General features: G+C 56.1%; 109 protein-coding genes, 1 other RNA gene, 1 pseudogene and 1 riboswitch (2 of these 112 cut by a window edge). Of the genes and pseudogenes, 52 read left to right on the forward strand and 59 right to left on the reverse strand.

All coding sequences use genetic code 11. The features are described 5' to 3' along the window. Together spoIIR and ETHHA_RS10880 are read left to right on the forward strand one after the other, a co-directional pair. A protein-coding gene (gene spoIIR, locus ETHHA_RS10875; RefSeq protein WP_013486019.1) for a stage II sporulation protein R crosses the window boundary here: on the forward strand, positions 1 to 420 show its 3' portion. Its footprint begins 210 nt before the window's first position; only the last 420 of its 630 coding nucleotides appear in the window; the start codon falls outside the window, past its left edge; the stop codon is at positions 418 to 420. A gap of 40 nt (positions 421 to 460) precedes the next feature. After that, positions 461 to 2,092, forward strand: coding sequence for a peptidoglycan D,D-transpeptidase FtsI family protein (locus ETHHA_RS10880; RefSeq protein ID WP_013486020.1), 1,632 nt, complete (start codon positions 461 to 463; stop codon positions 2,090 to 2,092). A gap of 112 nt (positions 2,093 to 2,204) precedes the next feature. Here ETHHA_RS10880 and ETHHA_RS10885 read toward each other — a convergent pair whose 3' ends face one another. From ETHHA_RS10885 to ETHHA_RS10910, 6 genes are all read right to left on the reverse strand, one after another. Further along, entirely contained in the window at positions 2,205 to 2,390 is a 186-nt protein-coding gene (locus tag ETHHA_RS10885; protein ID WP_013486021.1) for a hypothetical protein, read from the reverse strand. Between the two features lie 94 nt (positions 2,391 to 2,484). Then, positions 2,485 to 4,050, reverse strand: a complete 1,566-nt coding sequence (locus ETHHA_RS10890; RefSeq protein ID WP_013486022.1) for an NAD(P)/FAD-dependent oxidoreductase — start codon at positions 4,048 to 4,050, stop codon at positions 2,485 to 2,487. Between the two features lie 194 nt (positions 4,051 to 4,244). Further along, positions 4,245 to 4,751, reverse strand: coding sequence for a TOBE domain-containing protein (locus ETHHA_RS15930; protein ID WP_013486023.1), 507 nt, complete (start codon positions 4,749 to 4,751; stop codon positions 4,245 to 4,247). Positions 4,752 to 4,907: 156 nt separating this feature from the next. Then, positions 4,908 to 5,309, reverse strand: coding sequence for a metal-dependent transcriptional regulator (locus ETHHA_RS10900; RefSeq protein ID WP_013486024.1), 402 nt, complete (start codon positions 5,307 to 5,309; stop codon positions 4,908 to 4,910). 49 nt (positions 5,310 to 5,358) lie between these two features. Beyond that, on the reverse strand, positions 5,359 to 6,453 hold the full coding sequence (gene ychF / locus ETHHA_RS10905; protein ID WP_013486025.1) for a redox-regulated ATPase YchF: 1,095 nt from the start codon (positions 6,451 to 6,453) through the stop codon (positions 5,359 to 5,361). A 74-nt stretch (positions 6,454 to 6,527) separates the two neighbouring features. Continuing rightward, the gene (locus tag ETHHA_RS10910) at positions 6,528 to 7,313 is read right to left on the reverse strand and encodes a biotin--[acetyl-CoA-carboxylase] ligase (RefSeq protein WP_013486026.1); all 786 of its coding nucleotides are present in this window, start codon (positions 7,311 to 7,313) and stop codon (positions 6,528 to 6,530) included. Positions 7,314 to 7,469: 156 nt separating this feature from the next. On the opposite strand from ETHHA_RS10910, the gene ETHHA_RS10915 reads away from it, so the two are divergent. The 4 genes from ETHHA_RS10915 (at position 7,470) to yyaC (ending at position 9,222) form a co-directional block, all read left to right on the forward strand. Next, complete coding sequence (locus ETHHA_RS10915) at positions 7,470 to 7,733, forward strand: hypothetical protein (protein WP_013486027.1); 264 nt, start codon at positions 7,470 to 7,472, stop codon at positions 7,731 to 7,733. Beyond that, positions 7,726 to 8,127 carry a hypothetical protein gene (locus ETHHA_RS10920; RefSeq protein WP_013486028.1) on the forward strand — a complete coding sequence of 134 codons (402 nt, stop codon included), beginning with the start codon at positions 7,726 to 7,728 and terminating at the stop codon, positions 8,125 to 8,127. The genes ETHHA_RS10915 and ETHHA_RS10920 overlap by 8 nt, the downstream gene beginning before the upstream one ends. A 9-nt stretch (positions 8,128 to 8,136) precedes the next feature. Further along, on the forward strand, positions 8,137 to 8,538 hold the full coding sequence (locus ETHHA_RS10925) for a hypothetical protein (RefSeq protein ID WP_013486029.1): 402 nt from the start codon (positions 8,137 to 8,139) through the stop codon (positions 8,536 to 8,538). Positions 8,539 to 8,643: 105 nt separating this feature from the next. After that, positions 8,644 to 9,222 carry a spore protease YyaC gene (gene yyaC / locus ETHHA_RS10930; RefSeq protein WP_013486030.1) on the forward strand — a complete coding sequence of 193 codons (579 nt, stop codon included), beginning with the start codon at positions 8,644 to 8,646 and terminating at the stop codon, positions 9,220 to 9,222. Between the two features lie 3 nt (positions 9,223 to 9,225). Here yyaC and rsmI read toward each other — a convergent pair whose 3' ends face one another. From rsmI to ETHHA_RS10980, 10 genes are all read right to left on the reverse strand, one after another. Next, on the reverse strand, positions 9,226 to 10,056 hold the full coding sequence (rsmI, locus tag ETHHA_RS10935; protein WP_013486031.1) for a 16S rRNA (cytidine(1402)-2'-O)-methyltransferase: 831 nt from the start codon (positions 10,054 to 10,056) through the stop codon (positions 9,226 to 9,228). 45 nt (positions 10,057 to 10,101) lie between these two features. Further along, a complete protein-coding gene (locus ETHHA_RS10940) occupies positions 10,102 to 10,824 on the reverse strand; it encodes a tRNA1(Val) (adenine(37)-N6)-methyltransferase (RefSeq protein ID WP_013486032.1) in 723 nt (240 codons plus the stop codon). Between the two features lie 113 nt (positions 10,825 to 10,937). Beyond that, a complete protein-coding gene (locus tag ETHHA_RS10945) occupies positions 10,938 to 11,108 on the reverse strand; it encodes a DUF362 domain-containing protein (protein ID WP_013486033.1) in 171 nt (56 codons plus the stop codon). Positions 11,109 to 11,244: 136 nt separating this feature from the next. Beyond that, complete coding sequence (locus tag ETHHA_RS10950; RefSeq protein WP_013486034.1) at positions 11,245 to 12,111, reverse strand: PSP1 domain-containing protein; 867 nt, start codon at positions 12,109 to 12,111, stop codon at positions 11,245 to 11,247. Positions 12,112 to 12,124: 13 nt separating this feature from the next. Next, positions 12,125 to 12,331, reverse strand: a complete 207-nt coding sequence (locus ETHHA_RS10955) for a hypothetical protein (protein ID WP_013486035.1) — start codon at positions 12,329 to 12,331, stop codon at positions 12,125 to 12,127. A gap of 41 nt (positions 12,332 to 12,372) precedes the next feature. Further along, positions 12,373 to 13,365, reverse strand: coding sequence for a DNA polymerase III subunit (locus tag ETHHA_RS10960; protein ID WP_013486036.1), 993 nt, complete (start codon positions 13,363 to 13,365; stop codon positions 12,373 to 12,375). 5 nt (positions 13,366 to 13,370) lie between these two features. Continuing rightward, positions 13,371 to 13,694, reverse strand: a complete 324-nt coding sequence (locus ETHHA_RS10965) for a cyclic-di-AMP receptor (protein WP_013486037.1) — start codon at positions 13,692 to 13,694, stop codon at positions 13,371 to 13,373. A gap of 78 nt (positions 13,695 to 13,772) precedes the next feature. Beyond that, positions 13,773 to 15,140: an aminotransferase class I/II-fold pyridoxal phosphate-dependent enzyme gene (locus ETHHA_RS10970; RefSeq protein WP_013486038.1), complete on the reverse strand. Its 1,368-nt coding sequence runs from the start codon at positions 15,138 to 15,140 to the stop codon at positions 13,773 to 13,775. Then, on the reverse strand, positions 15,118 to 16,212 hold the full coding sequence (gene alr, locus ETHHA_RS10975; protein ID WP_013486039.1) for an alanine racemase: 1,095 nt from the start codon (positions 16,210 to 16,212) through the stop codon (positions 15,118 to 15,120). The genes ETHHA_RS10970 and alr overlap by 23 nt, the downstream gene beginning before the upstream one ends. 63 nt (positions 16,213 to 16,275) lie before the next feature. Then, positions 16,276 to 17,334, reverse strand: a complete 1,059-nt coding sequence (locus ETHHA_RS10980; protein WP_013486040.1) for a lipid II:glycine glycyltransferase FemX — start codon at positions 17,332 to 17,334, stop codon at positions 16,276 to 16,278. Between the two features lie 314 nt (positions 17,335 to 17,648). Here ETHHA_RS10980 and dpsA point away from each other — a divergent pair, with 314 nt between their 5' ends. Together dpsA and ETHHA_RS10990 are read left to right on the forward strand one after the other, a co-directional pair. Further along, a complete protein-coding gene (gene dpsA / locus ETHHA_RS10985; RefSeq protein WP_013486041.1) occupies positions 17,649 to 18,530 on the forward strand; it encodes a dipicolinate synthase subunit DpsA in 882 nt (293 codons plus the stop codon). Beyond that, a complete protein-coding gene (locus tag ETHHA_RS10990; protein WP_013486042.1) occupies positions 18,527 to 19,105 on the forward strand; it encodes a dipicolinate synthase subunit B in 579 nt (192 codons plus the stop codon). The genes dpsA and ETHHA_RS10990 overlap by 4 nt, the downstream gene beginning before the upstream one ends. 60 nt (positions 19,106 to 19,165) lie before the next feature. Here ETHHA_RS10990 and ETHHA_RS10995 read toward each other — a convergent pair whose 3' ends face one another. The 5 genes from ETHHA_RS10995 to ETHHA_RS11020 all read right to left on the reverse strand — a co-directional run bounded on the left by ETHHA_RS10995 (position 19,166) and on the right by ETHHA_RS11020 (position 24,311). After that, positions 19,166 to 21,793: a cation-translocating P-type ATPase gene (locus ETHHA_RS10995; RefSeq protein ID WP_013486043.1), complete on the reverse strand. Its 2,628-nt coding sequence runs from the start codon at positions 21,791 to 21,793 to the stop codon at positions 19,166 to 19,168. Positions 21,794 to 22,019: 226 nt separating this feature from the next. Beyond that, positions 22,020 to 22,655, reverse strand: coding sequence for an ECF transporter S component (locus ETHHA_RS11000; RefSeq protein ID WP_013486044.1), 636 nt, complete (start codon positions 22,653 to 22,655; stop codon positions 22,020 to 22,022). Positions 22,656 to 22,780: 125 nt separating this feature from the next. After that, a complete protein-coding gene (locus ETHHA_RS11010) occupies positions 22,781 to 23,557 on the reverse strand; it encodes a type III pantothenate kinase (protein WP_013486045.1) in 777 nt (258 codons plus the stop codon). A gap of 37 nt (positions 23,558 to 23,594) precedes the next feature. After that, on the reverse strand, positions 23,595 to 23,786 hold the full coding sequence (locus ETHHA_RS11015; protein WP_013486046.1) for a PspC domain-containing protein: 192 nt from the start codon (positions 23,784 to 23,786) through the stop codon (positions 23,595 to 23,597). 81 nt (positions 23,787 to 23,867) lie between these two features. Further along, a complete protein-coding gene (locus tag ETHHA_RS11020) occupies positions 23,868 to 24,311 on the reverse strand; it encodes a Fur family transcriptional regulator (RefSeq protein ID WP_013486047.1) in 444 nt (147 codons plus the stop codon). A gap of 170 nt (positions 24,312 to 24,481) precedes the next feature. On the opposite strand from ETHHA_RS11020, the gene ETHHA_RS11025 reads away from it, so the two are divergent. After that, positions 24,482 to 25,462 carry a DnaD domain protein gene (locus ETHHA_RS11025; RefSeq protein ID WP_013486048.1) on the forward strand — a complete coding sequence of 327 codons (981 nt, stop codon included), beginning with the start codon at positions 24,482 to 24,484 and terminating at the stop codon, positions 25,460 to 25,462. A 31-nt stretch (positions 25,463 to 25,493) separates the two neighbouring features. Beyond that, positions 25,494 to 26,477 carry an ATP-binding protein gene (locus tag ETHHA_RS11030; protein WP_013486049.1) on the forward strand — a complete coding sequence of 328 codons (984 nt, stop codon included), beginning with the start codon at positions 25,494 to 25,496 and terminating at the stop codon, positions 26,475 to 26,477. Between the two features lie 61 nt (positions 26,478 to 26,538). Here ETHHA_RS11030 and ETHHA_RS14690 read toward each other — a convergent pair whose 3' ends face one another. The 5 genes from ETHHA_RS14690 to ETHHA_RS11055 form a co-directional block, all read right to left on the reverse strand. Further along, entirely contained in the window at positions 26,539 to 28,122 is a 1,584-nt protein-coding gene (locus tag ETHHA_RS14690) for a S1C family serine protease (protein ID WP_013486050.1), read from the reverse strand. A gap of 185 nt (positions 28,123 to 28,307) precedes the next feature. Next, positions 28,308 to 29,408, reverse strand: coding sequence for a hypothetical protein (locus tag ETHHA_RS11040; RefSeq protein WP_013486051.1), 1,101 nt, complete (start codon positions 29,406 to 29,408; stop codon positions 28,308 to 28,310). Between the two features lie 3 nt (positions 29,409 to 29,411). Continuing rightward, the gene (locus ETHHA_RS11045) at positions 29,412 to 30,428 is read right to left on the reverse strand and encodes an acyl-CoA dehydratase activase-related protein (protein WP_159033372.1); all 1,017 of its coding nucleotides are present in this window, start codon (positions 30,426 to 30,428) and stop codon (positions 29,412 to 29,414) included. After that, the gene (locus tag ETHHA_RS11050; RefSeq protein ID WP_013486053.1) at positions 30,413 to 31,393 is read right to left on the reverse strand and encodes an acyl-CoA dehydratase activase; all 981 of its coding nucleotides are present in this window, start codon (positions 31,391 to 31,393) and stop codon (positions 30,413 to 30,415) included. Before ETHHA_RS11050 ends, ETHHA_RS11045 begins: the two co-directional genes overlap by 16 nt. A gap of 161 nt (positions 31,394 to 31,554) precedes the next feature. Further along, entirely contained in the window at positions 31,555 to 32,409 is an 855-nt protein-coding gene (locus ETHHA_RS11055; protein ID WP_013486054.1) for an aldo/keto reductase, read from the reverse strand. Here ETHHA_RS11055 and ETHHA_RS15935 point away from each other — a divergent pair. Together ETHHA_RS15935 and ETHHA_RS15640 are read left to right on the forward strand one after the other, a co-directional pair. Continuing rightward, on the forward strand, positions 32,396 to 32,935 hold the full coding sequence (locus ETHHA_RS15935) for a hypothetical protein (RefSeq protein ID WP_162932052.1): 540 nt from the start codon (positions 32,396 to 32,398) through the stop codon (positions 32,933 to 32,935). The two genes, ETHHA_RS11055 and ETHHA_RS15935, sit on opposite strands and share 14 nt — an antisense overlap. Further along, positions 32,920 to 33,840, forward strand: a complete 921-nt coding sequence (locus tag ETHHA_RS15640; RefSeq protein WP_013486055.1) for a CAP domain-containing protein — start codon at positions 32,920 to 32,922, stop codon at positions 33,838 to 33,840. Before ETHHA_RS15935 ends, ETHHA_RS15640 begins: the two co-directional genes overlap by 16 nt. Before the next feature lie 65 nt (positions 33,841 to 33,905). Here ETHHA_RS15640 and ETHHA_RS11065 read toward each other — a convergent pair whose 3' ends face one another. From ETHHA_RS11065 to ETHHA_RS11075, 3 genes are all read right to left on the reverse strand, one after another. Further along, complete coding sequence (locus tag ETHHA_RS11065) at positions 33,906 to 35,096, reverse strand: CCA tRNA nucleotidyltransferase (RefSeq protein WP_013486056.1); 1,191 nt, start codon at positions 35,094 to 35,096, stop codon at positions 33,906 to 33,908. Continuing rightward, positions 35,093 to 36,223, reverse strand: a complete 1,131-nt coding sequence (locus ETHHA_RS11070; RefSeq protein WP_013486057.1) for an MGDG synthase family glycosyltransferase — start codon at positions 36,221 to 36,223, stop codon at positions 35,093 to 35,095. The genes ETHHA_RS11065 and ETHHA_RS11070 overlap by 4 nt, the downstream gene beginning before the upstream one ends. 238 nt (positions 36,224 to 36,461) lie before the next feature. Continuing rightward, a complete protein-coding gene (locus ETHHA_RS11075; RefSeq protein WP_013486058.1) occupies positions 36,462 to 37,334 on the reverse strand; it encodes a UTP--glucose-1-phosphate uridylyltransferase in 873 nt (290 codons plus the stop codon). Positions 37,335 to 37,564: 230 nt separating this feature from the next. Here ETHHA_RS11075 and prfB point away from each other — a divergent pair, with 230 nt between their 5' ends. Beyond that, the gene (gene prfB / locus ETHHA_RS11080) at positions 37,565 to 38,689 is read left to right on the forward strand and encodes a peptide chain release factor 2 (protein ID WP_041686836.1); all 1,125 of its coding nucleotides are present in this window, start codon (positions 37,565 to 37,567) and stop codon (positions 38,687 to 38,689) included. A gap of 141 nt (positions 38,690 to 38,830) precedes the next feature. Beyond that, entirely contained in the window at positions 38,831 to 39,001 is a 171-nt protein-coding gene (locus tag ETHHA_RS11085) for an alpha/beta-type small acid-soluble spore protein (RefSeq protein ID WP_013486060.1), read from the forward strand. A gap of 169 nt (positions 39,002 to 39,170) precedes the next feature. Here ETHHA_RS11085 and ETHHA_RS14700 read toward each other — a convergent pair whose 3' ends face one another. Both ETHHA_RS14700 and ETHHA_RS11095 read right to left on the reverse strand, forming a co-directional pair. Next, positions 39,171 to 39,557 (reverse strand): hypothetical protein, encoded by a 387-nt coding sequence (locus ETHHA_RS14700; protein WP_013486061.1) that lies wholly within the window; start codon positions 39,555 to 39,557, stop codon positions 39,171 to 39,173. Positions 39,558 to 39,602: 45 nt separating this feature from the next. Continuing rightward, complete coding sequence (locus ETHHA_RS11095) at positions 39,603 to 40,046, reverse strand: cell wall hydrolase (protein ID WP_013486062.1); 444 nt, start codon at positions 40,044 to 40,046, stop codon at positions 39,603 to 39,605. Between the two features lie 168 nt (positions 40,047 to 40,214). Between ETHHA_RS11095 and ETHHA_RS11100 the strand changes: the two genes are divergently transcribed. Then, positions 40,215 to 41,477: an ammonium transporter gene (locus ETHHA_RS11100; protein WP_013486063.1), complete on the forward strand. Its 1,263-nt coding sequence runs from the start codon at positions 40,215 to 40,217 to the stop codon at positions 41,475 to 41,477. Between the two features lie 21 nt (positions 41,478 to 41,498). Then, on the forward strand, positions 41,499 to 41,849 hold the full coding sequence (locus tag ETHHA_RS11105) for a P-II family nitrogen regulator (protein WP_013486064.1): 351 nt from the start codon (positions 41,499 to 41,501) through the stop codon (positions 41,847 to 41,849). Positions 41,850 to 41,923: 74 nt separating this feature from the next. On the opposite strand, the gene ETHHA_RS11110 is transcribed toward ETHHA_RS11105, so the two are convergent. Next, positions 41,924 to 43,672, reverse strand: a complete 1,749-nt coding sequence (locus tag ETHHA_RS11110; protein WP_013486065.1) for an ABC transporter ATP-binding protein — start codon at positions 43,670 to 43,672, stop codon at positions 41,924 to 41,926. A 14-nt stretch (positions 43,673 to 43,686) separates the two neighbouring features. Continuing rightward, positions 43,687 to 45,393, reverse strand: a complete 1,707-nt coding sequence (locus tag ETHHA_RS11115; RefSeq protein ID WP_013486066.1) for an ABC transporter ATP-binding protein — start codon at positions 45,391 to 45,393, stop codon at positions 43,687 to 43,689. A 118-nt stretch (positions 45,394 to 45,511) separates the two neighbouring features. Between ETHHA_RS11115 and ETHHA_RS11120 the strand changes: the two genes are divergently transcribed. The 9 genes from ETHHA_RS11120 to ssrA all read left to right on the forward strand — a co-directional run bounded on the left by ETHHA_RS11120 (position 45,512) and on the right by ssrA (position 53,415). Then, on the forward strand, positions 45,512 to 46,378 hold the full coding sequence (locus ETHHA_RS11120) for a LysR family transcriptional regulator (protein ID WP_013486067.1): 867 nt from the start codon (positions 45,512 to 45,514) through the stop codon (positions 46,376 to 46,378). Between the two features lie 294 nt (positions 46,379 to 46,672). Further along, positions 46,673 to 47,155 (forward strand): Lrp/AsnC family transcriptional regulator, encoded by a 483-nt coding sequence (locus ETHHA_RS11125; RefSeq protein ID WP_013486068.1) that lies wholly within the window; start codon positions 46,673 to 46,675, stop codon positions 47,153 to 47,155. Continuing rightward, a complete protein-coding gene (locus ETHHA_RS11130; protein ID WP_013486069.1) occupies positions 47,149 to 48,354 on the forward strand; it encodes an aminotransferase class I/II-fold pyridoxal phosphate-dependent enzyme in 1,206 nt (401 codons plus the stop codon). Before ETHHA_RS11125 ends, ETHHA_RS11130 begins: the two co-directional genes overlap by 7 nt. Then, positions 48,326 to 49,465 (forward strand): DUF362 domain-containing protein, encoded by a 1,140-nt coding sequence (locus ETHHA_RS11135; RefSeq protein ID WP_013486070.1) that lies wholly within the window; start codon positions 48,326 to 48,328, stop codon positions 49,463 to 49,465. Before ETHHA_RS11130 ends, ETHHA_RS11135 begins: the two co-directional genes overlap by 29 nt. Then, a complete protein-coding gene (gene ispE, locus ETHHA_RS11140; RefSeq protein WP_013486071.1) occupies positions 49,465 to 50,340 on the forward strand; it encodes a 4-(cytidine 5'-diphospho)-2-C-methyl-D-erythritol kinase in 876 nt (291 codons plus the stop codon). Before ETHHA_RS11135 ends, ispE begins: the two co-directional genes overlap by 1 nt. A gap of 384 nt (positions 50,341 to 50,724) precedes the next feature. Next, a complete protein-coding gene (locus tag ETHHA_RS11145) occupies positions 50,725 to 51,531 on the forward strand; it encodes a class I SAM-dependent methyltransferase (protein WP_041686838.1) in 807 nt (268 codons plus the stop codon). A 93-nt stretch (positions 51,532 to 51,624) separates the two neighbouring features. After that, positions 51,625 to 52,089: an SsrA-binding protein SmpB gene (gene smpB, locus ETHHA_RS11150; protein ID WP_013486073.1), complete on the forward strand. Its 465-nt coding sequence runs from the start codon at positions 51,625 to 51,627 to the stop codon at positions 52,087 to 52,089. 18 nt (positions 52,090 to 52,107) lie between these two features. Then, complete coding sequence (locus ETHHA_RS11155) at positions 52,108 to 53,028, forward strand: alpha/beta hydrolase (protein ID WP_013486074.1); 921 nt, start codon at positions 52,108 to 52,110, stop codon at positions 53,026 to 53,028. A gap of 7 nt (positions 53,029 to 53,035) precedes the next feature. Then, positions 53,036 to 53,415, forward strand: a transfer-messenger RNA (tmRNA) gene (gene ssrA, locus ETHHA_RS15275). On the opposite strand, the gene ETHHA_RS15645 is transcribed toward ssrA, so the two are convergent. The 5 genes from ETHHA_RS15645 to ETHHA_RS14710 all read right to left on the reverse strand — a co-directional run bounded on the left by ETHHA_RS15645 (position 53,394) and on the right by ETHHA_RS14710 (position 56,182). Continuing rightward, a complete protein-coding gene (locus tag ETHHA_RS15645; RefSeq protein ID WP_156793977.1) occupies positions 53,394 to 54,359 on the reverse strand; it encodes a recombinase family protein in 966 nt (321 codons plus the stop codon). The two genes, ssrA and ETHHA_RS15645, sit on opposite strands and share 22 nt — an antisense overlap. Positions 54,360 to 54,379: 20 nt before the next feature. Then, positions 54,380 to 54,535 (reverse strand): hypothetical protein, encoded by a 156-nt coding sequence (locus ETHHA_RS16465; RefSeq protein ID WP_159033373.1) that lies wholly within the window; start codon positions 54,533 to 54,535, stop codon positions 54,380 to 54,382. Between the two features lie 2 nt (positions 54,536 to 54,537). Continuing rightward, the gene (locus tag ETHHA_RS16175; protein ID WP_083803709.1) at positions 54,538 to 54,879 is read right to left on the reverse strand and encodes a recombinase family protein; all 342 of its coding nucleotides are present in this window, start codon (positions 54,877 to 54,879) and stop codon (positions 54,538 to 54,540) included. 66 nt (positions 54,880 to 54,945) lie between these two features. After that, a complete protein-coding gene (locus tag ETHHA_RS14705) occupies positions 54,946 to 55,761 on the reverse strand; it encodes a hypothetical protein (RefSeq protein ID WP_013486075.1) in 816 nt (271 codons plus the stop codon). A gap of 61 nt (positions 55,762 to 55,822) precedes the next feature. Next, positions 55,823 to 56,182 carry a helix-turn-helix domain-containing protein gene (locus tag ETHHA_RS14710; protein ID WP_013486076.1) on the reverse strand — a complete coding sequence of 120 codons (360 nt, stop codon included), beginning with the start codon at positions 56,180 to 56,182 and terminating at the stop codon, positions 55,823 to 55,825. 162 nt (positions 56,183 to 56,344) lie between these two features. On the opposite strand from ETHHA_RS14710, the gene ETHHA_RS15655 reads away from it, so the two are divergent. Next, on the forward strand, positions 56,345 to 56,725 hold the full coding sequence (locus ETHHA_RS15655; protein ID WP_137143895.1) for a hypothetical protein: 381 nt from the start codon (positions 56,345 to 56,347) through the stop codon (positions 56,723 to 56,725). Between the two features lie 312 nt (positions 56,726 to 57,037). Here the strand turns inward: ETHHA_RS15655 and ETHHA_RS11175 are convergent, their stop codons facing one another. Next, the gene (locus ETHHA_RS11175; RefSeq protein WP_041687561.1) at positions 57,038 to 57,682 is read right to left on the reverse strand and encodes a VTT domain-containing protein; all 645 of its coding nucleotides are present in this window, start codon (positions 57,680 to 57,682) and stop codon (positions 57,038 to 57,040) included. Positions 57,683 to 58,158: 476 nt separating this feature from the next. On the opposite strand from ETHHA_RS11175, the gene ETHHA_RS11180 reads away from it, so the two are divergent. The 14 genes from ETHHA_RS11180 (at position 58,159) to ETHHA_RS15295 (ending at position 77,322) form a co-directional block, all read left to right on the forward strand. Then, on the forward strand, positions 58,159 to 58,878 hold the full coding sequence (locus ETHHA_RS11180; RefSeq protein WP_013486078.1) for a GntR family transcriptional regulator: 720 nt from the start codon (positions 58,159 to 58,161) through the stop codon (positions 58,876 to 58,878). 33 nt (positions 58,879 to 58,911) lie between these two features. Beyond that, complete coding sequence (gene deoC / locus ETHHA_RS11185; RefSeq protein ID WP_013486079.1) at positions 58,912 to 59,586, forward strand: deoxyribose-phosphate aldolase; 675 nt, start codon at positions 58,912 to 58,914, stop codon at positions 59,584 to 59,586. A 211-nt stretch (positions 59,587 to 59,797) separates the two neighbouring features. Continuing rightward, positions 59,798 to 60,853: an NAD(P)-dependent alcohol dehydrogenase gene (locus ETHHA_RS11190; RefSeq protein ID WP_013486080.1), complete on the forward strand. Its 1,056-nt coding sequence runs from the start codon at positions 59,798 to 59,800 to the stop codon at positions 60,851 to 60,853. Positions 60,854 to 61,533: 680 nt separating this feature from the next. Then, positions 61,534 to 62,283, forward strand: coding sequence for a hypothetical protein (locus tag ETHHA_RS11200; protein WP_013486081.1), 750 nt, complete (start codon positions 61,534 to 61,536; stop codon positions 62,281 to 62,283). Between the two features lie 63 nt (positions 62,284 to 62,346). Further along, positions 62,347 to 63,042, forward strand: a complete 696-nt coding sequence (locus ETHHA_RS11205) for a GntR family transcriptional regulator (protein ID WP_041686842.1) — start codon at positions 62,347 to 62,349, stop codon at positions 63,040 to 63,042. Between the two features lie 23 nt (positions 63,043 to 63,065). Next, complete coding sequence (locus ETHHA_RS11210) at positions 63,066 to 64,109, forward strand: ABC transporter substrate-binding protein (RefSeq protein ID WP_013486083.1); 1,044 nt, start codon at positions 63,066 to 63,068, stop codon at positions 64,107 to 64,109. Positions 64,110 to 64,214: 105 nt separating this feature from the next. Next, complete coding sequence (locus ETHHA_RS11215; protein ID WP_013486084.1) at positions 64,215 to 65,870, forward strand: ABC transporter permease; 1,656 nt, start codon at positions 64,215 to 64,217, stop codon at positions 65,868 to 65,870. A 16-nt stretch (positions 65,871 to 65,886) separates the two neighbouring features. Further along, positions 65,887 to 66,990: an ABC transporter ATP-binding protein gene (locus tag ETHHA_RS11220; protein ID WP_013486085.1), complete on the forward strand. Its 1,104-nt coding sequence runs from the start codon at positions 65,887 to 65,889 to the stop codon at positions 66,988 to 66,990. After that, positions 66,987 to 67,949 (forward strand): ComEC/Rec2 family competence protein, encoded by a 963-nt coding sequence (locus tag ETHHA_RS11225; RefSeq protein WP_013486086.1) that lies wholly within the window; start codon positions 66,987 to 66,989, stop codon positions 67,947 to 67,949. Before ETHHA_RS11220 ends, ETHHA_RS11225 begins: the two co-directional genes overlap by 4 nt. A 448-nt stretch (positions 67,950 to 68,397) precedes the next feature. Then, positions 68,398 to 68,946 (forward strand): helix-turn-helix transcriptional regulator, encoded by a 549-nt coding sequence (locus ETHHA_RS11230; RefSeq protein ID WP_013486087.1) that lies wholly within the window; start codon positions 68,398 to 68,400, stop codon positions 68,944 to 68,946. A gap of 11 nt (positions 68,947 to 68,957) precedes the next feature. Beyond that, the gene (locus ETHHA_RS11235) at positions 68,958 to 70,346 is read left to right on the forward strand and encodes an NAD(P)H-dependent oxidoreductase (protein WP_013486088.1); all 1,389 of its coding nucleotides are present in this window, start codon (positions 68,958 to 68,960) and stop codon (positions 70,344 to 70,346) included. 339 nt (positions 70,347 to 70,685) lie between these two features. Next, entirely contained in the window at positions 70,686 to 72,155 is a 1,470-nt protein-coding gene (locus tag ETHHA_RS11240; RefSeq protein WP_159033374.1) for a YibE/F family protein, read from the forward strand. Between the two features lie 35 nt (positions 72,156 to 72,190). Then, the gene (locus tag ETHHA_RS11245; RefSeq protein ID WP_013486090.1) at positions 72,191 to 76,621 is read left to right on the forward strand and encodes a LamG-like jellyroll fold domain-containing protein; all 4,431 of its coding nucleotides are present in this window, start codon (positions 72,191 to 72,193) and stop codon (positions 76,619 to 76,621) included. 431 nt (positions 76,622 to 77,052) lie between these two features. Further along, positions 77,053 to 77,322 (forward strand): zinc-ribbon domain containing protein, encoded by a 270-nt coding sequence (locus tag ETHHA_RS15295; protein ID WP_083803784.1) that lies wholly within the window; start codon positions 77,053 to 77,055, stop codon positions 77,320 to 77,322. Between the two features lie 547 nt (positions 77,323 to 77,869). On the opposite strand, the gene ETHHA_RS11250 is transcribed toward ETHHA_RS15295, so the two are convergent. The 5 genes from ETHHA_RS11250 to ETHHA_RS11275 form a co-directional block, all read right to left on the reverse strand. Then, a complete protein-coding gene (locus ETHHA_RS11250) occupies positions 77,870 to 78,100 on the reverse strand; it encodes a zinc-ribbon domain containing protein (RefSeq protein ID WP_041687569.1) in 231 nt (76 codons plus the stop codon). A 43-nt stretch (positions 78,101 to 78,143) separates the two neighbouring features. Then, on the reverse strand, positions 78,144 to 79,241 hold the full coding sequence (locus ETHHA_RS11255) for an NAD(P)H-dependent flavin oxidoreductase (RefSeq protein ID WP_013486094.1): 1,098 nt from the start codon (positions 79,239 to 79,241) through the stop codon (positions 78,144 to 78,146). A gap of 345 nt (positions 79,242 to 79,586) precedes the next feature. Continuing rightward, positions 79,587 to 80,180, reverse strand: coding sequence for a helix-turn-helix domain-containing protein (locus tag ETHHA_RS14715; RefSeq protein ID WP_013486095.1), 594 nt, complete (start codon positions 80,178 to 80,180; stop codon positions 79,587 to 79,589). A 466-nt stretch (positions 80,181 to 80,646) separates the two neighbouring features. After that, positions 80,647 to 85,008, reverse strand: coding sequence for a LamG-like jellyroll fold domain-containing protein (locus tag ETHHA_RS11270; RefSeq protein WP_013486096.1), 4,362 nt, complete (start codon positions 85,006 to 85,008; stop codon positions 80,647 to 80,649). Positions 85,009 to 85,032: 24 nt separating this feature from the next. Next, positions 85,033 to 86,283, reverse strand: a complete 1,251-nt coding sequence (locus ETHHA_RS11275; RefSeq protein ID WP_013486097.1) for a YibE/F family protein — start codon at positions 86,281 to 86,283, stop codon at positions 85,033 to 85,035. 1,180 nt (positions 86,284 to 87,463) lie between these two features. Here ETHHA_RS11275 and ETHHA_RS11280 point away from each other — a divergent pair. Further along, positions 87,464 to 89,617 carry a Tex family protein gene (locus ETHHA_RS11280; RefSeq protein WP_013486098.1) on the forward strand — a complete coding sequence of 718 codons (2,154 nt, stop codon included), beginning with the start codon at positions 87,464 to 87,466 and terminating at the stop codon, positions 89,615 to 89,617. A gap of 161 nt (positions 89,618 to 89,778) precedes the next feature. Here the strand turns inward: ETHHA_RS11280 and ETHHA_RS11285 are convergent, their stop codons facing one another. Then, the gene (locus ETHHA_RS11285) at positions 89,779 to 90,717 is read right to left on the reverse strand and encodes an AEC family transporter (protein ID WP_013486099.1); all 939 of its coding nucleotides are present in this window, start codon (positions 90,715 to 90,717) and stop codon (positions 89,779 to 89,781) included. Between the two features lie 58 nt (positions 90,718 to 90,775). Further along, entirely contained in the window at positions 90,776 to 91,651 is an 876-nt protein-coding gene (locus ETHHA_RS11290) for a LysR family transcriptional regulator (RefSeq protein ID WP_013486100.1), read from the reverse strand. 247 nt (positions 91,652 to 91,898) lie between these two features. Between ETHHA_RS11290 and ETHHA_RS11295 the strand changes: the two genes are divergently transcribed. Next, complete coding sequence (locus ETHHA_RS11295; RefSeq protein WP_013486101.1) at positions 91,899 to 92,999, forward strand: iron-containing alcohol dehydrogenase family protein; 1,101 nt, start codon at positions 91,899 to 91,901, stop codon at positions 92,997 to 92,999. A gap of 103 nt (positions 93,000 to 93,102) precedes the next feature. On the opposite strand, the gene ETHHA_RS11300 is transcribed toward ETHHA_RS11295, so the two are convergent. The 3 genes from ETHHA_RS11300 to ETHHA_RS11310 form a co-directional block, all read right to left on the reverse strand. Next, positions 93,103 to 94,275, reverse strand: coding sequence for a M20 metallopeptidase family protein (locus tag ETHHA_RS11300; RefSeq protein ID WP_013486102.1), 1,173 nt, complete (start codon positions 94,273 to 94,275; stop codon positions 93,103 to 93,105). Between the two features lie 23 nt (positions 94,276 to 94,298). Continuing rightward, the gene (locus ETHHA_RS11305) at positions 94,299 to 94,949 is read right to left on the reverse strand and encodes a GntR family transcriptional regulator (protein WP_013486103.1); all 651 of its coding nucleotides are present in this window, start codon (positions 94,947 to 94,949) and stop codon (positions 94,299 to 94,301) included. Between the two features lie 91 nt (positions 94,950 to 95,040). After that, positions 95,041 to 95,994, reverse strand: a complete 954-nt coding sequence (locus tag ETHHA_RS11310) for a threonine ammonia-lyase (protein WP_013486104.1) — start codon at positions 95,992 to 95,994, stop codon at positions 95,041 to 95,043. Between the two features lie 481 nt (positions 95,995 to 96,475). On the opposite strand from ETHHA_RS11310, the gene ETHHA_RS11315 reads away from it, so the two are divergent. From ETHHA_RS11315 to ETHHA_RS11325, 3 genes are all read left to right on the forward strand, one after another. Continuing rightward, complete coding sequence (locus ETHHA_RS11315; RefSeq protein ID WP_013486105.1) at positions 96,476 to 97,201, forward strand: amino acid ABC transporter ATP-binding protein; 726 nt, start codon at positions 96,476 to 96,478, stop codon at positions 97,199 to 97,201. Between the two features lie 61 nt (positions 97,202 to 97,262). Further along, positions 97,263 to 97,949 carry an amino acid ABC transporter permease gene (locus tag ETHHA_RS11320; protein ID WP_013486106.1) on the forward strand — a complete coding sequence of 229 codons (687 nt, stop codon included), beginning with the start codon at positions 97,263 to 97,265 and terminating at the stop codon, positions 97,947 to 97,949. A 51-nt stretch (positions 97,950 to 98,000) separates the two neighbouring features. Further along, entirely contained in the window at positions 98,001 to 98,813 is an 813-nt protein-coding gene (locus tag ETHHA_RS11325) for a transporter substrate-binding domain-containing protein (RefSeq protein ID WP_013486107.1), read from the forward strand. 448 nt (positions 98,814 to 99,261) lie between these two features. Here ETHHA_RS11325 and hisC read toward each other — a convergent pair whose 3' ends face one another. Next, positions 99,262 to 100,329: a histidinol-phosphate transaminase gene (gene hisC, locus ETHHA_RS11330; RefSeq protein WP_013486108.1), complete on the reverse strand. Its 1,068-nt coding sequence runs from the start codon at positions 100,327 to 100,329 to the stop codon at positions 99,262 to 99,264. A gap of 418 nt (positions 100,330 to 100,747) precedes the next feature. On the opposite strand from hisC, the gene ETHHA_RS11335 reads away from it, so the two are divergent. The 6 genes from ETHHA_RS11335 to ETHHA_RS11360 all read left to right on the forward strand — a co-directional run bounded on the left by ETHHA_RS11335 (position 100,748) and on the right by ETHHA_RS11360 (position 108,102). Then, a complete protein-coding gene (locus tag ETHHA_RS11335) occupies positions 100,748 to 101,896 on the forward strand; it encodes a PucR family transcriptional regulator (protein ID WP_013486109.1) in 1,149 nt (382 codons plus the stop codon). 217 nt (positions 101,897 to 102,113) lie between these two features. Continuing rightward, a complete protein-coding gene (locus ETHHA_RS11340) occupies positions 102,114 to 102,962 on the forward strand; it encodes a dimethylarginine dimethylaminohydrolase family protein (protein ID WP_013486110.1) in 849 nt (282 codons plus the stop codon). A gap of 43 nt (positions 102,963 to 103,005) precedes the next feature. Further along, complete coding sequence (locus tag ETHHA_RS11345; protein WP_013486111.1) at positions 103,006 to 104,664, forward strand: M20/M25/M40 family metallo-hydrolase; 1,659 nt, start codon at positions 103,006 to 103,008, stop codon at positions 104,662 to 104,664. Positions 104,665 to 104,691: 27 nt separating this feature from the next. Next, positions 104,692 to 105,978, forward strand: coding sequence for an aspartate aminotransferase family protein (locus ETHHA_RS11350; RefSeq protein WP_013486112.1), 1,287 nt, complete (start codon positions 104,692 to 104,694; stop codon positions 105,976 to 105,978). Between the two features lie 4 nt (positions 105,979 to 105,982). After that, a complete protein-coding gene (locus ETHHA_RS11355; RefSeq protein ID WP_049776667.1) occupies positions 105,983 to 106,969 on the forward strand; it encodes an NAD(P)-dependent oxidoreductase in 987 nt (328 codons plus the stop codon). Between the two features lie 437 nt (positions 106,970 to 107,406). Further along, a riboswitch (THF riboswitch) is annotated at positions 107,407 to 107,508 on the forward strand. A gap of 69 nt (positions 107,509 to 107,577) precedes the next feature. Next, positions 107,578 to 108,102 carry a folate family ECF transporter S component gene (locus tag ETHHA_RS11360; protein ID WP_013486114.1) on the forward strand — a complete coding sequence of 175 codons (525 nt, stop codon included), beginning with the start codon at positions 107,578 to 107,580 and terminating at the stop codon, positions 108,100 to 108,102. A gap of 141 nt (positions 108,103 to 108,243) precedes the next feature. Here the strand turns inward: ETHHA_RS11360 and ETHHA_RS11365 are convergent, their stop codons facing one another. From ETHHA_RS11365 to ETHHA_RS11380, 4 genes are read right to left on the reverse strand one after another with little or no spacing between them, the layout of a single operon-like run. Next, positions 108,244 to 108,693: an FMN-binding protein gene (locus ETHHA_RS11365; RefSeq protein ID WP_013486115.1), complete on the reverse strand. Its 450-nt coding sequence runs from the start codon at positions 108,691 to 108,693 to the stop codon at positions 108,244 to 108,246. Positions 108,694 to 108,710: 17 nt separating this feature from the next. Then, a complete protein-coding gene (locus ETHHA_RS11370) occupies positions 108,711 to 109,076 on the reverse strand; it encodes a ferric reductase-like transmembrane domain-containing protein (protein ID WP_013486116.1) in 366 nt (121 codons plus the stop codon). 26 nt (positions 109,077 to 109,102) lie between these two features. Then, positions 109,103 to 110,074, reverse strand: coding sequence for an FAD:protein FMN transferase (locus ETHHA_RS11375; RefSeq protein ID WP_083803714.1), 972 nt, complete (start codon positions 110,072 to 110,074; stop codon positions 109,103 to 109,105). A gap of 40 nt (positions 110,075 to 110,114) precedes the next feature. Beyond that, complete coding sequence (locus ETHHA_RS11380) at positions 110,115 to 110,756, reverse strand: TetR/AcrR family transcriptional regulator (RefSeq protein ID WP_013486118.1); 642 nt, start codon at positions 110,754 to 110,756, stop codon at positions 110,115 to 110,117. Positions 110,757 to 110,926: 170 nt separating this feature from the next. Here ETHHA_RS11380 and ETHHA_RS11385 point away from each other — a divergent pair, with 170 nt between their 5' ends. Then, positions 110,927 to 111,316 carry a hypothetical protein gene (locus tag ETHHA_RS11385; protein ID WP_013486119.1) on the forward strand — a complete coding sequence of 130 codons (390 nt, stop codon included), beginning with the start codon at positions 110,927 to 110,929 and terminating at the stop codon, positions 111,314 to 111,316. Positions 111,317 to 111,529: 213 nt separating this feature from the next. Here the strand turns inward: ETHHA_RS11385 and ETHHA_RS16180 are convergent, their stop codons facing one another. The 5 genes and pseudogenes from ETHHA_RS16180 to ETHHA_RS11405 form a co-directional block, all read right to left on the reverse strand. Beyond that, complete coding sequence (locus ETHHA_RS16180) at positions 111,530 to 111,910, reverse strand: NifB/NifX family molybdenum-iron cluster-binding protein (protein WP_242822124.1); 381 nt, start codon at positions 111,908 to 111,910, stop codon at positions 111,530 to 111,532. 24 nt (positions 111,911 to 111,934) lie between these two features. Further along, a pseudogene (locus tag ETHHA_RS16185) lies at positions 111,935 to 112,363 on the reverse strand (C-GCAxxG-C-C family protein); the annotation flags it as partial. 29 nt (positions 112,364 to 112,392) lie between these two features. Next, positions 112,393 to 113,232, reverse strand: a complete 840-nt coding sequence (modD, locus tag ETHHA_RS11395) for a ModD protein (RefSeq protein ID WP_013486121.1) — start codon at positions 113,230 to 113,232, stop codon at positions 112,393 to 112,395. A gap of 31 nt (positions 113,233 to 113,263) precedes the next feature. After that, on the reverse strand, positions 113,264 to 113,623 hold the full coding sequence (locus ETHHA_RS11400; RefSeq protein ID WP_013486122.1) for a DUF134 domain-containing protein: 360 nt from the start codon (positions 113,621 to 113,623) through the stop codon (positions 113,264 to 113,266). A 377-nt stretch (positions 113,624 to 114,000) separates the two neighbouring features. Further along, a protein-coding gene (locus ETHHA_RS11405; protein WP_013486123.1) for a cation:proton antiporter crosses the window boundary here: on the reverse strand, positions 114,001 to 114,746 show its 3' portion. The gene runs 424 nt beyond the window's last position; only the last 746 of its 1,170 coding nucleotides appear in the window; the start codon falls outside the window, past its right edge; its stop codon occupies positions 114,001 to 114,003.

Genomic DNA, 114,746 nt, shown 5'->3' on the forward strand with positions numbered 1-114,746 from the left:
TTCCAGAGCGCGGACAATAAGGCACAAGTAATTCAAGAAGCACGCGCCGACCTGCCGCAGATCGAAACCATCGCACAGGATGAAATCCGCCGCGAAGGGTATACTTATCCGGTGAAGGCACAGGTTGTACACATGTATTTCAACACCCGCGTCTATGGCAATGTCACGCTGCCCGCCGGCGATTATGACGCACTGCGTATCACCATCGGCGCCGCGAAAGGGCACAACTGGTGGTGCGTGCTGTTCCCGCCGCTCTGCCTGCCTTCCGCCGAGGGTGAGGAAAAACTGGAGGAAAATCTGACCCCCTCCGAAAGCAATACCGTCACGCACGGCAGTCAGCCGCAGATCGAGGTCAAATTCAAAACGCTTGAACTTCTGGAAAGCGTGAAAAGCACCATTTCGTCATGGTTCCAAAAATAACTTCTGGAACAAAATCATCTGATTCTACACGGAGGTTCGCATGAGATCCAAACGTCTGGTTGGGCTGTTTGTTGTGTTCGTCGCGCTGTTCGGGCTGCTCATCGTGCGGCTGGTACGTCTCACCCAACCGGGAGGCGCCATCTCCCAGGCGGCGCAGACGCACGGCAGCTACAGCCTGAAACTGGGCGTGGAACGCGGCACTATTTATGACACCGACATGAATCCGCTCGTCAATACGCAATCGGCCTACATCGCGGTGGTGCGCCCGCAGAAGAATCCGGGCGTACAGCTCGCCGCACTTTCCCCACACGTGGCGGATTGGAACGATCTGGAGAAAAAACTGGGGGAGCGTCTGCCCTTCAGCATCCGTGTCAACACACCGAACATCAAAACGCCCGGCGTGCAGATCGTGCAGATGGACCAGCGCTACAGCGGCAGCGACATCGCCCCGCAGCTCATCGGGTATCTGGACAGCAGCGGCAACGGCGCGGCCGGACTGGAAAAGGCATACAACACCCTGCTTGCACAGAATACGCAAACCATCCTTGCGGATTTTCCGGTGGACGCGACCGGCCGCGCACTCACCGGGCTTTCCCCGGAAATCCACCGGGAGGGCGACAGCCACACGGGCGGCATCGTGCTCACCATCGACCGCGATATCCAGCAGGCCGCGCAAAAAGCAGCCGACAAATATCTGAAAATCGGCGCGGTGGTGGTCATGGACCCGAAGACCGGCGACATCCTCGCCAGTGTGAGCAACCCGTCTTTCAACCAGAACAATCTGGCGGCGGCGCTCAACGGCGCCAATTCACCCATGCTCAACCGCGCGTTCACCTCGTTCAACGTGGGCTCGGTGTTTAAGATCAACGTAGCGGCCGCGGCGCTGGAGTCGGGGGTTTCCCCCGCTTTTTCCGTGCAGGACAACGGCTCCATGCTGGTGGCGGGGCGCCTGTTCCACGATGAAAACACATCGGGATACGGTTTGCTGGATATGGCGACCGGCATGGCCAATTCCAGCAACGTCTATTACATCACCTTGGGGCAGAAGCTCGGTGCGGACACCGTGCTGAATATGGCGCAGCGCCTGGGCTTTGGGCACACGTATGAGCTTGCGCCGGGCCTGCTGCCGTCCGCCGGCAATCTGCCGGGCAACAGCGAGCTGGGCGTTCCCGCCGCGCTGGCCAACTTCTCCATCGGGCAGGGCACCCTGATGGCGACCCCGATCCAGGTGGCCCGGATGGTCAGTGCTGTGGCAGCGGACGGCCTGCTGCCCATGCCGCGGCTGGTGAAAGCCAGCGTGGACAAAAACCGGCAGGTTACCAAAACCTATCCCAACGCCACACCCGACCGCGTCTTTTCCGTGTCCACCGCCAAACAATTACAGCAATTTCTCATCACCACCGTGCAGGAAGGCACCGGCCGCCCTGCCGCACCAACCTACGGCGGCGCGGGCGGCAAAACATCCACCGCGCAGACCGGCTGGGTGGAAAACGGAAAAGCCATGAACCAAACATGGTTTGCGGGCTTTTATCCGGCCGAAAACCCGCGCTATGTCATCGTGGCCATGATGCAGAACGGTACGGCGGGCGGCACCGACGCCGGGCCTGTTTTCAAATCGATTGCCGACAGCCTGGCCCCCAAACTTGGTTACCCCGCCGTCCCGCAATCCTGACGGGCGGGCACGGCCCGCGTTTGTGCTCAGGATGGCCCTGCACCGCCTGCACAAACGAACAGGGCCGCCGCAAAAGCGGCAGCCCTGTATGTGAATGACCCGATGGCATATGTCAAATCGTGGTGGTGGAACTGCTTTCGATCTTGATCCCGCAGTCCTTTAGTTTGGCGAGTTTGGCTTTGTTGCCGTTCCCGTCGTCCACCGTGAGTTTTTCCAGACCGTATTCACTGAAAAAATTGACCACCGGGCCCTGTACGAACGCTTCCCATGTCAGCGCTTGTTTTTCTTCGAGTTCCATCTTTGCCATCCTTTCGCAAATCGACGTTCGCGCCCCGGAAAAAGGCGCCCGCACAGTGTAGCACACCGCCGGCGATTTGGCAAGGAGAGGACTGTCAGGACTCTTTTTTGCCCTGCTCGTGGTAGGTTTCCTCGGTATTGATGTTCCAGAGTGTGGATTTGTCGGTGCTGCCTTTGAGGATAAGGTCAGCCGCTTCGAAACCTGTCATCATCGAATGGTCCATATTGTTGTAGCGGTGCTGGCCGTTGCGTCCCACACAGTACAGGTTCGAGAACGTGTCCAGATACGCGCGCAGTTTCGGGAAATCCTTGTAAACACCGAAATAGGCGGGATACGCCTTTTTCACGCGGACACGCACGGAATCCAGCACGTCTGCCCGGTTGATAACGTCAACCTTCACCAGTTCGTCGATGGCGAAATCAATGAACGCCTGATCTTCCATTGTCCAGAGTTCGTCGCCTTCGTTAGCAAAATATTCCATGCCAATCCAGACGGTATCCTGCAGGTCCTTCACCAGATACGGCGACCAGTTGTTGAAGATTTGCAGGCGCCCCACCTTCACTTCGCGCTCCTGCATATAGATCCAGCAATCCGGCACGATGTTGGAGATGGTCTTGATATCGGTCTGGTTCTCCAGTTTCAGTTTCTTGACCAACAGGCCCACGGTGATGAAATCGCGGTACGGCAGTTCGGCGGCGATGTGCGCCACATCCTGCGGCTTGTCCGCGTCGATGATCTCCATCAGGTCTTTGATGGGCATGGACGACACCACCGCGTCGCAGGGCACGGTGCGGGTTTCGCCCGCCTGCTCCACCTGCACCGACACGACTTTGCCGTTTTCGATGTGAATGCCGGTCACTTTGGTCTGCATCATGATATCGCCGCCTTTTTCCCGCACGCGGTCGGCCAGCGTTTCATAAAGCTGGCCGGGGCCGAGCTTGGGATAAAGGAATTGCTCGATCAGAGAGGTCTCTGTCTTCTTCTGGTCTGCGTCTCCGCCGGAAAACGTCTTTTTCAGGAACGCCATCACCGCTTTGGAGAGCGAAAGACCCTTGATGCGCTGCGATCCCCAGTCCGCCGAGATATCCCGGGGATTGCGCCCCCAGACCTTCTCGGTGTAATCCTCGAAAAACATCTCATAGAGCGGCTTGCCGAAGCGGTTAATCATGAAATCCTGCAGCGTCTTTTCTTCACGCTTGTGCATAGCGCTGGCCATATAGCCGAATCCCGCCCGGATGGTGCGCGCAAGGCCCATGTTTGCAAACGTCTGGAATTTCAGTGAAATGGGATAGTCAAAAAACTTTTTCAGGTAAAAAATGCGCGATACGCGCTGCCGCACCAGCATCACGCGTTCGTCTTTTTCAGGGTCCGGCCCGCCCTGTTCCAGCGGCTTCTCACGGCCTAGGAGCTTATCGTCCAGCGCCGGTGCGCCCTGAACCGGCATCAGTTCTTTCCAGAAATCGACCACTTTGTCGCTTTTGGAAAAAAAACGGTGCCCGCCGATATCCATCCGGTTCCCGTTGTAGTTGACTGTGCGGGAGATTCCGCCGATCTCTGAGGTTTCCTCAAAAATGGTCACGCGCACTCCGGCATCTTTCAGCAGGGTATCCGCCGCGGACAACCCTGCAGGTCCCGCCCCAATGATCACGACATTTTTCATATCACAGCTTACAACCTTTTCTCCCGATGGCGTCTGTCATTCGCACACCGTCCAAATTCACAACGCAGAAACGACGTTCTCTCGATCTTTTTCTGCATGCCTTAATCTTTATAACATATTTTATCAAAAAAGTAAACCAGAAAAACGCCCCTCCGGCTTTCCGCCGGAGGGGCGCACAGGGTACCGGAACCGTATCAGCAGACCAGCAGCACATCGTTGGGATTGATGACGACGGTCACCTGGGAACCGACACGCAGCCCCATATCGCGCACGGCATCCATCGTGATGCAAGCCGTGACAGTCTGCCCGCCAGGCAGCGTAACCGCAACGATGGTGTTGACAGCGCCCGGCGTGATGCTCGCCACACGGCCGCGGAGCAGATTGCGCGTAGAGATACACATGCGGCCCGTCATCATGCTGCCCGCCATCGCGTTGCTCTGCATCATGCCGTCCTGCATCATGCCGCCCGTCATTGTGTTGCCCGCCATCGCATTGCCCTGCATCATACCGCTCTGTGCAGCCGGCATGGTCTGAGACACGGTCATGGAGCCGCTCCGCATCATGCCGCTCTGCGTCGCCGCGGACATGGAGCCGACCGGCGCGGCGGATGAAACGGGCTGCACATACAGGTCATGCGCGGATTTCGCCACCTGTGCAGCGGACTGGTATTTTCCCTCTGCATATGGTTCAAATGTGCCCATTATGTATGCCTCACTTTATTGAATATTGTTGCGTAACACGCACGGTACAGTCTATTCCGCGCACGGACAAAAAGTGAACAGGCCCGGATACAAAGACCGCGGGGAGCTTTGAAGTCTCCCCGCGGTCCGGCTCCATATATGCGTTCGTTTTATGCACTATCTTTCTCGCTCGCCGGTCTCCCCGGCCGCCTGCCTGTGCATAAAAGCCTGCATGGCCGCCACGGATTCCGCGCTGATGACATGCTCGATGGCACAGGCATCTTCGTCGGCAACCACCGGATCGATCCGCAGTACATCGACGAAAAAGCGCCGGATGGTATGGTGCTTTCCGGAGGTGGCCGCCGCTTTTTCCCTTCCCTCCTGCGTCAGGAAGATCTCCCTGTATTTTTCGTTGACGATCAGGCCCTTTTGCGCAAGGGTCGCCATCGCGCTGTTGGCGCTCGCTTTGGTCACGCCCAATCGCCGGGCGATGTCGGAAAGGCGCGCGCCTGCGCCGTTTTCAGAAAGCTCATAGATGGCTTCCAGATAATTTTCCATGGTAAAAGTCAGTTTTTCCATATCCGTCTGTCCTCATCATGCGGAATCATCCGGACGGCGGGCAGCGCGCTCACACATTGAAACGGAAAAGCACCACATCGCCGTCCTGCATCACATATTCCTTGCCCTCGCTGCGCAGCAAGCCCTTTTCGCGCGCCGCTGCCAGGCTGCCGCAGCGCACAAGGTCGTCATATGCCACCACTTCCGCGCGAATGAACCCCCGCTCGAAATCGGTGTGGATCTTGCCCGCCGCCTGCGGCGCCTTGGTGCCGCGTGTGATGGTCCACGCACGCACCTCCGGCTCGCCCGCCGTGAGATAGGAGATCAGCCCCAGCAGCGCGTAGCTCTCGCGGATCAGGCGGTCAAGCCCCGACTGCTCCAGCCCCAGGTCGGCCAGAAACAGGTCCTTTTCTTCCTCATCCATTGAAGAAAGTTCTTCCTCAATCTTGGCGCAGATGGGCAGCACGCCCGCGCCCTCCTTTTCCGCCTGGGCGCGCAGACGGGTGAAATGCGGGTTCTTCTCATAGCCGGCCTTGAAATCCTCCTCGCTGAGGTTGGCGGCGTAAATCACCGGCTTCTCCGAAAGCAGCGCCACGGTGGCCAGCACCGCGTCATCCTCCGGCGTGCGCTCCACCGAACGCGCGGGCAGGCCGCTTTCCAGCGCGGCTTTCACCCGCTCGAGCAGAACGATCTCCGACTCGTATTTTTTATCGCCCTTGAGCAGCTTTTTGTCCTTGTCCAACCGACGTTCCACCATTTCCAGATCGGAAAAAATCAGCTCGAGGTTGATGGTCTCCATATCCCGCACAGGGTCCACGCTGCCCTCCACATGGATGACATCCGTGCCTTCGAAGCAGCGCACGACATGCACGATGGCGTCCACCTCCCGGATGTGGGACAGAAACTTGTTGCCCAGCCCTTCACCCTTGGAAGCGCCCCGCACCAGCCCCGCGATATCCACGAACTCCACCACGGCGGGCGTGGTTTTGACCGCGTGATACATATCGGTGAGCACCTTGAGCCGCTCGTCCGGTACCGCCACCACGCCCACATTGGGCTCGATGGTGCAGAACGGATAGTTGGCAGACTCCGCGCCCGCGTTGGTGATGGCGTTGAACAGGGTGCTTTTGCCCACATTGGGCAGGCCGACGATTCCCAGTTTCATGTCGTTGATTTCCTTTCGGTATCTATTCTGTAAATTATAACATCAAAAATAACACAATGGCCGGTCACGGGCGGTCACACATAACCGTTCTGCCCGCGCACCGAAACCTCGCCCGCACGCACCGCCACGCGGCCGTCGGCCGTGCGCACCATCAGCTCGCCCTGCGGCGTGATGCTTTCGGCCACGCCTTCCAGCACCACGCGGCCGTCGGCGCCGAACACCCGCACCTGCGCGCCCAGCGTGGCACAGTGCGCCGCGTAGGATGCCAGCACGGTGTGCGCATCGGCGGCGAGGACCAGTTCCAGTTTCTCCGCGATGGCCGCCGCAAGCACCTCCGGCGCGGGCGCGCTCCCCGTCACCATTTGAACGGAAACCGCGTTCGGCAGATTCTGTTCCGCAAAGAATCGCGCGGACAAAAGCAGGTTGATGCCGATGCCGCAGACGATGCCGCCCGGCACAGCCTCGCAGAGGATGCCGCCCACCTTCCGCCCGCCCGCCAGCGGGTCGTTGGGCCATTTGAGCGAAAACCCTTCCCCGCAGAGCGCAAACAGCGCCTGCTGCACCGCCAGGCCCACCGAGAGCGAAGCCGGCGCTCCACGCTCCGGCAGATTGCGAAGCAAAAAGGAAAGATGCAGCGCCTCGCCGGGCCGGGTGGAAAACGTGTGGCCGCGCCGCCCCACGCCCGCCGTCTGCGAGAGCGCGAACGCGACGGCCTCGCCCGGTTCGGCATTCGCCTGTTCCTTTAAAAACGCGTTGGTCGAACCGATTTCCTCAAAGCAAAACAGGCCGGCCCGCGCAAACCGCCCGCGCAGCAGGCCGCGCATCGTTTTTTTCAGCGCATCCGCACGCTCCGTCGCCATATCGTCCCTCCCCTGCGGTGCCCCATCCAGCCTGTCTGTGGCGCATCCGGGGCATCCGCCATAAGGTAATAATAGTACAAAGTCATTTTACAGTCAAACCCCGCATACACTGTAACGCAGCCGCCCTCGACGGGCGGACGGAAGGAGGCCGCACACATGGCAAACCAAAACGGCAAACCCACCAAAGAGGAGATCGAGCGTCTGCTCCAGATCGCGAGCAAAAAATTGGGCATCACGCCGGAAAAGCTGAAAACAACCCTTTCGGACAAAAAGGCCACGCAGGACCTGCTGGGCCGCCTGGGCGGTGAAAAAGCCAAACAGGCGCTGCACGATCCGCAGGCGTTGAACGACCTGGTGAAAAACAACCCGCAGGCCAAGAAATTCTACGACGACCTGACGGGGGGAGGAAAAAATGGCTGACAGCGACCTTTCGAGCGCCCTGTCCGCCCTTTTTTCCAACCCCGAAAGCATGTCCAAAATACAGGAGCTGATGGGCATGCTCTCCGGCGGCGAAAACAACACGGGCGCACAGCCAGCGCCCGCGGAGTCGGCTCCGGAACCTGCCGGCCAGCCGGCGCAGGCTGCCCCGCAGGCTCCGGCGGACGGGGCAGGTGGCCTGCCGTTCGACCCCGGCCTGCTCGTCAAGCTCCAGCAGGCCATGTCGCTGGTACGGCAGGACGACCCCCGCATTGCGTTTCTCATCGCGCTCAAGCCCAACCTGAGCGAGCAGCGCAGGCAGCGCGTGGACGAAGCCGTGCGCATGCTGCGGCTGGTGCATCTGGTGCCCTTTTTGCGCGAGCAGCATTTCCTGTGAGGTGAGGATATGGCGGACAGGGAGCCAAAAAACGAACAGGACTTTTTGAGGATGCAACAGGAAGCCATCCGCCGGGTGCGCGACATGCAGGCGCGCGCCAGACGCACGCTGGAAGACGCGGGCGTGCCGCTTGAGCCGCCTTCTCCCCCGCAGCACGAACCGCAGGAGCCGCCGTCCGCGCCGGAGCCGGACGCCGCCGGACCTTTCGAGGAAGACGCGCGGCAAGCCGCTCCCGAAGACGCGCCGCCGCCGGAACACGCCGCCCCGTCCGCCGGACGTGCCAAAGGGTTCCCGTTCAACCTCTCGCTCGACACCGAGCAGATCATGCTGCTGCTCATCATCTATCTGCTCTACAAAGATCACGGCGACCAATATCTGATGATGGCGCTGGCGTATTTGCTTCTTACATAGTGCAAACGGCAGGGCGCCCCGCCGTCCGCACCGGATTAAGGGCGGGGTTTTGGGCAATACTCTTACTGCGCCGCAAAAAAACAGACACGAAAAGGTGGGCTTGGGTTGGAAACGGTTTATTTCGATACACGCGAGCGATTCGTACAGTGGAAGCTGGACGACACGCTCTACCGGCTGATCCGCGAAGTGGACAAACGGTATGACCAGACCGCCGTGGTGTGCATCGGCACCGACCGCTCCACCGGCGACAGCTACGGCCCGCTCACCGGGCACCTGCTCTCACGGATGCCGCAAAACGGTTTCCGCCTGTTCGGCACCTTTGAAAAACCGGTGCACGCACTCACGCTGCCGGACGCGCTCGCGCAGATCGACACGGCGCGCACGCTGGTCGTCGCGGTGGACGCAAGCGTGGGCAGCGCCAGCTATGTGGGGTATATCGGCATGGCGCGCGCTCCCGTCCGTCCCGGCAGCGGCCTGGGCAAAGACCTGCCCCCGGTGGGCGACGTGTCCATCACCGGCATCGCAGCCGAAAACGGGCTGGCGCCGTTTCTTATGCTGCAGAACGCGTCGCTCGGCATGGTGTATGCCATGGCGGAAAAAACATTTCGCGCCATCCATATGACGCTTGCACGCCTGCGGCGCGAAACGGAAAGCGGCGAACCCGGCCTGGAACGCCGCGCCTGAATTCTAGAGAACGGCTTTATACAGTTCCGATCGAAGCACGCCGGTCTCTTTGGCCGCGCGCTTGACCGCGTCCACGCGCGGCAGGCCCTGCTCCATATAGGCCGCCGCCAGCTCCCGGGCACGCTCCATGCCGCCCTCCGCCGGTTCCTCCGGGGCGGGCGGACATCCCGCCACCAGCAGCACATATTCCCCGCGCGGATTGTTCTGCGCGTAATAGGCGTCGGCCTCCGCAAGCGTCATCCGCTGCACTTCCTCATGCAGCTTGGTCAGTTCCCGCGCGAGCACAACGCGGCGCTCGTCACCGAACGCCGCGCGCAGGTCGGCCAGCGTGGCGCGCAGCTTATGCGGCGCTTCATAAAAAATCATCGTGCGTTCTTCCCCGGCGAGAGCGGCCAGATGCTCCCGCCGGCTTTTTTTGCCCGTACTCAGAAAGCCCTCGAAGCAGAACCGCCCCGCGGGCAGGCCGGAGAGCGTCAGCGCGGTGATGGCGGCGCAGGGGCCGGGCACCACCGTAACCGGGATGCCGTGCTCCGCACAGAGAGCGGCCATATCCTCGCCGGGGTCGGAGATGGCCGGCATGCCCGCGTCGCTCACCAGCGCGCAGTTCTCACCCGCCTCCAGCCGGCGCAGAATCTCCCCGCCGCGCGCGCGTTTGTTGTGCTCATAATAGCTGAGCAGCGGCTTTTTGATGGAAAAATGGTTGAGCAGGCGCAGCGTGACCCGCGTGTCCTCCGCCGCAATGAAATCCACTTCCGAAAGCGTCTGCACCGCGCGTGGAGAAAAGTCCCCCAGATTGCCGATGGGCGTGCCCACCAGATAAAGCGTTCCGGCCATGCCAGCCCTCCTTTTTCTTCATCATGCCCATTTGCGTCCCATGCATTACGGGCAGAACGGCTTGTAGAGTTCCCGCCACGCGGCGGAGGCCACGCCGCCCTGCTCACAGAGCAGCACCGGCTCCACATGCAGGCCGGGGCGCGCGTCCTTCCTCGCTTCCACCAGCGCCAGCCAGGGGGCGGCGTCTTCCCGCTGCTGCACCAGCCGCAGGCGTTTGGGCTCCAGCCGGGCGGCCGCGAGCAGGCCGAACAACTCCGCCAGCCGCGCCGGGCGCTGGCACAGGCAGAACCGCCCTTTGCCCGCCAGCAGGCGCGCCGCCGCGCGCGCCACATCTTCCAATGTGCAACCGGCCTCTCCGCGCGCCGTTTCACGTGCCGTGTCCGCACTCTCCCGTCCCGCGCCCACCGGGCGGTACGGCGGATTGCAGGCCACGAGATCATATTGCCCCGCAAACGCGGCGGGCAGCGTACGCAGGTCCTGCCCGAACACCCGCAGGTTTGCAAAACCGTTCGCCTCCGCCGAGCGGCGCGCCAGTTCCGCCGCCTCGGGCAGCAGCTCGACCGCGTCCACCGCGCGGACGGGATCATCCCGGCACCACAGCAGCGGAACAATCCCGCAGCCGCTGCACAGGTCGGCCGACCGCGCGCCCGGCTTCGGCGCGGCAAAATGCGCAAGCAGCACCGCATCCGCGCCAAACCCGTGCGTCTGCGTCACATACGCGATGGCGCCGCCGCCAAGCGGCTCGGCGCGCGGTTCCGACCGATCCATGCGTCCGCCTTTCATACAGGCGCCGCCGGTAGGCGGCATTCCCGTCTTCCATAAAAAAGAAACCTGCGCAACGCGCAGGTTTTTGGATGTAAATCGCAAACCGACAAAAGCTATCAGGCCTGCTTCGGAGCCGCCACGGGGCAAACGGTCGCACAGGTACCGCAATCCACGCAGGTGGCTTCATCGATCACATAGATGCCGTCGCCCTCAGAAATGCAGGACACCGGGCATTCAGATGCGCAAGCGCCGCAGCTGATGCATTCCGAACCAATTTTATAAGCCATGTATTGCACCTCCCTAATAAGACTTCACGATAATTGTACCACGAAAAAAGAAAAAAGCAAGATTTCCGCAAACAGATTACAAAAAAACAAATCGTATAGATATTATATAAAATAATACCGCAAATATGGCTCCACTTCACGTCTTTTCACGGTTATGCCGTTTTTTCTCGGGCCTGTCCGGCCGAGCGTCACCGTTTTTCACCGGTTTCACCACACTTTTATGGAACGATTTGGCCGGCGCTTCAGGGTCTTTATCCAACCGGATTTTCAACTGGCCGGTCAGCAGATGCACATCCTCCACCGTGCCCCGCCCTTCCGGTGTATACACCGGTGAACCGGCTCGCGGCGTGGTGCGCAGGAGATCCTCGTAGGCCTCTTCTTCAAACTTGAGACAGCACATCAGGCGGCCGCAGGTACCGGAGATTTTGGTGGGATTGAGCGAAAGCCCCTGTTCCTTGGCCATCTTAATGGAAACCGGCTGGAAATCGCCCAAAAACGTGCTGCAGCAGAAGGGCTTGCCGCATACGCCCAGCCCACCGAGCATCTTGGCCTCGTCGCGCACGCCGATCTGCCGCAGTTCGATGCGCGTGCGGAAAACCGACGCCAGATCCTTGACCAGTTCGCGGAAATCCACCCGACCGTCCGCCGTGAAATAGAACAGCACCTTGTTGTTGTCAAAGGTGTATTCCACGTCGATCAGCTTCATGCCCAGGCCGTGCTCCGCGATCTTTTTCAGGCAGATGCGGAAGGCCTCTTTTTCCTTCCGCATGTTTTCCTGCACGCGCTGGAGGTCCTCCATCGTGGCGGCGCGCAGCACACATTTAAGCGGCTGCACAATGCAGTCGTCGTCCACCTCGCGCGGGGGCATGACAACCTCGCCGCATTCCACGCCGCGCGACGTTTCCACGATCACATGGTCGCCAGCGGCAAAATCGATGTCCGCCGGGTCGAAATAATAAATTTTTCCGACGTTCTTAAAACGAACGCCGATCACTTCGGTCATATTGATTCTCCAATTACAGCCCGGGCCCGTATGCTACCGGTTCTTCCGGTGCTTTTGCCTGAAAACAAAAGCCATTGCCAAAACCCATACAAAAAAGAACACCGGCAAGCAGGACCCATGCGGCCGCGCTCAACTGCGCCCTCACAGCCAGCGTCAAACAGATAAAAAGCGCTGTGCCGGCCATATCACCCAAAACGATGCCGGGCAGCTCTCGTTTCATGGCCAGTCCTCCTTATCCGTCAAAAGTACTTGGTGTCAGCATCAGATGGTATTCTTGATCTGCCAGAGCCGTGCGAAGAGGTCGGTAAGCAAGAGCGGCTTGTTGGCATAACCTTCCAGCGCCGTGCGGGCGGTCTCGGCTTCCCGCGCAAGCGCGAAAAGCGCCGCGCGCGTGCAGGACCGGGAGAGCAGGCCTGCCTGCTCCGCGCAGCCAGAGAGCGCCGTCGCCAACCCTTCGCGCAGGGCCAGCGCGTCACGGAACAGCAACGGCAGTAAGGCCAGCACCGCATCGCCGAGCGCCTTGTCCTTTTCCAGCGTGCCCGAAAGCCGCAAAAACGCATAGGGCGCGCTGCCCGCCAGCGCAGCCGCAAACGCTTCACAAAACGCGCGGGAGGCGGCAAAACTGCCGTCGTACAGGCCCCGCCTGGCCTGCCCGATCAGGCCGCCCGCCATCCGCGCCGCGGCCAGCGCATCGTCTTCGGACAAGGCGTCGTCCTGCGCACGCAGGGCGGCCGCCGCTTCGGCTTCCGCCACCGGTCCAAGCGAAAGTTCCATGCAGCGCGAGCGCACCGTGGGCAGCACGCGAAAGCGGCTGTCGCACGTAAGCAGGAACAGCGCGTAAGGCGGCGGCTCCTCGATGAGTTTGAGCAGCGCGTTCTGCGCCTGCTCGCTCATGTTCTGCACATGGATGAGGATATACACTTTCCGCGAGGCGTCATTCGGCCCCACCGCCGCGGAAGCGCGCACCTGCCTCACCGCCTCGATGGGGAACGAACGCGGCCCTTTGCCGCCCTCCACTTCGATGATGTCGGGATGGTGCAGCGCCAACGCGTTGCGGCACTGCCGGCAGACGCCGCAGGGCTTTTCGCCTTCACCGCCGCACACGGCCGCCTGCGCGAGAATACGCGCGAACGTGCGCTTGCCCGCACCGGCGGGGCCGTCGATCAGCAGCGCATGCGGAACATGGCCGCTGTCAAACGCCTGCGCCGCAAGCGCCTTGGCGCGCGCATTTCCGGCAAACTGCAAAAAACGCATCGCGCTCAGACCTTTTCAAACCGTTCCACATCCAGCACAAACACCGTGGCGCCCCCCACCGTGACCTCCACGGGGAAGGATGAATACATGCCCACGCCGTAAGACGCGTTCGACGGCATGATCTGGGTGCGCTTCTTGCTGTGTGCGGAAACGATATCCATCACCTGCTGCACCTTCACGTCGTCCACGCCGATCAACAGAGTCGTGTTCCCCGCCATGAGGAACCCGCCCGTCGTTGCCAGCTTGGTCACCGCAAACCCCTCTTTGGTCAGGGCGCGCGAAACCGTGCCGCTGTCGTCATTGCTGACGATGGCCAGAACCAGTTTCATCCAAAATCCCCCCTTGTCTTTGCCGGCCGGCGGCGGAAAAGCCTCCGCCGGCCCATCGCTGTGTCTCTATGGTATGTTTCATTTTATCACATGCAGATGGTTTACGCCATAGGTTTTGAGCGTTTTCGCCAAAGACGCGCTCACCCGTTCGCCCGGGCAGACGAGCGGGATGCCGGGCGGGCAGGGCGAACACCCCTCAGCGGCCACACGGCCCGCCGCCTGCTCCACCGGAAGGCGTTCACAAGGCGCGCGCAGCGCCGAGCCGGGCGTCATGACGGCCGACGGATGCTCCAAAGCCGGCGCAGCAGCCGCCGGGACGGCATCTTTTACCGGGAAGGAGACCAGCGCATCACCGAGCGCAGCGAAATCCGCGTCCCCGTGCAGGGGGGACGGCAACAGCACGATGTGCCGGTCGTCATGCATCTCAATGGAAACGCCCTGGGCGCGCAGCCACATCGCGGCCTCCGCGCCCGAAAGCCCGATGCGCCCGACGTCCAGTGTGATACGTACCGGGTCGCGCGGGCCGGGCGGCGGCGGCAGGCCAAGCGGCGCAAGGCGGCCATAGAGCGCGTCCACCCTGACGCGCAGGGCGGCAAACGCAGGCGCGCCATGCTGTTCGCCCCAGGCGCGCGCCAAGTCGAGCGAGAGCAGGATGGGATAGGACGGGCTGCTCGAACCGAACAGCGCCATCGCATCCTTGGCTTCGCCGCGGGAAAACCAGCCCCCGGCGATTTGCAAATACGCGCCGCCGGTGAGCACCGGCAATGTCTTGTGGGCGGAATCGCAGACCAGCGCGGCGCCCTGCGCCAGCGGATGCCGCGCGCCGCCGTCCAGATAGTGCAGATGCGTACCGTGCGCGCCGTCCACCAACAGCGGCACACCATGTTCCCGGCAGACGGCGGCAAGCCCCGCGATGTCGGCCAGCGTGCCGTAATAATCCGGGCTGGTGACATACACGGCCGCCGCTCCGCCGCATATGTCCAGCGCGCGCTCCACCGCCCGCGGCGAAACCACGCCGGGCAGCGCAGAGCCGGGAAGCGGCTCCGGCCAGACCCACACCGGTTCCAAGTCGAGCAGCGCCAGCGCGTGGATGGCACTGCGGTGCGCGCCGCGCGCCAGCACGACCCGGCGTTCCTTTCCGCGCGAGACCAGTCGCAGCATGGCCTGGATGCAGAGCGTGGCGCCGCCCGCGCTGAACAGGGTGTGCGCCGCGCCGAACGCCCCGGCGGCCTTTTCCTCGGCGGCGCGGATGGGTCCGTCCGCCTCGAACAGGCTGTCGGTCCCGGGCAGTTCGGTCACATCCAGCGCGGGCAGAGCACCAAGCACACCGCCCAGCGCGTCTGTATGCCCCGCGTGCCCGGGCGTATGCAGACGCAGCGGATGCGCATCCGCATAGGCGCGCACCGCCGCATACAGCGGCGCGTCAGAGATAAACGCGCTCGACATTGGCGTTCACAAGCAGCGGGCTGACATCGAACGACGCCATATCCCCCGCGCCGCACTGGATATTGCTGACATCGGCCACCACCGTGCACATGCCCACCCGCCCAAGGAGACGGGCCGGCTGCCCATTGATGGTGCAGTGCAGCGACGGACGGCGAAACAGCGCCCGAAAATCGTGCCAGCCGTCGCGCAGAATATCGCGAGTACGGAACGCATCCCGCATTTTCTGCAAAAACAGGCCGTCGGCATAACCGGCCTGGATGGTGGCGATGCGCGCAGGCTTTTTAGTGGTGTAGGTGTTTCCATAGCCCACATTATGCCCGGCGGGCAGCCAGCGCACGTCGGATATGGGGCACTCCAGCCGCCCAACCTTATGCAGGCCCAGCTTATTGCGCACACCCACCCGCCCGAGCAGCGCCGACCCGCAGCGCACCGCATCCAGCCTCGCGGAAGGATACAGGATGGCGGCATTGGACGCGGCGATGTGCAGCATACCCGGCTCCACGCCCGCGTTTTTGAGCGCCGCCACGCAATGTTGGAGGCGGTCGAGCTGCGTGCGCACGCCCTTTTCATCCTTACCAAAACTGTTGGAAAAATGCGAGAAACAGCCCGCGATCTCGAGATTCTTCAGATATTTGGCCGCCTGCACGGCTTTTTCCGCTTCTTCGGGCAGAAATCCGGAACGCCCAAGCCCCGTGTCGAACTTCAAGTGCACCCGGCAGCGCGTGCCCGCCTTTTCGGACAACCCGTTGAGCAGCACTGCGCTGCCATAAGAGCCGACGGTGGCGGTCAGCCCCAGCCGCACAATCTCCTCCGCTTCCTTTTCGGTGCCGTATGGCGAGAGCAGAAAAATTTCCTCGTCCGGCAGCGCCTCTTTCAGCCGCTTCGCTTCTTCCAGACGGGAAACGGCAAACAGGTGCACGTCCGCCTTCTCCCGCAGCAGGCGCGCCACCTCCACATCACCCAGCCCGTAAGCATTGCCTTTGAGCACGGGAATGACCGGCACGTTCGTATGCTTGCGCATGGCTTCGAGATTGGCGAGAATATGGCCGGTCTGCACCACCAGCGTTGACATGGCATTCACTTCCCTGTTTTTATCTGTTTCTGTATACCATTCGTAATGTTTTGGTTAATTATACTAGGATTTTCGGCCATGGCGGCGGTTTTTTAGATGGCGAAGGGTCTTGGTGAGACGGATGCCGTTGTCCACCACCAGCGCCGCAGGCGCGTTGAGTACCAGGTTGAACTCCCCGGCAAACTCCGTGAAATCGCCGTTGAAGCCTTTTTTGAACCGGTAGAGCCCATAGAGCGGGTTATCGGGACTTAAGTCGCCGGATACGCCGCGGAAATCATAGATGCGGCAGCCCGTCTGCTGCGCCCAGCGGATCATTTCCCACTGGAGCAGGTAGTTGGGCATGAAGTTGCGGTATTCGTTGGCCGACGCACCATAGAGATACCATGTTTTGTCACCGTACCGGATGGCGATGGTGCCCGCGATGGCCTTGCCCTCATGGTAAGCCATATACAGTCTTGCGTGCTCACCGAACGCATCGAGCATCCGCTCAAAATAACTTTGCGGGCGGGTGGCAAACCCGTCGCGCTGGCCGGTGGTGCGCATGATGGGCACGAATTCGGAAAGCGCCTGCTTATCGCAGACCTTCACCTCCACGCCGTGCTTTCTGGCCACCCGCACGTTATACCGCGTTTTGGAAGAGAAGCCCGCAAAAATTTCGTCTTCTGTCTTGCCCTCGATATTCAGCCGAAAAACGAACCGCGGCTGAATGCCGTCAAAATTCTTGCCGCCATCGTGCAATGTGAAGGAGAGCCGCTTCATGTTCTCGATGGACGCCGTGTCGGAAGACGGGATGTCGGGGTCGATCTTGAACAGATAGGCATGGTGCTTCACGGCCAGCGCGCGCACGCCGCCGATCAGTTTGGCCAGCGTGTCACGGTCGTGCAAATCGCAGACCGGGCCGCGCGGCGCATACATAAGCTTGACCGGCAGCACCGGTACCCGCCGGATGAGCACCGCAACAGAACCGATGATGGCGCCTTCGGCATTTTTCTCCACCACGGCCTCCCATTTCCAGTCGTTTTTCACCTGGCCCCATTCAGGGCTTTGCATGAAATGTCCTTTGGGGTGCGCCTGCACGAACGCCCGGTAGGCGTCCATATCCTTTTGCTGAAGGATCTCCAAAAACGGTCACTCCTTTGATCTATCGTAAGGCCCCTCGCGGAGCCGGCTGCCTGCCATGCACGCAGCCGCAAAGCCATGCGGCCGCCACCGAATCATTATACCATCCCCCCGCCCGCTTTGCAAACCGCCCCGCCCGCATGGGACACCCATCGGACGCGTTCTTCATACTATGGGGCAGGGTGGCACACCGTTGCCGGCAACGCCCGAACACCTGTTTGTTTACATATGCCACTGTGCGGCGGCCGGCCGGTTTCCGGTGCGCCGCAAAAACGGCCGCCTATGCATGGGCCGGCCGTTTTGGGAGGTCGATGCCATTGTTTACTGATATCACATTCGCCGTTGTCGGCGGCGATCTGCGGCAGGCGCATCTGGCGGGCCTGCTCGCGGCCGACGGCCTGTCGGTGCTCACCGTGGGGTTTGAGCGGGAGGTCCCCATCTCATCCGACGTGCTGCATGTCAAAAGCGCCGCCGAGGCCGTGAGCAGGGCGCTCTGCGTCATCCTGCCGCTGCCGTTCTCGGTGGACGGCGCAAACGTGAACGCACCGTTTTCCCGCGCGCCCATCCCCCTGCGAACCATCTGGGACGCGGCGGGCAACGGCACGCTCGTCACCGGAGGCATGCTCCGGCCGGACGTCTTCCAAGCCGCCGAGACGCGCGGCTTCACCGCCGTGGACTACTACGCCCGCGAGGAAATGGCCGTACGCAACACCGTGCCCACCGTAGAGGGCGCGCTCCAGATCGCATTTGAGGAACTGCCCTTCACCCTGCACGGCGCGCGCTGCCTGGTACTGGGTTTCGGACGCGTGGGGCGGACGCTCTGCCGGGCGCTGCGCGGCCTGGGGGCCGATGTGACCGGCTGTGCGCGCAGCTACGACGATCTCGCCTGGGTGCAGACACTGGATTGCGCGCCGCTGCGCCTGGAAAAGCTGGCCGGGTCGGCCGGCACGTTTGACGTGGTGTTCAACACCATTCCCGCGCTGATTCTGACCGACGACATCCTCGCCCGCCTGAAAAAAGGCAGCCTGGTCATCGACCTGGCCTCCAAGCCCGGCGGCGTGGATTTCAACGCCGCCAAACGGCTGGGTGTCAAAACCGTGTGGGCGCTTTCCCTACCGGGAAAGGTGGCGCCCCAGACCGCAGGGCAGATCATCAAGGACACCGTGCTGCACATTCTGGAAGAGGAGGGATTGTCATGACCGTCGGGTTTGCGCTCACCGGGTCTTTCTGCACATTTTCACAGGTCATTCCGCAGATGGGGAAACTTGTTGAGGCCGGGCACACCGTCGTCCCCATCCTGTCGCCCATCTCGTATGTGTCGGACACCCGCTTCGGCGAAGCGGGAACGTTCCGCAGGCAGATCGAGGAGATCACCGGCCGCGCCATCCTGCACACCATGCAGGAAGTGGAACCCGTGGGGCCGAAAAAAATGTTTGACCTTCTTGTTGTCGCACCCGCAACCAGCAACACCATCGGCAAGCTGGCAAACGGCGTCAACGACACGCCCGTGACCATGGCCTGCAAATCCCACCTGCGCAACGGGCGGCCGGTGGTGCTGGCTATCTCCACCAACGACGCGCTGGGGCTTTCGGCACGCAACATCGGCACGCTGCTGGCGCTCCGCGATTTTTACTTCGTGCCTTTCGGGCAGGACAATGTGGAAAAAAAGCCGCGCTCGATGGTCGCACATTTCGACCTCATCCCGCCCACGGTGGAGGCAGCCGCCAAAGGCGAACAGCTTCAGCCTCTTTTGCTCCCGCCTGTTTTACAATGATTCCGTCCCGCCCGTTTCCGCCAAAAAGCCGCGCCGTTTCCACGGCGCGGCTTTTTGCGTTTATCGGCGCGCGCCGGCCATGCGTTTGCCCAGCACGATGCATTCATGCGCGGCCAGCGGCAGCAGGGACAGGCCCAGTGCCAGCAGCCAGTGGGACGCATCCAGCGGCGCGGTGGAAAAGAACACGTTCAGCGGGGGGATCTCCACGATGGCTACCTGCAGGGCCAGGCCCACAAAAAACGCAAAGATCATGAAACGGTTTTCAAGATGGTTCATGCGGAAGACCGAGCGGTTCACATTGCGCATGCCGATGGCGTGGAACAACTGCGAAACCGCCAGCACCGTCACACAAAGGGTGCCGCCCAAGATGCGCCCGTAGGCCGCGCCGTGCGCGGCGGCGCCCTCCCGGTAGCCCACCAGATACCCAAGAAGCGACGCGCCGCCGATGATCGCGCCGTAAAGCAGCAGCATGGCCACGCCGCCATGCGCAAACAGGCTTTCTTTCGGGGAGCGCGGCTTTTCGTTCATCACATCCGGAGTGCCGGGGTCCACGCCCAGCGCAAGGCCGGGCAGCGAGTCTGTCACGAGGTTGACCCACAGAATCTGCGCCGCCGTCAGCGGGGCGGGCAAGCCCGCCAGCACCGCCACCAGCATGGTGATGATCTCGCCGAAATTGGAAGCCAGCAGATAGAGTACCGATTTTTTGATGTTATTGTAGATGTTGCGGCCTTCCTCGATGGCGCGGCGAATGGTGGCGAAATTGTCGTCGGTGAGAATCATATCGGCCGCGCCCTTGGCTACGTCGGTGCCGGTGATACCCATGGCGATGCCAATGTCGGCGGATTTGAGCGAGGGCGCGTCGTTCACGCCGTCGCCCGTCATGGACACGATGTTGCCGTTTGCCCTGAACGCCTGCACGATCTGTACCTTATTCTCCGGGGAAACGCGGGCAAATACGCGCAGCGTCTTCACGCGCTTTTGCATTTCTTCAGCGGACATAACGTCCAACTCGTGGCCGGAGATGGCCGCGTCTTCGCTCTGCGCGATACGCAGGTCTTTGGCAATGGCCAGCGCCGTGTCCTTGTGGTCCCCCGTAATCATCACCGTGGTGATGCCCGCGTGCGCACAGGCCGCCACGGCGTCGCGCACCTCGGGACGCGGCGGGTCGATCATGCCCACGATGCCGACGAACACCATGCCCTCTTCCAGGGGCTGCTCTCCGCGTCCGCGGCAGGCCAGCGCCAGCACGCGCAGCGCGCGGTGCGCCATTTCGGACGCGGCGGCCGTGATGAGCGCCTTGTCCTCCGATGTGATGGGGCGTTCGGCGCCGCCGTCGAGGATGCGCGCGGTGTGCGCGAGGATGCCGTCGAGCGCGCCTTTGGTGTAGGCGATGCTGCCGCCGGCGCCGTAATCGTGGACGGTGGTCATCCGCTTGCGGTCGGAATCAAATGGAATCTCCTCCACGCGGGGATAGGTTTCCTCCAGCCCCTCGCGCGTTTTGCCCCGTTTTTCACACATATCGAGCAGCGCAATCTCGGTTGGGTCGCCCACCTTCGCGCCGCCCTTGGTGGAGGCGTCGTTGCAGAGGCAGAAGCCCTCATAAAACCGCGCGGCGGTGCGCTTGTCCGCTTCTTCCGGCGACAACATCTCCGCGCCCGCGCGCTGCTCCGTCACGGTCATGCGGTTCTGCGTGAGGGTGCCGGTCTTGTCAGTGCAGACCACGTTGACTGCGCCGAGCGTTTCCACGGCGGGCAGCCGCCGCACGATGGAGCGCGCCTTTGCCATGCGGGAAACGCCCGCCGCCAGCACGATGGTGACCACCGTGGGCAGGCCCTCCGGGATGGCGGCCACAGCCAGCGAAATGGCGGTGAGCAGCATTTCGAGCAGATTGCGGTGCTGCACCAGCGCCGTGACGAACAGCAGCGCGCAGAGCGCCACAGCCGCCACGCCGAGCAGCTTGCCGAGGTCGGCCAGACGTTTTTGCAGCGGCGTGAGTTCCTCGCCGGTGTCTTCCAATATTTTGGCAATCTTGCCGATTTCGGTGCGCATACCGGTCGCGGTCACCACGCCCTCGCCGCGCCCGTAGCTGACCAGTGTGGTCATATACGCCATGTTGGCGCGATCGCCCACCGGCAGGCTCTGTTCGGCCCGGAAATCCGCGTCCTTCTCGCTGGCGACCGATTCGCCGGTCAGCGCCGATTCCTCGATCTTCAGGTTGGCGCTCTCCACCAACCGCAGATCGGCCGGAACCAGCCTTCCCGCTTCCAGCACCACCACGTCGCCGGGCACCAGCCCGGCCGCGTCGATTTCCGACACCGCACCGGAGCGCCGCACCAGCGCTTTGGGGCTGGCCATTTTGCGCAGGGCCTCCATGGCTTTTTCCGCGCGGGACTGCTGAATGAAGCCGATGACCGCGTTGACCGCCACCACGATAAAAATGATGACGCTGTCCGCCGCCTCGTGCAGCAAAATGGAAATGATGCCCGCGGCCAGAAGAATGTAGATGAGCGGATCGTTGAACTGCGAAAGGAACACAAGAACCGGGCTCTTTCCGCGCTTGCCCGCCAGCACATTGGGGCCCTCGCGCTCCAGCCTGGCACGGGCCTCGTCCGCGTCCAGCCCCTCGCTGCGGCTCGAGAGCATCTGCAATGTTTCCTCCGCGGAGAGCGTTTCAAACGCTTCTTCCATGGATGTACCTCCTCTTTCTCTTTAATGTCCGGCCAAATGCCTGAAAATAGAAAAAGACTCTTAACATAATGCCGTCGCCGTCTGGGCGGATTATGTTAAAAGTCTTGACTGCCTTTTGCCTTGCAAACAAGGCCCGGGCCCGCAAAACCAGGCGTAAAGCCGGGTATGTTGATTTTGCGGAAATGCTACTCCCTTTTAACGGGTGCGATATATGATTTTCAAATTCTCAATGCAGCCGCCTGCCCACTCCGGAAAGGGCTTTGGCCGCCGCCGTGGAAATCACAGCGGCCACGATGGCCTCGGGCACACCGTTGGTAGCCACCACGCCCATCAGCACACCGCCAAGCGTGCCGGCGGCTATGTTCATCTTCGCGGCATATGCGCCGCCGAACAGCCAGTAGATGCCGCCGAGCACCAATACGGTATTTGTGATGGAGCCGACCAAACCCGCCGCGATCCCCGCGCCCAGCCTGGTTTTATCCCATTTGGAAAACAGACGGAAAACCAGCGCCGCCGCCAGCCCGATGCACATGCGCGGCACGATGGCGATAACCGCGCTCTTCCAACTGCCAAGCGGCAGAAACGGGCTGAATACAAACGAAATGGGCATTGGCATCATCGTGTTGTGCACCAGACTGACCACACCCATCACCGCGCCGAGAAACAAACCGTCCCACGGGCCGAGCAGGATGGCCCCGACGATCACCGGAATGTGCACGGTCGTCGCGCCGACGGTGGGACTAAGTGGGATGCTGCCCAGCGGTGTGAACGCCAGCACGACGATGATTGCCGAAAAGAGCGAAAGTGTCACCATGTGCCGCGTCCTGTCCAGACGCCGGACGGTATTGCGCGTGTTTACCAAAAAGAATTCCCCCTTGCTGCCGCTCCTTAACAGGATGCAGCGCAAACTGTATTTTTATGACACGCCGCCCGGCAAATCCTGCATTTACCAGAAACGGCGTCATAAACGCTGTCAGGCCGCGCGCTTTACAGATTCATCGGGCAGTTGCGGCGGTAAATAGCGCGCAGCCCCTCCAAGAGCAGGTCTGCGTCATAGATCACATCACAGCGGCAGTGCGGTACGATCTCGTGCGCAATGCCGCCGGTGGCGACTACGGTCGCTTTTCCGCCCATCTGCGCCTCGATGCGTGCCACCATGCCGTCCATAAAGCTGGCCGTGCCGTAAACGGCGCCGGACTTCATCGCTTCCACGGTATTCGGCCCGATAACATTGTGCGGGGGCTCCAGTCCCACCTGCGGCAGCTGCGCAGTGCGGGCAGAAAGTGCGTCCAGCCCCAGCCGCACGCCGGGGAAAATCACGCCGCCAAGATAGTGCCCCTCGCGGTCGATGGTACCGATGGTGGTGGCGGTACCTAAATCGAACAGGATGATGGGCTTGGAATATTTCTGCAACGCGCCCACCGCGTCGGCCACGATATCGGACCCGAGCTGCGACGGGTTGTCGATGCGGATATCCAGCCCGGTCTTCAGCCCCGGGCCCAGCACCAGCGCCCGCCTGCCGGTCAGCTTTTCCACCGCGCCGGCGAGCGACCCGGTCACTTGCGGCACCACGGATGAGAGGATGGCGCCCTCCACCTCCGCCACACGCACGCCGTTGAGCTCCAGCACACCCTTGAGCGTGACGGCATGGTCGTCACGCATGCGCTCGCGGTCGGTCTTCATACGGGAAACAAACGTAAGCGCATCGCCTTTCCATCCGCCCAGCACGATATTGGAGTTTCCAACGTCAATGGTCAGGATCAAACAAACATTCCTCCGCTTTTGAAAAATCGGACAGCCGTCACTCGACGGGGCTCAGCGGGATCACAATGGCCGCGATGATGTAGGCCAGCACACCCGTGCCGCCCATGCAGGCGAAAATCACCCAGCCAAGACGGATCAGCGTGGGGTCTATATTGAAATATTCGGCGATGCCGCCGCAAACACCGGCCAGCATCCGTTGGGTACGGGAACGATACAATCTCTTTTCCATGCTGCATTCCTCCTGCGGCAATGTTGCGCTCCCCTGCGCGGGAGCGGTCGGTCGGGCGAAGCGTGTGCGAAACCAGCCGTGTCACACGGCATGGCTTTTGCTTTGGCACTGCGGACACACGCCGTATACCTCCAGCTTGTGCCCGGAAATCACGTATCCGGTAGAGCGGGCGAGACTGTCCTCATAATCGCGCAGCGGGCAGCCCTGAATCGGCACGATCTTGTGGCAGACCGTGCAGATCAGGTTGTGCCCGTGGGTCTCCGGCGCGATCTCAAACATGGCGCGCCCGCCGTCCATCAGCACCGAGCGGGAAACCATCTTTTTTTCACAGAGCGTATCCAGCGCGCGGTAGACCGTGGAAAGGCTCAGTGTTGCAAAATCCCGCCGCAGGCGCATAAACAGTTCCTCGGCCGTAAGCGGTGTTTCGCTCTGGCTGATGGCCGCGAGCAAAGCCAGCCGCTGGCGTGTCACTTTCAGGCCGCTCTCCAGCAGCCTCTCCCGATAGCGGTTATCCTGTTCCGCCAACCTGCTTCATCTCCGACATCGATTTTTTTCATTTTACCATATCTTTTCTATAAATACAACCGACCCGCCAGGCTCTCCGCGCCCTTTCGTCCGGCCCCGGCTTATGCTATAATAAACGGACAGGCGCCGTTGAAACGCCTCCATACAGGATCGGAAAGAGGATCACCAGATTGAAACTGCATGTCTGCTTTGGCTTTACAGCCGGCGTTTTCGCATTGCCGTGCGACATCGTCGACCGATACATAAACGACGCGTCCGCAGATGCGCTGCGCGTACTGCTCTATCTCTACCGGCGCGGCGGAGAACAGGAAAGCGCGGCGCTCTGCAAGGCGTTGCGCATGGAGGAGGACACGCTGCTCGCAGCGCTCGCCTACTGGGCGGAACGGGGACTGTTCGCATTGAACGCGGGACCGGCACCCGCCGCCGCAGAAGCCGCCGCGCAAGCCGCGCCGCCTGCAAGCGCCGCGAAAAAGCCGGAACGGCCCGCGCGCCCCGCGCTGGAAACACCCACACAATATACCGCCACCGACATTGTCAACCGCTCCAAAAACAGCGCGGAGATCCGCTTTCTGCTGGACACCGCCCCCACGCTGCTAGGGCGGCTGCTCTCCCCGGCGGACTGCTCTACGCTGCTGTTTTTGTACGACAGCGCCGGCCTGCCGGCCGACGTCATCCTCATGCTGCTGGAATACTGTGTGACCACCGGGCACACCAACCTGCGGTATCTGGAAAAAGTGGCGCTCTCCTGGGCGGAGGACGGCATCGACACCCACGAGAAAGCCGAGCAGCGCATCCGGCAGTTGGAAGCGCTGCACAGCTTTGAAGGACAGGTGCGTTCCATCATGGGCATCACGGGGCGGGCGCTCACCCCCTCGGAGCGACAGCACCTGACGCGCTGGGCCAACGAATGGCAGACGCCGCCGGAGCTGGTGCACGCGGCGTTCGACATCTGCGTCAAGCGCACCGGCAAGCTCTCTTTTTCCTATATCAATTCCATTCTGAAGACCTGGCACGAAAAAGGCTTCACCACCGTGGAGCAGGCGCAGAACGAGCGGCGCGAACCCCCGAGACAGAACGGCGGCAAAACCGCGACCTACGACATTAACGAATACGTCGATCTGTCGATGAAACGGCTGCTCGGCGACAAATAAACAGACGCCCGCGTGAAAGGAGGAAGAACGAATGGCCTACGGCAAGGACGTGTTCGACGCGGCCATGCGCCGCCTGGAGCAGCGCCGGCAGGAAGCGGAAGACGAAACCGCCCGCACCCGCGCGGAACTGTTTGCGCGCATTCCGCGCCTGCGGGAGATTCAGGACGAACTGGCCGCCACAGCGGTGGACGCCGTGCGCGGCATGCTTACGGGCGGAGATGCCGCCGCCCATATCCAAAAACTGAAAAAGATCAACCTGGACTTACAGGTCGAGCGCGCCGAACTGCTCACCGCGCACGGTCTGCCGCCCGACGCGCTGGCCCCCAGGCCCCACTGCCGGCTCTGCGGCGACACCGGCTATGTGGGCGACCGCATCTGCGAGTGCCTGCGTGCGTTGCTGCGGGACGAAGCCTGCCGTCGCGCCAACTCCGGCTCTCCACTGCCTCTGCGCGCATTTGACACGTTCGACCTCGCTTATTATCCGGACACGCCCCTCCCCGGTACGGACGCCACGGTGCGCGCCTACATGGGGCGGGTGTTCACGTCCTGTAAAGACTACGCGGAGCGTTTTTCCGCCGAGAGCCCCAGCCTGCTGTTTTTGGGCGGCACCGGGCTTGGCAAAACCCACTTGGCGCTGGCTATCGGGGGCGAGGTGCTGGCGCGCGGCTTCAGCGTGATCTACGACACCGCGCAAAACATTTTTGCCAGGATCGAGGCGGAACACTTCGGCCGAGGCGGCGGACAGTTCACGCAGACGGTCTACGACTGCGACCTGCTCATTCTGGACGAGTTACCCGACTATGCCACCTCGTTTACCAACAGCACATTCTACAACATCATCAACACCCGCACACTGGCGCGCCGCCCCACCATCGTGAGCACCAACCTCACCGAACAGGAACTGGAAGCGCGCTATGGACAGAAGATTTTTTCGCGGCTGATCGGTGATTTCTGGATGTTCAAATTCTTCGGACGCGATATTCGGCAGCTCAAGCTCAAAAACAAGGTCTTTTAAGCGCAGGCAGAACAAAAGCCCGCATCCACATATGTGGATGCGGGCTTTTTACGCAATATCCTCAGTTGCTGCCGTTGAAAAATGAGAATCCACCGTCGTTGCTGTCGCTGTTTCCGCTGTTGCCGTTGCCATAACCGTAGCCGTTACTGTTGCCGTTGCTGTTGCCGGACTGGGAAGTCGTATCGGATTCAGACGTGGAGGTGTCGCCCTTGTCCTCCGCCAGCTTGACCTTGAACGTCAGCGTTTGGGCGGAACCGTTGGTATACCGGGCGACCGTCAGCGTTACGGTGTCGCCGGCCTTGTATTTGCTTTCCTCTTTGTAGAAATTGTCATACCATGTGGAGGAATCGCCGGTCGCGACCGTCACGTTGTTGATCTTGGTGATGATGTCGTTCTGTTTGATGCCCTGCGCGGCGGCGTCGCTCGAGCTGTCTACGCTTTCCACCATCAGGCCGGTGGGCATATTGTAGAGCTTGGCCTGATAGGATGTGAACGGGCTCACCGAGATGCCGAGCTTCACACGGCCGGTGACATAGCCGCTCTTGATAATGCTGTCCACGATCGGCTGCGCAACATTGATGGGGATGGCAAAGCCCATGCCCTCAAAACCGGTTTCCTCAATTTTGGAGGAGGTGATGCCGATGACCTGCCCGTACATATTCACCAGCGCGCCGCCGGAGTTGCCGGGGTTGATGGCCGCGTCGGTCTGCAGCACGGTCTGCGAATAACCATTGGTGGAGATCTGGCGGTTGGTGGCGGAGATGATGCCGGAGGTCACCGACCCGGCGAATTCGGTACCGCCCGGGTTGCCGATGGCCAGCACCGATTCGCCCACCTGCACCTGGTCGGAATTGCCGAACGTGGCCGCCGAAAGCCCGGTAGCGTCGATCTTCAGCACGGCGAGGTCGCTTCTGGTGTCACTGCCGACCACTTTGGCGTCATACGATTTGGTGGAACCGTCGGCCGCCGTGACCACCACTTCAAACTTCTGCCCACCGGAGATCACATGCGCATTGGTGACGACATAGCCGTCGGAAGACGTGATGATGCCGGAACCTTCCGCGCTGGGATCGACCGAGCGCAGATCATAGGTTTCCACCGCCACCACCGACTGCTTGACCTTGCTGACCACCTGCGCGGCGCTCAGTTGCAGCCCGGTGCTGGTGGATGTGGCCGAGACCGTGCTCGTGCTGGAGGGTTTATCCGTGAGCGTGATGCCGCCGCTGACCGAAGACGTGCTGGAGGTCAGGCCGCTCAGCCCACCGCCCCGCACCATGGAGGCCACTGCAAAGCCGGCCAGAATCAAAACGGCCACGCCGAACACGCTGCAGACCGAAATAACGAACACCCGCAGGCCCCTGGATTTTTTGCGGGGCGGCTTTGGCTGGTCCACCGCCTGAAAACCGCCCTGCGGCGCATGGTATTGTTCATTTCCGTCGGACGCGCCTTTGTCCTTTTCAAGCGCCCGCTGGTAATCGTCGTAGTTCCATTTGTACTGTACGTTGCCGCCGTAGGGGTCGTCCTGACCGGGGCCGGTGCTCCCCTGCTCCGACTGGTCGGCATCCCCGTTCTGCTCTTCGGAAGACGGCCGGCTGTTTTTATTCTCGTCGTCTTCGCCGTCATGGTGAAAGAAATCCCCAAACATATGCGAAACCTCCCTGGTGTAAATCGTTCAATATGGTGGCCCCTTTTGACTGTTCCTATTTTATCACGGATATTGTCAAAAATTGTGAACCCTTTATAAACAGCATGGAAAGAATCTTTTGCTTCCGAAGAGTCCGCCGCCGGGATATACAGGGCAAAACCATTCAAACGTTTACCAGGTGCGGTTTATCCGGTACGCAGCAGGGGCTGTTCGCGCCGCATGGCAAGCATATCGGTAAAGGCTTCCAGCCGTGTCATGAACCCCGCCTCGCCGGTCTGTTCGTCCACCACCAGCGTCATCACCGGCACACCCTCCCGCTGCTGCACATACGGCATGGCGGCCTCGGCCACGATCTCCGGCATGCAGGTGAGCGGATAGATCTGTATGACGCCGTCCATCCCGTTTTGGCGCGCCAGCGCGGCATTGCCGATGCTTTCCACCCCCAGCCCACCAAAATCATCGGTGTGCGCATAGGCGCCGGCAGCGACCTTTGGCTGCCCATGCACCAGAAAAGGAAAAACACTTCCGAAAAAATGATCCCGCACCCAGGCGCTGACGCCCAGCGTATTGTAAACATCCACGCCCATCTGCCCGAGTTTGCGCTCGATTTCCAGATTGATGAACGGTTCGCAGGCCGTAAAGATTTCCCCCACCAGCATGACCCGCAGCGGTCTGGCCTCCGGGTCGAGCGGCACGGCGCGCAGCGCGCGGTGCGCCGCCCGCAGCTCGGCCAGGATGCGCCCGGCATCCTGCGCGTGGAGCACGGCATGTTCAAACGTGCGCATCACCGCATCGGCATCGCCGCGGTGCAGTTCCCGGCAGCGCACCCGGCAGGAGCGGGCATACAGCCGGTCAACCGAAAAGATGGTGTGGCAGCCTTCCGCCAGCGCGCGGACGATGCGCAGCGCATCGGTGCCCTCCACCAGCGGCGCAAACGTTTCCGCTATCTGCCGCGGGTCAAGCCGGTTAAAATCCATAAACAGGAAATGAAAGCGATAGCCCATCCCCTCAAGCGTTTCCCGCAGCAGGTCGCCGAAATAGGACAGGCGGCAGCGCCCGTGCCCGCCGCCGAAAATGATGGTATCCGCCCCATTGTCCAGCCCCTCAATAAAATTGCCGAGGATGGTCTTGAACGGCAGGCAGATGGTTTCCGGCGCCACCTCCAGCGCCTTTTCCAGCGCGGCACGGCTGCGGGGTTCCGGCATTACATACTCCACTCCCAGGCGGTCGAACACAACCTTGGCGGCAATGTAAATATTGCCCATATGCGGGAACGTGAGCTTCATCCGTTACTCCTCCATCATATCCAGAAAGGCTTCCACGCGGGTATCGAATCCGGCCTCACCCGTCTGCTCATCCACCGTCAGCTTCATAAACGGGATGCGCCGCGCGCCCTCGCGCAGATGCTGCTCCACATGCGCGGCAACCAGCGCGTCGATGCCGCAGCCGAACGGCGTCAGGTAGATCATGCCGCACACCTCCGGGCGGCGCGCAAGCACATGAACGGCCCCCAGAATATCCAGCCCAATGGTGTAAAACGCCTTGCCGTCGTACGGGTGCACGTCCGCGCGCCGCTCCTTATACGGCAGGTCGCGCGGCATGACGGTGCCGAAGCCGCGTGCGCGCAGCTTCTTGGCCAGTTCCATCGAGATACATGGGTCTTCCAGCACATACGGATGCCCAAGCAGGACGATCGTCCGGCCGGACAGTTCCGGAGCAGCCGCCGCCTGACTGCGTCCGGCCTGCGCCAGCGCCTCGCGCACGGTTTCTTCCGGCACTCCCAGGCGCCCGGCAACCGCATCCAGACGCACGGCCTCATGCTCATCGGCAAAGCGGTCGGGGTCAACCGCCGCCTCCAGCACCTCCACCGAGTCTTCAAAGCTGAGACGCACCACATCGGGCAGCGCGCAGGCTTTGGGGCAGCTCATCTCCCCCTCTGCGCTGCTCAGGCAGCGGGGCAGGAAGATCACATCCGCTTTTCCGGCCAACGCGCGCACATGCCCCGCCAGCACCTTGACCGGCAGGCAGAACTCGGTAACCGTCGCACGCACGCCCCAGTCGAGGATCTGCCGGCTGGTGAGCGGAGAAAACACTACGTCACAACCCAGCAGGGTAAACATCCGTGCCCAAACCGCTCCGTGCTCATAAAACCCCATCGCGTGCGGGATGCCCACGCGCAGAGGGCGTGCTTCCCGCCGCGCCCGCGCCTCCCCGCCCGCGGCGGGAGAACGCGGCGCGGTTTCCCACAGACAGACGGGCGGCGCAGGCTGCAAAGCGGCTTTCGCCGCCGTCATCCGCGCGCGCATACCGCCTCGCTCTTGGCCGACCATTTGCCGCAGCGGTCACCGAAACGCGCGGTCACCACACCGCCGCGCCGCACCTCGGTCACTTCGCACCGGTTGGCGCAGCCGGTACACAGCAGGCCGGATGTTTCGCATGCAAACCCCGTGCGCCCAAACCCGGCAAAACGGCTCTGCGCGCCTTTCTGCGCGGATTTCTGTGCCAGCAGCGCCACGCCCAGCGCGCCCATCACCCCGTGGTGCGCGGGAATGATAAGCTTCATGCCCAGTTCCCGCTCAAACGCCGCGGACATGCCCACATTGGCCGCCACACCGCCCTGGAACAGCACCGGCCCCTGTATCTCCCTGCCCTTGGCCAGGTTGGCAAGAAAATTGCGGGCAAGCGCCTCGCACAGGCCGGCTACGATATCCTCCACGCTGTGCCCGGCCTGCTGTTTATGGATCATGTCCGACTCGGCGAATACCGCGCAGCGTCCCGCGATGCGGGTGGGCGATTTGGCGCGCAGCGCGTAGCCGCCGAATTCCCCGATGGGGATCTGGAGCCGCTCGGCCTGCCGGTCCAGAAACGAGCCGGTGCCCGCCGCGCAGACGGTGTTCATGGCAAAATCAACCACCACGCCGTCGCGGATGAAGATGATCTTGGAATCCTGCCCGCCGATCTCCAGCACCGTGCGCACGTCGGGTACCACGGCTTTTGCCGCCGCGGCATGGGCGGTGATCTCGTTTTTTACCACGTCCGCCCCCACCACGATGCCTGCCAGTTGTCTGGCGCTGCCCGTTGCGCCCACACCATGCACCGCTGCGTCCGGCACGGCCTCGCCCAGACGGCGCAGGCCGTCCTCCAGTGTTTCCACCGGGCGGCCGCGCGTGCGCAGGTAAAGCGACGCCAGCAATTCGCCCGTTTCATCCATCAAAACCAGATCGGTGCTCACCGACCCGACGTCCACACCCAGAAAGCACGGAATACCCATCGCAAAAACCTCCTGTTTTGTAAAAAGTATGCGCGGTTATGCGTGGATTTATGCGCTTTGTGCGCATGATATTCTGTTTTGATTACAAAAAAAGCTTCCGCAAGCATTGGGCCTGCAGAAGCGCATGGTTTCTCGATGCAAAACGGCGTGGACGAAACCGATCAGAACTCTTCGTAGACGGCAGGATCTTGATCGGAAGTGCGCCCGTCCGGCCGGCTGAGCGCCGTGATGGCGGCCAGTTCTTCCTCGCTGAGCGTGAAATCAAAAATGGAAATATTTTCGATCTGCCTGCCCGGCGTGGTGGATTTGGGAATGGGAACGGCTCCGCGCTGGGTGTGCCAGCGCAGGATGACCTGCGAAAGCGTCTTCCCATGTCGGGCGGCAATATCCAAAATGGTCTGGTTTTGAAATAACGCCTTGCTTTTGCGTCCCAACGGGCTCCACGCTTCGGTAACGATCCCGTGTTCGCGGTGCCATTGCAGTTGGCTTTTCTGCGCAAAGAGAGGATACAGTTCGATCTGGTTGACACTGGGCGTCACGCCGGTTTTGCGGATCAGCCGTTCGATGTGCTCCGGCAGGAAGTTGCACACCCCGATGGACCGCACCAGTCCCCACTGTCTGGCGGTGATGAGCGCTTGCCACGCCTCCACATACAAATTCCTGCCGGGATTCGGCCAGTGGATGAGATACAGGTCATAATAGTCCAGATGCGCACGGAACAGTGATTCCTGAATGGTGGCGACCGCCTCTTTATACGCCTGATGCCTGCCCGGCAGTTTGGACGCAATCAACATCTGTTCTCTGGGCACGGAGCTGCGCCGCACCGCTTCGCCCACCGCGCCCTCGTTTTCATAATTGAACACGGAATCCAGCAGGCGGTATCCGGCCGACACGGCGCTGAGAATGGCGTTCACGCCCGCCGCCCCGTTCAGCAGATAGGTGCCAAATCCGATGGCCGGCAAGGTCAGTCCGTCGTTCAAGGTGATTTCCGGGATGTTTTGTATGATGTTCGCCATAAGCTGCTCCTGCCCGTATACGTTTGATGTGCCAGTTTATAAGTATTATACCATACAGGTTCGGGAAAACAACAAAATCTTCCATCCACAGGGCAAACCATTTTTCCCTGTCTCCCCATGCAATTTGTGGAAAAAAGCGCTCCGTGTCGGCCGCAAACGCTCTATCCGTGCGTTTTTCGATGCTTTCCAATGTTTTCCGACGGGTTTTTATGCGGGTTTTGTACACATTCCAGCATTATCCGTTGTCCGTGGCATGGAAATATGGTATGCTGAACGTATGGGCGCGGCACCGGCCAGCCGCCCCTCGCCAACGTTCCCGGTCGACCGGCCGAAACCACACGACATGTCGCCCACTGTGCCCCGCCCTCCGGGCAGGGCCACTGAACGAGAAAGCCGCCGCACCGGCACGCCGGCACGCGGCGAGCGTTTTGGGCCTGCATGTTCGACATATTCTGCACATATGCGCGCAAAGTCATGTTTGCCCAACCCCCAAAAAGGAGAGGAAACACCTTGCGTTTTCAACTGAAAAAGACCGTCGCTGTCGCCGTCACCACGGCTCTGCTGCCGTTTTCCGTCGCGGCCGCATCGCCCCAGGCGGCACAAACCGCCTGCAATCCGGTAGAATCCGCCTGCAAAACGGTCGTTTGCAGTGTACAAGGCACCTGTAAAGATATTCAACAATATGTACTGTCGCTCTTTGGCCAGAAAGGCGCCTCGTGCGCGAAAAAAGCCGGCACAAACAGCACCGGCAGTTACTATGCTTCTTCCGCCGCTTCGGCTGTCAATTCGGCCCTGTCGGGCGTGACGAACTGCCCGTCGTCCGGCACCTCCTCCCAGGTTGTGGTGGTCACACCGGGGACTTCCTGCACCGCCGGCACACCTTCGGCATCGTCCAATCCGGCCGCTCCATCTTCCTCGTCCGCATCGTCTAAAACAGAAGCCGCCACATCATCCAAACCGGCATCATCCGCCGCATCCAAACCCGCTTCCTCCAGCGCGGCGGCTTCCGCGGTTTCGTCCGTACCCGCCGCCGACGCCTCGGGTCTCAGCGCGGCCGAAAGCCAGGTGGTCACGCTGGTCAACCAGCAGCGTGCGGCAAACGGCCTTGCGCCGCTGACCGTGAACAGCGCGCTGGCCAATATGGCACGGCTGAAATCGCAGGACATGATCGACAACCACTATTTTTCCCACCAGTCGCCCACCTACGGTTCACCATTTGATATGATGAAGCAGTTCGGCATTTCGTTCACCGCCGCCGGCGAGAACATCGCATACGGCCAGCCGACCGCACAGGCGGTCATGGACGCGTGGATGAATTCGCCCGGCCACCGCGCCAACATTCTCAACAGCTCCTACACACAGATCGGCGTAGGCGCCGTGCAGAACAGCAACGGTACCATCTACTGGACACAGGAATTCATCCGCCCGTAAAACGGAAATCGTCAGACAACCACGCAAAAGCGGCCGCGCACCGGAATAGGTGCGCGGCCGCTTTATTACGGTTTCTGCCCGGGCGGATGCCGCAAAAGATACGCCCGCAGCCGGTCTTGCGTGTTCTGTTCCGGGTGGAAGCGCACATAGTGCAGCAGAGCGCGCTGCGCCTGCCCGCAGGCCGTGCCGGAAAACCCCAGTTCAGCCAGTTCGCCGCCGCGCAGGGTCAGATGTTCCACGCGATACGGCTCACCGCGCTCCAATATACCGGCAAGCAGGACGCGCGCGGCTTCCGTGCGCTCACCGAGCAGCAGGCCGCGCAGGAGCAGCCCGTCGTCCAGCACACCGGGAGGAACCCGCTCCAAAACCGCCTTGAGCGTAGGCGCGTCCGCAAGCGGCGCGCCGGAAAGCACACCCACCAGTGCGCGCACCTCGTCCGCCAGCCGGTTTGCAAAATGCAGACGGGCAAACAGTCTCCCGGTATCCACCCGTGAAAGGAAAACGAACGCCGCCCAGCGCTGGGCGGCGCGGGCGGGCACATCCGCCAGCCCTGCCGGAGGGCGCATCGGTTTCACCGGCAGCCCGACCGCACACCAGACGCCCGCCAGCTCCGGCAGGAACGCCAGCACAGGGCACGGGCTGCAAAGCAGCTTTTCCCATTCTTCCCGCACCCGCTCGCCGCTGAGGGCGGCGGCAAGCGGCATGGCTTCCACCGCTGCCGCGCGTGTGCGCGGCTCCACCGTGAACCCTAGTTGCGCCGCAAAACGGTACGCCCGCAAAACGCGTAGCGCGTCCTCCGCAAAACGCAGGCACGGCTCGCCCACCGCCCTCACCAGCCCGGCCTTCAGATCGGCTTCGCCGCCAAACGGGTCATACAGCCCGCGTTCCGGGTACCACGCCATGGCGTTTATGGTGAAATCCCGTCGTGCAAGATCGTCCCGCAGGCTCGCGCCAAACACCACCCGGGCGGGATGCCGCGTGTCCCGCGTGCCGGATTCGCTGCGAAACGTCGTCACTTCCGCCTGCGCGCCCCCGCAAAAGACCGTCACGGTACCGTATTGTACACCGGTGGGCGCCGTTTTGGCAAACAGCGCCTGCACCTGGTCCGGCGTGGCCGCGGTCGCAATGTCGATGTCGTTCGGCGTGCGGCCGAGCAGACCGTCCCGCACACAGCCACCTACCAGCCACGCCTCAATGCCCGCGCGGCCAAACACCGCCAGCATCTCCCGCACGCCGTCCGAAAGCGGCAGATTCATGCCGGCAGGCTCTTCTGGCTCAGCGTCATAACGAACGAACACAGGTCGCCGGTGGCATGGGGCTTGCCCACCAGCCGGATGTTCGCTTCCATGTTCTTGAGCTTCTGCGGGTACAGAAACAACTGGTAGAGCGCCTCATCCACCGGATAGGTGTTCGTGACATTGACAGCCAGCCCGTTGTTGACCAGGAATTCCACATTTCGCTCCTCCTGGCCGGGGATGGGGTTCATCATCAGGATAGGCAGGTTTTTGGCCAGCGCCTCGCTGGTGGTCAGCCCGCCCGGCTTGGTGATGATGCAGTCTGCCGCGTCCATCATCACGTCCACATTATCCACAAAGCCATAGGTGTAAACCTTCTGGCGCGTGACCATCTGCCGGATCTTCCGATAAGCATGCTTGTTGTTTCCGCAGACGGCCAGCACCTGGAAATCGTTGTCGAGCTGGTCGATCTGCTCGATGGCGCCCGCCAGGTTGCCGTGCCCCATGCTGCCGCCCATCACCAGTACCGTGAAGCAGTCCGGCGCGAGCCCAAGCATCCGGCGCGCCTCGTCTTTCGGAAGCTTGGCGGAAAACTTCGGATGGATGGGGATGCCGAACGGCAGGATCTTCCGCGCGTCGATGCCTTTGCGCACAGCCTGCCGGGTGAGCAGCTCGCTCGCCGTCACGAAATAGTCGATATGCTCCACATCCTGCCAAAACGGATGGATGGTGAAATCGGTGATGATGCCGACCGATTTGGCGCGGATGCGACCGTTTTTCTTCATGGCATTGATGAGCTGTGCGGAAAAAATATGGGTGCAGATAATCACGTCCGGCTGGAACTCCCGCCGCAGGAACCGTTCCAGCTTGATGGACATGATGGAATTGGCCGCGTTGAGCATTGAATATTTGGAATTGTTCTTTTCCTTGTTTTCAGCAAAACGGTAGACCGTGCCGTAGGCCACCGGTGTGATGGAGGTCGCGATCAGGTAGCCGCGCGCAATGGTCTGATAGAGCGCGGGGCTGATGTAGCGATAGGAATCAAGGATGCGGCACTCCGCCCCGACGGACTCCAGATATTCGCATAACGCTTTCGCCGTGGCATTGTGTCCCTGCCCCGCCGTATTGGTCAGCAGCAGAACTTTCATGCGCTTTGCCCCCATGACGCGCACGCCGGAAACCGGATGCGCGTATCAATATTGCGGACATGGTTTTACAAAAATGTCCAACTCCATTATAGCATAAGCAGACAGGCCGCACAACAACGCAAGCGCCCCAAAAAGCGGAGCGCCCGCATGCATGTCCATGCGGGCGCCCTGAAAACCAAAGGCAATGAAACTCTTTGGGGTTGTCTGCTTCTTATGATCTGCCGATCTGCCGAAAAAATCAAATCGTCTGGGCCAGCTGCTTAATGTAGGCGCGGAAATCGTCCTTGATCTCGTCGTGGATGAGCGCCGCTTCCACCGAAGCCTTCATGATACCGAGCTTGCTGCCCATGTCGTACCGCACGCCTTCGTAATCAACGCCCACCATGCCTTTGGTGCGCGCGAGGGTACGCATGGCGTCGGTCAGCTGCAGTTCGCCGCCCGCACCCACCGGCGTTTCTTCCAAGATATCGAATATCTCCGGCGGCAGCACGCACCGCCCCAAAATGGAATAGAGGGACAGCACCTCGTCGGGGGTCTGCGGTTTTTCGACCATGTCGGTCACTTTGAACACACTGTCGTGCAGCGGCTCCACCGCCAGCGAGGAATACTTATGGATGTCGCTCTCCGGCACCTGCTTGATGCCCGCCACGCCCAGGCCGTATTGTTCATACGCAGCGGCAAGCTGGCCGATGGCCGGTTTTTTCCCGACGATCACATCGTCGCCATACAGGACGGCAAACGGTTCGTTGCCTACAAACGGGCGGGCGATCAGCACCGCGTGCCCCAGGCCGCGTGTCTCTTTCTGACGCATATAGGTGATCTCAGCCAGGTTGGCCACATCCAGCACGATCTGGAGTTTGTCCAGCTTGCCGGCCTCGGCCAGTTTCTGTTCCAGCTCGGGGCTGCGGTCGAAATGGTCTTCCATCACCGTTTTGTTGCGGTTGGTGATGATGAGGATTTCCTCGATGCCGGCGTTGACCGCCTCTTCTACAATATACTGGATAGCCGGCTTGTCTACCAGCGGAAGCATTTCTTTGGGGATGGCCTTGGATGCGGGAAGCACGCGCGTTCCCAGGCCCGCCGCCGGAATGATCGCCTTTTTGATTTTCATAACATGCCCTCCTAATATTGTACAACCCCGATTATAGCACAGCCCCCTGTGGAAGTATAGTTTCTGTAAGATTTCTTACAACCTTTTTACACTTTGTTCAAAACCTCCGCCGCCGCGGCGCCCGTGCTTTACAACACCGGTGAAACACGCTATACTATGACAGATAGTCTGCAGCCGTCCGATACGGCGCGGCATGGACGGAATGCATTTGGATACAGAGGATGGTTGGTTTGCTTCAATTTGAAGAATTGCGCCTGCGGCTGGAAAACATGCGCCCCGAGATCGACGATCTGGGCCGCGCCCTCGGGCTGGACGCCGCGCGCGCCGAAGTGCGGGAACTGGAAGAAAAGGCCGCCCAGCAGGATTTTTGGAACGATATCGAAAACTCGCAGAGCGTTTTGCAGAAAACGCGCCAGTTAAAAGATAAGATTGCCTCCTACGAGGCGCTGCGCCGGAAAACGGACGACACGCTGGCTCTGATCGAACTGGCCGACGAGGAAGAGGACCTCTCCGTGCTGGCGGAAGCGGCCGAAGCGGTGGACAGCGTGCGCGCGCAGATCGACACCATGCGCCTGGCCACGCTTCTCACCGGCGAATACGACGCCAAAAATGCCATTCTCACGTTCCACGCAGGTGCGGGCGGCACCGAGGCCCAGGACTGGGCGGAAATGCTCTACCGCATGTATACCCGCTGGGCCGAGCGGCACGGCTTCAACGTGCAGGTGCTCGACTACCTCGACGGTGAAGAGGCCGGCCTGAAAAGCGCCTCCGTGCTCATTGAGGGGCTCAACGCCTACGGCTACCTCAAATCGGAGATCGGCGTACACCGCCTGGTGCGCGTCTCGCCGTTTGACTCGTCCGGCAGACGACACACATCTTTCGCCTCGGTGGAGGTCATGCCCGAGATCGACGACAGCATCGAGGTGGATATCCGCCCCGAGGACATCAAGATGGATGTGTTCCGCAGCAGCGGCGCCGGCGGCCAGCACATCAACAAAACGTCCTCCGCCGTGCGGCTCACCCACCTGCCCACCGGCATTGTGGTGTCCTGCCAGAACGAGCGCAGCCAGCACCAGAACCGCGAAATGGCCATGCGCATGCTCAAATCCAAACTCGTCGAGATCAAGGAACGCGAGCATTACGATAAAATTGAAGACATTAAAGGTGTGCAGAAGGAGATCGCCTGGGGTTCCCAGATCCGCTCCTATGTCTTCATGCCCTACACGCTGGTGAAAGACCACCGCACAAGCTTTGAATCCGGCAACATCGGCGCGGTGATGGACGGCGATCTCGACGGCTTCATCAACGCCTACCTCAAAGCCGTGTCGCTCGGCCAGGTGGAAAGCAACAAGTAAAAATCATTTTTGCGATTTTTTGTTTTTTTCGGAAAGCGCGCAAAAAATTGCCGCGTGTATCCCGCGCGGCGCGGCGCAAACTAGAACTGCGCCGCAACCGCGGTGCAAAATCACTGAAAATGTGAACAGGGGGTCTTGGAAATGAGCAGGCACCCGATGATGAGCGAAAAACTCAAATATGAAATTGCCAAGGAGCTTGGCGTCGATCAGGTTGTCCGGCAAGAGGGCGGCTGGGGCTCGGTTTCCAGCCGTGACTGCGGCAACATGGTTCGAAAAGCCATCGAAATAGCGGAACGGCAAGTTTCAAAATAATTCCGCGGTTCAGATGCCGCGGGGAGGTCATCAGACAGGTAAAACCTGAACATCCCGGGATCTGAAAAGCCGCATGCCCAAATGGGCATGCGGCCCTGTTTTTCCATAAAAGGTTCCGGCTCCGCGCCGGATGACGCGAAACCGGAAGACAAGCGCCCGCCCCTCGGGTTCAGCCTTGGTATACACGCACAAGTTTGATGGAGAAGAAATCGCACACCAGCAGATTGCTTGTGCCGAATTCCCGAAGGGTGATGTAATTCGCCCCCACGTTCATCAGCGTGCCGGTACGGTCGGAAAGAGTACCGGTGCCGAACAGGAACTCCACCGTCACGCTCCGGCCGATAAAACTGCGCAGATACCCATTGAGAAACTGGGTGCTGTCCAGCACCGCCATGCCGCCCTGGCTGATACCGGCATTGTAGCCTGTGGTGACGCCCGTGGCCGCCGTTCCGGTCTGATAGGCAGCCGAGCTCGAGCCGCCTGTGTTGGCCATGCCGGCCGGTGTTTCGCAGGCGCAGTGCTGCTGTCCCGTGCCCGTTCCCAAATAATCGTTCATTGCAAAACGCTCCTTCTCGTTGTTGTGGACACTTTCCGCCATTGCCTATGTTTGGGCATACAGCGCAGTGGGCGAATAGAAACAATGGTCGCCGATATGTACATATAATTCGCCGGTGCCGTTGTATGGAAACTTGGCCGGGCAATCGGGCCTGAACGGATTGAAATACCACAGGCAGTCGCCCACGGCGCCCAGCGTGCCGCCGCCGATGGCCCAGTCGGCGATGTCGTAATGCACCTGCGTGGGACGCATGTTATACACGTTCTGCGGATTGTACTGGCCGCCCACCGTCTCTTCAAAGCAAGTGAACTGTCCGGGCTGCGACAGCACATTGCGCAGGCTCCCCTGGTTGACCCGCATGTATTCGCCGTAAGACACGTTCACCCGGTTCATAATGACGCTTGCCACAGCGCGCATCCCGTTGTCGCCTTCACCGCCCGCCTCACACTGGATCATCCGCGCGAACAATTCCCTTGTTGTCAGCGGCATGGCAACCCCTCCTTTTCATAAAGTGCGGTCCACAGGCAGTATATGAACCGGCCTGCATCTTTGTGCCGTATACGCATTGCTATTTAAGGACAATCATGCCATAATAGAAAGGCTCCTTACCGGAGATCATCTTTTTCCACAATTTCCATAAATATTAGGAGGGATTTTATGGGCAATATCAACTCCGGCGATATTGCGTGGATGCTTACATCATCCGCTCTGGTTCTGTTGATGACCCCCGGGCTGGCACTGTTTTACGGTGGCATGGTCAAGCGCAAAAACGTGCTCAACACCATGGCGTCATCCGCTTTTTGCATGGGGCTGGCGTCCATTCTGTGGGTGCTCATCGGTTTTTCGCTGTCGTTCAGCGGCGACATTGCGGGCATCATCGGCAACCTGCACTGGTTTGGCATGCAGGGCTTGGAAAGCGGCGCGGCGATGACCGCTTATGCGCCCACCACGGTCTGCTTCGCCATCTTTCAGATGATGTTCGCCATCATCACGCCTGCCCTCATCACCGGCGCGGTGGTGGAGCGGATGCGCTTTTCGGCGCTGTTCATCTTCATCGCGGTCTGGTCGGTCATTGTGTACTACCCGCTGGCGCACATGGTGTGGGGCGGAGGGTTTCTGTTTAAACTCGGCGCCATCGACTTCGCGGGCGGCGATGTGGTGCATATCAGCTCCGGCGTGAGCGCGCTCACCGCCGCGCTTGTGCTGGGCAAACGCAAGAACCTGGGCCGGGCGGCCTACCATCCGCACAACATCCCCTTTGTGTTCCTGGGCGCCATGCTGCTGTGGTTCGGCTGGTTCGGGTTCAACGCAGGCAGCGCGGGGGCTTCCAATACGCTGGCCGTCCACGCGTTCATCACCACCAACACCGCCTGCGCGGCCGCCCTGCTCTCGTGGATGTTTATTGAAAAAATCCGGAACAAGAAACCCACGCTGCTTGGCATGTCCACCGGCGCGGTCATAGGCCTGGTGTCCATCACGCCGGGCGCAGGTTTCGTGCCCATCTGGGCTTCCATTATCATCGGCGCGGCGGTCAGCCCCATCTGCTATTTCTTCGTCACCTATGTCAAGCCGAAATTCGGGTATGACGATTCGCTCGACGCCTTTGGCTGCCACGGCATCGGCGGCATCTGGGGCGGCATCGCCACCGGCCTGTTTGCCCTCAAGGGCTTCAACCCCGATCCCAAGCTGGACGCGGTGCGCTGGAACGGCCTGTTCTTCGGGCAGAGCGAACTGTTTGTGCGGCAGATGGCGGCCATCGGCATCACCATCGTCGTGGCGGTGGTGGGCACGCTCATTGCCCTCGGCGTCGCCAAACTGGCCGTCCGGAAGCTCCGGGTCTCCCCGCGTGACGAGGACGTGGGCCTGGACCAGTCGGAACACGGCGAAGCGGCCTACCCTTCCTTCAACGGCATGGACTGAGAATCAGCGGGAGGAAACGCCATGAAAAAAATCGAAGCCTTTATCCGGCCCGAAAAGCTGGAGGACATCAAGGTTATCCTGAAAAAGCTCGACCTCAACGGTATGAGCCTGTCGCAGGTAATGGGCTGCGGCAACCAGAAAGGGTGGAAAGAATTCATCCGCGGCGCGGAGGTGGATGTGAATTTCTTGCCTAAGATCAAGATCGAGGTCGTGGTACCGGACGAGCAGGTGGACACCGTAATCGACCATATCACCGAGACCGCCCGCACCGGCGAGGCCGGCGACGGCAAGATTTTTGTGTTCGATATCGCGGAGGCCGTGCGCATCCGCACCGGCGAACGCGGAAACGACGCCATCTGCCATACCAAATAGCACGTTTTATCTACCGCAGACAGGGCCGCCCCCAAAAAGGTGCGGCCCTGTCTTTTATGCCGGCTGCAGTCCGTTCAAAGCGTCTCCAGCCGGCTGGCGTACAGTCTGGCATACGCCCCGTTCTGCGCAAGCAGGCTTTCGTGGGTACCGGTCTCCACGATGTCGCCGTCCTCCATCACCAGAATGAGATCCGCGCCCTGCACGGTGGAAAGCCGGTGCGCAATGACAAAGCTGGTGCGCCCCGCGGTCAGCTCCTCCATAGCGCGCTGCACACGCAGCTCGGTGCGGGTGTCGATGGAGCTGGTCGCTTCGTCCAGGATGAACATCGGCGGGTCGGCCAGCATCACCCGCGCGATGGTGAGCAGTTGCTTCTGCCCCTGCGAAAGATCCTCGCCCATATCGGAGATATGGGTCCGGTAGCCGCCCGGCAGGCGGCCGATGAAGTCGTGCGCGCCCGCCTGCTTTGCCGCCGCAACAACCTCTTCATCCGTTGCGTCCGGCTTGGCATAGGCGATATTCTCACGGATGGTTCCGGAAAACAGCCAGGTGTCCTGCAGCACCATGCCGAAGCAGCGGCGCAGGTCGGCCCGCCTGAATGTGCGGATGTCGGCGCCTCCCAGCCGGATGGCGCCCCCATCCACGTCATAGAACCGCATGAGCAGGTTGACCAGCGTGGTTTTGCCCGCGCCGGTGCGCCCCACGATGGCGACGTTCTTTCCATACGGGATGGTCAGATCGAGATCCCGGATAAGCGGGCGCACAGGGTCGTAAGCAAAGCGCACATGGGCAAAAGCGATGTCGCCTTTTGCGTCGGGCGCGGGTGCGTCAACAGCGTCGGGCATTTCGTCCCGCAGGTCCAGCACGCGGAAAATGCGGCGCGCGCCCGCGGCGGCCGTCTGAATATAGGTCATAATGTTGGTAATATCGGAAAACGGCTTGGCAAACATGGTGGAAAAAATAAGAAAACTGGAGATGCCGCCAATGCTCAGATGCCCGCCGATGGCCAGCAAGCTGGCCGCCACCCCCACGACCGTGTAGGCGATGTTGTTGACCACCCGGGTGCCGGGGTTGCTCAGCGAAGAATAGAACTGCGCCTTCACGCCCACGCCGTAAAGTGTCCGGTTCATCTCCGAAAAGTGCTGGAACGACGGCTCCGCCAACCGGAATGCCTTCATTTCACGCCGCCCCTCAAAAATCTCCTCGGCAAAGCCGTTCATGCGGCCCACGATCTCGGCCTGATCGCGAAAATAGTTCTGCGCATTGCGGCCGATAAACCGCGCCAGCCAGACGGAAAGCGGCGCGAACAGCACCACCACCATGGTCATGGCCGGGCTGAGCGCCAGCATGAAAAACACCGCGCCCACGGTAGTGACCACGCCGCTCAGCGCCAGCGCCAGGCCCTGCAGCAGACCGTCGGAAACGGCGTCCACATCGTTGACAAAGCGGCTGACGGTGTCGCCGTGAGCGGTACGGTCAAAGAACGAGAGCGGCAGCGCAGAGAGTTTGCGGAACAGCCGCCTGCGAAAATCCCGCGCCGTGAGGTAAGAGATGCGGTTGGTTACCCTGCCGAGCAGCCACTGGAACAGCGCCGACACGCCATAGATCAGAACCAGCAGTGCGACATAGCCAAGCAGCCGGGTGAATGAGCGGTCACCGCGGAACATGCTGTCGATACCCACACCGATGATGGCCGGCGCCGCAAGCATGCCCAGCGCACTGATGACGGCAAACACGGCGGCCAGTATCCACATGCCTTTGCCGCCGCCCAATGTGCCGAGCGTTCGCAGCAGGATGTGTTCGTTCCCTGTTTTCTTTTTGTTCATCACATCCGCTCTCCTCAAGCCTGGGTAGCCAGGATGTCCCGGTAGGCGGGGCATCCCGTTTGCAGCGTTTCGTGCGTGCCAAATCCCGCCACGCGGCCGTTGTCCAGCACCAGAATCACGTCGGCGTCCCGGATGGCGGCGGCGCGCTGTGACACGAGGATGGTGGTGCGGCCCGCCCGCGCCCGGCGCAGGGCACCGCGCATATGCGCGTCGGTGCCGTAGTCGAGCGCGCTGGACGCGTCATCGAGAATGAGGATGTCCGCGTCGGCCAGCACGGCGCGCGCCACCCCGATGCGCTGGCGCTGCCCGCCCGAAAGGTTGGCACCGCCGCGTTCCACCCGCGATGCATATTCCTGCGGCATCTTTTCGATAAATTCCACCGCCTGCGCGATTTCGGCGGCTGCTTTCACCTGGGTATCGGTCGCGCCCCGCCTGGCCATCCGGATGTTTTCCGCAATGGTGCCGGTGAGCAGCACCGTCCTTTGCGGCGCGATGCAGACCAGATTGCGCAGCGCATCGTCTGGCAGTTTTTGGATGGGCACGCCGCCCAGGCGGATCTCCCCGCCCGTCGTGTCATAAAACCGCGCGATCAGGCTCACCAGCGTACTCTTGCCCGACCCGGTGCCCCCGATGATGCCCACCGTCTGCCCACACAGTACGCGCAGATTGATGTCCTCCAGCGCCTTGCCCCCGCCGTAACTGAAATCCACATGTACAAGCTCCACGGCGGGCGCGTCCGCATCCGGTTCCGGCACGGGGCCTTCCGCCTGTTCCATATCGGGCTGCACGGCAAACAGCTCCGCCACCCGGCGGCCCGAAGCCGCGCAGCGCGTGAACAGGATGATGAGGTTGGAAAGCGCCACCATGGCAATAAGAATATAGGTGATGTAATTGACAAACGCGATGATTTCCCCCTTCATCAGCGTACCCTGCCCGATCATCCGGCCGCCGAACCACAGCACGAACAAAATGGCGGCGTCCACCACCAGCGTAGTGAGCGGATTGAGCAGCGCGGAGATGCGTCCCAGCCGCAGCGCGGTGGCCGTCAGGCTGTCGTTGGAATCCGCGAAGCGGCGCTTCTCCTGCGGCACCTTGGCAAACGCCCGGATGACCCGCACACCGGCGAGGTTCTCCCGCACCACCACGGCCAGATGGTCCAGCCCTTTCTGATACGCGCGGTAGAGCGGCGTGGAATATTTGGTGAACAGATACAGAAGCAGCGCAAAGATCGGCGTGGCGCAGATCACAATGAGCGCAAGCTGCCGGTTGAGAATGAGCGCCATCACGATGGCGCCGATGCAGATGAACGGCGCGCGCACCAGCAGGCGGATGGCCATGGCCGCGCCGGTCTGGAGGGTGGTGACATCGTTGGTCAGGCGGTTAGTGAGCGTTTCCGTGCCAAACGCATCCATCTGCCGCATACTGAGCGACGAGATATGTTTGAACAAATCGTTTCGCAGCACCGTGCCGAACCCCTGCGACGCGCGCGCGGCGAAAAACTGGCAGGTGAAGGCGCTCGCGCAGCCCAGCACCGCCATGCCCGCCATCAGCAGGCCGATATGCCACACATAGGCGCGGTCGTGCCGGGCAACGCCGTTGTTGACCATCAGGGCCATCAGCGTGGGCAGCAGCAGTTCAAAAATGGCCTCCAGCAGCTTGAACAGCGGGCCGAGGATACATTCCCTGCGGTAGGGCCTAAGGTAGCGTGCAAGTTTCCACATGATACGGGCTCATCTCCATCATCTTGATTGGCTTCATCCAGAATACCACATTTCTTGACATACGAAAAATATGCTTTTAGAATGATACCCATATGAAAACGATATGGAGGTAAATGCAATGGATCTGCGGCAGCTGCGATATTTCCTTGCCATTGCGGAAGAAGGCGGCATTTCCCCCGCAGCCAGGCGGCTGCACATGGCGCAGCCGCCCCTCAGCCAGCAGCTCAGGCAGTTGGAGGAGGAACTGGGCGTGCGGCTGGCGGAGCGCGGCAACCGCGCCATCCGGCTGACGGACGCGGGCGAGATTTTGAAAAACCGCGCGGAACAGATTTTGGCGATGGCAGATTCGGCCCGGCGTGAGATACAGGATTACAAGGCCGGGCTGACGGGCACGCTGGTGCTGGGCGCGGTGTCGTCCTCCGGCCTGCCGGACGCGCACATCAACGCGTTTCACGAGCGGTATCCGGACGTGCTGTTCGAACTGCACGAGGGCAATACGTTCCAGATTCTGGACTATCTGAAAGGCGGGCGTATTGAGCTGGGCATCGTGCGCACACCGTTCAACAGCACCCATCTGGACTGCCGGTATGCCGAGCCGGAACCGATGATGGCCGCGTTCGCGGGGGAAGACCCGTTTCCCGGGCGGGAGCAGGTGTCGGTCGCCGATCTGCGCGGCCGGCGGCTCATTCTCTACCGGCGGTTCGAGCAGCTGGTGCGCGAGACGTGCGGCGAGGCAGGCTTTGCGCCGCTGGTCTGCTGCACCAGCGACGACGCGCGCACCGCCATCAACTGGGCACGGGCGGGATACGGCATCGGTATCGTGCCACACTCGGCCCTTGCGCGGGAAAGCGGCCTTTCCGGAAAGCCCATCGCGCACGGGCGTCTGCGCACGCAGATGGTGCTCATCCGCCTGAAAGGGCGCTATCTTTCCACCGCCGCCCGCCGTTTTTTCGAGCTGGCGGAACCCACGTTCAGACATCTGTAAAAAATGCGGGCCGAACCTGTTTCAGGCTGTGCGCCTATCGGTGCGTCTAATCCCGCCTGAACTTAAGGCCGCCCGTTCAGGCTGTATGCCTGTGATTTCGAATTGCGCTTCTTTGAGCTTGAAAGCGGGCCGTGTCCGCCCGCCGTTGCAATCGCATCTGGTTTGGGGTATAATGGCGGGAGATTGCAAGGGTGCAAACACATCCGGGCCGTGCGGCTTTTTAGCGCCGCGGCTTTTTCTTTTTGCGTGTAAACCGGGAATATCGACTGCCTTTTTTGTAAGGAGCAAAGCGGAATGGATAAGATTTTGTCGCTGCTGGAGAAAAACGCCCGCCTTTCCAACGAGCAGATCGCGGCCATGCTGGGCCTGCCTGTAAAGGAAGTGACCGCGACCATCGCGCGGTATGAGCAGGAAGGCATCATCAAGGGCTACCGGGCGCTGGTGGATTGGGACAAGGTGGACAAAGACCACATCACGGCGTTCATTGAGGTAAAAGTGAGCCCGCAGCGCGATTTCGGCTTTGAGCAGATGGCGGAGCGCGTGATGCAGTTCGAGGAAGTCGAAAGCGTCTACCTCATGTCCGGCGGGTTCGACCTGGCGGTCACGGTGCGGGGCCGCTCGTTCAAGGACGTGGCGCTGTTTGTGGCGGAGCGCCTTGCGCCACTGGACAACGTGCTCTCCTGCGCCACCCATTTCATGCTGCGCAAATATAAGGACAACGGCGTGCCGTTCGGTGCGGAGGAACCCGACGAAAGGGGGAAGATTTCGCTGTGTTAGATTATCGTTCCATCCTTTCCAAAAAAGCGCTGGACATCCGCCCCTCCGGCATCCGCAAGTTCTTCGATCTGGTGCAGGAGATGGACAACGTCATCTCGCTGGGCGTGGGCGAACCGGATTTCGTCACGCCGTGGCACATCCGCAGCGCGGGCGTCTACTCGCTGGAAAAAGGGCGCACCCACTATACATCCAACGACGGGCTGATGGAGCTGCGGCAGGAAATCTGCCGCTACCTCAGTCGCCGCTTCCGGTTGGAATACAGCCCCAAGCACGAGACCATCGTCACCGTGGGCGGCAGCGAAGCCATCGACCTGTGCATTCGCGCGCTGGTGGAGCCGGGCGACGAGGTCATCATCCCCGAACCAAGCTTTGTCTGCTACCATCCGCTCACGTTGATGGCGGGCGGCGTGCCGGTTCGCATCCGCACGCAGGCCAAAGACCAGTTCAAGCTCACGGCGGACGCGCTGCGCGCCGCCATCACGCCGCGCACCAAGCTGCTGGTGCTGCCGTTCCCCAACAATCCCACCGGCGCCGTGCTCGACCGCGACGATCTGGAAGCCATCGCCGCCGTACTGCGGGATACCAACATTTTTGTGCTTTCGGATGAGATCTACGGTGAACTGACCTACGGGGAAAAGCATGTTTCCATCGCGGAGCTGGACGGCATGCGCGAACGGACCGTGCTGGTGGGCGGGTTCTCCAAAGCCTACGCCATGACCGGCTGGCGGCTGGGCTATGCCTGCGGGCCGGACGAAGTGTTGGCCTGCATGCACAAGATTCATCAATTTGCCATCATGTGCGCCCCCACCGCCAGCCAGTATGCAGCGGTAGAGGCCCTGCGCAACGGCGACGAGGACATCGCCCGCATGGTGGACGAATACGACCTGCGCCGCCGCTTTATTGTGGACGCTCTCAACCGCGCGGGCCTGCCCTGCTTCGAGCCGCGCGGGGCGTTCTACGTCTTCCCGTCCATCACAGCCTCGGGGCTTTCATCCGAGCAGTTCTGCGAGCGGCTTCTGTTCGAGAAACAGGTGGCCGTGGTGCCCGGCACCGCGTTCGGCGAGAGCGGCGAAGGCTTCGTGCGCATCTCCTACAGCTATTCCATCAAACATATCACCCAGGCGGTGGCCCGCATCGCCGACTTTATGGAGAACATCCGGGAGGCCAACCATGGAGAGAGTGTCGCTGCTCACCTGTAAGGACTACAACCCGTCTGCGCTCGATGCGGTCATCGAGCGCCACTTCCACGCGCTCGACCCGCACGATTTCCTCATCAAACCGGGCATGAAGGTGCTCATCAAGCCCAATCTGCTGATGCGCCGCACACCGGATGAAGCCACCACCACCCATCCTGCATTTGTGGCCGCGCTGGTGCGCGCCGTCAAAAAGCGAGGTGGCGTCGTCACCATCGCCGACAGCCCCGGCGGCCCTTATACCCGCGCGGCGTTGCGGGGCATCTATGCCGCCACCGGCATGGCGGAGGCGGCGGAAAAAGAGGGCGCGGCGCTCAACGAGACGACCGACGCGGTGGAACGCGTGAATGAAAACGGACAGCGCTGCCGCTCGTTTCAGATCATCCGTCCCGTAGCCGAAGCGGATGTCGTCATCTCGGCCGCCAAACTCAAAACCCATGCGATGACCGGCTTTTCCGGCGCGGTGAAAAACCTGTTCGGCACCATTCCCGGCCTGATGAAGCCCGAGTTCCACTACCGGTTCCCGGACAAGAAAGACTTCGGGCACATGCTGGTGGATTTGTGCGAAACGGTGCGGCCCACCTTCGCGTTCATCGACGGCATCGTGGGCATGGAAGGCAACGGCCCGTCGGGCGGCAAACCGAAAGCGGCGGGCATCACCGGCGCGGCGCTTAACGCCCATGCGCTCGATCTGGTCATGGCGCGCATCATCGGGTTCTCCGCCGAAGAAGTGCCCACGCTGGCGGCCGCCATCAAACGCAGCCTCTGCCCCGCCGAGATCGGCGCGCTCGAGATTGTGGGCGAACGGGCGGAAACCCTGCTCACGCTGTTTGAAAAACCGGATTCCGCTTCGCTGGATTTCATGGAAAATATCCGGGTACCTGCGTTTTTGCGCAAGCCGCTGAAAAAGCTGCTCACTCCGCGCCCCGTGATTGTGCGGAGCAAATGCATCGGCTGCGGCAAATGTGCCGAGAGCTGCCCGCGCCATGTCATCCGCATCGAGCAGAAAAAGGCGCACATCGCCTACACCGATTGCATCCGCTGCTTCTGTTGCCATGAGATGTGCCCGGTGAAAGCGATCGACATCCACACATTTGCGCTGTTTGGGAGCCGGTGATGAAACAAATCGTCTTACAGGCCAGCGCCAAAATCAACCTGTCGCTGGATATCACCGGGCGGCGTGCGGACGGCTACCATGAGCTGGACACCGTAATGCAGTCCGTTTCGCTGGCGGATACGGTGGAACTGTCCAAAACGGCCGACGGGACCATATCCGTGCGCTGCGACGACACATCCATCCCGCAGGGCGGGGACAACATCGCCCACCGCGCCGCGCTGGCTTATTTTGACGCGGCGGGCCTGCCGGCGCAGAGCGTGTCGGTCTTCATCCGCAAGCGCATTCCCTCGCAGGCGGGACTGGGAGGCGGCAGCGCGGACGCGGCCGCCGTGCTGCACGGCTTGTGCGCGCTCTTTTCCCCCCTGCCCGAAGACGCGCTGCTGCGGGCAGGCGCATCGGCAGGGGCGGACGTACCGTTTTGCCTGACGGGCGGCACCCTGCGCGCGCGGGGTATCGGCGAACTTCTGTCCCCCGTACCCGTGCTGCCGGCCTGCTCCATGCTGATCGTCAAACCGCCCATCGGCATGTCCACCGCCGCCGCCTACGCCGCCTATGACCACCTGCCCACAGGATGCCCGCCGCGCACCGGCGCGCTCCTTACCGCACTGGAAGACGGCAGTCTGGATGCTATCGGCGCGGCGCTGGACAATGCGTTTGCCAATGCCAGCCCGCTGCCCGCCGTGGAATCCATCCGCCGCACCCTGCGCGCCGCCGGGGCCGTCGGTGCCTGCATGAGCGGAAGCGGCACGGCCGTGTTCGGGCTGTTCGCCGATGAGCACACCGCACGCCACTGTGCCGGAACGTTTGACGGCACCGGGGTCGCCTGTTTCCTCTGCCACCCTGTCTCCACGGGGTGTATACCCGTATCTGCTTAAATCGCGGTGTTTTTTAACAGCATGTTCACAGCATATTCATAAACCTGTTTTACTATATAAGCATCTTCTTTCATCTTTTCCTCCTCTCCTTTTTCTGATCTGACTTATCTTGGGGCCCCGGTCATTCCGGGGTTTTTTTATGCCCGGATGCGGCACGGGCCGGTCTGTTTCTTTACACCCGATTCACAGGCCGTTCACACCTGCGCCGTATACTAAGGCCATGCTTTTTCATTCTTCCTCTCCTCTTTTCTTTATAGATCATCTGTTCTCATTTTCCCCCCGGCCTGCGCCGGGGATTTTTTCTGTCGTTTCCCCCGCTTGCAATTTGAGCAAAACACCCTTATTCTTTTATGGAAAACGGTTGATATACGATACAAAGGAGCCATGATGGATAAAGCACACCAAAATGCCAATCGCTTCTCGAACTTTGCCGGTCTTTACGACCGGGTGCGCCCTGCCCTGCCACCGGACGCACGCGCCATCCTGCTGCAATATCTCGGGCACCGGCCGACGACTCTGGTGGATATCGGCTGCGGCACCGGCCTGTCCACCGCAGCTTGGGCCGACTATGCCGATGCGGTCGTAGGGGTGGAACCAAGCGCCGACATGCTCGCACGCGCGCGCGCACGCACAGCGGGGCAGCCGTCCATCCGCTTTGTGCAGGCTTATTCGGATGCCACCGGCCTGCCGGACGAGAGTGTGGACCTTGTGACCTGCTCCCAGTCTTTCCACTGGATGAACCCGGAGAAAACCATTCCGGAGATCGCGCGCATCCTCAAAACGGACGGCGTGTTCGCCGCGTTCGACTGCGACTGGCCGCCCGTCTGCAACTGGAAAGCCGAGCAGGCCTACGAGAAACTGTTTTTCTTTCTGCACCGCATGCAGGCGGAAAACCCAAAAACCCAAGGGCACTATACGCACTGGGACAAAAGCAAGCACCTTGAAAACCTGCAAAACAGCGGAACATTCCGCTATGCGCGCGAGGTGCTGTTCTCACAGACGGAAGAAACAGACGCTGAACGGTTCCTTGGTCTGGCGCTCAGCCAAGGCGATCTTCAGCACCTGCTGGAAACCGGTGTGGAAGAGGCACGGACACTTTACACCGCTTTTGAAGAAAAGGTCCGCACCGCCATGGGGAAAAAACGTGTCGCCATCCGTTTTTGTTATCGAATGCGGCTGGCAGTCAAATAACGGAAGTGGTTTCCTACTGAGAAACACTTGCAAATCCGTCCGTTTTGGTATACAATATGGGTTACCCTACGGAACAGATGAGGCGGAGCAGGCATGGCGCGAGTGGAGAAACGCAGCGTTTCCAAAAACAAAAAAGCGTGGCACGATTATTTTGTGCAGGAGGCGTTTGAAGCGGGCGTCGAGTTGTTCGGCACCGAGGTCAAATCGGTTCGGGCCGGTCGGGTCAACCTCAAGGACGCCTGGTGCGACATCGACAACGGCGAGCTGTTCGTCCGCGGCATGCACATCAGCCCTTATGAAAAGGGAAACATTTTCAACCGCGACCCCCTGCGCCGCCGGCGGCTGCTCATGCACAAACGTGAGATCATGCGTCTGTTTGGCCAGCTCAAGCAGCAGGGGCTCACACTGGTTCCGCTGGAGGTCTATTTCAAAGGGCCGCTGGTCAAGATCGAGATCGGGCTCTGCAAGGGCAAAAAACTGTATGACAAGCGCGCCGACATCGCCAAGCGCGACGCATCGCGCGAGATCGACCGCGCCATCAAAGAGCGCAACCGCTAACCGGCAGGAGGGAACCGCATGCAATATGAAATCATCCGATTGCGTGAAGTCTTCCCTGTGTTGGCGGCGGAACCGCTGGATGATTTGCGCATACAGCGGGAGGCATACAGCCTGCAGGCCGGCCTGACCGGCAGCCGGGCCGCCTACCGCGAGCCGACGCTCACCGCCTACTGCCCGGACAATGCCGAGGAACTCGGCCCGAACCACACGCGGCCTTCCGTACTGATCTGCCCGGGCGGCAGCTATCAGTTCGTTTCGTTTCGGGAAGCGGAACCGGTTGCTCTGGCATTCATGGCACACGGATACAACGCTTTTGTACTGAATTATTCCGTGGCGCCGATACGCTGGCCGACTGCCCTGCTGGAACTGGCGGCGGGCGTGGCTCTGCTTCGTAAGCGCGCCGCGCAGTTTCATGTGGACAAGGGTGCACTGAGCGTGGCAGGGTTTTCCGCCGGGGGACATCTGGCCGCCTGTCTGGGCACATTTTGGCGACAGCACTGGCTGTCTGCGCAGCTTGGCCTGCATCCGGACGACATCCGCCCAAACGCGCTCATTCTATCCTATCCGGTCATTTCCTTCACACAGTTCGCACACGCGAAATCCTGTGCAAGCCTTTTGAGCGATGATGCGGAAGACGCGCAAAAAAAACGTCTTTCTCTGGAAAACCAGGTGACACCGGACACACCGCCCACTTTCCTGTGGCACACTGCCGCCGACCAATCGGTCCCGGTCGAAAATTCCCTGTTGTTTGCAGGTGCTCTGCGAAAACACCATGTGCCGCTTGAACTGCACATCTATCCCGAAGGTGGACATGGCCTGTCACTGGCTACCACGGAAACCGCGCGGGGAGATCCAACACGCATCGATCCGCATTGTGCCACTTGGTTTGCCCTTTGCGACCAATGGCTGCACCTGATGTTCCTTTCACATTTTTTATAATCAACATGGGGGCGTAAAGGTTTCGACGGGGGTACGGAAACAAAGTAAGCGAGCAGCGGTGCGGTACCGCTATAAACCTCCGCATGCATTTTAAATGCGAAAGATAATGTTATCCGCGTCAACTTCGGTCGTTCCGAGGAGGCGCTTGCTGCTTAATTAAAGCAGCACGTTCAGCCTGAGAGTACCGCGGCCTAGGATCTGAACGTCATTTAGCGGTGAACGCATCCGTCAGTTGCCCTTGCAGCGGATGTGTATTTAAGGGCTGCCAATGCGCATAGCCTGCCGTTTGGGGATGCACTGCGGGACTATTTAAATAAGCGGCTGCGCTCGGAGAAAACTTTGTGAATGTGCTTTCGGACAGGGGTTCAACTCCCCTCGCCTCCACCAACTTTAACACTGTCCACTGTTAGGACTGTGTCAAAATGATCGTCGTACACTTCGACCCGCTTTACAAAAGCATCGACAAGGTCCTGTAAGGACGCTGTATCTGCATGTTCAAGGCTTTTCTGCCTGGCATGCAGATATTTTTTTATCTCCTCTTTGCCGCCGTCCCCCGCATCCAACTGCTCGTAAACCACGATCTGCTTGTCCAGTGCGTCCGCTTCGTCCTGCATTGGGTTGACTTTGGCCTTGAGGGTATCTTTGTCTATGCCGTCCTCAAGGTACAAATCCAGCAGCTTGCTGATTTTCGCCTTGAGTTCTGCCGACCGCTTTTTCAGTTCCGGAAGTGCGACACCTCGCTGCCGTTCCTGCTTTTGCTTTTCGGTCACAACGATATTAGCTATATTCTCGATCTGATCGTCTGTAAGCAGCTTGTCCCGTATCTGATCGAGCACATACTGCTCAATGGCGGTCTGGCGGATTGCTTTGCCGGTGCACTTCTTTTGCCGGGCGTTCGTGCACTGGTACTGGTAGTACCGCTTGCCGCCCCGGCCGCCGACATACCCGGCCCCGACATATGGCGCGCCGCACTCCCCGCAAAAAATCTTGCCGCTCAAAATATACACGCGGTCATTTGATTGCCTTGGCATACGCTTTCTCCCTTCCAGTATGGCTTGCACTCTGAACCAGGTGTCCTTGTCGATGACAGCCGGCAGCGCACCGTCTATGCGCGTGATCTGGTCATCTGGTTTATACTGCCGGTTCGATCCTTTTTTCAGCCGCTTGTTGAAGACGTATCGGCCTATGTATTTTTCATTTCGTAATATTTCCGCGATGGAGTTTTTGCCGAAGGTCTGCCCCCGTTTCGTCTTTCTCCCCTCGGCGTTGAGCTGGTCAATGATGAGGCCATACCCATAGCCCCGCGCGTATAGGGCAAATATGCGCTGCACAGTGACCGCCTCTGCCTCGTTTACGGCGTACCCCTTACCGGTGTCACATCATACCCTAAAGGTGCTATGCCGCCGTTATGCTTGGCCTTGAGGGCGTTCTCGTTCATGCCCTTGCGCACCTCGCGGGCAAGATTGCGGCTGTAATACTCTGCCATGCCCTCGAGCACGGATTCCATGATTACCGATTCCGGGCTGTCGTCCAAGTATTCCAGCACGGACACCAGGCGCACACCCGCTTTTCCAACGCCTGCTTATAAAAGGCACTATCGTACCGGTCACGGCTGAAGCGATCCAGCTTGTGGGCGATCACGGCCTTGAACTCCCCCGCCGCCGCGTCCGCGATCATCCGCTGGAACGCCGGCCGGTTATCCGTGGTAGCCGAGCGCGCCTCATCCGTGTAGACTTCTAAAAGGGTGTAGCCCTCACGCTGGGCAAATTCCCGGATGGCCCGCACCTGGGCGTCAATGGATTCCTCCCGCTGGTTGTCGCTTGAATATTTTGCATAGGCAACCGCGTTCATTGTCTCACCTTCTCACAAATACGCCCCGGCCAAAAACGGTCGGGGCGATTTTTATATCCCTTTTGATTATTTGCTTGGAGAAATAGAAATAGTAACACCCGTGATCTGGAGAGTATTTCCGGCTTTAAATGTCACATTTTTATAGGTTTTTGTGCTCATCCCGTCACTGTCATCTGTACTCATGATGGCATTGAGCGGAAGAGTGCCGTTTTGCGATATGACGTTTCCTTGACCAGAAACAGCGGTGAGATCATAGGTGCCCGCCGGAAAATCAGTGCCGGCCGTATAGTTGCCAGCCGCTAGTTGCTTAGTCACAAGACCGGATTGGTTGCGGGGCTTGAGGGTCGCTCCGGAAGCATTTGAGGATGCGATCTGAAGCTGAACGCCAGAGACGGACAGGACAGTACCATTTTGCAGTTTGGCGTTGTTAAAGGTCTTGTCCCCCTGGTCGCCCATGATCTCGTTGATCTCACCGTCCGTGGTGATGACATTGCCGGAGCCACTAGCCGCCGTGAAATTATAGGTTCCGGCAGGGAAATCCACACCGACCGTATAATATCCGTCAGAAAGTGTCTGGTTTACGCTGATAGTGGAAGGAGTTGCTGGCGCGGACGACGGTGCCGGTTTAACCGATCCAGTCGAGGATTTTGAAACCGAAGCCACAGAAGATGCTGAAGAAGAACTGGAACTCAGCGAGACGGCGGCGGGTTTGGCGGTTGCCACGCTGATGATTGCCGCGATGATCCAGCAAACTATCGCGATCAGCAAATAAAGTAAAGAACTTTTGCGTGTCTTTTTCTTTGAAATGAAAATTGTCTTTGGAACGATCAGCCCTAAAATAAACAAAGCGAACGCGATCCATCCGAGTACAGTGAAAAACATTTTTACCCTCTCCAAGTTGTCAATTTTTTCTTTATGTCAACCCGCACAGGCGGTTTATTTTCTAGGTTCCAGCTTCCATATCGGTAGAACTAATACGTTTTTTATAAGTGTTTTTAGCCATGCTCATGGTCTGACGTATGTATTCTTTACCTTGCGCGCTAAGTTCTCGGTAGCCATCTATCAGTTGTTGCTCGTCTCGGGATAAACTTTCTTGATTTTGCGCTGACTCGTCATCTAAATCGTCTAATCTACAATTCAAGGCCTTGGCAAGCATTTTCACTGTTTCAAGATTCGGGTTGGCGGTGATTCCCGCGCATATCTTCTTAACTGTACTCAACGGGACACCGGAACGATCTGATAACTGCTCGATCGTAACACCCTTCTGTTTTCTTAAGTAGCTAAGCCGCTCATCCAATCCCATATAACCACATCCTTGACACAATTATACACAAGGTTGCGTTTTCGGTCAAGAATTTTAGTTCCGTTATTTGAACCATTTTTCTGTTTTCCTTGTTTGAAAGTTCCTTTTGAGGTACTGTGCTATGGTAAAGATTCCATTTTTGGTACTTCTGGAGGTGATTACGTGTCTTACCCAAATTTAAGGGCCGCTGTCGCAGTAAAAGGCCTTAAATACAAACGCATTGCCGATGAGTTGAGCATATCTGCAAAGGCCCTTTCAAACAAAGTCAGCGGAAAAACGCCGTTTACTTGGAACGAAGTTTGCAAAATTCAGAAAAACTTCTTTCAAAAACTTATATTACACGCAGACGCCGTTGAATTAGCTATAGACCAGGGCACGCCAAACCAAGCACTCAATATATCGCTTACGGTTCCCACCACCGCCCATTTTCCAATAAGCCCTAAAGATTTTAATCGATACAGACGTATGCCCACACAGCCACTTACCATTACAATATTTATAGTATCAATTGCCATACGTGCCACTCTAATTTGTCCCCTATAATGCCTATTGTCATTGTACAATGCATATACCGCCCATCCTATCGTCCATCCTCCAAGAGCCAAATTAGCTATAATAATTGGCACCTTGGCGGGCGTGACAAAACTCACAAAACACAACACCACACTAAAAATATTAATAATTATGTCTATTGTCGAATGGCCATCCGGATCACTGTATCTTACAGGATTTTAATTTGCATACGCATACAGATTCGCCGCCGCGCCTGTGTTACCTTTATGGTACTGCTCGCTATTCTTACTGACGAACCGCCCCATTCCGGTTCTTATCATCCTCAATCACGAGTTAAAAAGATTACACGTTCTCTTTCCTGTGTTTTCGTGTCTCCATCTTGCTTTTAAGAAATGCAAGGATTGCTGGCAACACAGAGATTACGATAATCGCCACAACCACCAGGCTAAAATGATTTTTCACATACGGGATATTGCCAAAGAAATACCCAATGGCAAACATAACCGATACCCATGATATTCCTCCAAGAACATTATACCCTAAAAACCATCGATATGGCATTTCACTTGCCCCGGCAACAAATGGGGCAAAGGTTCGGATAATCGGTACAAAACGTGCAATGGTAATTGTTTTGCCGCCGTGTTTCTCAAAGAAGCGCTGCGTACGGTCTAAATATTCCATTCTTACAAACACAAGATGTGTACGCCTTTTTATTTTTTCTCGCAACAAATGGCCAATATGATAATTGAGTGTATCGCCGGAGATTGCGGCAGCATAGAGCAAGAGCAATACAAATGGAGAAAAAATTGGCGCACCGGCGGCTGCTAAAGCCGCCGTTACAAAGATTAAGGAATCCCCTGGCAGAAACGGGCAAATAACCAGACCGGTTTCAATAAAAATGACCACAAACAAAAAAACATATGCAACGGTGGTGTGCTGGTTGATGAGCACACTTAAATATTTGTCCATATGTAGGAAAAAATCCATCAACGAGCCAAGACTCAAAACAAACTCACCCTTCTCATTAATAATTACAACTACTATTAAAATATAGCGTCGCTGTATTAAAATACGGTGAGATGGGTAGGCCCAATACGGGCTGTCATGTAATAATAAGAATTTCATTTTTGTCGATAACGATATGGCCAGTATAAACTTACTGTTTCTCAGACTAATTAATTCTCATTCTGCGGAATCATTCAACTGGTTTATGGGAAGCGGTAAATAATGGTAAACACGAAAATTCGGCATTGTCTGCGCAACGGTGCACAGAAAGACCCCATATCTGTCAGCGCCAGTGACAAAACGCACGAAAGGGGGCACAGACAAAAACCTGCAAATTCAAATCGGCGTTGACATCTTCTTATGCGGTTGTTCCGTGCACCTCAGCTTGTACCTTTCCGCACAATCTGCTATGATAAGTTCAAATCTTGGACGAACTCGTTTGAAGTGAGGCAGCACACATGGGCAAACCGGCCGCGTATATGCGTTTATACGAACAACTCAAGCAGGACATCCGAACGGGAAAATACCCGGTAGGAGATGTGCTGCCGACCGAAACGGAACTGGAACAGATGTTCGGCGTAAGCCGCACGACCGTGCGGCGGGCGATGAAAGCCCTGTCCAACGACGGGCTTGCCGATATCAAGCAGGGGCGCGGCACGATGGTGCGCAATTTCCGAACGACCCAGGACTTGAGCAAAGTGACCTCCGTGACCGAGTCTCTGCGAAAAAAAGGGTATACGGTTCGTACAAAGAGTATCTATATAGATGTCATCGCGGCCAATGAGAAACTTTCCGGCGAACTGCAACTGCCCTTTGGCGACCGGCTTGCCCGTGTGCAGCGCGTACAATTGGCGGATGAAAAGCCCGTGGCGCTCATGACGAATTATATCCCCTATGCGCTGGTGCCTCAGATGGAACAGACGAGCGAATCCTTTTCCGCCCTGTATCAGTTTCTGGAACGCCGCTACGGCATCACGATCGACGCCGCGAAGGACAGCATATGGGCCAAGGCATCCGATTTTGCCGAATCGGAAATGCTGGATGTCCCCGTTGGCACGGCGCTGTTGTGCATACGGCGTTTGTGCTTTCATGAAAAACAGCCTGTCTGCCTGGATATGGTAAAAATTCTGGGCGATCAGTATGAGCTCGAAAATTTTATGAGCGGACGGTTGAAGTAGCCGTGCTTTTTCACGGAAAGGATCTGGTTCGTTGTGGAGTTGTATGACGCGATCGCGCGCCGCATGGATATCAGTTGTGTCAAGTCCAGCCATACGCAGCGTGACATCGACGCGCTGGTTGCCGCAACACGCAGATATCCGTTTGCCGCAGCCTTCGCGCTTCCATGCCATACGCCGTATCTTGTAAAGCGCCTGAAAAATTCCGCCACCAAAGTGGGAGGAACCGTTGGATTCCCCTCCGGCTGTACAACGACAGCCACAAAGGTCTTTGAAGCCGGCGCACTGCTCGACATGGGGTGCGACGAGCTTGATATGGTCCTCAATATAGGAGAGCTGAGATCCGGCCACACACAGTTTGTGCAAAACGATATTGCCGCGGTTGTTCAACAGGCGCGGGAGAAACCGGTTAAAGCCATTCTGGAAGTCACCTTGCTGACGGACGAAGAGATCGTAAAGGGATGCGAGGCCGCGGTGCGGGCGGGCGTCGCCTATGTCAAAACAGGGACGGGTTGGATGCCGGAGCCCACGACGGTCGCGCACATTCAGCTCATGCGAAAAGCCGTCGGGGATCGCGTCCAAATCAAGGCGGCAGGCGGCATACGGGACCTGCATACGCTGTTGGAGATGAAGGCGGCAGGCTGTGACCGCTTTGGCATTGGCCTGGGGCATGCCGTCTCTATTTTGCGCGAGGCGGGCGCCCCGGACTAAACAAAGACTGCCGGTGCGGTGCGGTCATATAGAAGGAAGGTGCATTTCTGTGCACCTTCCTTTTTTGTGCATGGCGGTCCGCATGCTTGTAATAAAGCAACAAAAACATCACACAAAAAGATACCTTTTGCATATTTACATTTAAAAGATCATGTATTATACTGGACATTGTCGAGAAATTAACAATTAAATCTGACAAGGAGTGTTTTTTTTGAAGGGTTTTGCTATGATGGGGATCGGGCACACCGGCTGGATCGAAAAAGACCGTCCGGCGTGCGGGCCAATGGATGCAATCTGCCGGCCGATTGCGCTTGCACCCTGCACATCGGATGTGCATACGGTATGGGCGGGCGCTCTGGGCGATCGTCATGAGATGATCCTTGGCCACGAAGCGGTCGGTGAAGTTGTCGGGGTCGGGTCACTGGTAAAAGATTTTAAAGCGGGAGATAAGGTGTTGGTTCCCGCCATCACGCCGGACTGGAACTCTCTGGAAGCGCAGGGCGGCTATCAGATGCACTCCGGAGGCATGCTGGCAGGCTGGAAGTTTTCAAACTTTAAAGACGGTGTGTTCGGTGAGTTCTTCCATGTGAATGATGCGGACGGCAACCTTGCCTTGCTGCCGGAAGGCATGGATTATGCCAGTGCCTGCATGCTTTCCGACATGGTCCCGACCGGGTTCCACGGCGTTGAGCTTGCGGATATTCAGTTTGGCGACAAAGTCGTTGTCGTCGGAATCGGCCCGGTGGGGCTGATGGCTGTTGCGGGGGCCGCTATCCGCGGCGCGTCCGAAATCTATGCGGTGGGCTCGCGTCCCAACTGCGTCGCGCTCGCCAAAGAATTTGGGGCAACGCATATTGTAAACTACCATGACGGCGACATTGCCGATCAGGTTCTTGCAAAAACGGGTGGCGTCGATCGCGTCGTCATTGCGGGCGGCGATGTCGACACCTTTGCGCAGGCAGTCAGAATGCTGAAGCCCGGTGGAAAAATCGGCAATGTCAATTATCTGGGCGAAGGCGATTACATTAAGATTCCCCGCACCGAATGGGGCTGTGGGATGGGCCACAAAGCAATCGTAGGCGGGTTGATGCCCGGCGGACGGCTGCGTATGGAAAAGCTGGCGTCGCTGGTAACGACCGGGCGGATTCACCCCGGCAAGCTTGTCACCCATCGCTTTGAAGGGATTGAAAAAGTCGAAGAAGCCCTCATGATGATGAAGGATAAGCCCAGGGATCTGATTAAGCCGCTTATAACAATCAAATGGTGATAAAGCATTGCCGGTCTGACCGGACAAAATAATATTGAAATTTTTGAAACGCCTACAGTAAACGGGATAGTCCTTTCGGACCATTCTTTTTCTGTAGGCTTTCTTATATCCACAAAACCGCCGATAGTATCCGAAATTTTGCATTTTCTTCTCTATTGTACAACTGTTTTTTCTGTCCAATAAACCGGTTTGTTTCGGAACAAGTATTTTAATGCGAACTTTAATCTTGTGAGAAAAGAGTTAAATCTGATCGTTACGAAATTCTGCATGGAAAAATTATAACTGATATCCTTTGGGTTCTCCGCGCTGAAATCATACTTATCCAAAACAAGCATCGTGCAGTTTCAATCACAACAGAGAATGGCCGTTCCTTTACAGCACTCCATTTAGAAAGCTCACTACGTATACTGTTAATCGTATAGTATATTCTCTGGTAGCATGAACAGCATAGGCCGCAGCAATGCATAAAACCAGCCTGGCTCACCTGTGCGTGTGAAAGAGGCCCGTTGCGATATGCTTCCTCACATACCAAAGGTCAGGAATATCTCACAAAGTACCCATTTACGATATATTTACACAAAATATACTATATCTTGATTATAATCATCCTTTCGGGGGATGTATAATACCCCTTGATCGGAAGCTGTCTGAAAGCTGTAAAACGAAGGGAAGGGACTTATATGAAAGGCAAAACTGTCTGGAAAAGCAAGCCGTTTCAGGTCATCGTTGCCGGCATTGCCATTATGGCTTTATTGGCCGGAGCGGCAAGCGCACAGACAATCCCAACAGACCAAATGGTGACATTACCAAACGGGCTGAGCGTTGATAAATGGATGCTTCAGTCCGACGGGAAAACGGTGGCGGATTGTCTGGGCCAGACGTTTTCACAGTATGGCAACAAAAAAATGCAGGAAATGATCAACCTCGTCTGGGTCGATCCTTATGCCACGTCGTCGGATAATGCAAACGATCGATTCAAAGAAGCATTGGCCGGCGCCGACCCGGCAATCAACGAAAGTGCGATGCACACCGGCGGATACACCAGTTATCTTAATAATATTCTGTTTCAGCAAAAGCCGGACGACGGAAATACTGCTTTCGCAGACAAAAGCTGGTATAACCAGAACATCCATCATTTCAGGACCTTCGGCGCGGTCAACTACCAAAATGCGTGGTATATAACGGTTGCGGCATCAACAGAAAGTTTCGACTGGCTAAAGCTTTCGCATGAATGGACTTCTTTCAATACGGCGCGGGATATGCTCGTCGGTGCTCTGCTGAATTCAAAAATCGATCCGGGGTTCACGCAACTGGCAAATTTAAATCTTCAAAATCAGATATCGGCCGGCGATCCGAATCTGTCGACCGGCGACTTTGACGGCGTCACCGCATATATCCAGGCGCCAGAGAACATCGACATGAACCAGTAGGATACCTATATCCAGGAAAATTGACGCTGCAGGGAGGAAAATACCATTCGTAAACCGGAATTGTTGTATATCGGAGTACAAAAACAGATTATGCAGAAAATTCAGGACGGAATCTATCCGGCCGGAGGCCGGCTTCCATCCGAATCGGAACTGGCCAAAACTTTGCATGTCGGCAGATCCACGATTAGAGAAGCATTGAAAATCCTGCAAAGGGACAATGTTCTAACCAGTTTCAACGGCGTCGGCACATACATCAACGAAAAGTACGGGCTGATCAACAATTCGCTGAACCGTTTGAAAAGCCTGGGGCAGATGATCAAAGACGCGGGCTATCAGGAAAGCGAATGTGACATCCGCCGGTACAGCATGGCACCCGAAAACGAGTGGGCAAACAAATTGCAGATTGACGAAGATGTATTCGTCATGGAACGGACACGCACCGCCGACAGCCAGAAGATCGCGTTTTATTACAATATTTTTCCCGCTTCTCTGGTGGGAGACGCCATCGGTGATGATTTTTCGGGCGGCATCCTGAATTTTCTGGAGAAAGAACTGGGCATCCGCGTCACATATGCCATTTCGGAAATCTGTGTGATTGACCAAACAAATGAACGGGATCGGAAAGCCGTCGGCATCTTGGGCCCCGACGTGATCCTGCTTAAACAGCTCCACTTAAATAAAAAAAACGTCCCTGTATTCTATTCGCTGGATTACCTGAAAAGCGATGCGTTTCACCTCGTTGTAAAGCGGGAAATTTAAATAGGAAGATGGAGATGGAATCAATGAAAAAAGGAAACGTCGTTAGCATGATGCTCGTTGCGGCTATGTCCGTAACCCTTGCTTTGAGCGGATGTTCTTCCGCGAAATCGTCCACGCAAAGCTCCTCCGGCTCCAAAGATCTGGTGATCTACACAGCGCTGCAGCAGGATGACATGAGCTGGATCACGCAGCAGTTCAAAAAAGACACCGGCATCAATATTTCATACATGCTGTTCAGCGCCGGTGATCTTGAAACAAAAATACAGTCACAGATGTCCAATCCACAGGCGGACGTGATGCTGGGCGGCTCCGTCGAGTATTACGAAGACCTTGACCCGAAGGGCGCGTTTGTGAAATACACGTCTCCAAATGCCAAGAGCCTGAAATCCGAATTCAAAGACTCGAAAGGCTATTTCCAAGGCTGGTATCTCGGCGTGCTCAGCATTTTTTATAACACGGAGCAGTTTAATAAAATACTCGCCCCGGAAGGTCTGAAGCCGCCCACAACCTGGGATGATCTGCTGGACGCCCGCTATAAAAAGCAGTTTGTCACATCCAATCCCTCCACAGCAGGCGGCGGCTATATCTTCGTCGCCGACCAGCTTTTCCGCCTCGGCAACGACAAAGGCTGGACTTATTTGCAAAATCTGAACAAAAACGTAGACCACTACACCAAAGGTGCGGACGATCCCATCAGTCTGGTTGCCACCGGCCAGTTTGTGGCCGGGATGTCCTGGGCGCACGATGTCCTGAAAACCGAGAAGCAGGGATACCCGATCAAAGTAGTCGTTCCGCCGGAAACCGCCTATGAAATCGGCGGTGTAGCGGCCATCAAAAACGCAAAAAATACCGCGAACGCCAAAAAGTTCATTGATTGGCTGCTCACCAAGCCTGTCCAACAGAAAAACACGTCTGTTTCCAACCGTTATTCCGTTCTCACTTCGGTTGCCGCGCCGCAGGGTATGATCCCCATGGCACAGGTGAAGCTCGTCAACTATGACCGCCAGAAAGCTACCGAAGAAAAATCCAGCGTTATTGCGCAGTTTAATACAATGATCGGCCAATAGTCGAGCAGGCTGATTTCGACACATCCGCGCAGATTTCCAACAAGGGGGCTCTACCCTTTGTTGGAAATCTGCGTTTTAGCCAAACGGATAAGGAAGTGAATATACATGCCGGTCGTTATCAAAAGACGTTTGGGCGATATGGCGCAAATGAAAAAAGACCCGCTGGTTCTCATCAGTGTGATTTTGCTGCTGGTGTGCTCCGCGCTGTTCATCGTATGGCCGGTGTTCCGCGTTCTGGGGTATGCGGCGGGCTCCGACTTTTCCCTGTTTTTCAGAGCCGGCGTCTGGCGCAATGCCATGCTGCACAGCCTTTTTCTGACGGCGCTGGCAACGCTGACGGGGACGGCGGCCGCCTTTTTGTTCGCTTACACGATCGTTCGCTTACCGGTGCCGCTCAAAAAGCTGTTTCATTTCGTAACGATATTGCCGATCTTGTCTCCGCCGTTCATCCTCTCTCTTTCTTATATCCTGCTGTTCGGCGGGCAGGGAATCGTCACCAACCGCATCTTGGGCCTGCATGTCAACATATTCGGCTGGCAGGGACTCTGGTTTGTCCAGACCATTACATTTTTCCCTTATGCATATGCCGTGATGGAAGGCGTTCTCTCCAGCATTCCCCCAAGTCTGGAATATGCCGCGGCCAACCTGGGTGCCACAAGGTTGCGGGTCTTCCTCGATGTCACGCTGCCGCTCTGCCGCCCGGGCATTGCAGGCGGCGCACTCATGGTTGCAATCAACGTGCTTACGGATTTCGGCAACCCGGTGATGATCGGAGGAAATTACAGCGTGCTGCCCACAGAGGCCTATATGCAGGTGGTGGGGATAGGCAATCTTTCCACCGCTTCGATGCTCACGACCATGCTGCTGATTCCGGCCGTGCTGATTTTTCTTATGAATAAATACTGGATCACCCGCCGTTCTTACGTGACGGTCACAGGCAAAGGAAACGGCATGACACTCTCCAAAACACCGCCGGCGGTAAAATGGGTGCTCTTCGGCGTCTGCATGCTCTTTTCTCTGGTTGTTCTCAGCGTATACGGCATTCTTTTTTACGGCTCTTTTACAAAGCTGTGGGGATACGACTGGACGCCGTCGCTGAAAAATTATCTCTATGTGTTTTTTGCGGGCGGTCAGATCGTGAACAGTATTCTGTACGCGCTCCTTTCCGCGCTGCTCAGCTCCATCATCGGGGCCGCCACCGCATACCTGGTACAGAAAAAGCATACGGGGCTTGGCCGCGTTCTCGATTTTTTCGCCGTCATTCCCGGAGCCGTTCCCGGAATTTTTCTGGGTCTGGGTTTTGCCATCGCGTTTAACGAGCCCCCGCTGTTCCTGACCGGTACGACGGCGATCATGGTGATTGCCTTGACCGTGTGGAATTTACCCAACTGCTATACCGCCAGCACGGCCGCGCTGGAGCAAATCGGGGATTCCATCGAGGAGGCCTCGCTGAATCTTGGCGGGGGAAGCCTGCTGACCTTTCGGAGGATCATTCTCCCCTTGCTGCGGGCACCGTTTCTGTCCGGCTTTATGGTCGCGTTTCTGCGATCGGTCACCTGTCTGAGCGTCGTCATTTTTATTTATTCGGTCAATACGATGGTCGGCACGATCTCCATTCTGAATTTCGTACAGACCGGCCTGTGGGGTAGCGCCGCGGCGCTGACCGTTTTGCTGATTGCGTGTTCCTTCGCGGTGATGGGTGTGATCCGGCTGCTTCTGCGCAGGCAAAGCAAGATGGGAAGAAACGAACGCGTGTTTTAAGGAAAGAGGCACATACATGGATGTACAGACAGCGGTTGGACTGCACAACGTCAGCAAACGATTCAACGGGATTCCCGTTCTGGAGAATGTCACCATTGAAATGCAAAAAGGAAAATTCATTACCCTTCTTGGACCGAGCGGATGTGGAAAAACGACGCTTTTGCGCCTGATTGCCGGATTCTATGAACCGGATGCAGGCGAGATTCGGATTGAAGGAAAGAAAGTGAACGATCTTCCACCCAGCAAACGGGATACGCCGCTGGTTTTTCAGGATTACGCGTTGTTTCCTCATATGACCGTAGTGGAAAACGTATCATACGGATTGCGCATTGCCAAAACAGGCAGGGATGAAATACAACGAAAAGTCGGCGAGATGCTCCGGGTTTTCAATCTGGAAGGGTTGGAAAACCGGTTCCCCAAACAGCTCAGCGGCGGGCAGCAACAGCGTGTCGCGTTTGCACGGGCTCTGGTGATGGGAAGCGACATCCTTTTGCTGGACGAGCCTCTCAGCAATCTCGACGCAAAACTGCGGATAGATGTCCGGGAGGAACTGAAAGCCATTCAAAAACGCTTCGGCATCACCATGGTGTATGTGACGCACGATCAGGAAGAGGCTCTGGCCATATCGGATACGATTATCGTGATGAATAAAGGCAAAGTGATGCAGACAGGCTCCCCGCAGAAAATCTACCGCCGGCCGGCGAACCGCTTGGTGGCGGATTTTGTGGGGTGTGCCAATTTTATCAAAGGAACGGTGGTGCCTTCCAGCGAGTCGGAGCTTGCCGTCCGCGCTGGGAATGCCCTTATCCGCGTGCCGGCCGGGCAAAGCGGCCGGCATCCCGGGGAAAACGTCACGCTGCTTTTGCGGCCGGAAGGAATCACCTTGCGTCCGCTTGACGGGCAGGAAAATCCGGGCGGTGAACCGGCTGAAAATGATGTATGGGGAACCGTCGTGGACAGCAGCTTTTTGGGCCGGGTGGCAAGATATCGGATCGAGGCGCTTGAAACGACTTTCACCGTGGATGATCCCGACTTCTCCATTGATATGAACGATCGAAAGCGGGTGCTGCTACATTTGGACCACAAAAACATTTATTTGATCCCGGAGGCCGCATCGTGAAACTGTATTTTATAAACGTAGGGTATGGGGATTCGATTCTGATCGAGGGAGGTGAAAACCAAAAGCACTTTTGCATGCTGATCGACGGCGGTTCCGGGCAGCACCTTGCATATGCAAAACCCATGCGAACCCGGTCCGCCGATTTTTTGAAAGAAATCGGCATAAAAAAGATTGACATCCTCATTATAACCCACCTGCATGAAGATCATGTTGGCGGTCTTATCGACGTGATCGACCGCTTTCCGGTCGGGGAACTGTGGTGCAACTGCCTGCTTCCACGGGAAGTTTTGGAAGCGGCGCAGGATTTTCCGGACGCCGGCTCTGGCCAAGAGGAACAACTGCATGCGCTTTATGGCTATTTGCACATCTGCTCCGCTCTTGGCGCGACTGCCCGCCTGCGCGAGATCACCGCAATGTCTGCGCCCCTCTACGAAGACAACGGCTTTTCCATAAGCTGCATCGGGCCGGAAAAAGATATTCTGCACACACAAAAAGAGCAAATCCGTGCGTTCTTTGAGGAACCGTCTCCACGGAAGCGCACGCTGCTACTGCGGCAGCTTTTTACTCTTACCAATCGGACAAGCCTTGTGCTCAAACTGATCTGCTGCGGCAGAACCGTTCTGCTCGGTGCCGACACAGATGCGGAATGCTGGGACCGTCTCTTGCGGCAGAAAGTGGATTTAAAAGCCGATGTGCTGAAATTGCCGCACCACGGTCGGTCAGACGGCATCACGACAGCTGCCGCACGGGTAATTGCCCCGGACATCGTGGTGGTCAGCGCGCCAAACGATCAGGCGGACGGCTGCCTTTCCCCGAACGCACTCGGGTGTTTTGACCGCTTTTCAACAAAATTCTTTGTCACCGATGGAGCCGACCTCCCGCCCTTTTTGCATGCTTTGCCGCACCGCGCAATCGTCCTGAATCTTGCCCTCGGAAAGCTGGACATAACATATGTATAACGGTGTCGGATAAACTCCGGGCGCATCTGGTTTTATGACCGCCCGCATTCCTTATGCCCCCATATGATTTTCTACGGCGGTATAACGATTCTCATGCAGTCTGGGGATTCATTTGTAGAACCGCGGCATATCCTATCTTGCATTTTGACCCTTGCGTGTGATTTTCAGGATTCAAGTGTCGTAAGTATTCCTTCTTTCAAGAGGTTCTAGGCAATCTACGGGCCTTATCGTTCTCCCGAGTGCACGCCCGATAGAGTGCACTCTTGACGGAGAGTAAACTAACCTTCGCCGCTGTATGGGGCGCTCCTGCCTTCTCTATCAGCTATAAGACATTAAAGCGACGTGGAGCAATCGGGAATTCACTTGATTTTCAAAAAATTCCCGCTTTTTTGTTGACTAAAATAGAAACGCGGAATATAATTATATCGCAACGATACATATCACATAGATGCATATCAAGGAATGGGGAAATGGCGTGACTGAATATATTTTGCTGGGATTTCTAATGCAAGGCAATATGACCGGATATGACATGAAACAGCACATGAGCATGAGCACCTCCTATTTTGTCGACGCAAGTTTCGGAAGCATCTACCCGTCATTAAAAAGGCTTGTGCAAAAAGGGTTCGTCGAATTAAAAGAGACGATTGAAAACGGAAAATTGAAAAAGATTTATTCCATCAACGAGCAGGGAAAAGAGGAATTTGAAAAATGGCTGTCTGCCCCGATCTTGGTTTCGAAAACGGATATTTCATCCGCCTTGGCAAAAATATTCTTTTTCCGTTATCTGCCCTTTGATAAGGCCATTTTACTCATTGAGCGATACATTCGTGACATTGAGCAATACAAAAAAAGCCTCTCGGAGCTTAAACCCAAAATCGAAAAAAAAGCGGATGAATTCAGCCTCGGCACACTCCATTTCGGGCTGGATTATTATGATTTTTCTATCCGCTGGTATAAAAGCTACCTGAAAAATTTAAAGCAGAAAATACAGTAAGGAGCATTTTTATGAAAATCATCGTCCTGAATGGAAGCCCCAAGGGGGATATCAGCGTCACCATGCAGTATGTTCGCTATATTCAGAAAAAATATCCGCAGCACGAACTCAAAACCATCAACATCTCGCAAAACATAAACCAGATCGAAAAAGATAAAATCGTTTTTGAAGGAATCATCCGGGAGGTACGGGAAAGCGATGGCATACTATGGGGCTTCCCGCTTTACGTTTTTGCCGTGGCTTCTCAATATAAGCGGTTTATCGAGCTTGTTTCCGAACGGAACGCCGTTGACGCATTTGCTGGCAAATATGCCGCGGTAATCGCCACTTCCGTGAAAGTTAGTGATCGCACTGCCATTAACTATATGAACGCCGTCTGCGACGATTTTGGGATGCACTATGTCGACTCGTTTTCCCCGCATATGGATGATCTGTTACAAGAAGACGTCCGAAACAACCTTCTAATGTTTGCGCAGCATTTCTTTGATGCCATTGCGGAAAAACAGATAACCGCCAAAAATTTTCAGCCGATTTCCTGGCAGCCAATCCGGTATCAACCCGAAGCCGGTTTCAAAAAGCTCGACACGACCGGTAAAAAAGTCCTTGTGGTAACGGATTCACTCGAAAATGAGAATCTGAAAAAGATGATTCATACATTCAGGAATTCCTTTGCGCAGGATATTGAGCTCGTAAACCTAACGGACATTGACATAAAAGGTGGGTGCCTTGGCTGCATCCGGTGCGGCTACAACTACGAATGTGTGTATACGGGCAAAGATGGATTCATCGATTTCTACAATGAGAAAATTCTTGCTTCCGACGTGATCATTTTTGCGGGAACCATCAAGGACCGATATCTGTCTTCTCTATGGAAAAAATACTTTGACCGATCTTTTTGCAAAACGCATACGCCGGTGCTGGACGGCAAACAGATCGGCGTCCTCATTTCCGGGCCTCTGAGCCAGGTACCGAATCTTCGTGAAATTCTGGAAACCTATTTTGAATATCAATTTGCAAACCTTGCCGGTTTCGCAACCGATGAATATAAGAGCAGCCGGAAGATTGACAAAGAAATTTACGCACTCGCGGGCAGGGTGATTCAGCTTGCGAAGCAGGGCTTCAAAAAGCCCAAAACCTCCCTTGGCGTCGGTGTGTGGAAAGTGCTCCGGGATGAGATTTACGGCAACCTCCGTTTCCCGTTTGTTGCGGATTACAATGCCTATGAGGAACTGCACGTATTTGACAGCTTCCCTCAAAACAATGTGCAGAAACTGAAGCACAACGATGCCATGATGAGCATGCTTCAAGACGAAAAAATCCGCCGCGAAATTTATCACAACCAACTTACAATCAGCATGATTTCGGAGATTAAAAAGGTTGTCGACGACCCAGAGCTGTAAAAGTGTGCGCATTATACATTATTATGTGGATTATGTGGCAAATGCCAAGTGCGCTATAAAAATTACAGTTAGTATTATTTATATAATTTAAACAGTTCTATCTCTTGCATTTTCCTCTGAGATTTCTATGAGATCACTCCAAGCCTAATTTGCTCCATATGAAAATGGCTCCCGAACTGGGGGCTATTTTTTTTGCGCTTTATAGCAGAAATGTGCAAGTGGTCATCATAGGTAAGCTGTTCGCTGTGATCTGCCAGATGGGTGCGCTATATTGGGCCCATTCTCTCTGACGGAAACAATCAGGCTGTAATGACCGCGTCGGTTCTTGCAGCGTTTGGCGTGCTGGAAAACAGCCGGTTTTTCCGCCCCATTACAAAGGCCGAATGGGTTTGTTCTTATGTACCGGCCACACCGCTGCCTTTCAAGCCGGATTTTTCCAGGCGTTTCGTCTCTATAGAATTACAAAATTATTACACAGTCTTTACTATAACTCCATTTAAAACCGTAAAAATACGGTATAAAATTTTTAATAAACCCAATATATCAGTCATATTTGTGGAATCGGTCAAAAAACGTCACAAAAGCAAAGGAGAATTATGCGTGAAAATCAGTCACCGCACAGACCGTCGGCATGTACGCCGTATACCGGCCGCGCTCATTACCGTGAGCGTATACATCCTGTTCCTCGTCATCTTTCAAGTCTGCAATCCCAAAAAGATGGTGCCTGGCACACAGGTGCGAGACAATTTGGAAGATGCCGTGGTAATCTCCGTGCTCAACGAACAACTGAACAAAAGCATGATCGTTCCTGGTTATGCGACCGGAACCCAGCATCTGCGCATACAGATCCTTTCAGGTAGCATGAAGGGAAAAACAGTCGAGATCACAAATGTTTTGAGCACCCTGGAAAATGTACATGCTAAAGCCGGCGACCATATTGTCGTCAGCATCAACCGTAAGCTGAAAAACCAACCCATTACCGTATTCAATTACCAGCGGGCACCGGTCATTCTGGTTTTTGTTGGACTTTTCTTTGTACTGTTGTGGTTTTTGGGCGGAAAGAAAGGACCTGTCTCCGCTATAGGGGTGCTGTTAACGGCTGTGACCGTGTTTTTTTTCTTGTTGCCAATGCTTTACAACGGTTACTCAGCTTTATGGGCGTCTGTAGCTGCCGCTTCCGTCATCGTTGTGGTCACCATGCTTTTAGTGGGCGGCTGGTCAACCAAAACAGCCGTGGCCATTTTAGGTTCTGTTTTGGGAACCGTTGTGTCCGGGGCGCTTTGCGCCCTGCTGTCGTCGCTTCTGCATATTTCCGGTGTCAACATCATGGAGGCGGAAGACCTGATTGTTATCGGCCAAACCACCGGGATGCATGTGGATGGACTGCTGTTTGCTTCTGTGCTGATTGCTTCTCTGGGCGCCGTGATGGACATCAGCATGACAATTGCCTCCTCGATCGCGGAACTCTCTGCGGAGAGCAGAAAAAGCATACGCGCCTTATTCCTCTCGGGGCTGCATATCGGTCAGGACATGATGGGCACCATGTCTTCCACACTGATTCTGGCGTTTGTCGGAAACTCGATGGGACTGCTGATGATGATCTATTCCTTTAATGTGCCGTTTATGCAGTTTATCAACACCAATCAGGTCGGAATGGAACTCATTCAGGGATTGACCGGAAGCTTTTCGGTGATCCTTTCCGTACCTCTGGTCGCTTATCTTGCTGCAAAATTGTATACCCTCCACCCTTCTGCAGAGAAGAAAAAAAGGATTGCGGCCTCCCCGAGCAAGCCGCATGAGTTTACATAAAAAGCACAGGAAAACCATCTATAGAGGGAGGATATATGCTGAAAAACAAAATGATCTCCGCAGTATTGGCGCTGGTGCTGAGCCTTGGCCTGTCAAATACAGGGGGGGCCCTGGCATCGTCCGCCAGCACAACTGCTGACAAAGCAACCGCCTCATCCGCGCAGCAGTCAAACGGGCAGAAGTGGAAAGTGACCCGCCTGAGCTCTGCATCCGGGCAGCCGGAACAGAAAGCGACCGCCACCGTTTCTTCCGGCAACACCCAGTCGTTTGACTCCAGCAACATCGTTCTGAACGTGCCGGTGCTTGCCGACACCCACATTGAGGTACCGACCGAAACATTCCAGTCTTCCAAACTTGCCACTGCACTCGCTCAGGAAATCGCCTTTGCCGGCGGCGCCCAGAATCTGGATGCGCTCGTCGTAGACGGTGACCTGACCAACTACGGCATGACCAGCCAGGTGCAGGCAGCCAAAAGCGTATTTGACAAAAGCGGCATCGACCCTGCCAAAACGCGTTTTATCTTTGGCATGGGCAACCACGATTTCTATAACATGTCGCAATACAACGACACCATTAAAGGCGCCCAGCTTTACACCAATATCTTCGGCAATGAGGTATTCAATGGCGCCACCGAATCTGAAATCGAAAATGCCGATTATCACACGGTGGTCAAGGGCTATCACTTCATCGTCGTCAACTGCGCGGCCTATAACGGCGGCGTCACCTACAGCAGCACGGACCTGGATTGGCTGAAAACACAGCTTGCCGCAGCCTCTGCAGCAGACCCCAATAAACCGATCTTCGTATTTTCCCACCCGGGCATCGTCGGTACAAACCTGGGGAGCAACGACGGTAGTTTCTGGGCGGGGTCACAGCTCGACGCCATTCTGAAAAATTATCCGCAGGTCGTCTTTTTCAACGGCCATCTACACTATCCGGAACAGGACGAACGCAATATCTGGCAGGGCGGTTATACGGCCGTGCAAATCGGCTCCACCTACTATATGTCCAACCACACAAACGATGATTACAACAATAACAAAGAATTTATCGACATTGCTTCCGGCATGGAAACAGCCGACTGCCAGGATACATCCGAGGGCCTGTTCATGCAGGTAGACGCAAATAATAATGTCCGGCTGACACGCATGGATTTTGAAACAAACAAGCAAATCAAGACGCCTTGGATTATTCCCGCGCCAACATCCCAAACGCATCTGACCTCCTTTACACCGGATGCGGAAAAAGCGGCCGGGACGGCGCCAACGTTCCCGTCCGACGGAACATTTAAGGTTTTGGAACAGGACAACAACGGCTACAAGTTCCAGTTCACGCAGGCTCAGGGCACGGACTCCGACTGGACTTACGCCTATCATCTGTCCTTTATTGACAAAGCCACCGGCAAAACCATCACGACTCTTTCCACTCTTTCGGATTTCTACCGCGCCGATCAGGCAAGCGACATGAACTCCACGTTGACCAAAACCGCTACCCTTTCGCAGATCAGCCCCTTCAAAATCAGCAACAACGATTATATTGTCAAGCTCACCGCACTGGACAGCTATGGAAACGAAAGCGCTCCAGAAACCTTTGAGGTACAGGGCCAGGGATATCAGGGCAGCAATTTTCCGGATATCCTGAATGTAAACTATACCACCGGTTCCGAATCGGATCTTTCCGGCAATCTTACCCCAATGGTATCAGTCGGAAGCCCCAAATTGGTTGCGGACAGCAGCCTGGGAGGCAAAACGGTCCTTTCTCTGGACGGGAGCAGCTATCTGAATTACGATGTATCAGACGCACAGCTTGCCAATATGTCCAGTTCATTCACCACTGAATCGATTTTCAAGCTCAATAAAGTCGGTGACAATGTGGTTGTAGAAAACTGCCAAAGCGGTTCCGGCATGGGCTTTGAAACGACGTCTACCAACTACTGTGAAATTTGGGCACATATCAACGGCAGCTATACCCGCGTGGGAACGCAGCTGCAAACGGGAAAATATTACGACATGGTTGCGACTTATGACGGAAGCACCGTCAGCTTGTATCTAGACGGCCAACTGATCGGTTCGCAGGCTGCCAGCGGGACGGTCAACAACAACAGCGGCATCGCCATCTGCATCGGCGGCAACCCGAACGGCCACAACACGGCCATATCCAGCACCCTGCTCAACGGCTCGGTGGCCATGGTTCGCGTGACATCAGCAGCCATATCCGCCGGTGATGTCCAATCCCGTTACCAGTCTAACCTTAGCGGCATCCTGAGCAACGCTCAGGTGCAAGCCCCCAGAGCAGACGTAATGGATGTGAATTTTGCCAACGGCTCGCCAGCCGATCAAACCGGCACGTTTGCCAGCCAGACCTTGGGCACGCCAACAGTTTCAAAAGACACCGCGCTTAACCGAACCGTCGCCTCTTTTGACGGTCAAACCGCAGCTTATCGCTATCCGTCCAACGACACGATCTACAGCAAAATGCAAAACGCCGTTTCCATGGAATGCATGGTGAATTTTCCCGATCTCTCCTCAAACAACGAGCATGATATTTTCTCCAATCAGCAAAGCGGCGGCATGGGCTTCGGCGCCCAGGGAAACAAATTGGTATGGTTTATCAATATCAATGGCAGTTATCAGGAACTGACATCCACAATTTACGCAAAAACCTGGTACCATGCCGTGGGCACATATGACGGAACAACGGCAAAGCTATATGTGAACGGGCAGCTTGTGGATTCCGCGTCAGCGCCCGGCACGGTTCATTTCCCATCTGATTCTTCCGGCGCCCAGTCCTATTACCTTGGCTGTGACAGCGGTCCGGGCAATCAGATGCAGTATCCGTCTACCGGCTCGGTCGCGTTGGCAAGGCTTTACAGCACGGCGCTCTCGCAGGATCAGGTAACCTATACGTATGCGAACGCGCTCGCAGCGCAGAAAACAACCGGAAACTCCACTTATGTGGCCAAACAGGTCAAGACGGCCCCTGTCATTGACGGCAAGCTGGACGATGCCAGTTGGTCGGATTCTTTCATCACCTATACAGATCCAACAACCGGAAAGAGCATGCAGTTTAAGTATACCTGGGATCAAAACAATCTGTATGTCGCCGGCAAATATACGGATAGCACGCTTTTCTGTAATCCGGAAAAAATCTTTGCAGGTGATTCAAACGCCCCGTCGGGCGCGCTTTACAGTTGGGATTATGACGATGTCGGCCTATATATTTCGCCTACGGATTCGCAGGGCGATTATAGCGGAAACGACGTGCAGTTCATCTTTACCTATCAAAGTGACGGAAAGCCGGCGCTCCGTGTAGGCGGCGGCGCCAGCAACCAACAAACCAATTATGCTGATGGGGTATACAACGCCGTCCACACCGGATGTTCCGATACATCCACCGGGTGGAACCTTGAGGCGGCTATCCCCTTTTCGGTTCTGGGTATTACAGACCCGACGACTGCCACATTTGCAATTGGTATGGCACAAAACGATGTGGACCCCAATGCAAAGTCTAGCGTTGTGGTTTCTGACGGCAAAGCCGCATGGAACAGTTTTGCCGGGGCCAACACGCTCACGTTCAGCACAGATTATGACAGCGGCTCGTCCGGCAGCGGCTCGTCCAGCAGCGGCTCGTCCAGCAGCGGTTCGTCCAGCAGCAGCTCGTCCAGTGGCGGCTCGTCCAGCGGCGGTTCGTCCAGCAGCAGCTCGTCCAGCGGCGGCTCGTCCGACAGCGGCTCGTCCAGCAGCGGCTCGTCCAGCGGCAGCTCGTCCGGCGGCGGTTCGTCCAGCAGCGGCTCGTCCGGCAGCGGTTCGTCCAGCAGCAGCTCGTCCAGTGGCGGCTCGTCCAGCGGCGGCTCGTCCGGCAGCGGCTCGTCCGGCGGCGGCTCGTCCGGCAGCGGCTCGTCCGGCAGCACCGTTACCATGACCGATTCCTCCACGGGAATACAAATCGTCTCGCAAAACGGTATCCTGCCCGCCGGCGCCGTTCTGCGTATCGAACCTGTAACATCCGGCACATCTTATCATACGGCCCAAACCGCGCTTGCCAATATTGGTACAGACTTTAAACTGTATCAGATCGACATACTCGCCAATGGAACGACGTTCGAACCAAATGGTACAATCGTCATCCACATGCCGATTCCGGACGGATACAATGCCAGCCGTCTGGCCATTTACCGAGTCAACGACGATGGAACCATTGTAAAAATGGATGGGAGCGTCGTAGGCAACCAATTTGTATTCACAACCGATCATCTCAGCACTTACGCGCTGGTAGAAACAAAAACGCAAGTTCCATCTTCTTCGCTTTCCAACTCCTCTTTGTCGGCTGTTTCCTCCAGCGGCAGCGTGAGTTCGACCGCCTCCAATCCCGATACCGGAACAAATCAATTACCATTTATGCTTTTGCCTGCTGCCGCGCTCATGGGCGCAGCGGCCCTGTTGATTATCAAAAGAAAATTTCGCTGAATAACAAGAGATTAATTTCCGCGAAAAGCGCAGTCTGCGCTTTCACCATTTCAATTCGCCATCCGTTGACTGTTGATTGCATGGCAGTATATGTATGCTAAAAGGCTTGCCGTCACACGGCAACTTATTGCCTCTGCGTTCTTCCCTGCTTTCCGTTCCTACTATCCGTTGTCTTTCCGTACCTATCTAAAAATATTGTATTTCCAACTATGATATTTTGAACCTTGTCACAACTCTGTTCGCCTCCGCGAATCAATCTCCCAACCCGGATGTTGGGGTAAACAGTCTTACGGCGCCCTTAGGGAATCGTAAGGCTGTTTCTATATGTTTTCAAAGTTGCTATTGACAATATATAGAATTTGCTGTATGATATGGATTAGTGCCTGAATGCATGTTCGGACACTAATTTTTTTAAAGAGGTATTTTTTTTGATTCATCAAGACAAGACTTTAGTGTGCAAAGATTGCGGCGAAGAATTTGTGTTTACCGCAAGTGAACAAGATTTTTTTGAGGAAAAAGGGTTTACAAACGAACCACAGCGCTGCAAGGCCTGTCGAAACGCCCGTAAAAACAATGGGAAGCCCCAAAGAGAGATGTTCGATGCTGTGTGTGCATCTTGCGGGAAAGCTTGCAAGGTTCCGTTTCAGCCTCGTGACGATCGCCCAGTGTATTGCAGCGATTGTTTTTCTCGAAACAGATAATATTCGTTTTTAAAAACACGCCTTTCGGAGGCGTGTTTTTATGTATATCTGTTTGGGAAATGAATTTCATGGTAACTTTGCTGACATTTCTGCGGCGAACGTTATCATTACGCTTTGTGCAGACACTTAATTGGGAATGTAACACTGGTTTGGAGGCCTGAACGCATGACGGATAAACGGGTGGGAAGACACTGTAGTTTTTTAAATCTATATGTTGGAATCCACGTGAAATATGAAAAGAATGGGACATTTGTTCGCTCCTGTGAAGAATCCGGATGTTCAAATTCCAAGTGCAATTTGAGCAGAAGCTTTATGGGAAGCAGAACACTTGGGCAGGACGCCTTGGACTATCCCAAAAAATAATCTTCATCCCGTGTTGCAAAGAAATAGCCGCGTCGACACAATGTATAGCTATGCGATAACTTCACCAATCAATTTCTCAACCTAATTGTCGGGAGAAAAAACAGCCTTACGGCTTCCTTTGGGGAATCGTAAGGCTGTTTGCTTTGCAAGAGGGCACGCCGCCCCGAATTGCTTTCGGATGTCTTTACCGCTTCCGCGGCTGAAAAGGCACCTTGCAGGATCTTCCGCAGGATGCACACACCGCATCAAACATTTCCCGCTGGGGCCGACCGCTGTCCTTCCGGGCACTGCGGCAGGATTTGCACCGCTGCGGCTCGTTCATAAATCCCTTTTCCTCGAAGAAATCCTGCTCACTTGCAGGGAACGCAGATTCCTCGCCGCAGTCTTTACAAGCCAAGGTCTTGTCCTGATGGATCAAAGGCAGATACCTCATTTAATAAGATTTGAGTCTGAACGGTTCATGCGTTTGCCTGAAGTTTTCCTTCAAAATGGTATTCTCTCGATAGCTCCTCAAAAAGCGCTTTTACCGAAACGATTTCCTTCACTTTCCAACCATTGGCCCCGATAAAGGCAAATCCGTTTTCAAAATTACCCTTGCGGGCATTGATAAGCGCCTTAAAAATGCAATAAGGGCTGTTTTGCTGTTTGCAGGTCACAATGCAATGAAACGGGCAGTCAGACGGATGTTTCTCCCCCAAGACCACTTTTTTTAAAAACGTGTTTTTAATGGCACGACCGGGCATGCCCACAGGACTTTGGATAATACCGATGTCTTCTTTTCTGCAGTTTACATAGGCCTCTTTAAACGCAGGATCGACGTCACATTCTTCCGTTGCAACAAATCGTGTAGCCATCTGTACGCCGGATGCACCCAAATCAAAGAAACGTTTGATATCTGCGCCGCTGAAGATTCCTCCCGCCGCGATCACGGGGATATTCCTTTTTGTCCGCATCTGAATTGGGTGCAGTACATGAAGGACCTCAGAAACCAGATTTTCCAATCGGTAAGACGGGTCATCGATCTGCTCGGTATGGAACCCCAGATGCCCCCCCGCCAGAGGCCCTTCGACCACAAAAGCATCCGGCGTATAGGAGTATCGTTCAGTCCATCGACGTGTTACAATACTGGCCGCCCGCGCGGAGGAAACGATCGGCACCAATTTTGTGTGACATCCTTTCGGCACATAGGAAGGCAGATTGAGCGGAAGACCCGCACCGGAAAAAATAATGTCAATCCCTTCCTCAATGGCCGCCTTGACCGTTTGACCATAATCACTAAGCGCAACCATGATGTTGATGCCTAAAACCCCGCTCGTTTTACTGCGCGCAAGGCGAATCTCTTTTTTTACCGCGGCGGCATTATCTTCCGGGCTGAAGCCCGTCCCATGCACCATACCCAACCCGGCTGCGGAGAGAACACCTACCCCTCCTTCGTTTGCCACGGCAGAGGCCAGGCCGGCAAGCGACACGCCTACCCCCATGCCGCCCTGGACAAGAGGGGTTCTGATTGTAAGGTCGCCGATCATCATGGGACTTTGATCGAAATACGGAGCCATATGTTTCCTCGCTTTCATTGCTATTCTCATATAAAAAGAAAGCCGCCAACCCGTACATTGCTTATACTGCATTTATCATACAGCCCTGTCAGTCCTGTTGTCACCCTACCAGGTTCAAATGTGCGTCTACCTCTGGATTTGAGGGAGTAGAGAAGCGCGTCGGTCACTCTACCAGCAGTAGAGTCGCAGCGCTGAAGCGGGTTCCCGTCCATACCCACCGTGTAAAACGCCCGATTGGATCAGCAACGCAAAGCATCCATATAATTCATTATTTATCTATATGTGGAATGAAAGGCGCAAATCAACTGATCCCGGGAGCATCTTGCCGCGCCTGGAATATCCTTCCTACCTGTGCCGTATTTTTAAATTCTGCCACAGCAACAGCATGGCCTGCCCGGGGATACCTAAAATAAACAGCAACCATAAATTTCTGGAGAGAAACGACATGTAGAGCGACAGTAACAGGCTCCACATCAAAACCGACAGAATCACACAATTCGTTACCCATCGGCGGTGGCCCCAAACAGAGTTTAAAACCAGCACGACAAGCGACGCGACCGGCACGGCATAAACGTAAAGAAGCCACGAATGCTGAAACGGCGTCTTAAAAATATTGTACCCTACAAACAGAAGAGTGGCGACCATGAACACAAAGCAAACAGAAAGCAAGATGATAATCAGCCGATTACGCCGTTTCTGCTTGGATGAGCCTGCCGCCTTCCGCGGATGTTCGGATTCGAGAAGATAATCAACCGTGACGCCAAACAGGACGGCCAGTTCTTTCAGAACCGATATGTCCGGAACGGATTCCGCGCGTTCCCATTTGGATACCGCTTTGTCGGTATAATGCAGTTTACCAGCCAACTCTGCCTGTGTAAGATTTGTCAGCTTTCGCAGTTCGACGATGTTTTTCGCAATTACAGGTTTCAAGTCTTCCATAGGATGTGATTCCTCGTGTTATAAAATAGGCCCAGCGCCTGTAATGTTCGCTTTTTCTGGCATTTCTCTTCCAATCTCCCCCATTAATTATACCATGTCAATATGTTTTTTTCTACTTTAGTGTGTCTGTTCTTAAGAGAAAATATATATGATAAGCCGAGAATCCGTAAAGAGTCTTGTTTGATTCCATATCCCCTGCACCATCCGGTGACCAACCCTGCCAAAACCAAGGCAGGGCCATTTTCTGTGCTTCGCGGCGCCGACGCCACGCGGTTTGCCCCTTCGTCCCCAAACAAGCTAATCGCAGACGTATTCGTATTTGAAAACCTCTATGTCTACGGAAAGGAGCCCAAACATGCACATTATCAGCATTTCCATTATTTCAAATCACAATCCCGCACAACAAAAATCCCCTGCAAGCAGCCGTTTTCGCCACCTGCAGAGGATTCTTGATTAACAGATGATTTTACTTACACTTTGCAAATTTTCTCTTTGCAAGAAAGATAGCGGCACCAACAAAAGGTAAGGCTACCAGCAATACAAACGGATAATTCGCGGAGGGATTACCGCCCGTATAAGGATTCTGCACCGCTGTGGAATTGCTACCGGAAGAGCTCACGCTGGAGGAGTTGCCATTGGAAGAGTTTCCACCGGAAGAGCTGACGCCGGAAGAGTTGGCGCCGGAGGAGTTGCCATTGGAAGAGTTTCCACCGGAAGAGCTGACGCCGGAAGAGTTGCCGCTGGAAGAGTTGCCGCTGGAAGAGGAATTGACCATCGCAGCATAAGCCGCTTCCGCATTGGTCAGCGTGCTGTAATTGCTCACAGAAGCTTTCTGCGTATCCGTCAGTGCGTCATAAGCAGCCCGTGCCGCGTCAATGGTTGCTTTGCAATCTGCCGTATTCTGCACGGTGCCGATGCTGTCGATCAGGCGTTCCACCGCGTCCACCGCGTCTTCCACTGAAACAGAGAACGGCACATTGGCTGAACCTGCCGAAGTGGTGTTGAAACCGTCGCTGGCGGTCACAAAGTATTGCAGGCTGCCGCCAGCGGTCAGAAATGCATCGGGAATCGTGGCGCTCCAAGTGTTTCCGTCGACTGTCATATCCAGCGGCAGAAAATTTAAAGCGCTGTTTGTGCGATAGTACAGCACAACGGATTGCACATTTATATTGTCCGTCACCGTTGCAGAAATATAAGCGTCCGCACCGTAATGCACGCTGTCTACCGCCTGTGATTTCAACAGTTTTGTGGAAACCGCCACCTGTTCAGAAGCGGTGTCCAATGAGGTAAGTGCCGTGTTGGAAATGACCGGGGCAGTGGTATCCCCGTTATACTGTTCCGGGTCCACCACACCGGGGTCGCGCGGGGCGTTCTGCTGATAGACATCCATCACACTGCCGTTTGAAGGCACGCGCAGTTTTACAGCGCCGCTGGAAATATCTGCGGATTTGTAATAGTAAGTGGAAACGTCATTGCCGTTTTTGTCTTTTAGCAGCACGCCGTCGGCCGTGTTGCCGAATCCGTTCTGGCCCTGCATGACATAGACGGGCACGCTGTCGGGCACTTGCAGGGCTTTGCGGATGTCGTCAAGAGAGGAGTTGTCATAAGCAGTGGAGTAACCTTTGGCACGTTTATCCCATAAGACGGCGGCGGAATGTGCCGGAATGCTCACGCCGGCTGTCGTGGTGCCGTCGGTCGTTACGGTCAGTTTTTTCAGAGAAGTAGAGGTGGATGCGGAAGCCGTAGCGCTGCTGTCGTAATACAGATTGTATGCGCTGTTTAAGTCCACCGCTTTATCCGAACTGTTGTAAAGCTCTACGTATTCCAAAAGTTGGTTGCCTCCGCCGTCGGGATACAACCCAGAATGTGTCACATCGTTGGGATTGATGGCGCTGATAAAGACGGGCATCGTGGAGGAGCCGCTTCCGGTCTGCGCCGTGGGAGTGATTTCCGTGCCGTTGGCCCAAGATGAAACCGTCTGATATTGTTCGGCCACCTGCGCGTCCGAAATGGCCTCGCTGGTTAAGGTTGCCGTCGCAATATCGCCGCTAACGGGGTCGCTCGGCGTACCGCCCACCGGGCTCGGATTTCCGCCCACCTGCATTGGCACGTTGGAATTTTCATTCACAGTGCCTCCAATGGCGGCGCTTGTTTGCACCAGTTTCCCGTTCAGATACAGGCGCATGGCCGAACCGTCGTAGGTCAGGGAAGCGTCATAATACACGCCGGATTTCAGCGCGGGGCCATAGACGTATTTGTAGCCGCCGCCGATATAGGCCATGCCGTACAAGTTGCCGGCGGAATTGACACCGATCAGGCTGCCGGCACTTTCCAGATTGTCAAACAAAGACATGCTCTGCACATGGTTCAGTTTAAAGACAATGTCCATGGTGAACTGGTTGGCAATCTGGGCAAGCTGGGTATCACTCAGGCTGTAATTTTCCGCTCCGTACTGGCCGTTCAGCGCCAGCACTTTGCGTCCGACGGTGCTGTCCGTAACAATGGACGCATTTCCATATGCTTTTGCCTGCACGCCGTTGGAAGAGGTGTCGTTGCCCTTCCCGTCGTTATAGTCGATTTTCAGCACGGTGGGATCTACCGTAGCGGGCGTAGTGGCGGGCGTAGTAAATGTGCCGGTAATACTGGAGGAAGTCATCCCGTAGGAATCGACGGCGGTAATTTTCGCCGTATAGGTGTGGCTGGCTGTCAGCCCCGTAAGGGTATAGGTGCGTGTTTTGGCCATGTGGGCAAAGTCCAGATAATAGTCGGACGGCATGGTCACATCGGCGGCAACTTTTTGCGTAGCATTGTCGATGGCCTGGATGTGGTAGGAGTAGACGAAGTCGTCGTCTGTTGCCGCAGGATAGCTGACGGTGGCGAAATTGGTGCCCATGGTCGTTGCCGTGACCTTGTCGCTGGCGGCGAAGGAGGGCGCTTCGTCGTTATTTTTTCGGTCGGATGTATAGGTGTATTGGCTTTTGTCACCATACGGTGCGCTGATGACCCAGTCGTTTTTAATCTTTTCGTTGTTTTGAAAATCGCGGCGCTCAATATCGACGTTGTTGGCGCCCACATCCATATAGAGGCCGTTGGCAAAGTCGTAATCATGCGGGATGGCGGTAACATCTGGCATAGCGGCATAATACAGCACGCCGGTGCCCACGCTGGTGTAATCTTTCTGGTAGATGCTGCGTTCGTCCGCCAGCGGGCAGTGCGTGTGCCCGGCAAACTGGATGACCTGCGGATAATTTTTCAACACGCTGTCCAGCGCATCGGTGCACGGCTCGCTGCTCAACAAAGTTCCGTTCACCGGCTGGTGGAAATAGACGAAGATCGGCTTGGTCGGGTCGTCCTTCACGGCGGCGTCCAACTGTTCCTTGAGCCAGGTGGTGGAAGTGGATGAGAAATCCCCTGCATAGTCACCGCCCTCGGTGCTCAGGCCGATGAAGTGATAGCCGTTGACAACGATGGTGTTATCGACAGAATCGGAGCCGTTGTTCACGGTGGTGGTTGTAAAAGCGGCGTTATGGTTCATGCAGGTCAAAAAGTTGGTTCGTTCCTCATCCGGAGTACCAGCGCCGCTCCAGGTAAGATAATAGTCGTGGTTGCCCATGATTGCCAGAATTTTCGGCGCGGTGGTTTTGTCGGGAAACACCTCGCCGAAAATCTGGGCCAGCACCTGATAGCCACCCGGCTGCGCTTGGTCGGCAATATCGCCGTCCAGCACCAAAAGCTGGATGCCCTGCTGTTTAAAATAGGTCAGCGCATTACGCAGATGTGTTTCGCGTTCGGCGTCACCCACGCTGTCGCCGCCAATAGTGTTGGCGTCCACGGCAAGATGCAGGTCGCTTAAGATACCCACTTTCACATCACCCTGCACGGTGATGCTGGCTCCGTCCGAGCTGCCGGAACCGGAACTGCTCGAGCCGCTCGAGCTGGAACTTCCGGAACTGCTTGAGCCGCTCGAACCGGAACTTCCGGAACTGCTTGAGCCGGAACTACCGGAACTGCTTGAGCCGCTCGAACCGGAAGAACTGCCGTTTGAGCTGCAAGTGCTTGCAAACGCTTTATAACTTTGTAAAACCTGATCGGCGGTCATGGTGCTTCCCGTCAGGTTGGCATAGGCGATTTTTCCACTAAACGGGTAGATGATCGTGCCGTCCGGGTTGGGATTGCCGCCAAGGCACATCGCCACAACCGTGCTGTATGTCACGGAGCCGTCGACAGGGGTGCTGGCCGCCAGACTACCGTTCATGTAAACGTTCAGGTTGCTGCCGTCAAACGTGACGGTTTCATAATAATATTGGTTGGCCTGGATCTCCACACCGGCGCTCTGATAGCCGCTGCTTGTGTGTGCGTAGCCCCGGCTGGCCCAGGTACCGCTACTGCTTTTACCATATTCAATACCCATTCCGCCGGACTGCATGTTTTCAAAGATCCCCTGGGTGGTGGAATCCACCTTGTCCATGCTGAACATCACTTCCATGGTGAAATGGGGAGCAATAGCGGCCCGCTGCGCATCGCTGAACGCATAGTTTAAATAACTGCTGCCGTCAAAGGCGATGACGTTATGGCCCAGTGCACTATCCATTTCCACCGTCGGCTCTCCGCCGGCCGTCACTTCGGTCGTATAGGTGGACTGATCGTCCCAGTTGCCGGAGGAAGGGTCGATTTTCAACACGCTGCCCGTCGGCGAGGACGTACCCGTAGATGAAGTGCCTACCGCCTGCACAGACAGCGCGAACATTGAGCCCAGCAGGGTGCAACTGAGCGCAACCGCCAACAGGCGTCTTTGAAGAGTGCACGGTGAGAATATGCTTTTTTTCATGTACTTCCTTCTCCTTTTACCAAATCATGTGGATCTATGGGAAAGCCCGGCGTGCTTTTTCAGAGCGGGGGCATTGTTTTCGGCAGAAAGCGCCCCTTCTTGTCTTCTTTCGGGCGGGGTTTCCGGCACATGGAGAAGCAGTAGCCGGGAAGCGGCGAACGCCATCAGCGGAATCATGCAGATAATGGCGATGCTGCCGGAAAGGCTTTCAATCAGTTCGATGGCGACCCAGGGCGCGTTGAGCATTTCATTGTACGGCACGCCGTTGGAATAGATGAGAAGCAGTTCCATCATGCTGGAGCCGGCAAACGCCAAAATCAGCGTGTTGGCCATGCTGCCCACCATGTCGCGCCCAATATTCATGCCGGAGCGAAACAGGCCGGATGCAGAGATCGACGGGTTGGTTTCCCGCAGTTCGTTCATGGCGGAGGCCATAGACATGGCCACATCGATCACGGCTCCAAGTGCCGCAATAATTATGCCGCCAAACAGCACGCCTCCGATATTCGCTTTAGAAAGCCCCGCCAGTTGCACCATTGTTTCCGCTTCGCTGGTGTTAAACCCGTTGACATGCGCCAGCGCCCCGCTGGCCAGGGCGACCACCGCCGCTGCTCCCACACCGGCGAGCGTTCCGCAGATGGCTGCCAGCGCCTTTTGGGAAAACCCGGCAAGCAGCAGCAGATTGGTAACGGTGATGTAAACGGAAATGAGGATAGCAACCAGCATCGGCTGCCATCCCTGCAAAATCAACGGCAGATAGATAAAAACAATGCACACAAAGCTGAGAAGCAAACCCGCCGCGGAGCGCAGGCCGCGTTTTCCACCTACCGCCCACAGCGCCGCAAAAAACAAAAAAACCAGAAAATAGATATACGGCGCGCGATAATAAGAATATATGGACACCTCATGTTTGCCGTTCCCCGGCTCAGTCACGCGTGCAATAAAGCTTTGCCCCTTGCTTAACAAAATGTTCCCATAGTTCGTCAGATAATTGGTCACGGTAAACACTTCGGTTTGCAGCGATCCACTGTCCAGCCGCACCTGCAAAGACTGCACACCGTTCCGGAATCCCGTATGTTTGTCCTCTTTTAGTGATTGCGAAAGCACTTGCAACACGGTCGCGTGCTCATATGTAACGGACTGTGTACCGGACTGGCTCAGGCCTGCGTTGGTGTTTTTCCAGTTGGCGATAAACAAAAAAATGATCAGCACACCGGCTAGAGCAGCAGAGAAGAAAATTCTCCATAAAATTGGTTTTTTCAGTCGTTTATCCATCGTAACTTCCTTTCCGCATTGCAAACAGTCTTATTATAATAAAAAGGAAAAAGAGTTGTGTATCGTATATATATATAAGCGGTAAAATTTAGGTATCACTTGTCTAAACTTTCTGTAAAAAATCAACAACGTAAGGCATTTCAAGAATCATTGACAAAAGCAGATTTCACCATTTAGCACTTGACGGCGAAATTTGATCTATCAGAGCAGTCGGCCTCTAAATGTTTCACGCTCATACAACAAAAACACCCCAAAAGGTAACCGCTTTATTAAACCGGTGAACACGGATCGGGATTCATGCTGAATTCCCACGTGTATGGTTAAAGCCTATTGTTACAAACAAGCCGAAAATGAATTGAATATCCCTACTGTGACGAAAGCACTTGTTTGAGAAGGCGACAGGTCGCTGATCTGCGTTGTCAATTGGGCCTTTTGGTTTTCCAAGTCCGTATCTTGGTTTTAAATTCCGGCTGCATATAGCCCCCTGTAATTGCATTGACTGTATTTTGAATTTTGCGGCTCACATCTGCCAATTCGGCTTGAACGGCAGTCATATTCCGACTTTGTTCTTTTGCCTTTTTAACCCGGAAATCATGAAGCATATTGAGCAGTCAAGGCAAGAATTTTTATTGAACAGTCTCTTGGGAAATCATTAAACCGCTCGGAAACCGAAAAATAAAATATTCTCTTTTCTTTCCGCAATCGTTTATATGCCATGCCATCCTATACGTTGCGTGCAAAACAGCCATCTTTATGAACCGCACCAAGATCGCAATAGTCAAAATCGCTGTCCTCGATCATTTACTGAAACCAGAAACATCAGGATGTTTTCACCGATTTTGCACGGTCGATGTATTCTTTGACTACGGCAAAAACGTTTCCTTCCAAACAACAAATGCGTGAACCCGACGGCAGATACGGGTTCACGCATTTTAAAAGCTTCAATATAATCATATCATTTTATTGATCTGTTTTGCTACTGTCAAATGTCCCGCCTATCCGGCCCGCGCCATGCGGGCGTCTTTTCCATGCCGCTCAAGGACAAAGGCCATGGTGCTTGCACCCTTTGCCGATGTCGCCCTTTCCTGTTCCGCCCTGTTTTTTTGCACTCTTTTGTTTTTACAGTGCCGCGGCTTTGTGCTAAGATAGAGGAACATCAAAAACGGACGAAGGAGCACAGATGGAAAACATCATTCAAATACTGGCTGAAAAGCTGGGACAAAAAGAAGAACATGTTCGCAACGTTGTCCGCCTGATTGACGAGGGCAACACCATCCCGTTTATCGCACGCTACCGTAAGGAGCTGCACGGTGCGATGGATGATACGACACTTCGCAATCTGGCGGATCAGCTCGCCTACTTGCGCGGCCTCGCAGACCGCCGCGAAGAAGTTAAAAAGGCGATCGGCGCGCAGGACCGGCTCACGGAACATCTGGCCGCAGCAATCGATGCCGCCAAGACGCTTGCGGAAGTGGAGGATCTCTATCGTCCATATAAGCAAAAGCGTCGCACCCGCGCGAGCATTGCAAAAGAAAAAGGGCTTCTGCCGCTTGCGGAAGCATTGTTTGGGCAAAGCCGGGATCTGCCGGACATTCACACCTTGGCCGCAGCCTATATGGATGCGGAAAAGAACGTCGAAGACACCGCCTCCGCGCTCGCGGGCGCATCGGACATCCTCGCAGAAATGGTGGCGGATGATGCGGAGATTCGGCGGCGTCTGCGTGAACAGATCATGCGCCGGGGCCGGCTGCATGCCACCGCGTCCAAAGACGAGGACTCGGTCTATCGGCTTTATTATCAATTCGACCAGCCGGTTTCGCGGGTGCAGGGACATCAGATATTGGCAATCAACCGTGGAGAAAAGGAAGGCTTCCTGAAGGTTTCGGTCGAGCTGGACCGGGACGAAGCATTGCGGCTGGTGTGTGGCACGATCGTAAAACCCGGCTCCGGCGCGGCGGAGTTTGTTCGCGGCGCGGCGACGGATGGCTATGACCGTCTGCTCTTTCCGTCTATGGAGCGCGAAATACGCGGCGCACTGACGGATACCGCATCGGAAGGCGCGATACACAACTTTGCGCTCAACCTGAAACCGCTTTTATTGCAGCCTCCCGTAAAGGGCCATGTCACGATGGGGCTTGACCCCGGCTACCGCAACGGCTGCAAGGTCGCCGTGGTGGATGAAACGGGAAAGGTTCTGGATACCGCCGTGGTGTACCCAACTTTCGGCGAGCGACAGAAGAAGGAGGCCGTCGCCACGCTGGAAAAGCTGGTCCACCAATACGGGGTGGAGCATATTTCGATCGGGAACGGCACCGCTTCGCGCGAGACGGAGCAAATGGCCTGCGAGTTGATCGCGCATACACCGGGCGTCCGGTACATGATCGTAAACGAGGCGGGCGCTTCGGTGTATTCCGCATCAAAACTCGCAGCGGAGGAATTCCCGCAGTATGATGTCAATCTGCGCTCGGCCGCGTCCATCGCGCGCCGGCTGCAGGATCCGTTGGCGGAGCTGGTAAAAATCGACCCCAAGGCGATCGGCGTCGGGCAGTACCAACATGATATGCCCCAGAAGCGGCTTGACGACACGCTGGCCGGGGTGGTGGAAGACTGCGTCAACGCCGTGGGCGTCGATGTGAACACGGCATCCTCCGCACTGCTTCAGCGCGTTTCGGGCCTGAACGCTGCAACCGCTAAAAACATCGTGGCCTACCGCGAAGAAAACGGGACATTCACTTCCCGGACACAACTGCATAAGGTGCCGAAGCTCGGTCCAAAAGCATTTGAGCAATGCGCGGGCTTTCTGCGCGTGCCCGAGAGCAAATCGGTGCTCGACCATACGGGTGTGCATCCGGAGAGCTACGCGGCCGCAAAAAAGCTTTTGGCGCTGTGCGGTTATACGCTGGCCGATGTGGCGGGCGGCACGATTCCGAACCTTTCGGAACGCGTAAAAGCATATGGCGAGACCAGCGCCGCGGAAGAATGTGCAATCGGCATTCCGACGCTGCGGGATATCGTAAAAGAACTGACGAAGCCGGGGCGGGACCCGCGCGACGAGCTCCCCGCTCCCGTGCTGCGCACCGATATTATGGAGATGAAGGATCTGGCGGCGGGCATGATCCTTACCGGCACGGTGCGCAATGTGATCGACTTCGGCGCGTTTGTCGATATCGGCGTGCATCAGGACGGACTGGTGCACATCTCGGAGATTGCAGATCGCTTCATTCGCCATCCTTCGGAGTTGCTGTCCGTCGGTGATGTGGTGAAAGTTGTCGTGCTGGCCGTGGATGCGCCCAAAAAGCGCATCTCTCTTTCCATCAAACAGGTGAAGCAATAAACCCATCGACCGCAGTCGCCATGCAGTTTCCGCCGCTCCAGCAGAGCCATGCCCATTCGAGGGCGGTTCGGATGACTGCGTTTCCATTCAAGGAAAGACGACCGGGCGCGCGCATCCGTTTTGTTTGCAATTGTTCCGGTTTCCGTGTTTGCAGAATCCGCTTAATGGAGCTGAAGAAGCATCTGCTCCAACAGGATGACGGCGGGAATGGTAACGATGCAGGTCATGGTGGAAAGCATCACGAGTTTGGAGGGAAAGCGGGTGTTTCTGCCGGTCAGCTCTGCAAAAATGACGGCAAAGCTCCCCGTGGGGCAGGCAGCGGGAAGCACGCAGCAAAGCAGCAGAACCCCCCGCATTCCCAGCGCATAAAGCACCAGCAGCCACAGAACAGGCACCACCAGATTGCGGAACAGAACGCCGACCCAAACCCATTTATCCTGGATGATGGACAGAGGGGACACTTTGGCAATCTGCGTACCCACCACGATCATGGACAGGGCCGTGTTCAGATAGGCAATGTACCGCACTCCGGAGCCGATGACCGGCGGCAGGCGGAAAGCGAAGATAAACAGTGGGATACTGATGGCGATCGCAATGACATTCGGGTTCAAAAAGCCCTTCACGGCAAAGCTCCGGCTCACGCTTTTCGTATAAATGGAAATACCCTGCGTCCAGTTCAACAGGTTGTAAATGCCGACATACATAGCCCCAAACAGCAGTCCTTTGGAGCCGGCCACCGCCTGCAAGAGCGGCAGACCCATGAACCCGCAGTTGGAATAGATGGTGGAAAAGCGCAGATACATCCGGGTATCCGGATCGCGGACGGTTCTGCGGTTGAAAACGACGCCGCCCAGCAGCATTGCCGCAAAGTGGACGCCAAACGCGGATGCCGCCGCCGCGCCAATCTCCCATAGCAGCGACTGTGAATAGCCGATTTGGAACGAATTGACGATCAGGCATGGCGAAATCACGTAGCACAGCAGTTTGGTCAGGTCCGCAACACCCGCCTCGCTGAGCAGTTTGCCCTTAAACAGGCCGCATCCCACAAACAGCAGCAGGAAGATAATCAGCACCTGATTGATGACGGTTACATAATTCATGGACACAACTCCGCAGATGGATAGATTTTTGGGGTTCCGGCCGACGCATCAGAATCCGTCAGGTCACATACCACATGGACTGCAACAGTTTCTGAAACGCCTTTGCGGTGGACCAGTCCGCTTTATCCCGCAGCATAATCAGAGACGTGATGATCTTGATCCGGCCGTTTTGATAGACGCACCGGAGAATCTTCTGCTCGATTTCTTTTTTCACCAGATTTTCGCTAATCAGGGCGATGCCCAGCCGCTTGATGGCCGCCTGCTTGATGGCCTCCAGGCTGTCGAACTCGATCACGCTTTTCGGCGCCAGATTCGCCCCGGCAAGAAATTGGCGCATGGTGTCGTGAAACGGCCCGTCGATCCGGTATTTTAAAAACGGCAGGTCCTGCAGCAGGTTCGGCCCTGCGTACTGCTCCGCGATCTGCTCCGAAACCACCAAAACCAGATTTTCCTCCGCGATGACCACGTTTTTGAGCTCCGGATGCTGAAAAGTGCCGGAGATAATGCCCATGTCGTATTCATTTGCCAGAACACCGCGGATCACTTCATTGGTCACATGCGAATACAGCTTGATCTCCACTTCCGGATACTGCCGGACAAATTCTGAAAGAATAGCCGGGAAGTACGCCGAGCAGAATGTTTCATACGCTGCGATCGACAGGCTGCCGTAAGGGCGTCCGAGCATGCGAAATGTCTGCTGCATGTTGTCGATCACCGCAAACACCTGCTCCGCATACGACTGGAGCAGCGTGCCCGCAGGGGTCAGATATGTCTGCTTGCCCACATGAAAGAAAAACGTCTGCTTCAGTTCCTGTTCCAGCGCCTGAATCTGCGCCGTAACGGCCGGCTGGGAATAGTTGAGCTGCTCCGCCGCTTTTGTAAAATTCAGGCAGCGGGATACATACAAAAATGTTTTTAGATGTTTCAGTTCCATAAACCTTTTCCCGACGCGCCCTTTCCCGTGCCCCGGAACCATATGCACCCTATCATAACATGTTTTCCGCCCGAACGGGCGGCATCGCGCAGGATCGTCCAATCACAAAGTCTGATGGAAACCATCATCTCTGCCGATTTTTCTTTTACGAAGGATTATGGTATCCTATAGAAAGGATAGTCCGGGGTTTGCCTGTTGATTGGCTGCGCACACCTCGTCATTTTATTTTCAAAAAGCAGGTTTTTATATGAAGTATCAGTATTTTATGCCCACAAGGCTCGCGTTCGGACGAAACTGCATACAGGAAAACGCCGACCGGTTGGCCGCATTCGGTAGCCGCGCGTTCATTTTGACAGGCCGGCATTCCGCCAAGGCCTGCGGTGCGCTGGATGATGTCACCGCCGCTCTCGAGAGCCGGGATATTGCTTACCAGGTCTTCAATGAAATCGAAAGCAATCCGTCGCTTGAAACCGTCGTGAAAGCCGGCACAATCGCCAAAGCATTCGGCGCCGAATTCGTCATCGGGATCGGCGGGGGGTCTCCTCTGGACGCGGCGAAGGCCGTCGCTGTCCTCACGGCAAACGACATGCAGCCCGAAGAGTTATTCCAAAACCGTTTTCCCAAGCGGCCGCTCCCGATCGTGGGCGTTCCCACCACCGCCGGAACAGGCAGTGAGGTCACACCCTACAGTGTCATCCTGCGCCGCGACCTGCAGACCAAGGTCAGCTTCGGCACCCCCGAAACGTTTCCGTCTCTCGCGCTGCTGGACAGCCGGTACACCGCACAACTGCCCCGCACCGTAACGATGGACACTGCGGTGGACGCTTTCACGCACTCGCTGGAAGGCTATCTCGCCCGGCGGAGCACCGCGCTCAGCAGTGTACTGGCACTGGAAGGCATCCGGCTCTTCGGTGAGGTGCTGCCAAACTTGCTCTCGTTTGAAATTGACGACACCGTGCGCGACAAACTGCTTCACGCCTCCACCGTCGGCGGCATCGTGATCGCGCAGGCCGGCGTCACCATCGCACATGGCATGGGCTATTGCTACACCTTTTTCAAAAACACGCCGCACGGCCGTGCCAACGGGTTCCTTATGCGGGAATACCTCAAGTTCAACCAGCCCGCCGCCGCAGAGAAGATCGATACGGCCCTGAAGCTGTTGGGCATGGCGGACATAGACGCGTTCGGCGATGTGCTGGAACGTCTGATCGGCAAAGCGCCCGTGCTGACATCGGACGAAGTGGATTCCTTCACGGAACTGACACTGCTTCAGAAAGGCAGCATCGCCAACAACGCACGGGAGCTTTCCAAAGAAGATATCCATCGGCTGTGGAAAAACAACGCCTGACCGCTTCATCAAGCATATTCCTATCGGCCGGTACCCGTGAAGACGGGCGCCGGCCTTTGCGCTGCGCAAAAGAGCGTCGTGCCGGGCCGCCGTTCCCTTTGGTTTAACCGGTGATACCGTTCAGATAGTCTTCGGTGAATCCCACCGTGGCAATCACACCGCTTTTCAAGCAGGATTCGTCGATGTCGAACTTCGGGTTATGCTGCGGCGCGCCGGTGCCCAACCGTTGGTTGCGCACCCCCAGAAACACATAAACACCGGGATACCGGTTCAGATACTGTGCCATACTGTCCGACCCGGCAATCGGCGGCATGGAAGCCAGGCAGCCGTTTCCGAGCCGACGGGTGATCGATGCGGACGCGAACGCGCTGACGGCTGCATCGTTGACAGTGGGAATGCCGCTGCCCTGATAGGTGATTTCCGCTTCACAGCGTCCGGCCCTGGCGAGTGCTTCCACCACGCGCACCAGCGCGTCTTTTACCTGGGTCCCGGTGCTCTTTTCATAATAGCGGATGGTCCCGGAGAACTGCGCCGTATCCGGGATCACATTGTCCACCGTTCCCGCATGGAAACTGCACACGGTCATCACGGCGGGGTATTGCGGATCGACTTCGCATTGGATCACGGAATTCAGCGCTTCCACCATCCGTGCGGCGCACAAGAGGGGATCAATGGACGCATACGGTCGGGAGCCGTGTCCTCCCTTGCCGGTAATGGTCACGCAGAAACCGTAGATACCGGCCATGATCGGCCCGGTACCCACCGCGAAAGCGCCCGCTTCAAGTTCCGCTTTCACATGGATGCCCCAAGCGCAGTCCACGGTTTCGTTTTCCAACCCGCGCATCATGGCGTCGATTCCGCTGAAATTTTCCTCCCCCTGCTCAAAGCAGAACAGCACCCTGCCGGCAAGCCTGTCCCGCATGGAAGCCAGTTTTCTGGCCGCCCCGAGCAACATGGCCACATGCGCGTCGTGCCCGCAGGCATGGGAAACACCGTCGATCTGCGAAATCACACCCTTTTCCCGCAGCAGGTTGCACCGGTCTTCCCGCACCGGCAGCGCATCCATGTCCGCACGCAGAAGCACGGTTTTTCCTGGCCGGGCGCCCCCCAACGTGGCAATCACGCCATACTCCCCCACGATACGGTACGGAATGCCCATACCGTCCAGTTCGCGCCGCACCACGGCAGATGTATGCTGTTCCGCCCCGCTCTGTTCCGGGTGCCGGTGCAGCTCCCTACGAAGTTGAATGACGTATTCTTCCTCTGTGCGATCCATTTTTCTGCTTCCTCCGGTTCGTCTTACTTCAAAATCCGTTCCGCCACATTTTGAATATGGTTACGCATCATCTGCTCCGCTTTTCCGGCTTCCCTGCTTTTAATGCCTTGCAGAATCATTTTGTGCTCCTCCATGGCCAACCCGCCGTACAGTTCCAGACTGCCGGACAGGATCAGATAGCGGCGCAGGATGACGTTCACATGCTCCACCATCTCAGACAGCCAGGTGTTTCCGGTAAAAACGGCAATATTGGTGTGGAACTCGTATTCGCATTTTACAAACCCGTTAAAATCGTTTTTCTTCAAACAGCCGGTCTGCTCCTTGATGATGCTTTCCAGTTCTTTCGCCTGCTCCGGCGTAAGTTTCGTGGCCAAAAGGGATGCCGCCAGCGTTTCCAGCGATTCGCGGACAACGGTAATATCCACGATGTCTTTCTCGGTGAAACCTGCAACCACCATGTTTCTTGAGGAATTGATGAGAATCAGTCGTTCGAACGAAAGCATGCGCAGGGCCGTGCGCACCGGGGTCCGGCTGATGGCCAGTTCCTGTGCCAGATTTTCCTCCGCCAGCACCTGCCCCGGCTTGAATTTGTTGGTGATGATAGCTTCCCGGATTGCCTCATAGGCTCTTTGAACCAATGTATTTTTGCTGCCGATCTGTGGTAAAACTCTCATTTCGTTACCTCCTATGTATTGGTCAAAAGGGTTACGGGCCCCATGCTGTTTGCAGCGGCATCCATCGTTTCAGCCCCGGCGGCTGCTTCGCTCACACGGTTTCGATCAGCTTTTTCATCATTGCGGCGGAAAGATTGCCCCCCGTGACAACGGCGGCAACGTTTTTACCCGCAAAGCGCTCCGGATATTCCCGAACCGCTGCCGCAACCGTCGCACTGGATGGTTCCGCAATGATTTTTTCCTTTAAAAGCAGCATGGCGTCCGCCGCAAGAATACTTTCTTCGCTCACCAACAGAATATCGTCAATGCATTGCCCGGACATCTGATATGGAATCTCCGCCACCCCGCCGACCAGAGCGTCGCAGGCGCTGGGCTTTGATGGATATTCGCTGTATAATCTTCCATCCTGCATCGAGCGGAGCATGGCCGGGCACGCCTTCGGCTGCACCCCATACACCTCAATATCCGGTTTCAGATGTTTGGCCGCAACACTGATACCCGTGATAATCCCGCCGCCGCCGATCGGCACCAAAAGTGTATGAATATCCGGATTTTGCTCCAGGATCTCCAGGCCGATCGTCCCCTGCCCCGCGATCACCTGTACGTCGGAACAACTGTCCACAAACACCGACTTTTCGGATTCCAGCACTTCCATCGCAAACGCATGGGCTTCATCATAGTTTTCACCCTTTTGCACGACCGTTGCACCATAATAGCGGATTTTTTCGATTTTGGGCTGCGGCGTTGTTTCCGGGACGATCACTTTGCAATTTTTTATGCCGAACATATGGCAGGCATAACTAACACCCGCCGCATGGTTGCCCGAAGAAACCGCAATGATTCCTTTTGCCCGCTCCTCTTTCGACAGAGACGAGATTTTGCTGAAAGCGCCTCTTGTTTTGAACGATTTTTGCCTTTGCTGGCATTCCAATTTCAAATAGACGCGTGCATCTTTGCTAAGTGACGGAGCAATCTCCAGCGGCGTTTTATAAACAAACGATTCAATACGCCGCCTTGCCTCCAAAACATCCTGAAACGAAATCATTTTGTCTTTTTCCTTTCTTTTATTTAAAGCATATGCATACACGATCATTGCATAATTATGATATAAAAAAACGGATTGCACTTCCCGCAAAACGATTCATCGCCCGGCGGAAAGTCCCATCCGTTTCCTCATCGAAACTCTTTTTTTCTAAAAAGTATTTGTATACAGCTCAGACCTATTATACAGAAAAAATGAAAGACTATCAAGAGCACACGCTCACATCCCACACATATTTGGCAAATACGCCACAATTATGCGTTTAATCCCCAAACATTTTGGCAATACGCCAAATATCACGAAAACGCCAAAAACTCTTGTATTTGTATACAAATTGTGCTATCATGCTTATAAACTTCATAACCGCATTGCTTATTTTCCCTTTGAATTGAGCGATTGAACATAGGAGTTCATCATGCAATCAATTTTGCTGATGAACTCTATTTTTTTATTGAAATCCACCCGCAACAGGAGGAATTATATGATGATCGAAACGATCGACCTGCGAAAAGAGTTCAAGCATTTAGAAGTACTCAAAGGGATTAGCATGAAAGTGGAGAAGGGTGAAGTTGTCGTCATTATCGGCCCGTCCGGTTCCGGAAAAAGCACCTTCCTCCGCTGTCTGAACAAACTGGAAGAAACAGACGGGGGTGAAATCATCTTCGAGGGGAAGCCGCTCGTAACAGACAAGTATTCCATCAACCAACTGCGGCAGAAAATGGGAATGGTGTTCCAGCAGTTCAATCTTTTCCCACACATGACCGTCCTGCGGAACATCACGCTGGCCCCGGTCAAGCTGAAAAAAATCAGCGAGCGTGACGCCAATAAAATTGCGGAAGATCTGCTGGCTAAAGTGGGACTGAGCGACAAGCGCAACGCCTATCCCGCACAGCTCTCCGGCGGCCAGAAACAGCGGGTGGCCATTGCAAGGGCGCTTGCCATGTCTCCCGATGTCATGCTGTTTGACGAGCCCACCTCTGCGCTAGATCCGGAAATGGTCGGCGAGGTGCTGCAGGTGATGAAAAAGCTGGCTGAAGACGGTATGACCATGGTCGTGGTCACGCACGAGATGGGGTTCGCCAGGGAAGTGGCCGACAAGGTCGTGTTCATCGACGACGGCCAGATCATAGAAGAAGGATCTCCGGAACAGGTATTCCTCTCCCCCCAAAACGAGCGTACCAAACAATTTCTCAGCAAAGTCATCAAATGAAAGACGCATCCTTCCTTTTTCGATCTTGTGTTTGAAGATATTTACAGAATCGAGGTAAACTATGGACCTATCGTATCTTTCTACATACTATACGTATTTTCTGACCGGCGCGCGCAACGCCATCCTGCTGTCCGTATTTTCCATGTGCATTTCCATCATGCTGGGCATTCTGCTGGCGTTGCTGCGGCTTTCCAAACTGAAGATTCCCAAAATGCTGGCGGTGTCTTATGTGGAATTCATCCGCGGCACGCCGCTGATGATCCAGTTGTTCATCATCTTCTACGGCCTGCCCATGATCGGCATCAGCATCCCTTCCCTGACGTTTTTCGATACCGACATTTCGCGTTTCATTTCCGGCATGATCGCCATGGCGCTGAACAGCTCCGCCTATGTCTGCGAGATTTTCCGCAGCGGCATCCAGTCGGTGGACGACGGCCAGGTGGAAGCGTCACGTTCGCTGGGCTTCAACTATTCTTCCACGATGCGGTTCATCGTTCTGCCGCAGGCCCTGCGCAACATCCTGCCCGCACTTGGTAATGAGCTGGTCACCGTCATCAAGGAATCATCGGTCATTTCAGTCATCGGCGTGCAGGAGTTGATGTACAACACCACCATCGTGCGTTCCACCACCTATAAATCGTTCTCACCGCTCATCATCACCGCTTTGATTTACTTTGTCATCACATTCACGCTTTCAAAACTGTTGGGCAAATTTGAAAAACATATGAGCAGGTCTAACGCCAGATAAGCATTGCATGCATCGCATTTATGCATAATTAATACAAGAGGAGTTATAGAAATGAAATCGATTTTCAAAAAAATCAGCAGCATCGCCCTCGCGTCCGCCCTGTGTGTCACCATGGCATCCTGTAAATCCAGCTCATCGTCAACCGATAAGCTGGATGCGATTAAAAAAGCCGGGGTGCTTGTAGTAGGAACTTCCGCGGACTATCCTCCGTTCGAATTCCACAAACAGCAGAACGGCCAGGATAAGATTATGGGCGCCGACGTGGAAATCGCCGAACAGATCGCCAAAAAAATCGGTGTAAAAATCCAGTGGCAGGATATGGACTTCGACGGTCTTCTGCCCGCCCTGCAGTCCGGTAAAATTGACATGATCATCGCCGGTATGATCGACACACCGGAGCGTGAAAAAGCAGTTGACTTCTCCCACAAATATTATCTATCCACCGACCAGGCAATCATCCGCAAAGATGACCTCTCCAAATACAGCAAGCTGTCCGACCTGTCCGGCAAACACATCGGCGTTCAGCTCGGCACCACCCAGCAGGATGATATGAAGAAATGGCTGCCGTCCGGCGACTATGTAGCGCTGGGCAAAGACACCGACCTGATCTTAGAACTGAAGAGCAAAAAGGTCGATGCCGTTATTCTTGAAGAGCCGATCGTCAAAGCGTATGTCTCTCAGAATTCGGATCTTGTCACCGCAAACATTTCCTTCCCCAAAGCCACCCAGGGCCCGGCTGTCGCCGTCCAGAAGGGCAACGACAAGGAATTTCTCTCCACGATCAACTCAGTAGTGGACGGTCTTGTTTCCTCCAAAAAAGTAGACAACTGGGTTGCGCAGTACACCACGCTTTCCGAAAAATAATCTCCAAGATACCACGGCACCGGATACCGTAAGAACAGCAGACCGCCATTGCGTTTCGATGCAATGGCGGTCTGCTGTTTTTCGGCCCGGCACTCTTGAAAGAAAAAGCGACGCCATCTGATACAGCAATTGCAAACGGACAGGCAATCGGCCCTCCATAGCCCTATTCATTTCAAACTGAACAAAGAGCATCTTACCATCGGGGCGGATGCAGCTGCCACGCTCTTCGGCCGAAAAAAAACGATTGCGAAACCTACCAGCTATGCGCACCCTTGCACCGCTCCGGCTGGCATCTCTGCTGTTTTACCAGACGAAACCGCCGTGCTGCCCAATGAGAACTGCTCTGCCCTCAAGGCATACCATCCCGCAGAATTTTCCCGAAACGCACATATACAGAGGGATCCGGCACGAAATCGTGCCGGACCCCTCTGTATTGCCGTTGTCGCTCTTATGCGACCGCGCACAGGATGCTTTTGGTCACACGGAGCACCTCGTCCATTTCCTCCGGGGTGCCAATCGTGATACGCAGGTAATCGCGGATGCGATCCTCATCGTAATAGCGCGTAAGGATGCCGTTTTCTCGCAGGCGACGGTAATAATCCCCCGCGAACAGGACCGGGTGCTTGACAAAAATGAAGTTTGTGTGTGACTCCAGAATATAGAAGCCCAGCGAGCGCAGCGTCTGCACGGTGTATTCACGGGTCTTAACGATCTGCTTCACGCATTTTTCAAGATATGCGGTATCTTTCACGGCAGCAGTGCCGGCGGCAAGCGCCATCTCGCTCAGATTGAAGGGGTTGAACGCAAACTTGATCGCGTTCATGTCCTTAATGATCTCTTTCGAGGCAATGGCAAAGCCCAAGCGGGCACCGGCCAGATTCCTCGATTTAGAGAAGGTCTGCACCACAATGAGATTTGGGTATTTTTCCACCAGCGGTGCGCAAGACTTGTTTCCGTAATCCACATAGGCTTCGTCGATCACCACCAGGCGGTCTCGATTGGCCCGGAGGATGCGCTCAATGTCGGAAACAGGCAGGCAAAGTCCGGTCGGCGCGTTGGGGTTGGCAAGAATGACATGCCGGTCCGTGCGAACATATGCGTCCACATCAATGGAAAAATCCGGTTTCAGCGCAAACACCTGTGCATCCACACCGAACGTGTCGGCATAAACCTGGTAGAAACCATAGGTAATATCCGGAAAGCAGATTTTGGAACGCCCCGAGAAAAACGTAAGGAAGCAGAAGCCCAGCACCTCATCGGAGCCGTTGCCCACAAACACCTGCTCCGGCGTCACATGGTAGACCTCAGCGATGGCTTTGCGGAAGTCCATGCAATGGGGATCTTCGTAGCGGCCCATCCCGTTGATCAACGGGACGGACAATGCTTCCAGCACAGCCGGGGATGGCGGCACCGAAGACTCGTTTGCATTCAGTTTGATATAAGTCCGGTCCTTCGGCTGCTCGCCGGGAACATAGGGGTGCAGCTCTGCATATCTGCTGTTCAAAAATCGGCTCATTACAATACCGCCCTTCAAAAATGAAAGAAGGCGCTTTTGCTCATGCAATAGCGCCTTCTTGTGAATAAAATGAAATATAGATAAAAAATCTTGAAAATCATAAAGCACAACCACTTCAGCCCTTTTCTGCCCCATTGAAGAAAAGGAATGGTCGGCGCTGCCAAACTCTATATTTTCATTATATACATCCACTCACTTGTTTTCTATGGTGCATTTCCAAAATACTCAAAAAACATTTGTAATTTCTACAATCGCCTGTTCCGCTTTTCTTTTTGCAAAGGATTGCATCCGGCATCCGAAACATGATACACTAGTTGCATCATAAGCACACCCGCAAACGCGCATGCAGATTTTATACACTGTTTTTGCATAAAATTTCATATACGCTTGCAAAACGGGTCAAAAGGGAGCCGAAGCCATGATCTGTGTTGAAGAACTGCTGCAGTTAAGCGCCTTCCGGAATTTCACCCTTCTTGCCGGAAGTGCCGGCCTGAAACGGTCCGTTTCCGATGTGGTGATTCTGGAATATGAGAGCGAACGCGGGAACTATGAGGTCTTCAACGAGGGTGATTTCGTGCTGACCTCTCTGTTCTTCGCCGATGGCCATCCCGAAAAGATTGCACCCGCCATCCGGAACCTGATCCGTCGGGGCGTTTCCGGCATTGCCATCAAATCGGTCTATTACCGCGAGGCTCCGCCCGAGGTGAAAACCCTGATGGACCAAGCCGGCGTGCCCATTTTTACCTTCAGCAACACGTATATGGAAGACATCATCATCGCCGTGAACGACTACATCCGCTCCCGCAACCAATATGCCCTTTTTGAAAAAAAGGTGCAGGAACTGCTGAACACACTGCTTCCGGAAAGAGTGTTGGAGATTGCGCGGGAGATCGACCCGCATTTTCTGCCTTATGTCACTTCACTGTATCTGGATCCGCTGGACAACAACAAAGAGTCACAGATCCTGCGCAGCCTGAACCGTCTGAATTATCGCCGGAGCCGTCTGGAATCCGCCCGGAACAGCCTGTTCATCAAATTCGGTCAGGGCGTCCTTCTGCTAAACCAATACGCGGAAAAGCCAGCGGAAAGTGCGCGCAAATCCATCCGTCGGCTGCTGGCGGATCTGGAGATCGACTCCTCCGCTTACCGTATCGGATTGTGCGACGCGATTTACCCTCTGGAGCAGCTTGATCTCTGCATTCGGAGAAGCCTGTATGCCTGCCGGGGGGCAAAGCTGCAGCACCGCGCCCTCCTTTCCTACAACGACCTGGGGATGTACCGCCTGCTGTTTCCGTTGGAAAACAGTCACAGCGCCCGCACTTGCTACGAGGCAATGCTGGAACAGATTGTCTCGTATGATGCCAGCTACCACACCAAGCTGATGCAGACGGCCGAAAGCTATGTGGAGCACGGCGGCGACATCGCCGCAGTATCGAAGAGCCTGTTTCAGCACCCAAACACCGTGCGGTACCGTTTGCAAAAAATCAAAACCATTCTGGACAGCCCCGACGATTATGAATTCCAGGTGATTCTTTACCTGCTTATCAGGCTGAAAGGCCTCCATTAGTGGGCAGGCCTGCGGCCCTGCCCCGGCAAGCCGCTTTTCGCCAAAACACAAAACGCAGACAAATCCGCGCGGGCAGGGTTGCATTTCCCATGCCGCCATGCTAAAATAAAAACAGATATTGGTGACGAAGGTGTCAGCAACGGACAGTTGCTGACATTTTTTTCGTCAGCCATATTGTATACATATACATATACATGTGGAAAAAGAGGAATCGACTATGCGTTATGTGGAAAATTCTACCGGCGTTTTAAAAAAGGTCATGCTGGCGCGGCCCGAGCATGTGCACTTGCAGCCCATCAACGTCATCTCCCAGAAATGGATTGACGAAGGCAACCAGGTGGATGTGCAGGCCTGCCTGCGGGAACATCAGGAATTTGTGGACGCCTATCGTGAAAACGGCGTGGAAGTACATCTGGCGCCCACCCGGAGAGACCTGACCAATCAGGTGTTCGCCCGCGATTTCGGAGCCTGCATTGCCGAAGGATACATTATGGGAAAATTCCGTGAACCGATCCGGTTCGGGGAATCGGAAGTGTTTGAAAACGAGCTGAAAAAGCTGGGAATTCCTTGCGCCGTGCGCTGCACCGAGGGGGTCTTCGAAGGCGGAGATTTTTGGTTTCTGGATAACAAGACGCTGGCCATCGGCAACGTGGCGCGCACGGATGAGGCCGGCTTTGAAAGCCTGCGCCGCGGCCTGGAGCCGCTGGGCTATACCCTGATGCGCGTCCCCTGTGAGAAAGCGAACCTCCATTTGGATATGTGCTTCAACATCGCGGCGGAACGTGTGGCCGTCGTCTGCAAAGACGCTCTGCCCGGTTTCTTCCTGCAGGAGCTGCGCCGCCGGAAGTTCGAGCTCATCAACGTGGCGCAGGAGGAAGTATTCCTGCACCATTGCAACCTGGAATGCCTCGGAAGCGGGCGGGTCATGTCGTTCCACAGCAACGCGGAGGTCAACGCCAAAATGCGCGCACTCGGTCTCACGGTCATCGACGTGGAACTGCGCGAGATTCTGAAAATGGGCGGCGGCCCCCACTGCATGACCTTCCCGCTGATCCGCGAAAAATAAGCCGCGGATCGCTTTGCCACAGCAGACACAGGGAGGAAATCCATTGGACTTTAATGTTAATCTTTTTGAAGAAATACGGGCTCTGGCTCAAAAACTGGTTTCCATCCGCAGCGTGAATTCCGACGGCTTCGGGGAACGGGACATCGCACAGTACATCGAATCGTACCTGCGCGCCATCCCGTATTTCCAAAAACACCCGGAGCAGATCATCATTCAGCCGCTGCGTGACGACACACACGACCGGCGGAACGTCTTCGCCCTCATCAAGGGAGAAAGGGAGCCATGCCCGGACACCATCCTGCTGCATGGGCATATCGACACGGTGGGCGTGGACGATTACGGCGCCCTGCAGCCCTATGCGTTCGACTGCGCCGCGCTTGAGCAGCAACTGAAGCAGGCCGACCTGCCCGTGGAGGTGCGCGCCGACCTCGAGTCGGGCGAATACCTCTTTGGCCGCGGCGCCGGGGATATGAAAAGCGGGGACGCCGTTTTTCTTGTATTGGCGAAACACCTCTGCGGCCGCGTGCACGAATTCGGCGGAAATTTTCTGCTCTCGTTCAATCCCGTGGAAGAAAACCTGCACACCGGCATCATCGAGGGCCTGGATGTGCTGGAAAAACTCATGGAAACCGAGAATCTGCGATATGCGCTGGCTATCAACAACGATTATATCTGTCCGCTATATCCCGACGACACTGCGAAATACATCTACACAGGCGCCGTGGGCAAGCTGCTCCCCTGTTTCTATATTCAGGGCAAGGAAACACACGTCGGGCAGATCTTCGAGGGATTCGACGCCGCCTACACCGCGGCGGAGCTTGTCCGCCTGATCGACGCCAACTGTGATTTCTGCGACGGCTACAAAGGCGAATACACCCTGCCCCCGTCCGTGCTGAAAATGAAGGAGCTGAAAGAACAATACAACGTCCAGACACCGTATCAGTCGTTTGTCTACTTCAATTATTTCGTGCATGACGCGCAGATACCGGACATCATCGCCAAACTGAAAGCCGCCGCCGTGCAGGCGCTTGCCAACACCGAGGAGCATAACAACGCGCAGTACCGCCGCTTCTGCGACCTGTCGGAAACGGCCTATACGCCTTTCCGTTACCGAAAGCAGGTGCTGTTGTATGAAGAACTATATGCGCTGGCCAAAAAGGCCCGCCCCGAGATTGACGCACAGATCGAACAGATGACCCGGAAGCTGCTGGCCGCGAACACGGATATGCGGGAGATCCCGCTCCGAATCGTGGAGACGCTCTGCACCGTGGCGCAGATCAAAGACCCCACCGTGGTGTTGTTCTTTGCGGCGCCCTATTGCCCGCACAACACGCTCCATGGAGAAGAGCCCGCCGCCGCGTCGGTCTATCGCAAGCTGCGGGCCGTCGTCCAGGCGTTTGGAAAAGAATCCGGAGAGACCTACAAGATGATGCAGTTTTTCCAGAGCCTTTCCGACAGCAGCTATCTGTCCGTTGACGACGATGAACATTCCATCCGGAGCCTGCTGGAAAATTTTCCAGCGCACCAGACGCTGTACCCCGTGCCGCTTGAGCGCATCCGCAAATTGAACATTTCGGCAGTCAACTTCGGCTGTCTCTGCAAAGACGCCCACAAATGGACCGAGCGCGTCCATATGCCATATTCCTATCGAGTGCTGCCCAACCTGCTTTTGCGCACCTTCGAGGCATTTCTAAAATTCTAAGCAATCTATTCCGAAAGAGGTATTGAAATGGAAAGTTTATATGAACGCTGTGTCAAAGTCATGCCGCCCGTGGCGGGCCGCGCAACCCATCTCGGTGTCACGGAAGGTCACGGCTGCTATCTGGTGGATGAAGGCGGCCGCGAGCTGTTGGACTTTGCCAGCGGCGTGGCGGTATGCAACATCGGGCACAACCACCCGGCGGTCGTCAAAGCCGCGCAGGAACAGATCGGCAAGCTGATTCACGGCGGCCACAACGTGGTGTATTATGAGTCGTATGTGCGTCTGGCGGAGCGTCTGGTGGAGCTGACCGGCGGCAACACCATGGTTTATTTCAGCAACAGCGGCGCGGAAGCCAACGAAGGCGCCGTGAAACTGGCCAAATATGTCACCGGACGCCCCGCCGTCGTCGCGTTCCGCGGCTCGTTCCACGGTCGCACGCTGGGCACCATTTCCCTCACCTCTTCCAACTCGGCCTACCGGAAGCATTACGAAGCCCTGCTGCCCAGCGTCTATTTTCTGGAATATCCGTATCTGTACCGCTCGCCCTACCGCGTGACGAACGGCCAGTGCCCCAAAGAATACTTCACGCAGTTCGAGCGGCTTTTCCACACGCTGGTCGATCCTTATTCCGTCGCCGCCATCATCATGGAGCCGGTGCAGGGCGAGGGCGGCTACATCGTTCCACCCAAAGAATTTGTGCAATATGCGCGCGAGATCTGCGACAAATACGGCATCCTGCTCATTTTCGATGAGATTCAAAGCGGCATGGGCCGCACGGGCAAACTCTTTGCCTGCGAGCATTTCGGCGTGACGCCGGATATCCGGACGTCCGCCAAAGGTATCGCCTCGGGCTTCCCGCTCAGCGCCGTCATCGGCAGAAAGAAATACATGGAAAAGTGGCCGGCGGGCGCGCACGGCGGCACGTTCGGCGGCAACCCCGTGGCCTGTGCGGCTGCGCTGGCCACTCTGGACGTGCTGACCAATCAGGGCGCGCTGGACAATGCGCTGGAAATGGGCGAATATTTCAAACAACAGCTGCTTACGCTCCAGACGCAGTTTCCCGGCGTAATCGGCGAGGTACGCGGACTGGGACTGATGCTCGCAATCGAGCTCATCCACCCCGACAAGACTCCCGATGCCAAATTGACCGCACAGGTGAAAGAGCGCTGCCTGGAAAAGGGCCTGCTTCTGCTCACCTGCGGCAGCGACCACAACGTTGTGCGCTTCATCGCCCCCACCATCGTCACCCGGAGAGAGATCGACAAAGCTATGGGAATCCTGCGGGAAGTCTTTGCAGAGGAAGGAAATGCCTGAAACCATGTCCATCAGAATTGTGGCTTGTGGCCGGCCGGAAGAACAGGATATCCATGTGGAAAAAGCCTTCTTGCAGCAGGGCCTGCCGGGCGTGGAAGTGGTTTTCCGTGTTTGTGAGACCACGGACGACGTAAAGGCGGCCGCCGCGGATGCGGATGCCCTGCTCATTTCGTTCGCCGTGATTGACGAAAACGTACTGAACGCCGCCCCCCACCTGCGCTGCATCGCCGTCAGCGCCACCGGCTACGGAAACGTGGATGTGGCGGCGGCCACTGCGCACGGCGTAGCCGTCTGCCCCATCGGAGAATATTGCACCGACGAAGTGGCCGACCATACTTTGGCGCTGATGCTCGCCCTGCTGCGGAATCTAAAGCATTACACCCGGCAGATTGAACAGGACGCGGTCTGGGCGTTCGATTCCGCCGTCTGCCGGCGATTGAAGAATCTGACGCTGTCGGTGTTTGGTTTTGGCCGCATCGGCCGCGCCGTGGCAAAACGCGCGCAGGCATTCGGCATCCGCGTGCTGGCGGTAGACCCATATGTTCCCCCAGAAGTGTTTGCCTCCACCAGTGTGACACCTGCGGACATTGATACCGCCCTGCGCAAAGCGGATATCATCACCAATCACATGAATCAGACCAGCGGCAACGACGGCTTTTTCAACCTCGGCGCGTTCAGGAAATGCACGCGCAAGCCGCTGTTTCTGAATATTGCGCGCGGGGCCAGCGTGAACGAAGACGACCTGTGCACGGCTCTGGATGAGGGGCTGCTTTCCGGTGCCGGGCTGGATGTGCTGCGGGACGAGAACCCGGATCTGCGGAACTGCCCGCTGGTGGGACGGGATAATGTACTGCTCACTCCGCACGCGGCGTTCTATTCGCAGGAATCGCTGGCCGACCTGCGACACATCCCTTGCAGCAACCTCATTCACTTTTTCCACGGAGATTACGACCGGATACAGAACCTCGTAAACCCGCAGGCGCTTGCATAAAAATCGAACTCCATCCCGGCAAAACCTTCCGCACACAGTAAACATCCGCATGGTCGGCCATCAAGCCGTTGTCCGTGCGGATGTTTTGCATGCTGCCAATATCACAAGGCTCGCCCCGCTCTTCGCCGGACAGGACATCCTCCTTGTCTCGCCACATTGAAGGCAGATTGCAAGGAATAGATCCCTTTCAATCAACCGGGCCGCCATCCAAGCAGCCCACAAACGGCACCCTGCTCCATGGAACAGCTTGGATTGTTGACCGTTGTGAAGAAGGCAACCTTTTCGTGATGTTTTGAACAGCTATATCGGTCAAGAGGCTTTGCCTCGCTTTTCGTCCGTGTTTGCAGAATGACAACACCATATTCCGGTGAAGCAGTGTCCGCAGCTCTTGACAATTTTACACATTTACGCTAAGCTAGTCAGTATATATTTGCATTGGCAAAGTAGATGGCCGCGCGTCAAGTGCCAGTTGGACGGGAAGTTGCCACTGGACGAAAAACCCCATGGGGTTTGCGGTGCCGCCATCGCATTCCGTTGTCACATTAAACAATGCCCCCTTCTTAATGTGGCCTGTTCGATTTACGCTCATTAAGAGAGGAGTATTTTTTATGAGCAAAACTTTGAAACTTGTCCTTGTTGGGCTGCTGGTGGCACTCGGCGTTGTGCTTACGCGCTTTTTGTCCATCGAAACGCCCATTGTTCGCATCGGCATTTCGTTCATCGCCATCGCGGCGGCGGGCATTCTGCTCGGCCCGGTACACGCCGCCTTTGTCGGAGCGCTCATCGACATTGTGGGCTATGCGCTCAAACCTACCGGGCCTTATTTTCCGGGCTTCACCATCAGCGGGGCGCTGCACGGCTTATCCTACGGCCTGCTGTTGCACTGCCGCCGCCCCAGACTCTGGCGTGTGCTCACCGCAAGTGCGATTTCCGCCTTTATCATCGGTGGTTTTCTCACTTCACTATGGCTGGCCGTTTTACAGTCGGGCCGCGCTTTCGCCGCTGTCTACCAGTCGATCCTGCTCACACGCGTGCTTCCGGCACTGGTGCTGTTCCCTGTGCAGATTATTCTGATTTGGGCGGTATGGAAGTCACTGGAGAAACTCCGTTTTACCGCCGCCGTACCGAAATAGACGGCGGTGCGCGCTATTCGGCAACGCTCCCGACGTGCTTAGGTTGGCCGCCGTTTCCGTTTGCAGTCTCCTCTGCTTCAAGGGTGTACTGATGCAGAACAAACGCGGTTCGCATGGCAAGTCGCCGCGAACATGCGCGCATCATGCTTTCAAACCGGAATTCAAGGCATTCTGCATGGCTTTCAGAAGAACTTTGCTGCTGTTTGTCGCACCCGTTATGGTGTCCACTTTCAGCGACTGCGCCGATTTGACTTCGTTCACGACCGCTTCGGCTTTTTTACCTCTCTCGTTTTTGTGATACAGAATATCAATACCCTTTATGGCATGATCCGAAACATCGACCCGTACTTTGGCCGCAATCATAATGGCATCATAGGAACCCGTGTAAGAGCCGTCCGGAATTTTTGACAAATCCACATTGGTTATTGAGATTTCCGCTATTCTCTTTTTATATTCTTGCAGTTGGGCCATATAGGTTGCGGCAAAATACAAGCCCGCCGCTAAAGCGACAATCACAACCGCGATCGTGATCTTGATGATAATGCTTCTTTTGCTCTTGGTGTTTGCGCCTGTTTTTCGTGTTTCTTCCATGATCGATACAACCCTCTTTACATAATCAATAGATTCATGATCTGCTGAACGATGTGGAGCAGGACGGCCAAAATAAAAAGAACGGCAAAGACAATATGGCTGTAATGAAAAAATTTGCTTTTCCTGTTACGCCGTTTCAAAACACCTGTAACGGCAACCAATATCAACGCGACGAGGGCCGCAAAGCCCGGCGAGAAACAGGGAGCCAACAGCTTGACGTTGATATGGAGCAACACGGTAAGCACCAGCAGGGCACCGGCAATACAATGAAACCGCGCCCTGCTGATGTTGCCAAGCCGTTTGAACGTTCGCCGAAAAGGATAGAGCAAGCTGAAAACCAGAAAAAATGCGCTGAGTATTCCTGTAATAACATCGAATAACATCCTTGCCTCCCGCAGATATTGTACGGCTAGTTGTAAAATGCAAACTGATAATCCGGTATGTCGCTTCGGGCAACAAAACAGTCTTTAATCCCCTTTGTAATAAAAACCTTTTTCTCTTCGGTGATGACGACCCCTTCGGCTCCGGGCGATTTTTCGATCAGCTCCATGCCGCGTTCCAGTCCGGACACAAAAACCGCTGTCGAAAGCGCGTCTGCTTCCATGGAAGACCCGGACAGCACCGTGGCGCTCATCAGGCCAGAGCTGGCAGGATATCCGGTTCCCGGGTCAATGATATGGTGAAACCGTTTACCCCCGCTTTCAAAATATTTTTCATAATCCCCCGAGGTCACGGCCGATCTATCGGAAATCGCGAATACGGCGATGAAGTCTCCCCGTGTGCTTCTGGGGTTTTGCAGACCGATCATCCACGATTCACCATTTGTTTTTTTCCCCAAGGTGTGCACATTTCCGCCCAAATTGATGCATGCAGAGGTCACGCCCTGGGCTTTGTATGCTTTCAAAACCATATCCGCGGCATAGCCTTTGCCAATGCCGCCAAGATCTACAGACTGGTGCCTGCCGATTCTTGCGGAACCATCTTTCTCATTAAGTATAACGCCGGCGCCGGATACGGCGGGACGCAACGCTTGGATTGTGTTGGGTGAAGGCAGGTCCTTTTGGTTGATGCAATTACGCCACAATGCAGTCAGCGGGGCTGCCGTTATGTCAAACGCACCGCCCGACCGCGCATAATATCGACCGGCGGATTTTAAAACATGAAATGTATCGCGATCCATTTTAACCGCGGTTTCTCCATCTGAAGAGTTGAGCCTCGATATGAAACTTCCAGGAATAAACCGGCTCATTTTCTGTTCCAATTGTCTTATGACCTCGAATGCTCTGTGGCAGATCCTTTCACCTTCATTGGAATTGGACGCCGCAATCCTTTGCTCTATGATCGTGCCCATTCCAAACCCGGAAGTCTCATAATCGGTCATATCCACGAGAGAAAACCGCCTTTCCCAGATACACGCTCATTTATGGCCGCAAGGAGCGCAACAACATCTCTATATTCTGCTCAAGCAGTTCGTCCAAAGTCTTTCCATAGGTGTTTTTGATATATTCCCCTTTTTTACTTGCCAGCATAAAAAATCCATTCATGTTGGACCAAAATAAAATGGCCGTGCCGACGATATCTGTTCCAGCCGATATGGATTGATCGTCTATGCCTTCTTGGATCATTTTTTCGAGCAATAAGAACGATTTTTCCGTTTCTGTGTTAAATCGTTCAATCAGTTTGTTGTGTTCATGATCTTCATCTGCATTTTGGGCTTCGTAATTGATGATGGCCTGCATATACTCCGGGAATTCTTTGGCGAATCGGTAGTACGTTGTGCCCAGTATACCGATCTTTTCAATTCCCTTTTTGGGACTGCCCTCTATTGCGCTTTGGAGCGTATCAAACAACAGCTCGAATTTGCGTATAAGCAGTTCCCAATAAATTTCATCCTTGCTTTTAAAATAGGAATAAATCGTTTTTTTGCTATATTCGGCTTTTTGGGCAACATCGTCTATTGTCAGATGATCGTAATTTTTGGACAGCAATGCTTTTTCCATGCCGTCGATAATTTCGTTTCTTTTAAAATTGGTCCATTGTTTGTTTCTCTCTTTTATACCCATAGTGTATTATTCTCCACTGTGATTTTATAAAAGTAAACCATCAGTTTACATCTATAAGTATAGCTTCTGCCGAAGATTGTGTCAATAGCAATCCGCGAAGAAAATTTTAACGGTCATAATGAAAAAGGAACCGGCCAAAATAGAGATATATCGCATAAAGGAGAAGCACGATGCTGGATAAAAACCGGAAAGAAAGAAAAATGCCGCAGCACGGCAGCACAGCGCGTTCCGGCTCCGGGCGCAAGCGGAACCTTGCGGAAACAACGCCGTCAAACAGGCGGACTGCCGGCGCCATGGCGGATCAAGCCGTAATGAGCAATTCCATCACCAAGCAAAATCTCCGGCAGACAGGGCAGGCAGATATCCAAACGGCCTATTCCGTCATGAACCGGAACGGAATGATCAATTCCGTGGACCCGGTCAACCAAAACCTTCGATTAAACGAGCCGGATGAGAATGCCGGCTCAAGCCCCGTTATTCAGACCGGCGGCACATCCGCCAAGCATTTGGATGCTACCCAAAAGCCCGCTCGGGCACATCGGCCGCACAAAGACAACTAACGGTTGCGGTGGTTTGTATAAAAAACCATCCTAAGGCAACAAGGCTGACGCCATGACGGCGTCAGCCTTGTTTGTTTCAATGCTTCGTTGGTTTGGGCATGATAGATGAACGCAAGCGAACCGTTTCGAGTAAAACTCACCAGCCCCTCCCCGCACGGAAATCACCTGCCGGATCGTACCCAATATACGGCGGGGCGGCCGCCTTGAGGCATATTACGAATGGCAGTGGTCTTCACAACTGCAATCGTGATCCGTATCATGCTCCTCATGGTTGCAGCCGCCGTTTTGATCGGACAAATTTCCCGCGAGATAGGTGTTTACCGTATCCTCCACACGGCCCTCTATGCCGGAAACCACCTGGATGCCTGCCGCAGACAGCATCTGACGGGCTCCCTCTCCAATGCCGCCGCATATCAGCACATCCACACCCGCCTGTTTCAAAATTCCGGCCAGTGCGGCATGCCCATTTCCGTTTGTATTCAGCACGGACCGATCTTGAATCGCTCCATCCAGAACCGTAAAGACGGCAAAATCCTCGCACCGTCCAAAATGCTGAAATACTTCATTACCTTGCGACGTAACCGCGATCTTCATTTCATTTTCCTCCAAATAGTCATCCACTATTTCCGCAGCGCACCGAACCAGTTCCACGCAAGGGCGCTTTCGGTCATATCCTTCGCTCCGTCCGCCCTGCGCGGAATCATCCGGTTTTAAAAGCTCACGGCAAATAATGGAACCGTTTTGTTCCTCAAACCGTTTTGCCAGGGTTTGAACAAGCCGATAGTGCCTTTCCTTTGCCTGTCTATCTTTAGGGTCAGTATACCCGTATTTCGCCCCCACAACCAGAAACATGCCGGAAACGGCACCGCACACTTCGCGTAACCTGCCCATTCCTCCGCCAAATGACGATGACAGCTTCAAAGCCGTTTCAAAATCCATGCCTGTTTTTTCGCAATACGCTGCGAACACAGACTGAGCGCAATTATAGCCTTCCTGAAACAGTGCAACCGCGCGATCCGTGTGATTAGGCAATCCATTTTCCCCCATTCCGTTCGTGTCCGCCGTATCCCTCAATTTTATTTCTCGATCACCACGCCAATATCCGTCGGTTTTCCAAAATACAACGAGGACGTAGACAAGGCATCCACGCCGGTCCTTGCATATATTTCCGCGTTACGGTCCGTAATTCCGCCTGTCGCAATCAATTTCACCCGATCACTCATTTTGCGGATTTCAGCAACCATCGTTTGCAGTTCTTCCGGCGGTATTTTATCAAGCTGTATCCCGTCTACACCCACCCGACAAAGCTTTTTGGCATCTTCTAATGTTGTAACCTCCACGATGATGGCTTTGTCACAGGCCGCCTTTCTAAGCACCGCATAGTTTTTCAGAAGTCCTTCGATTCCACCCATAAATCGAAGATGCTGTTCGAATACCAAAATCGTTTCCGAAAGACCCAGCCGATGCGGCATTCCGCCTCCGGCAACGACCGCTTTGATACTCAGTTCCTTCGTTCCGGGAAAAAGCTTTCTGGTGGATAAAAGCTCAATATCCGGATTGACCGCCCGCGCTTTTTCCAGAAGATTTCGGGTACGCGTCGCAATTCCGGAGGAGTACTCCAAAATGTTCATCGTCAGCCGCCATGCCATATGCAGATCCGCCACACGGCCCTTCCCTATCAGGAACGTTTCGGACGGCTGCAACAAAGACCCCGACGAACTGGCTTTCACCGGTTCAATACCCAGTTTCTTAAAAATGCGAACAACTTCTTCCGTGCCGCAAAGAACGGCATGCTCCCGCGACGTGTATTTTATTACACCGGTCATCTCGCCGATACCCAGCAGCTTTGTAGTCAAATCCAAATACGGAACGTCTTCTTTGATGATCTTATCAATGGTTTCATCCGCGATATACATATTCGGTCACTCCTCCTGTCGGGGCACAAATTCAATCGCACGCATTGTGATTGCGTTGCCTGCGGCATTTATGGCATCCGCACGGTTTCGACAAGTCTCCCTCACACAATTGATAGTCACCACCCTCTATTCGGATCGTTTTTCCATTGACAATAAAATCCGCCAATTTCTTTCTTGCCTCATCGTAAATTCTCTGCACGGTCGAACGGGCAACCCCCATACGTTCGGCGCTCTCATCCTGGCTTAAACCCTCCAGGTCGATCCAACGAATGATTTCATATTCATCGACCGTTAAGGTGACCGTTTCTCCCACAAGCGGTGCCCCGACCGGTTCAAACGATTTCACCGGCGGCATACCGCAGATTCGTCTGCATTTTTTAGGTCTTGGCATTTTCCACCTCCAGGAAGTCACGAGAACACACCGATACAACCGGGAAAGAATTCCCATATCTATTGAAGCGGGCCGAATCATCCTCAACCACCCACCGCCACCTTATGGGCATATGCTCTTTATGATACTATTATAATTTGTTTTGGGTATATGTCAACAACCATTTGCCTTTTGCACCATGTTGCCATATCGCCATTTCATCGGGAAAGCGCGCCGCCCCTTTTCTCGTGGGGTGCGCGCCGGCAAAACCCTGCGCACTTTCGGCAATGGACGCACGAGCTTTCGTTCCCTTGCGTCGTGTACAACCAGCCAAATCAACGCCTGCCGGTCAACGGTTGCCCGGCAGGCGCGCTGCTTGGAACATCAGGAAATCTGCGTTACAAACGCTCCTCCAACCGTTTCTCGTTTTTATGGGAAAACACGAGTTTCAGCAGAATGGGCGTCACGATGGTCGTCAATAAAACAACCAAAATCGTTGGTAAAAAGACTTCCTGCGTGATGATCTGGTTTTGCAGCCCGATATTCGCCGTGATGATCGCCACTTCTCCCCGTGAAATCATCCCCACGCCAATTTGCAGCGATTCACTGCGGCTCATATGAAAAAGCCTTGCGGCTACACCGCAGCCGGCCACCTTTCCAATCACAGCGATTGCGAACATAACGGCGGAAATGAGTATGACCCGGCTGTTGAAACCGTTTAAACTTGCCTCCAGTCCAACGCTTGCAAAGAAAATGGGGGACAGAAATCCAGATGAAATGGCCTTTACATTGCGTTCCAGATATTCCTTATGTGTAAACTGTGACAGAACCAATCCGAACAGATAGGCGCCTGTAATGGCGGCAATGCCGATACCTTCCGCGGCAAAAGCGATGAAAAAAGCCGCCGCAAGCGAAAACGTCAGCAAGGTTCGCCCCGGCTGTATATTTTTTGTCCGCTTATTGATGACCTTGGGCAAAAACGCAATGGCCAAAATACCAATCACACAAAACATGCCGATCTTAGCCATGGGAAGAATCAGGGAACTTCCACCGCCTCCACTTTTCACAGCAAGCAGAGCGGAAATCAGGACGAGACCCAAAATGTCGTCGATCACGGCGGCGCCAAGAATATTGATTCCCGATT

This window comes from Ethanoligenens harbinense YUAN-3 (genome assembly GCF_000178115.2).
GTDB lineage: Bacteria > Bacillota > Clostridia > Oscillospirales > Ethanoligenentaceae > Ethanoligenens > Ethanoligenens harbinense.

What these genes read in the sequence shown, in the direction of transcription:
- ETHHA_RS10880 (WP_013486020.1), top strand. Translation starts at nt 461, where the DNA reads ATGAGATCCAAACGTCTGGTTGGGCTGTTTGTTGTGTTCGTCGCGCTG.
- ETHHA_RS10885 (WP_013486021.1), bottom strand. Translation starts at nt 2,390, where the DNA reads ATGGAACTCGAAGAAAAACAAGCGCTGACATGGGAAGCGTTCGTACAG.
- ETHHA_RS10890 (WP_013486022.1), bottom strand. Translation starts at nt 4,050, where the DNA reads ATGAAAAATGTCGTGATCATTGGGGCGGGACCTGCAGGGTTGTCCGCG.
- ETHHA_RS15930 (WP_013486023.1), bottom strand. Translation starts at nt 4,751, where the DNA reads ATGGGCACATTTGAACCATATGCAGAGGGAAAATACCAGTCCGCTGCA.
- ETHHA_RS10900 (WP_013486024.1), bottom strand. Translation starts at nt 5,309, where the DNA reads ATGGAAAAACTGACTTTTACCATGGAAAATTATCTGGAAGCCATCTAT.
- ychF (WP_013486025.1), bottom strand. Translation starts at nt 6,453, where the DNA reads ATGAAACTGGGAATCGTCGGCCTGCCCAATGTGGGCAAAAGCACCCTG.
- ETHHA_RS10910 (WP_013486026.1), bottom strand. Translation starts at nt 7,313, where the DNA reads ATGGCGACGGAGCGTGCGGATGCGCTGAAAAAAACGATGCGCGGCCTG.
- ETHHA_RS10915 (WP_013486027.1), top strand. Translation starts at nt 7,470, where the DNA reads ATGGCAAACCAAAACGGCAAACCCACCAAAGAGGAGATCGAGCGTCTG.
- ETHHA_RS10920 (WP_013486028.1), top strand. Translation starts at nt 7,726, where the DNA reads ATGGCTGACAGCGACCTTTCGAGCGCCCTGTCCGCCCTTTTTTCCAAC.
- ETHHA_RS10925 (WP_013486029.1), top strand. Translation starts at nt 8,137, where the DNA reads ATGGCGGACAGGGAGCCAAAAAACGAACAGGACTTTTTGAGGATGCAA.
- rsmI (WP_013486031.1), bottom strand. Translation starts at nt 10,056, where the DNA reads ATGGCCGGAACGCTTTATCTGGTGGGCACGCCCATCGGCAATCTGGGG.
- ETHHA_RS10940 (WP_013486032.1), bottom strand. Translation starts at nt 10,824, where the DNA reads ATGGATCGGTCGGAACCGCGCGCCGAGCCGCTTGGCGGCGGCGCCATC.
- ETHHA_RS10945 (WP_013486033.1), bottom strand. Translation starts at nt 11,108, where the DNA reads ATGGCTTATAAAATTGGTTCGGAATGCATCAGCTGCGGCGCTTGCGCA.
- ETHHA_RS10950 (WP_013486034.1), bottom strand. Translation starts at nt 12,111, where the DNA reads ATGACCGAAGTGATCGGCGTTCGTTTTAAGAACGTCGGAAAAATTTAT.
- ETHHA_RS10955 (WP_013486035.1), bottom strand. Translation starts at nt 12,331, where the DNA reads ATGAAACGAGAGCTGCCCGGCATCGTTTTGGGTGATATGGCCGGCACA.
- ETHHA_RS10960 (WP_013486036.1), bottom strand. Translation starts at nt 13,365, where the DNA reads ATGCGTTTTTTGCAGTTTGCCGGAAATGCGCGCGCCAAGGCGCTTGCG.
- ETHHA_RS10965 (WP_013486037.1), bottom strand. Translation starts at nt 13,694, where the DNA reads ATGAAACTGGTTCTGGCCATCGTCAGCAATGACGACAGCGGCACGGTT.
- ETHHA_RS10970 (WP_013486038.1), bottom strand. Translation starts at nt 15,140, where the DNA reads ATGTCGAGCGCGTTTATCTCTGACGCGCCGCTGTATGCGGCGGTGCGC.
- alr (WP_013486039.1), bottom strand. Translation starts at nt 16,212, where the DNA reads ATGTCAACGCTGGTGGTGCAGACCGGCCATATTCTCGCCAATCTCGAA.
- ETHHA_RS10990 (WP_013486042.1), top strand. Translation starts at nt 18,527, where the DNA reads ATGACCGTCGGGTTTGCGCTCACCGGGTCTTTCTGCACATTTTCACAG.
- ETHHA_RS10995 (WP_013486043.1), bottom strand. Translation starts at nt 21,793, where the DNA reads ATGGAAGAAGCGTTTGAAACGCTCTCCGCGGAGGAAACATTGCAGATG.
- ETHHA_RS11015 (WP_013486046.1), bottom strand. Translation starts at nt 23,786, where the DNA reads ATGGAAAAGAGATTGTATCGTTCCCGTACCCAACGGATGCTGGCCGGT.
- ETHHA_RS11030 (WP_013486049.1), top strand. Translation starts at nt 25,494, where the DNA reads ATGGCCTACGGCAAGGACGTGTTCGACGCGGCCATGCGCCGCCTGGAG.
- ETHHA_RS14690 (WP_013486050.1), bottom strand. Translation starts at nt 28,122, where the DNA reads ATGTTTGGGGATTTCTTTCACCATGACGGCGAAGACGACGAGAATAAA.
- ETHHA_RS11040 (WP_013486051.1), bottom strand. Translation starts at nt 29,408, where the DNA reads ATGAAGCTCACGTTCCCGCATATGGGCAATATTTACATTGCCGCCAAG.
- ETHHA_RS11045 (WP_159033372.1), bottom strand. Translation starts at nt 30,428, where the DNA reads ATGCGCGCGCGGATGACGGCGGCGAAAGCCGCTTTGCAGCCTGCGCCG.
- ETHHA_RS11050 (WP_013486053.1), bottom strand. Translation starts at nt 31,393, where the DNA reads ATGGGTATTCCGTGCTTTCTGGGTGTGGACGTCGGGTCGGTGAGCACC.
- ETHHA_RS15935 (WP_162932052.1), top strand. Translation starts at nt 32,396, where the DNA reads ATGATGTTCGCCATAAGCTGCTCCTGCCCGTATACGTTTGATGTGCCA.
- ETHHA_RS11055 (WP_013486054.1), bottom strand. Translation starts at nt 32,409, where the DNA reads ATGGCGAACATCATACAAAACATCCCGGAAATCACCTTGAACGACGGA.
- ETHHA_RS11065 (WP_013486056.1), bottom strand. Translation starts at nt 35,096, where the DNA reads ATGAATCTGCCGCTTTCGGACGGCGTGCGGGAGATGCTGGCGGTGTTT.
- ETHHA_RS11070 (WP_013486057.1), bottom strand. Translation starts at nt 36,223, where the DNA reads ATGAAAGTTCTGCTGCTGACCAATACGGCGGGGCAGGGACACAATGCC.
- ETHHA_RS11075 (WP_013486058.1), bottom strand. Translation starts at nt 37,334, where the DNA reads ATGAAAATCAAAAAGGCGATCATTCCGGCGGCGGGCCTGGGAACGCGC.
- ETHHA_RS11085 (WP_013486060.1), top strand. Translation starts at nt 38,831, where the DNA reads ATGAGCAGGCACCCGATGATGAGCGAAAAACTCAAATATGAAATTGCC.
- ETHHA_RS14700 (WP_013486061.1), bottom strand. Translation starts at nt 39,557, where the DNA reads ATGAACGATTATTTGGGAACGGGCACGGGACAGCAGCACTGCGCCTGC.
- ETHHA_RS11095 (WP_013486062.1), bottom strand. Translation starts at nt 40,046, where the DNA reads ATGCCGCTGACAACAAGGGAATTGTTCGCGCGGATGATCCAGTGTGAG.
- ETHHA_RS11100 (WP_013486063.1), top strand. Translation starts at nt 40,215, where the DNA reads ATGGGCAATATCAACTCCGGCGATATTGCGTGGATGCTTACATCATCC.
- ETHHA_RS11105 (WP_013486064.1), top strand. Translation starts at nt 41,499, where the DNA reads ATGAAAAAAATCGAAGCCTTTATCCGGCCCGAAAAGCTGGAGGACATC.
- ETHHA_RS11110 (WP_013486065.1), bottom strand. Translation starts at nt 43,672, where the DNA reads ATGAACAAAAAGAAAACAGGGAACGAACACATCCTGCTGCGAACGCTC.
- ETHHA_RS11115 (WP_013486066.1), bottom strand. Translation starts at nt 45,393, where the DNA reads ATGTGGAAACTTGCACGCTACCTTAGGCCCTACCGCAGGGAATGTATC.
- ETHHA_RS11120 (WP_013486067.1), top strand. Translation starts at nt 45,512, where the DNA reads ATGGATCTGCGGCAGCTGCGATATTTCCTTGCCATTGCGGAAGAAGGC.
- ETHHA_RS11125 (WP_013486068.1), top strand. Translation starts at nt 46,673, where the DNA reads ATGGATAAGATTTTGTCGCTGCTGGAGAAAAACGCCCGCCTTTCCAAC.
- ETHHA_RS11135 (WP_013486070.1), top strand. Translation starts at nt 48,326, where the DNA reads ATGGAGAGAGTGTCGCTGCTCACCTGTAAGGACTACAACCCGTCTGCG.
- ispE (WP_013486071.1), top strand. Translation starts at nt 49,465, where the DNA reads ATGAAACAAATCGTCTTACAGGCCAGCGCCAAAATCAACCTGTCGCTG.
- ETHHA_RS11145 (WP_041686838.1), top strand. Translation starts at nt 50,725, where the DNA reads ATGATGGATAAAGCACACCAAAATGCCAATCGCTTCTCGAACTTTGCC.
- smpB (WP_013486073.1), top strand. Translation starts at nt 51,625, where the DNA reads ATGGCGCGAGTGGAGAAACGCAGCGTTTCCAAAAACAAAAAAGCGTGG.
- ETHHA_RS11155 (WP_013486074.1), top strand. Translation starts at nt 52,108, where the DNA reads ATGCAATATGAAATCATCCGATTGCGTGAAGTCTTCCCTGTGTTGGCG.
- ETHHA_RS16465 (WP_159033373.1), bottom strand. Translation starts at nt 54,535, where the DNA reads ATGGAATCCGTGCTCGAGGGCATGGCAGAGTATTACAGCCGCAATCTT.
- ETHHA_RS16175 (WP_083803709.1), bottom strand. Translation starts at nt 54,879, where the DNA reads ATGAACGCGGTTGCCTATGCAAAATATTCAAGCGACAACCAGCGGGAG.
- ETHHA_RS14705 (WP_013486075.1), bottom strand. Translation starts at nt 55,761, where the DNA reads ATGTTTTTCACTGTACTCGGATGGATCGCGTTCGCTTTGTTTATTTTA.
- ETHHA_RS14710 (WP_013486076.1), bottom strand. Translation starts at nt 56,182, where the DNA reads ATGGGATTGGATGAGCGGCTTAGCTACTTAAGAAAACAGAAGGGTGTT.
- ETHHA_RS11175 (WP_041687561.1), bottom strand. Translation starts at nt 57,682, where the DNA reads ATGGATTTTTTCCTACATATGGACAAATATTTAAGTGTGCTCATCAAC.
- ETHHA_RS11180 (WP_013486078.1), top strand. Translation starts at nt 58,159, where the DNA reads ATGGGCAAACCGGCCGCGTATATGCGTTTATACGAACAACTCAAGCAG.
- ETHHA_RS11200 (WP_013486081.1), top strand. Translation starts at nt 61,534, where the DNA reads ATGAAAGGCAAAACTGTCTGGAAAAGCAAGCCGTTTCAGGTCATCGTT.
- ETHHA_RS11210 (WP_013486083.1), top strand. Translation starts at nt 63,066, where the DNA reads ATGAAAAAAGGAAACGTCGTTAGCATGATGCTCGTTGCGGCTATGTCC.
- ETHHA_RS11215 (WP_013486084.1), top strand. Translation starts at nt 64,215, where the DNA reads ATGCCGGTCGTTATCAAAAGACGTTTGGGCGATATGGCGCAAATGAAA.
- ETHHA_RS11220 (WP_013486085.1), top strand. Translation starts at nt 65,887, where the DNA reads ATGGATGTACAGACAGCGGTTGGACTGCACAACGTCAGCAAACGATTC.
- ETHHA_RS11230 (WP_013486087.1), top strand. Translation starts at nt 68,398, where the DNA reads ATGCATATCAAGGAATGGGGAAATGGCGTGACTGAATATATTTTGCTG.
- ETHHA_RS11235 (WP_013486088.1), top strand. Translation starts at nt 68,958, where the DNA reads ATGAAAATCATCGTCCTGAATGGAAGCCCCAAGGGGGATATCAGCGTC.
- ETHHA_RS11245 (WP_013486090.1), top strand. Translation starts at nt 72,191, where the DNA reads ATGCTGAAAAACAAAATGATCTCCGCAGTATTGGCGCTGGTGCTGAGC.
- ETHHA_RS11255 (WP_013486094.1), bottom strand. Translation starts at nt 79,241, where the DNA reads ATGGCTCCGTATTTCGATCAAAGTCCCATGATGATCGGCGACCTTACA.
- ETHHA_RS14715 (WP_013486095.1), bottom strand. Translation starts at nt 80,180, where the DNA reads ATGGAAGACTTGAAACCTGTAATTGCGAAAAACATCGTCGAACTGCGA.
- ETHHA_RS11270 (WP_013486096.1), bottom strand. Translation starts at nt 85,008, where the DNA reads ATGAAAAAAAGCATATTCTCACCGTGCACTCTTCAAAGACGCCTGTTG.
- ETHHA_RS11275 (WP_013486097.1), bottom strand. Translation starts at nt 86,283, where the DNA reads ATGGATAAACGACTGAAAAAACCAATTTTATGGAGAATTTTCTTCTCT.
- ETHHA_RS11280 (WP_013486098.1), top strand. Translation starts at nt 87,464, where the DNA reads ATGGAAAACATCATTCAAATACTGGCTGAAAAGCTGGGACAAAAAGAA.
- ETHHA_RS11285 (WP_013486099.1), bottom strand. Translation starts at nt 90,717, where the DNA reads ATGAATTATGTAACCGTCATCAATCAGGTGCTGATTATCTTCCTGCTG.
- ETHHA_RS11290 (WP_013486100.1), bottom strand. Translation starts at nt 91,651, where the DNA reads ATGGAACTGAAACATCTAAAAACATTTTTGTATGTATCCCGCTGCCTG.
- ETHHA_RS11295 (WP_013486101.1), top strand. Translation starts at nt 91,899, where the DNA reads ATGAAGTATCAGTATTTTATGCCCACAAGGCTCGCGTTCGGACGAAAC.
- ETHHA_RS11300 (WP_013486102.1), bottom strand. Translation starts at nt 94,275, where the DNA reads ATGGATCGCACAGAGGAAGAATACGTCATTCAACTTCGTAGGGAGCTG.
- ETHHA_RS11305 (WP_013486103.1), bottom strand. Translation starts at nt 94,949, where the DNA reads ATGAGAGTTTTACCACAGATCGGCAGCAAAAATACATTGGTTCAAAGA.
- ETHHA_RS11310 (WP_013486104.1), bottom strand. Translation starts at nt 95,994, where the DNA reads ATGATTTCGTTTCAGGATGTTTTGGAGGCAAGGCGGCGTATTGAATCG.
- ETHHA_RS11315 (WP_013486105.1), top strand. Translation starts at nt 96,476, where the DNA reads ATGATCGAAACGATCGACCTGCGAAAAGAGTTCAAGCATTTAGAAGTA.
- ETHHA_RS11320 (WP_013486106.1), top strand. Translation starts at nt 97,263, where the DNA reads ATGGACCTATCGTATCTTTCTACATACTATACGTATTTTCTGACCGGC.
- ETHHA_RS11325 (WP_013486107.1), top strand. Translation starts at nt 98,001, where the DNA reads ATGAAATCGATTTTCAAAAAAATCAGCAGCATCGCCCTCGCGTCCGCC.
- hisC (WP_013486108.1), bottom strand. Translation starts at nt 100,329, where the DNA reads ATGAGCCGATTTTTGAACAGCAGATATGCAGAGCTGCACCCCTATGTT.
- ETHHA_RS11335 (WP_013486109.1), top strand. Translation starts at nt 100,748, where the DNA reads ATGATCTGTGTTGAAGAACTGCTGCAGTTAAGCGCCTTCCGGAATTTC.
- ETHHA_RS11340 (WP_013486110.1), top strand. Translation starts at nt 102,114, where the DNA reads ATGCGTTATGTGGAAAATTCTACCGGCGTTTTAAAAAAGGTCATGCTG.
- ETHHA_RS11350 (WP_013486112.1), top strand. Translation starts at nt 104,692, where the DNA reads ATGGAAAGTTTATATGAACGCTGTGTCAAAGTCATGCCGCCCGTGGCG.
- ETHHA_RS11355 (WP_049776667.1), top strand. Translation starts at nt 105,983, where the DNA reads ATGTCCATCAGAATTGTGGCTTGTGGCCGGCCGGAAGAACAGGATATC.
- ETHHA_RS11360 (WP_013486114.1), top strand. Translation starts at nt 107,578, where the DNA reads ATGAGCAAAACTTTGAAACTTGTCCTTGTTGGGCTGCTGGTGGCACTC.
- ETHHA_RS11365 (WP_013486115.1), bottom strand. Translation starts at nt 108,693, where the DNA reads ATGGAAGAAACACGAAAAACAGGCGCAAACACCAAGAGCAAAAGAAGC.
- ETHHA_RS11370 (WP_013486116.1), bottom strand. Translation starts at nt 109,076, where the DNA reads ATGTTATTCGATGTTATTACAGGAATACTCAGCGCATTTTTTCTGGTT.
- ETHHA_RS11375 (WP_083803714.1), bottom strand. Translation starts at nt 110,074, where the DNA reads ATGACCGATTATGAGACTTCCGGGTTTGGAATGGGCACGATCATAGAG.
- ETHHA_RS11380 (WP_013486118.1), bottom strand. Translation starts at nt 110,756, where the DNA reads ATGGGTATAAAAGAGAGAAACAAACAATGGACCAATTTTAAAAGAAAC.
- ETHHA_RS11385 (WP_013486119.1), top strand. Translation starts at nt 110,927, where the DNA reads ATGCTGGATAAAAACCGGAAAGAAAGAAAAATGCCGCAGCACGGCAGC.
- ETHHA_RS16180 (WP_242822124.1), bottom strand. Translation starts at nt 111,910, where the DNA reads ATGAAGATCGCGGTTACGTCGCAAGGTAATGAAGTATTTCAGCATTTT.
- modD (WP_013486121.1), bottom strand. Translation starts at nt 113,232, where the DNA reads ATGTATATCGCGGATGAAACCATTGATAAGATCATCAAAGAAGACGTT.
- ETHHA_RS11400 (WP_013486122.1), bottom strand. Translation starts at nt 113,623, where the DNA reads ATGCCAAGACCTAAAAAATGCAGACGAATCTGCGGTATGCCGCCGGTG.